The sequence below is a fragment of the Bowdeniella massiliensis genome, assembly GCF_023634005.1.
In the GTDB taxonomy this organism is placed as follows: Bacteria; Actinomycetota; Actinomycetes; order Actinomycetales; family Actinomycetaceae; genus Bowdeniella; species Bowdeniella massiliensis.
The window spans coordinates 1-82,532 of record NZ_JALIQR010000013.1 but is presented as its reverse complement, the minus strand read 5'-3'; the positions used below and the strand labels follow the sequence as shown (position 1 = coordinate 82,532).

At 65.2% G+C, this 82,532-nt stretch carries 84 protein-coding genes, 1 tRNA gene and 1 pseudogene; 18 read left to right on the top strand and 68 right to left on the bottom strand.

Features of this window, described 5'->3' with window-relative positions:
* Positions 1-126 precede the first annotated feature (126 nt).
* A tRNA-Tyr gene (locus MUN85_RS10060) sits at positions 127-211 on the bottom strand.
* Positions 212-370: 159 nt separating this feature from the next.
* On the opposite strand from MUN85_RS10060, the gene MUN85_RS10055 reads away from it, so the two are divergent.
* On the top strand, positions 371-865 hold the full coding sequence (locus MUN85_RS10055) for a YajQ family cyclic di-GMP-binding protein (RefSeq protein ID WP_250506577.1): 495 nt from the start codon (positions 371-373) through the stop codon (positions 863-865).
* A gap of 8 nt (positions 866-873) precedes the next feature.
* On the opposite strand, the gene htpX is transcribed toward MUN85_RS10055, so the two are convergent.
* From htpX to MUN85_RS10035, 4 genes are read right to left on the bottom strand one after another with little or no spacing between them, the layout of a single operon-like run.
* Positions 874-1,737 (bottom strand): zinc metalloprotease HtpX, encoded by an 864-nt coding sequence (gene htpX, locus MUN85_RS10050; protein ID WP_250506576.1) that lies wholly within the window; start codon positions 1,735-1,737, stop codon positions 874-876.
* A gap of 47 nt (positions 1,738-1,784) precedes the next feature.
* Positions 1,785-3,194, bottom strand: a complete 1,410-nt coding sequence (locus tag MUN85_RS10045; RefSeq protein ID WP_250506575.1) for an FAD-dependent oxidoreductase — start codon at positions 3,192-3,194, stop codon at positions 1,785-1,787.
* Positions 3,195-3,251: 57 nt separating this feature from the next.
* Entirely contained in the window at positions 3,252-4,112 is an 861-nt protein-coding gene (gene ppk2, locus MUN85_RS10040) for a polyphosphate kinase 2 (RefSeq protein WP_092562087.1), read from the bottom strand.
* A 44-nt stretch (positions 4,113-4,156) separates the two neighbouring features.
* Positions 4,157-5,017: a prephenate dehydratase gene (locus tag MUN85_RS10035; protein WP_092562084.1), complete on the bottom strand. Its 861-nt coding sequence runs from the start codon at positions 5,015-5,017 to the stop codon at positions 4,157-4,159.
* A gap of 98 nt (positions 5,018-5,115) precedes the next feature.
* Here MUN85_RS10035 and MUN85_RS10030 point away from each other — a divergent pair, with 98 nt between their 5' ends.
* The gene (locus MUN85_RS10030; RefSeq protein WP_250506574.1) at positions 5,116-5,997 is read left to right on the top strand and encodes a LysR family transcriptional regulator; all 882 of its coding nucleotides are present in this window, start codon (positions 5,116-5,118) and stop codon (positions 5,995-5,997) included.
* Between the two features lie 25 nt (positions 5,998-6,022).
* Here the strand turns inward: MUN85_RS10030 and MUN85_RS10025 are convergent, their stop codons facing one another.
* The 9 genes and pseudogenes from MUN85_RS10025 to pdhA all read right to left on the bottom strand — a co-directional run bounded on the left by MUN85_RS10025 (position 6,023) and on the right by pdhA (position 14,355).
* The gene (locus MUN85_RS10025; RefSeq protein ID WP_250506585.1) at positions 6,023-6,931 is read right to left on the bottom strand and encodes an NAD(P)-dependent oxidoreductase; all 909 of its coding nucleotides are present in this window, start codon (positions 6,929-6,931) and stop codon (positions 6,023-6,025) included.
* 82 nt (positions 6,932-7,013) lie between these two features.
* Positions 7,014-8,099: a butyrate kinase gene (buk, locus tag MUN85_RS10020; protein WP_250506573.1), complete on the bottom strand. Its 1,086-nt coding sequence runs from the start codon at positions 8,097-8,099 to the stop codon at positions 7,014-7,016.
* The gene (locus MUN85_RS10015) at positions 8,096-8,989 is read right to left on the bottom strand and encodes a phosphate acyltransferase (RefSeq protein ID WP_250506572.1); all 894 of its coding nucleotides are present in this window, start codon (positions 8,987-8,989) and stop codon (positions 8,096-8,098) included. Before MUN85_RS10015 ends, buk begins: the two co-directional genes overlap by 4 nt.
* A 12-nt stretch (positions 8,990-9,001) precedes the next feature.
* Positions 9,002-9,259, bottom strand: a complete 258-nt coding sequence (locus MUN85_RS10010) for a PTS sugar transporter subunit IIC (protein ID WP_250506571.1) — start codon at positions 9,257-9,259, stop codon at positions 9,002-9,004.
* A 15-nt stretch (positions 9,260-9,274) separates the two neighbouring features.
* A pseudogene (locus MUN85_RS13075) lies at positions 9,275-9,425 on the bottom strand (PTS sugar transporter subunit IIC); the annotation flags it as partial.
* Positions 9,426-9,487: 62 nt separating this feature from the next.
* A complete protein-coding gene (gene lpdA / locus MUN85_RS10005; RefSeq protein ID WP_250506570.1) occupies positions 9,488-10,900 on the bottom strand; it encodes a dihydrolipoyl dehydrogenase in 1,413 nt (470 codons plus the stop codon).
* A gap of 4 nt (positions 10,901-10,904) precedes the next feature.
* The gene (locus MUN85_RS10000) at positions 10,905-12,254 is read right to left on the bottom strand and encodes a dihydrolipoamide acetyltransferase family protein (RefSeq protein WP_250506569.1); all 1,350 of its coding nucleotides are present in this window, start codon (positions 12,252-12,254) and stop codon (positions 10,905-10,907) included.
* A gap of 11 nt (positions 12,255-12,265) precedes the next feature.
* The gene (locus MUN85_RS09995; protein ID WP_250506568.1) at positions 12,266-13,243 is read right to left on the bottom strand and encodes an alpha-ketoacid dehydrogenase subunit beta; all 978 of its coding nucleotides are present in this window, start codon (positions 13,241-13,243) and stop codon (positions 12,266-12,268) included.
* A gap of 2 nt (positions 13,244-13,245) precedes the next feature.
* Positions 13,246-14,355 (bottom strand): pyruvate dehydrogenase (acetyl-transferring) E1 component subunit alpha, encoded by a 1,110-nt coding sequence (gene pdhA, locus MUN85_RS09990; protein WP_250506567.1) that lies wholly within the window; start codon positions 14,353-14,355, stop codon positions 13,246-13,248.
* A gap of 201 nt (positions 14,356-14,556) precedes the next feature.
* On the opposite strand from pdhA, the gene rarD reads away from it, so the two are divergent.
* The gene (gene rarD, locus MUN85_RS09985; RefSeq protein ID WP_250506566.1) at positions 14,557-15,477 is read left to right on the top strand and encodes an EamA family transporter RarD; all 921 of its coding nucleotides are present in this window, start codon (positions 14,557-14,559) and stop codon (positions 15,475-15,477) included.
* On the opposite strand, the gene MUN85_RS09980 is transcribed toward rarD, so the two are convergent.
* From MUN85_RS09980 to MUN85_RS09870, 23 genes are all read right to left on the bottom strand, one after another.
* Positions 15,474-15,926 (bottom strand): hypothetical protein, encoded by a 453-nt coding sequence (locus MUN85_RS09980; protein WP_250506565.1) that lies wholly within the window; start codon positions 15,924-15,926, stop codon positions 15,474-15,476. The genes rarD and MUN85_RS09980 overlap by 4 nt on opposite strands.
* A 234-nt stretch (positions 15,927-16,160) precedes the next feature.
* Positions 16,161-16,718 (bottom strand): PAS domain-containing protein, encoded by a 558-nt coding sequence (locus tag MUN85_RS09975; protein WP_250506564.1) that lies wholly within the window; start codon positions 16,716-16,718, stop codon positions 16,161-16,163.
* Positions 16,719-16,734: 16 nt separating this feature from the next.
* A complete protein-coding gene (locus MUN85_RS09970; protein WP_431603560.1) occupies positions 16,735-17,718 on the bottom strand; it encodes a polyprenyl synthetase family protein in 984 nt (327 codons plus the stop codon).
* Positions 17,715-19,280 (bottom strand): NADH-quinone oxidoreductase subunit NuoN, encoded by a 1,566-nt coding sequence (gene nuoN, locus MUN85_RS09965; protein WP_250506563.1) that lies wholly within the window; start codon positions 19,278-19,280, stop codon positions 17,715-17,717. Before nuoN ends, MUN85_RS09970 begins: the two co-directional genes overlap by 4 nt.
* Complete coding sequence (locus MUN85_RS09960) at positions 19,277-20,806, bottom strand: complex I subunit 4 family protein (protein WP_250506562.1); 1,530 nt, start codon at positions 20,804-20,806, stop codon at positions 19,277-19,279. Before MUN85_RS09960 ends, nuoN begins: the two co-directional genes overlap by 4 nt.
* 24 nt (positions 20,807-20,830) lie before the next feature.
* Positions 20,831-22,795: an NADH-quinone oxidoreductase subunit L gene (gene nuoL, locus MUN85_RS09955; protein ID WP_250506561.1), complete on the bottom strand. Its 1,965-nt coding sequence runs from the start codon at positions 22,793-22,795 to the stop codon at positions 20,831-20,833.
* Between the two features lie 12 nt (positions 22,796-22,807).
* Entirely contained in the window at positions 22,808-23,098 is a 291-nt protein-coding gene (gene nuoK, locus MUN85_RS09950) for an NADH-quinone oxidoreductase subunit NuoK (RefSeq protein WP_284501105.1), read from the bottom strand.
* 5 nt (positions 23,099-23,103) lie between these two features.
* Complete coding sequence (locus MUN85_RS09945; protein ID WP_250506560.1) at positions 23,104-23,994, bottom strand: NADH-quinone oxidoreductase subunit J; 891 nt, start codon at positions 23,992-23,994, stop codon at positions 23,104-23,106.
* Positions 23,991-24,617: an NADH-quinone oxidoreductase subunit NuoI gene (nuoI, locus tag MUN85_RS09940; protein ID WP_250506583.1), complete on the bottom strand. Its 627-nt coding sequence runs from the start codon at positions 24,615-24,617 to the stop codon at positions 23,991-23,993. Before nuoI ends, MUN85_RS09945 begins: the two co-directional genes overlap by 4 nt.
* A 49-nt stretch (positions 24,618-24,666) precedes the next feature.
* The gene (gene nuoH / locus MUN85_RS09935; protein ID WP_250506559.1) at positions 24,667-26,019 is read right to left on the bottom strand and encodes an NADH-quinone oxidoreductase subunit NuoH; all 1,353 of its coding nucleotides are present in this window, start codon (positions 26,017-26,019) and stop codon (positions 24,667-24,669) included.
* Positions 26,019-28,649, bottom strand: a complete 2,631-nt coding sequence (locus MUN85_RS09930; protein WP_250506558.1) for an NADH-quinone oxidoreductase subunit G — start codon at positions 28,647-28,649, stop codon at positions 26,019-26,021. The genes nuoH and MUN85_RS09930 overlap by 1 nt, the downstream gene beginning before the upstream one ends.
* Positions 28,646-29,971 carry an NADH-quinone oxidoreductase subunit NuoF gene (gene nuoF, locus MUN85_RS09925; protein ID WP_250506557.1) on the bottom strand — a complete coding sequence of 442 codons (1,326 nt, stop codon included), beginning with the start codon at positions 29,969-29,971 and terminating at the stop codon, positions 28,646-28,648. The genes MUN85_RS09930 and nuoF overlap by 4 nt, the downstream gene beginning before the upstream one ends.
* On the bottom strand, positions 29,968-30,735 hold the full coding sequence (nuoE, locus tag MUN85_RS09920) for an NADH-quinone oxidoreductase subunit NuoE (RefSeq protein WP_250506556.1): 768 nt from the start codon (positions 30,733-30,735) through the stop codon (positions 29,968-29,970). Before nuoE ends, nuoF begins: the two co-directional genes overlap by 4 nt.
* Positions 30,732-32,066 (bottom strand): NADH-quinone oxidoreductase subunit D, encoded by a 1,335-nt coding sequence (locus MUN85_RS09915; RefSeq protein WP_250506555.1) that lies wholly within the window; start codon positions 32,064-32,066, stop codon positions 30,732-30,734. Before MUN85_RS09915 ends, nuoE begins: the two co-directional genes overlap by 4 nt.
* A complete protein-coding gene (locus MUN85_RS09910; RefSeq protein WP_222842351.1) occupies positions 32,063-32,818 on the bottom strand; it encodes an NADH-quinone oxidoreductase subunit C in 756 nt (251 codons plus the stop codon). Before MUN85_RS09910 ends, MUN85_RS09915 begins: the two co-directional genes overlap by 4 nt.
* The gene (locus tag MUN85_RS09905) at positions 32,815-33,369 is read right to left on the bottom strand and encodes a NuoB/complex I 20 kDa subunit family protein (RefSeq protein WP_092562021.1); all 555 of its coding nucleotides are present in this window, start codon (positions 33,367-33,369) and stop codon (positions 32,815-32,817) included. The genes MUN85_RS09910 and MUN85_RS09905 overlap by 4 nt, the downstream gene beginning before the upstream one ends.
* Positions 33,370-33,377: 8 nt before the next feature.
* Positions 33,378-33,737 (bottom strand): NADH-quinone oxidoreductase subunit A, encoded by a 360-nt coding sequence (locus MUN85_RS09900; protein ID WP_222842350.1) that lies wholly within the window; start codon positions 33,735-33,737, stop codon positions 33,378-33,380.
* 18 nt (positions 33,738-33,755) lie between these two features.
* Entirely contained in the window at positions 33,756-35,063 is a 1,308-nt protein-coding gene (locus MUN85_RS09895; RefSeq protein WP_092562016.1) for a geranylgeranyl reductase family protein, read from the bottom strand.
* A gap of 81 nt (positions 35,064-35,144) precedes the next feature.
* The gene (locus tag MUN85_RS09890; RefSeq protein WP_250506554.1) at positions 35,145-35,849 is read right to left on the bottom strand and encodes a demethylmenaquinone methyltransferase; all 705 of its coding nucleotides are present in this window, start codon (positions 35,847-35,849) and stop codon (positions 35,145-35,147) included.
* Between the two features lie 45 nt (positions 35,850-35,894).
* The gene (locus MUN85_RS09885) at positions 35,895-37,193 is read right to left on the bottom strand and encodes a S1C family serine protease (protein ID WP_250506553.1); all 1,299 of its coding nucleotides are present in this window, start codon (positions 37,191-37,193) and stop codon (positions 35,895-35,897) included.
* Positions 37,194-37,247: 54 nt separating this feature from the next.
* On the bottom strand, positions 37,248-38,858 hold the full coding sequence (gene menD / locus MUN85_RS09880) for a 2-succinyl-5-enolpyruvyl-6-hydroxy-3-cyclohexene-1-carboxylic-acid synthase (RefSeq protein WP_250506581.1): 1,611 nt from the start codon (positions 38,856-38,858) through the stop codon (positions 37,248-37,250).
* A 5-nt stretch (positions 38,859-38,863) separates the two neighbouring features.
* Positions 38,864-39,829 (bottom strand): o-succinylbenzoate synthase, encoded by a 966-nt coding sequence (locus MUN85_RS09875; RefSeq protein ID WP_250506552.1) that lies wholly within the window; start codon positions 39,827-39,829, stop codon positions 38,864-38,866.
* On the bottom strand, positions 39,826-41,022 hold the full coding sequence (locus MUN85_RS09870; RefSeq protein WP_250506580.1) for an isochorismate synthase: 1,197 nt from the start codon (positions 41,020-41,022) through the stop codon (positions 39,826-39,828). The genes MUN85_RS09875 and MUN85_RS09870 overlap by 4 nt, the downstream gene beginning before the upstream one ends.
* A 59-nt stretch (positions 41,023-41,081) precedes the next feature.
* On the opposite strand from MUN85_RS09870, the gene MUN85_RS09865 reads away from it, so the two are divergent.
* Positions 41,082-42,041: a 1,4-dihydroxy-2-naphthoyl-CoA synthase gene (locus MUN85_RS09865; protein ID WP_250506551.1), complete on the top strand. Its 960-nt coding sequence runs from the start codon at positions 41,082-41,084 to the stop codon at positions 42,039-42,041.
* A 97-nt stretch (positions 42,042-42,138) separates the two neighbouring features.
* Here MUN85_RS09865 and MUN85_RS09860 read toward each other — a convergent pair whose 3' ends face one another.
* Complete coding sequence (locus MUN85_RS09860; protein ID WP_250506550.1) at positions 42,139-42,291, bottom strand: hypothetical protein; 153 nt, start codon at positions 42,289-42,291, stop codon at positions 42,139-42,141.
* A 267-nt stretch (positions 42,292-42,558) separates the two neighbouring features.
* Between MUN85_RS09860 and MUN85_RS09855 the strand changes: the two genes are divergently transcribed.
* The gene (locus MUN85_RS09855; protein ID WP_250506549.1) at positions 42,559-43,851 is read left to right on the top strand and encodes an AMP-binding protein; all 1,293 of its coding nucleotides are present in this window, start codon (positions 42,559-42,561) and stop codon (positions 43,849-43,851) included.
* Between the two features lie 63 nt (positions 43,852-43,914).
* Positions 43,915-44,784: a 1,4-dihydroxy-2-naphthoate polyprenyltransferase gene (locus MUN85_RS09850; protein WP_250506548.1), complete on the top strand. Its 870-nt coding sequence runs from the start codon at positions 43,915-43,917 to the stop codon at positions 44,782-44,784.
* Here MUN85_RS09850 and MUN85_RS09845 read toward each other — a convergent pair.
* Positions 44,761-45,054 carry a DUF4229 domain-containing protein gene (locus MUN85_RS09845; protein WP_250506547.1) on the bottom strand — a complete coding sequence of 98 codons (294 nt, stop codon included), beginning with the start codon at positions 45,052-45,054 and terminating at the stop codon, positions 44,761-44,763. The two genes, MUN85_RS09850 and MUN85_RS09845, sit on opposite strands and share 24 nt — an antisense overlap.
* Positions 45,055-45,133: 79 nt before the next feature.
* On the opposite strand from MUN85_RS09845, the gene MUN85_RS09840 reads away from it, so the two are divergent.
* Positions 45,134-45,595: a PLD nuclease N-terminal domain-containing protein gene (locus tag MUN85_RS09840; protein ID WP_250506546.1), complete on the top strand. Its 462-nt coding sequence runs from the start codon at positions 45,134-45,136 to the stop codon at positions 45,593-45,595.
* On the opposite strand, the gene MUN85_RS09835 is transcribed toward MUN85_RS09840, so the two are convergent.
* The 8 genes from MUN85_RS09835 to MUN85_RS09800 form a co-directional block, all read right to left on the bottom strand.
* Complete coding sequence (locus MUN85_RS09835; RefSeq protein WP_092561984.1) at positions 45,592-46,125, bottom strand: TetR/AcrR family transcriptional regulator; 534 nt, start codon at positions 46,123-46,125, stop codon at positions 45,592-45,594. The two genes, MUN85_RS09840 and MUN85_RS09835, sit on opposite strands and share 4 nt — an antisense overlap.
* Positions 46,126-46,134: 9 nt before the next feature.
* A complete protein-coding gene (locus MUN85_RS09830; protein ID WP_250506545.1) occupies positions 46,135-46,674 on the bottom strand; it encodes an SRPBCC domain-containing protein in 540 nt (179 codons plus the stop codon).
* A gap of 64 nt (positions 46,675-46,738) precedes the next feature.
* Positions 46,739-47,635 (bottom strand): c-type cytochrome biogenesis protein CcsB, encoded by an 897-nt coding sequence (gene ccsB, locus MUN85_RS09825; RefSeq protein WP_092561978.1) that lies wholly within the window; start codon positions 47,633-47,635, stop codon positions 46,739-46,741.
* Complete coding sequence (gene resB / locus MUN85_RS09820) at positions 47,636-49,156, bottom strand: cytochrome c biogenesis protein ResB (RefSeq protein WP_250506544.1); 1,521 nt, start codon at positions 49,154-49,156, stop codon at positions 47,636-47,638.
* Position 49,157: 1 nt separating this feature from the next.
* Positions 49,158-49,928: a cytochrome c biogenesis CcdA family protein gene (locus tag MUN85_RS09815; protein WP_250506543.1), complete on the bottom strand. Its 771-nt coding sequence runs from the start codon at positions 49,926-49,928 to the stop codon at positions 49,158-49,160.
* Positions 49,928-50,506, bottom strand: coding sequence for a TlpA family protein disulfide reductase (locus MUN85_RS09810; RefSeq protein ID WP_250506542.1), 579 nt, complete (start codon positions 50,504-50,506; stop codon positions 49,928-49,930). Before MUN85_RS09810 ends, MUN85_RS09815 begins: the two co-directional genes overlap by 1 nt.
* A complete protein-coding gene (locus MUN85_RS09805) occupies positions 50,503-51,189 on the bottom strand; it encodes a histidine phosphatase family protein (protein ID WP_250506541.1) in 687 nt (228 codons plus the stop codon). The genes MUN85_RS09810 and MUN85_RS09805 overlap by 4 nt, the downstream gene beginning before the upstream one ends.
* 4 nt (positions 51,190-51,193) lie before the next feature.
* On the bottom strand, positions 51,194-51,505 hold the full coding sequence (locus MUN85_RS09800) for a glutaredoxin family protein (protein ID WP_250506540.1): 312 nt from the start codon (positions 51,503-51,505) through the stop codon (positions 51,194-51,196).
* A gap of 11 nt (positions 51,506-51,516) precedes the next feature.
* Here MUN85_RS09800 and MUN85_RS09795 point away from each other — a divergent pair, with 11 nt between their 5' ends.
* On the top strand, positions 51,517-52,299 hold the full coding sequence (locus MUN85_RS09795) for an HAD family hydrolase (RefSeq protein ID WP_250506539.1): 783 nt from the start codon (positions 51,517-51,519) through the stop codon (positions 52,297-52,299).
* 42 nt (positions 52,300-52,341) lie between these two features.
* On the opposite strand, the gene MUN85_RS09790 is transcribed toward MUN85_RS09795, so the two are convergent.
* From MUN85_RS09790 to MUN85_RS09780, 3 genes are all read right to left on the bottom strand, one after another.
* A complete protein-coding gene (locus MUN85_RS09790; RefSeq protein WP_019174583.1) occupies positions 52,342-52,440 on the bottom strand; it encodes a 30S ribosomal protein bS22 in 99 nt (32 codons plus the stop codon).
* A gap of 57 nt (positions 52,441-52,497) precedes the next feature.
* Entirely contained in the window at positions 52,498-52,719 is a 222-nt protein-coding gene (locus MUN85_RS09785; protein ID WP_092561965.1) for a helix-turn-helix domain-containing protein, read from the bottom strand.
* Between the two features lie 105 nt (positions 52,720-52,824).
* Positions 52,825-54,021, bottom strand: a complete 1,197-nt coding sequence (locus tag MUN85_RS09780) for an acetoin utilization protein AcuC (protein WP_250506538.1) — start codon at positions 54,019-54,021, stop codon at positions 52,825-52,827.
* 69 nt (positions 54,022-54,090) lie between these two features.
* Between MUN85_RS09780 and MUN85_RS09775 the strand changes: the two genes are divergently transcribed.
* Both MUN85_RS09775 and MUN85_RS09770 read left to right on the top strand, forming a co-directional pair.
* Complete coding sequence (locus tag MUN85_RS09775; protein ID WP_250506537.1) at positions 54,091-55,464, top strand: TrkH family potassium uptake protein; 1,374 nt, start codon at positions 54,091-54,093, stop codon at positions 55,462-55,464.
* A 24-nt stretch (positions 55,465-55,488) separates the two neighbouring features.
* Positions 55,489-56,151, top strand: coding sequence for a potassium channel family protein (locus MUN85_RS09770; protein ID WP_250506536.1), 663 nt, complete (start codon positions 55,489-55,491; stop codon positions 56,149-56,151).
* Here MUN85_RS09770 and MUN85_RS09765 read toward each other — a convergent pair whose 3' ends face one another.
* Positions 56,152-57,300, bottom strand: a complete 1,149-nt coding sequence (locus MUN85_RS09765) for an acyl-CoA dehydrogenase family protein (protein ID WP_250506535.1) — start codon at positions 57,298-57,300, stop codon at positions 56,152-56,154. It abuts the gene before it with no gap.
* A 115-nt stretch (positions 57,301-57,415) separates the two neighbouring features.
* Between MUN85_RS09765 and radA the strand changes: the two genes are divergently transcribed.
* Both radA and disA read left to right on the top strand, forming a co-directional pair.
* On the top strand, positions 57,416-58,801 hold the full coding sequence (gene radA / locus MUN85_RS09760; protein ID WP_250506534.1) for a DNA repair protein RadA: 1,386 nt from the start codon (positions 57,416-57,418) through the stop codon (positions 58,799-58,801).
* A gap of 75 nt (positions 58,802-58,876) precedes the next feature.
* Positions 58,877-59,926 carry a DNA integrity scanning diadenylate cyclase DisA gene (disA, locus tag MUN85_RS09755; RefSeq protein WP_250506533.1) on the top strand — a complete coding sequence of 350 codons (1,050 nt, stop codon included), beginning with the start codon at positions 58,877-58,879 and terminating at the stop codon, positions 59,924-59,926.
* Here disA and MUN85_RS09750 read toward each other — a convergent pair whose 3' ends face one another.
* Positions 59,927-60,502: a hypothetical protein gene (locus MUN85_RS09750; protein ID WP_250506532.1), complete on the bottom strand. Its 576-nt coding sequence runs from the start codon at positions 60,500-60,502 to the stop codon at positions 59,927-59,929. It abuts the gene before it with no gap.
* Between the two features lie 223 nt (positions 60,503-60,725).
* Here MUN85_RS09750 and MUN85_RS09745 point away from each other — a divergent pair, with 223 nt between their 5' ends.
* Together MUN85_RS09745 and MUN85_RS09740 are read left to right on the top strand one after the other, a co-directional pair.
* Entirely contained in the window at positions 60,726-61,619 is an 894-nt protein-coding gene (locus MUN85_RS09745; RefSeq protein ID WP_250506531.1) for an HhH-GPD family protein, read from the top strand.
* A gap of 10 nt (positions 61,620-61,629) precedes the next feature.
* Positions 61,630-62,115, top strand: coding sequence for a hypothetical protein (locus tag MUN85_RS09740; protein WP_250506530.1), 486 nt, complete (start codon positions 61,630-61,632; stop codon positions 62,113-62,115).
* Here MUN85_RS09740 and MUN85_RS09735 read toward each other — a convergent pair.
* Together MUN85_RS09735 and lysS are read right to left on the bottom strand one after the other, a co-directional pair.
* Positions 62,112-62,933, bottom strand: a complete 822-nt coding sequence (locus MUN85_RS09735; RefSeq protein WP_250506529.1) for a sulfite exporter TauE/SafE family protein — start codon at positions 62,931-62,933, stop codon at positions 62,112-62,114. The genes MUN85_RS09740 and MUN85_RS09735 overlap by 4 nt on opposite strands.
* Before the next feature lie 104 nt (positions 62,934-63,037).
* Positions 63,038-64,561: a lysine--tRNA ligase gene (gene lysS, locus MUN85_RS09730; protein ID WP_250506528.1), complete on the bottom strand. Its 1,524-nt coding sequence runs from the start codon at positions 64,559-64,561 to the stop codon at positions 63,038-63,040.
* 81 nt (positions 64,562-64,642) lie between these two features.
* Here lysS and MUN85_RS09725 point away from each other — a divergent pair, with 81 nt between their 5' ends.
* Positions 64,643-64,903 carry a metal-sensitive transcriptional regulator gene (locus MUN85_RS09725; protein ID WP_250506527.1) on the top strand — a complete coding sequence of 87 codons (261 nt, stop codon included), beginning with the start codon at positions 64,643-64,645 and terminating at the stop codon, positions 64,901-64,903.
* 26 nt (positions 64,904-64,929) lie between these two features.
* On the top strand, positions 64,930-66,633 hold the full coding sequence (locus MUN85_RS09720; protein ID WP_348647976.1) for an FAD-dependent oxidoreductase: 1,704 nt from the start codon (positions 64,930-64,932) through the stop codon (positions 66,631-66,633).
* A gap of 71 nt (positions 66,634-66,704) precedes the next feature.
* On the opposite strand, the gene panD is transcribed toward MUN85_RS09720, so the two are convergent.
* The 13 genes from panD to MUN85_RS09655 are packed head-to-tail and all read right to left on the bottom strand — an operon-like array spanning position 66,705 to position 79,650.
* Positions 66,705-67,142, bottom strand: coding sequence for an aspartate 1-decarboxylase (gene panD, locus MUN85_RS09715; RefSeq protein WP_250506526.1), 438 nt, complete (start codon positions 67,140-67,142; stop codon positions 66,705-66,707).
* A gap of 1 nt (position 67,143) precedes the next feature.
* The gene (gene panC, locus MUN85_RS09710) at positions 67,144-68,874 is read right to left on the bottom strand and encodes a pantoate--beta-alanine ligase (protein WP_250506525.1); all 1,731 of its coding nucleotides are present in this window, start codon (positions 68,872-68,874) and stop codon (positions 67,144-67,146) included.
* Between the two features lie 8 nt (positions 68,875-68,882).
* On the bottom strand, positions 68,883-70,367 hold the full coding sequence (locus MUN85_RS09705; protein ID WP_250506524.1) for a PH domain-containing protein: 1,485 nt from the start codon (positions 70,365-70,367) through the stop codon (positions 68,883-68,885).
* The gene (locus MUN85_RS09700) at positions 70,364-70,861 is read right to left on the bottom strand and encodes a PH domain-containing protein (RefSeq protein ID WP_092562156.1); all 498 of its coding nucleotides are present in this window, start codon (positions 70,859-70,861) and stop codon (positions 70,364-70,366) included. The genes MUN85_RS09705 and MUN85_RS09700 overlap by 4 nt, the downstream gene beginning before the upstream one ends.
* Before the next feature lie 17 nt (positions 70,862-70,878).
* Positions 70,879-71,358 carry a DUF3180 domain-containing protein gene (locus MUN85_RS09695; RefSeq protein WP_176780681.1) on the bottom strand — a complete coding sequence of 160 codons (480 nt, stop codon included), beginning with the start codon at positions 71,356-71,358 and terminating at the stop codon, positions 70,879-70,881.
* The gene (folK, locus tag MUN85_RS09690; RefSeq protein ID WP_250506523.1) at positions 71,355-72,221 is read right to left on the bottom strand and encodes a 2-amino-4-hydroxy-6-hydroxymethyldihydropteridine diphosphokinase; all 867 of its coding nucleotides are present in this window, start codon (positions 72,219-72,221) and stop codon (positions 71,355-71,357) included. The genes MUN85_RS09695 and folK overlap by 4 nt, the downstream gene beginning before the upstream one ends.
* Positions 72,214-73,035, bottom strand: a complete 822-nt coding sequence (gene folP / locus MUN85_RS09685; RefSeq protein ID WP_250506522.1) for a dihydropteroate synthase — start codon at positions 73,033-73,035, stop codon at positions 72,214-72,216. Before folP ends, folK begins: the two co-directional genes overlap by 8 nt.
* Before the next feature lie 2 nt (positions 73,036-73,037).
* Complete coding sequence (gene folE, locus MUN85_RS09680; RefSeq protein WP_250506521.1) at positions 73,038-73,670, bottom strand: GTP cyclohydrolase I FolE; 633 nt, start codon at positions 73,668-73,670, stop codon at positions 73,038-73,040.
* 2 nt (positions 73,671-73,672) lie between these two features.
* Entirely contained in the window at positions 73,673-75,685 is a 2,013-nt protein-coding gene (gene ftsH, locus MUN85_RS09675) for an ATP-dependent zinc metalloprotease FtsH (RefSeq protein ID WP_250506578.1), read from the bottom strand.
* A 57-nt stretch (positions 75,686-75,742) separates the two neighbouring features.
* On the bottom strand, positions 75,743-76,297 hold the full coding sequence (gene hpt / locus MUN85_RS09670) for a hypoxanthine phosphoribosyltransferase (RefSeq protein ID WP_250506520.1): 555 nt from the start codon (positions 76,295-76,297) through the stop codon (positions 75,743-75,745).
* Positions 76,287-77,324 (bottom strand): tRNA lysidine(34) synthetase TilS, encoded by a 1,038-nt coding sequence (tilS, locus tag MUN85_RS09665; protein WP_250506519.1) that lies wholly within the window; start codon positions 77,322-77,324, stop codon positions 76,287-76,289. Before tilS ends, hpt begins: the two co-directional genes overlap by 11 nt.
* Positions 77,325-78,311 (bottom strand): zinc-dependent metalloprotease, encoded by a 987-nt coding sequence (locus tag MUN85_RS09660; RefSeq protein ID WP_250506518.1) that lies wholly within the window; start codon positions 78,309-78,311, stop codon positions 77,325-77,327. It abuts the gene before it with no gap.
* 10 nt (positions 78,312-78,321) lie between these two features.
* Positions 78,322-79,650, bottom strand: a complete 1,329-nt coding sequence (locus MUN85_RS09655; RefSeq protein WP_250506517.1) for a D-alanyl-D-alanine carboxypeptidase/D-alanyl-D-alanine-endopeptidase — start codon at positions 79,648-79,650, stop codon at positions 78,322-78,324.
* A gap of 87 nt (positions 79,651-79,737) precedes the next feature.
* On the opposite strand from MUN85_RS09655, the gene MUN85_RS09650 reads away from it, so the two are divergent.
* Together MUN85_RS09650 and MUN85_RS09645 are read left to right on the top strand one after the other, a co-directional pair.
* The gene (locus MUN85_RS09650; protein WP_092561898.1) at positions 79,738-80,241 is read left to right on the top strand and encodes an inorganic diphosphatase; all 504 of its coding nucleotides are present in this window, start codon (positions 79,738-79,740) and stop codon (positions 80,239-80,241) included.
* A gap of 128 nt (positions 80,242-80,369) precedes the next feature.
* Positions 80,370-81,824 carry an alanine/glycine:cation symporter family protein gene (locus tag MUN85_RS09645; protein ID WP_250506516.1) on the top strand — a complete coding sequence of 485 codons (1,455 nt, stop codon included), beginning with the start codon at positions 80,370-80,372 and terminating at the stop codon, positions 81,822-81,824.
* A 74-nt stretch (positions 81,825-81,898) separates the two neighbouring features.
* On the opposite strand, the gene MUN85_RS09640 is transcribed toward MUN85_RS09645, so the two are convergent.
* A partial coding sequence (locus MUN85_RS09640) for a C40 family peptidase (protein WP_250506515.1) occupies positions 81,899-82,532 on the bottom strand: 634 nt, incomplete at its 5' end.

The following is an 82,532-nucleotide window of genomic DNA, read 5'->3' as shown; positions in this document are numbered from 1 at the left end:
AATCAAAGACCCCACCTAAGAACCCCCACCACCAAAACAAAGAAGACCCCCGGAATTTCTTCCGAGAGCCTTCTCGCTGTCAACAATGCTTTGACACATCTGTCAACTATGTCCCGATACAGGACATGGTGGCGGGTGAGGGATTCGAACCCCCGAAGCATTCCGCGGCTGATTTACAGTCAGCTCCCTTTGGCCGCTCGGGCAACCCGCCGTGCACGCAAGTGGTGCGAAGGCCAGATTAGCAGGAGATGGGCGCCAGATACCAAATCGGCAGCGCGTGAGACCCGTCGCGATTTTGGCGATAGTGTGGGCAACTAGCGGGCGCCAAGCGTCCAACGTGACAGACGACACCACACACGAGGAGTATGCCGTGGCTGATTCATCATTCGACGTCGTAAGCAAAGTCGACCGCCAGGAGGTCGATAACGCCCTGAACCAGGCCGCTAAAGAGGTGGCACAGCGCTACGACTTCAAGAACGTCGGGGCGTCGATTTCGTGGTCGGGCGATTCCATCGTCATGGTGGCAAACTCCGCGGAGCGGGTGCTCGCGATCCTCGATGTCTTCCAGTCCAAGCTCGTGCGGCGCGGTGTCTCGCTGAAGGCGATTGACCTCGGCGATAAGGAGCCGAGGGCCTCCGGCAAGGAGTACCGCCTGGAGGGCACGCTGAAGGAGGGCCTCAGCCAGGAGAACGCGAAGAAGCTGACCAAGCTCATCCGCGATGAGGGCCCGAAGGGCGTCAAGGCCCAGATCCAGGGTGATGAGCTGCGCGTGAGCTCGAAATCACGCGACGCCCTCCAGGAGGTCATTGCTCTCCTGAAGGGCGCCGATGTGGATGCTGCGCTGCAGTTCGTGAACTACCGCTAGCCGGGCGGTTAGTAGCCGGCCATTTTCTCTAGCCGCGCGATGCGATCCGCCATCGGCGGGTGGGTGGAGAACATCTTCTTCAGCCCCCCGCCGCGGAACGGGTTCGCGATCATGAGGTGGGAGACCGACTGCAGGTTCGGGGTATCGGGAAGCGGACGGGCGGCGACGCCGGACTCGAGGCGCTTCAGAGCGCTCGCGAGGGCCAGCGGGTCGCCCGTGAGCTTTGCCCCGTCTTCGTCGGCGTCGTATTCGCGGGTGCGGGAGACCGCGAGTTGGATGATGGTCGCGGCGATCGGGGCAAGTAACGCCATCGCCATCAGGGCGAGCGGGTTGCCGCCCTCACGATTGCGACCACCGCCGAAGAACATGAGGAACTGCGCGATAGAGGTGATGACGCCACCGATCGCTGCGGCGACCGAAGACGTGAGGATGTCGCGGTTATAGACGTGCATGAGCTCGTGACCGAGCACGCCGCGCAACTCGCGTTCGTTCAGCAGGCGCAAAATGCCCTCGGTGCAGCACACGGCCGCGTTTTGCGGGTTGCGGCCGGTGGCAAACGCGTTCGGCTGATCCGTCGGCGCGATGTATAGGCGCGGCATCGGCTGATTGGCGCGCATGGCGAGTTCCTCGACCATGGCATATAGCTGGGGCGCCTGCTCGCGGCTGACGGGGTAAGCGTTCATCGAGCGGATCGCGATCTTGTCGGAGTTCCAATAGGAGATGAACGTCATGACGAGGCCGCCCACGGCGAACAGCCACAGGAAGCCAGGAGTGTTGGTGCCCCTGGCAACGAGCGCGCCGATCGCCATCAGCAGCGCCCACATGCCGCCGAGCAGCGCGGCCGTTTTTAGCCCGTTGTGATGGTTATGCATATCTAGGTCAACGCTTCGTCAACGGCGAGTATTCCCCGCGGTGATGGTTAATAGAGGGTCCCGTCGTGCTCTTCGCCACGGGAGATCGCCGTCATGGTTTCGCGTTGGACGACCTTGACCCGTTCCCGGGTGCCGCCGCCCGGCAGCTCGCCATGCTTGGCGCCGAGTTCCCGCTCGTAGGCATCGAGCAGTTCCCAGCCCTGCCACGTCGTGTAGCGCACGCCGCGCTCGTCGAGGTCCGCCATCATGGCGTCGTGGCCGATGGCATCGGAGGTGGCATGCAGCTTGCCGGCTTCGGCGTCGGCGACGAGGTGGCCGATTGTTTGCTGGGCGTCGGACTTGGTGGAGCCGATGAGGCCGACCGGGCCGCGCTTGATCCAGCCGGTGGCGTAGATGCCGGTCATAACCTCGCCGTCGTCCCCGATCACGCGGCCTTCATCGTTCGGAATGACCCCGCGGGCGGAGTCGAAGGGCAGGCCGGGCACGTCGCAGCCGGAGTATCCGACGGCGCGGTAGACGGCCTGGACGGGGGTGTCGATAAATTCGCCGGTGCCGCGCACGGTGCCATCGCCGACGAGCTCGGTGCGCTCGGTGCGGATCGCTTCGACGCGCTCGGTGCCGAGGATTTCGACGGGGCGGTGGAAGAAGTGCAAGTGGATGCGGCGCGAGGCGGTGCGCTCGGCGGGGTCCTTCAGCGTCCAGTCGACGAGGGTTTTCACGACCTGCTTCGTCTGGTTGGAGGTGCGGATCGCTTCTTCGCTGCCCTCGTCGAAGTCGAAGTCTTCCTCGTAGACGATGACGTCGACATCGGGCACCTTGCCGAGCTCGCGCAGCTCCAGCGGGGAGAATTTCACCTGGGCGGGGCCGCGGCGGCCAAAGACGTGGACGTCGGTGACCGGGGAGGATTTCAGCCCTTCAACGACGTTGTCCGGAATCTCGGTGGGCATGAGGTCCTCGACATGCTTGGCGAGGATGCGGGCAACGTCGAGCGCGACGTTGCCGTTGCCGATGACCGCAACCTGCTCGGCCTCAAGCGGCCAGGTGCGCGGGTAGTCGGGGTGGCCGTCGTACCAGAAGACGAACTTGGAGGCACCGAAGGAGCCCTCGAGCTCGACGCCGGGGATCGGCAGTGGGGCGTCGTCATCACTGCCGGTGGCGAAGATGACGGCGTCGTAGTGGGCACGCAAATCCTCGACGCTGATGTCCTTGCCGACCTCGACGTTGCCGATGAGGCGGATATCGCCGCGCTGCAGGATCTTATACAGGGCGACGATGATCTGCTTGATGCGCGGGTGGTCAGGGGCGACGCCATAACGCACGAGGCCGTAGGGCGCCGGGAGCTTTTCGAACAGGTCGATCGCCACGTTGAGTCCGGATTTCGCGAGAATATCCGAGGCGTAGATTCCTGCGGGGCCTGCACCAACGACGGCGACGGACAGGGGCTCGGTGTTACTCACGGGGAGGGCATCCTTCACGGTAGCGGGCAAGGGTCAACTAACCGGTAGTGTATCCGGCTATTTCTTCGCCTTCACCCGGGCTTTTTCTAACGGCGTAGCGACGTCCTTCACATATTCGTACTTCGAGCGGTCGAGTCGCTCGTAGTTCGATTCACCCGCGGAGGCCGGCCGCGAGGGAATCTCGATTTCGCGCGGCTCCAGTCGCTGCCAGGGAATGCGGGTGAGGATGTCGTTGATGACGTTGATCCGCGAACGTTTCTTGTCCTCGGACTCGACCGTGTACCACCGCGCCCACGGGGTATCAGTCGCGGCGAACATCGTGTCCTTCGCGCGCGAGTAGTCCTCCCAACGGGTGATGGACTCAACGTCCATCGGGGACAGCTTCCACCGTCGCATCGGGTCTTCGGAGCGGGAGCGAAAACGTGCTTCCTGCTCGGTGTCCGACACCGAAAACCAGTACTTGATCAGGCGGATCCCGTCGTCGACGAGCATGCGTTCAAAATCGGGAGCTTGGCGCAAGAATCGGTGGTATTCCTCGGGGGTGCAAAACCCCATGACGTGCTCGACGCCGGCGCGGTTGTACCAGGAGCGGTCGAAGATGACAATCTCCCCGGCGGCCGGCAGGTGCGCGATGTAGCGCTGGAAGTACCACTGAGTCTTTTCCCGTTCCGTCGGCGCTGGCAGCGCCACGACCCGCGCGTGGCGGGGATTGAGGTACTGGGTGACGCGCTTGATTGCGGAACCCTTGCCCGCGGCGTCGCGACCTTCGAACAGGATGCAAATTCGTTCGCCGGTTTCGATCACCCACTGCTGCATCGCGACGAGTTCGCTTTGCAGCCGACGCAGCTCCTTTTCGTAGGCGGCCGAATCGAGCTTCGGCGGGTTACCGGATTTGGAGACGTTATCGTGGGTGGACATGCCCCAATGCTAGGGGTGGTTGCCGCCTTGCGCAGCGCATCGGCCTAGGATTGGCCGCCACCCTCACGCAGGTGTCCGCGGTAGGGGTGGGCGGGATAGCTCCCAAGGATTTTCAGATCGGTGACGAAGAATTCGAGTTCTTCCAAGGCGAGTTGCACGTTCTTGTCATCGAGATGGCCGTCGATATCGACATAGAACTGGGAGGCGAAGAAGGTGCCTCCAATCTGGTAGGACTCAAGCTTGGTGATGTTGACCGAGTTTGTGGCAAATCCGCCCAGGCATTTGTACAGCGCTGCGGGAACGTTTCGGACGCGGAACAAGATCGTCGTGATCGCGGGCCGGGAGGTCGTGATCTGTGGCTCCGGCGAGAGCAGCACGAAGCGCGTCGCGTTCATCGCAGAGTCCTCCACGTGCGAGCGCAGGACTTTCAGATCGAACCGCTCGGCGACGCCCTTGGGAGCGAGTGCCGCGATGCTCGGGTCGCCGAGGAGGGCGACCTCGCGGGCCGCTCCGGCGGTATCGGCGCTGATGTGGGTACGCCAGCCACGCTCCCGCAGCAGCTGGGAGCACTGACCGAAGGCATGGACGTGGCTGCGCACGACCTCGATCGTCTCGAATGTCGCGCTCGGTGCGGCCACGAGGTCGAAGTGGATCGGCAGGAAGAACTCGCCGATGATGTGCAGGTTCGAGTTCGGCAGCAACAGGTGAGGGTCAGCGACGCGGCCCGCGGAGGAGTTCTCCACGGGGATGAGAGCGCGGTCGGCGCGCCCCTCGTGGACGGCATCGAAGGCAGCGGTAAAGGACTCGCACGGGATGACGGTCGCGCCCGGCAGCATCTGCTGAACCGCGGCATCGGAGTTGGATCCTACTTCGCCTTGAACGGCGACCCGCACGCTGGAATTCATACTCGCCACCTTAGCTTTTGGCCGCTTCTTTACCGCAATTGTCCCGCCCAGTAGTCTCGAAGGGTGGGCACCGGCGGAAAGGAAGGCGCACGTCACTTATGGACTTTCGTCAGCTGAAGTACTTCGTCGCCGTCGCAGAAGCCGGCAGCATGTCGGGCGCCGCTCGAACCCTGTTCGTGACGCAACCGACCCTGACCGTCGCAATTCAAAAACTCGAAAAGTCACTCGGTGCGCAACTTCTTGATCGCTCCACCACTCCCCTGTCACTGACGCCTGCCGGTCGCGCACTCGTTGACGGCGGAGCGCCCATCTTGCAGGAGTTAGAGCGACTGTCAGCCCACGTTCGCTCGCTCGGCAGCGAAGATACACAGCGAATCAGGATCGGCTTGACCGTCTTGTTCTCGATGCAGTTCATGCCTCAGATCACGCGGTTTATGGCCAGCCACCCGGACGTGGAAGTCTCACTCGTGCAGTCGGGATCGCGCGCGATGCAAAAAGAAATCGCTGACGGCCAGCTCGACATCGGGGTCGTGTCCTTCCCCTGCTATGAGCCGAACCTCGAAATCACGCCATTAGCCGGCGACTACGGGACGTACACGGTGGCCGCGGTCATGTGTGATGACCTTCCGCTCGCCAGCCGTGCCTCCGTGACGTACGCAGACCTCGCCGGCCAGGCGTTCTCCTCGTTTTCGGACAATTACGTGCTGGGCGAGATGCTGCACGAGCGCTGCCAAGAAGCGGGCTTTACTCCCAACGTTCAGTTCACGAACGACTCGTGGAACGTGTTGCTGTCCTCGATTCTAGACCTCGGGACAATTGGCCTGTTACCGATGCAGCTATCCGAGCTCACCGCCCTCAAAGGGCTCGCCTGGGTGCCGCTTGATGACCGAGTCTCGCACCTGCCGATCGGGATCGCGATGCAAAAGGGCCGGCCACGACCCAAGGCGCTGACGGAACTGATTACCGCGCTGCGCTCCTAACTAGTGGTGGAACGTCGCCCCTCGATCAGACGGCGCCTCTCACGACCAGTGGGCTTGTGCCATCCGTGCGCATCTCCAGCAGCGAGCCAACGGATTGCTCGACCATGGCGGCCACAACCTCGCGAGTGTAGAACGAGATATGCGGGGTTACCAGAACGTTCGGGAAGGACCTTAAGAGAACGAGGTTTCGATGGCGTATCGTGCCAAGGCGGACGTCGCGGTGGAAGTACTCGAGGTCATTTTCCAGCACGTCCAGGGCAGCTCCGGCGATATGGCCGGCTTCCAGGGCAGAGATCAGGGCTTCGGCGTCGATCAGATCACCGCGGCCACAGTTGACGATCGTTGCGCCCTTGCGCATTTTGGCGATCTTGTCGGCGTTGATGACGTGATGGTTCGCGTCCGATGCGGGAGCGTGCAGCGTCACGAGGTCCGACTCGGCCAGGAGCGTGTCAAGGTCGACGTACTCGACGATGCCTTCCAGCTCCGCCTTGGGGTAGGGATCGGCAGCGAGCACGCGGGTACCGAAGGGCTTGATCAGGTTGGCGACCATCGCTCCGATCCGACCAGTACCGATAATGCCGACCGTCGAGTTTCCCAGCTCTGAGCCCTGGCTTCCCATGAGCGAAAAGTCCTGGATCTGGGCGCGGTGCATGACGAGCTTCATCCGACGCAATGTCATAAGAATGAGCATGACGGTGTATTCCGCGACGGAGTTCGGCGGGTATGTCACGTGCCCGACGGTGATCCCGAAGTTTTTCGCCGTGTCGAGATCGATGTGGTCAAAACCGACTGTGCGCGTGGAAATATACTTCACGCCCCGTTCGGCAAGTCCGGCCACGAGTTCGGTGTCAATGATCGACTGCCCGAGGATTGAGATGGAGTCCGTTTCGGGTAGGTCGTTGCGTGTTGCGAGTTCGAGGCGGGTGTTGCGAATGATGATCTCTTCGCCGGTGCGCTACATGCAGGCATCGAAGTCGCCGAGCTCATCGGGTCGAACGTCAAAGGCGACGATGGGGTTAGTCATGGGTGGTCCTTAGATAGTCGCGGACGTGGTGGGCACGTTCTTCGCCCAGCACGATGCGCCGGGCACCAAGCGCGAGGGCTTCCATTTCAAACTCACCGCCAAAGGCGTGAATCGGCGCAATCCATCCGGCACGTTCCCGCACCGCAGCGAGCAATAGTTCTGAGCGGGCCATCCCACCGGTGAGCGCAATAGCATCGACTTCTCCCTTCAGGGAGGCTGCTAGCGCTGCGATCGTCTTAGCGATTCCCAGGGCCAGGGCCTCGAAGACGAGGGCAGCCCGCTCATCGCCTGCGCCAATTCGAGACTCAATTTCACGCAGGTCGGTCGTGCCGAGCAGACTAGCCAGCCCGCCACCGCCCCGCACGGCGCTTTTCAATTCGGCAAGCGGCATGCTGCCGGCGAGTGCGATGAGTTCTTTGATGGGCACTCCCCCACTGCGCTCTGCTGAAAACATGATCTCGTCATCGGAGACAAAGTCGACCATGCGCCCGCTGCTGATCGCACAGGCCGTTGAGCCGCCACCGAGGTGGACGATAATCTCGCTGGCCTCCTCATAGGGCGTGTCAATCGCGTCGGCGAGTTTGCGGGCAACGGCCCGCATGTTGAGGTGGTGGCCGATCGACTTGCGTTCGATTCCGGCTACCCCGGTAATGCGGGCGGCATCCGACATTTCATCCACGGTGACCGGGTCGTAAATGTAGGCGTGCGCGCCGGGCACACCGAATTTCGTCACTAGGGCTTTGGCCAGGGGGCCGCCGAGGTTGGAGGCGTGCTCAAGGACCGGCCGGTTGGTGATGACGTCGAGGAAATCATCGTCCACCTCATATCCGCCCGGCCCGACCGGCCCCACGAGCCCGCCACGGCCAACGACCGCATCAAAGCTGCCCGGATCAAACGTGCTTGCGAGCGCCGCCTCGATGTCGGCTTCCCGGCGAGGCAACTGGTCGGTGATCCGGTCCATGCCTGCGAAGTCCGCGCCGCGGTAGGTGATCTCGTGCCGGAAGATCTCCCTTTCATCGTCGAAGACGGCGATCTTTGTTGAGGTCGAGCCCGGATTGATCGCGAGGATTCTACTCATGCGCCCTCCCCCATCGCGATCGCCAGCTCAATGGAGTAGCGCTTTTCCGCCGCTCCCGCACTGCGTGAGGTCAGGATAATCGGGCACGCCGCCCCGAGCACGACGCCCGCCATCGCTCCGCCACCGAAGTAGATGAGCGATTTCGACAGCACGTTTCCGGTGACGATATCTGGCACGACGATGACACTGGCATCGCCCTTGATCGCTCCCGGGTAATCCTTTTCCTCGGCGATACCTGGAATCAGGGCGATGTCGAGAGAGATCGGGCCCTCCACGGTGATGTCGCGCCCGTCTTTAGCCGCGAGGCGTGCCTGAAGCTCCGCCGAAGGTAGGCGGGGAATGACGGTTTCCGCGGCAGACAGCAGTGCGACCTTCGGGTCGGATACGCCGAGCGCTTGCATGACCTGAACGCCGTGCTCAATGATCGCTTCGCTTTGCTCTTCATTAGGAACCGTCATCATGCCGCCGTCGGTCACGGCGATGAGTCGGTTGAGCTCGCGGGCCTCAAGAACCGCGACATGCGAGAGCACCGCGCTCGAGCGGATTCCGGTTTCTCGATCCACGACTGCCTTGAGGAATACTCCGGAGGCAACATGGCCTTTCATCAGGGCTCCGGCCCGCCCCTCGCGAACGAGGGCCACGGCCAGTGCAGCGGACTCGGCATCATCGGCCACCGTGAAACACTCATAGCTGTCCTTGGCCAGGTGTGCTGCCGCGGCCTGCGGCAGTGACGGCGAGGGATCGATGAGCAACGGGTAGATGGTGCCGGCCGCGGTGAGATCGGCAAGCGAGTCGAGTACCGCGTTATCGCACGCGTTGACGACGGCGATTCCGACGGGCTCCTCCCGTCGAGAAACGAGGTGGTCGAGCTCAGCAAGTCTCTTGATCATGAAGCGTTGTCCTTAGGAGAAGTTGAGGCGGTAATCCTCGGGATCGATGATCGGCACGATCTTCGCGAACACCCGGTTAAAGATGATCCCGAACGCGACCGGAGCGACCACGAAAGCGATGATCGCCTTACCGATGTTCAGCAGAGACCAGCCTTCCAACTCGAAGTAGGCCAGCGGGCCGACGAGTCCGGTAAAACCGAACCCGGCCAACATCGGCGTTCCGGTGATGCCGAGGATTGCGCCGATGATGCCACACAGCGCCGCCGACAAGGAAGCCGATGACGAGCCCCATGACGCCGTTGGAGACTTGGGTCGCTTGCAAGACGACCTCCAGCCATGGCGCGTGCGGTAGGAGGGCCCGCACCAACTCACCCAGCAGAGCGCCGGGTATGAGTGCGACGACGGTACCAATGGCGAGCCCGTTCAGGACGTTCATGGTGAAGTCCTTCGCGGGATGCGCCGTCGCTGGCTGGGTTGCAACTGACATGAGTGGTCTTTCTACTGGTGGATGGCGTGGCCAAGAGCTGCCTCGGCCGCGTCCATGATGGATTCCGCGAGAGTGGGATGAGCGTGGATCGTTGCGACGATGTCGTCGGCGCTGAGCAGGTTTTCCACCGCCAGGCCGAGTTCCCCAATGAGTTCGGAGGCGTTCGGCCCGACAACCTGGGCACCCAGCAGGCGCGAGGTGTCCTTGTCTGTCACGAGGCGCACGAAGCCGACAGCTTCTGACAGTGAGAGCGCGCGGCCATTACCCCCGAGGGGGAACTTCGACTTCTTCACCTCAAAGCCCGCTTCCGTGGCTTCGGCCGCGGTCATCCCGACGGTCGCGATCTCGGGCGAGCTGTAGCACACCGCCGGGATCGCGAGGTAATCGGCCGCCACCGCACGATCGCCGGCAATGGCGGCGGCAGCGACTTTGGCTTCATAGCTCGCCTTGTGAGCAAGCGGAAGGCCGGGCGTGATGTCGCCGATCGCGAAGATTTGCGGTACCGCCGTGCGGCACTGCTCATCGACCTCGATCAGGCCGCGCTCCGTCGTCGAAAGCCCCGCCATCTCTAGGCCGAGCTCGTCGGTGTTGGGCGCGCGGCCGACGCACACGCCGAGGTAGTCGGCCTCGATCGTGTGCTCACCGTCGGCGGTTTCGTACGTGGCGCGCACGTGATCACCATCGACGGCCGTCGCGGTGAGCGTAGCTCCGGTGATGATCTCGATGCCGCGCTTCTTTGCTTGACGAAGCACCGGCGCGACAAGGTCGTCCTCGAAGGCGGCCAGCACGCGATCCAGGCCCTCCAGGACGGTGACCTGCGAGCCGAGATCGGCGTAGGCGCCGGCCAGCTCCATCCCGATATAGCCGCCGCCAACGATGATGAGCCGCTCCGGGATCTCGGGCAGGTTCAAGACCCCGGTGGAGTCTAGGACCCGCTCGGATAGCGGCGCTACCGGCAGCACGACGGGCCGCGAGCCCGTCGCGATGATGCAGTGCTTGAAGGAGTAGGACTGGCCGTAGACGTCATCGAAGATGACGCGCAGCGTCGAGGCATCAACGAAATGCGCCTCGCCCGAGATGACCTCAACACCGTTCTTCTTCAGCAGTCCGGCAACGCCCTTGGTCAAGCGACCAACGACGTCGTTATCCTTCCACGCCTGCGTGGCGGTAAAGTCGATCGTCGTGTTCTCGTTCGTGACGCCGAACAGGCCGGGCGCCTTGGAGGCCGCCACGTGGTGACCCGCCTCGATCAGCGCCTTGGACGGGATGCAGCCCACGTTCAGGCAGGCTCCCCCGACCTTATCCTTTTCGACGACGATGACCTTCTGGCCGAGTTGAGCGGCGCGGATTGCGGCGACGTAGCCGCCCGGGCCGGAACCGATGACGACGAGGTCGACTTCGGATGCAAAATCTCCTACAACCATCGGCTTAGCTCTCCGCAAACAGGTAGTCGGGATCGGATAGGAACGCCTTGAAATCGTTTAGCGCCAGCTGGGCGGCGACGCCGTCGACGAGGCGGTGATCGAAGCCGAAGCTGATCTTCATGACGTCCTTGTAGACGGGGTTCTTGTCCTCATCGGGCAGGAACTCGCCTTCGATGCGCCCGATGCCGATGATGATCGGCTCGGGCACGTTGATGATCGGGGTGGACCACACGCCCGCGGTGGCGGCGCCGCCGACGTTCGTGATGGTGAGCGATCCGCCCGTCATATCGGCGCTCGCAAGTTTGCCGTCCTGGGCGAGGGCGCCGAGGCGCTCAACCTCGCGAGCGATGTCGAACAGCGAGCGACGATCGGCGTCCTTCACGACGGGCACGTACAGGCCGGCGTCGGTGTTGACAGCCACCGTGACATCGATCGAGTCACGGTAGACGATCTCGCCCGCAGCCATGTCCGCGTAGGCGTTGAGGTGCGGGTGCTTCTTCAGCATCGCGACGCACGCCTTGACGAGGTAGGGCGTGTAGGTGAGCTTGATGCCGGCCTCGGCGGCGCGCGGCTTGAGCCGGGCCCGGTGGGCGACGAGCTCGTCGACGACGGCGCGGTCGAAGACCGTGACGTGCGGGATGGTCTGCTTGGCGCCCACCATGGCGTTAGCGGTCGCGCGACGCATCGGGCTCATCTTCTCGCGGCGCTGGCCCGCAGCGGGTGCGATCGGCGCGGCCTGTGCCACTGGCGCTGTCGGAGCCGGGCTGTCCTGAGGCGCCGGGCTCTGCTCAGTTGGCTCGCTCGGGACGCTGTCGGCCGGCGCTGCCTGGAGCTCCGCGTCGACGTCCTCGATCCTAATGAGGCCGGAGCGGCCGGTGCCCTCGATAGTACGCAGGTCGATCCCCTTGCTGCGGGCGTAGTAGCGCACCCGCGGGACGGCCAGCGTGCGAATATCAACGTCCTCGCCGTGCACGGCCTCGCGCGGCGAGCTCATCGTGCCCGGTGCGCTCGGCGTTTGCGGAGCGCTCTCGTCTTCGGCGTCCTTGACAGCGTCGACGCCGGACTCCTCGGCCGCGACCGCGCTATCGTCGGCGGGGCTCGCAGGGCTGCCAGCACCATCGCCGGTATCGATCTCGATGATGACCGAGCCGACGAGGGCCTTGTCGCCCTCCTCGCCGATGATCTTCGTGACGATTCCGGACACCGGGCTCGGCAGATCGGCGGTGGCCTTGTCGGATTGGATCTCGACGAGGGTGTCGTCCTCCTTGACCTCATCGCCGACCTTGACGTACCAGGCGATGATGTCTGCTTCGTGGGTGCCCTCACCAATGTCGGGCAGTTTGAATTGGAACATTGCTGGCCTTCCTAGAACTCGAACGTGGCCTTGGCGGCGGCGTAGATGTCCTTCGCGCCGGGCAGCCACACGCTTTCGGCAGCGCCGAACGGGTAGGTGGTGTCGGGGCCGGAGACCCGCGCGACGGGAGCGTCGAGCTGCATGAAGCAGCGCTGTGCGATCTCGGAGGCAACGTAGCCGCCGACACCGGCAATGTGCTGGGCTTCCTGCACGACGAGCGCGCGGTGGGTCTTGGTGACCGAGGCAGTGAGCGTCTCGAAGTCCACCGGGGCGACCGTGCGCAAATCAATGACCTCCGCGTTGATGCCGTCCTTGGCGAGTTCCTCGGCGGCTTTTTCTGCCTCCCCCACCATGAGGCCGTAGCCGATGATCGAGATATCGCTGCCCTCGCGGCGCACCGCGGCCTTGTCGAGGTCGACGGTGTAGTAGTCCTCGGGAACCTCGCCCTTGACCGTGCGGTAGAGCTTGAGGTGTTCGAGGAAGACCACCGGATCATTCGATTCGATCGACGCGATGAGCAGGCCCTTCGCGTCATAGGCGCTCGAGGGGATTACGACGCGCAGGCCGGGGATCTGGGCGAGCAGTCCCTCGTAGGAATCGGAGTGCAGCTCGGGGGTGTGCACGCCGCCACCGAAGGGGGTGCGGATCGTGATGGGTAGGTTGCGCTTGCCGGCGTAGCGGTAGCGGTAGCGGGCAATATGCGCGACGACGGCGTCCATGCCCTGCAGGATGAAAGAGGAGAACTGAATCTCCGGCAGCGGGCGCATGCCCTGGTCGGCAAGTCCGATCGACATCGCGAGGATGCCGGACTCGGCAAGCGGGGTATCGAAGACGCGGTCGGTGCCGTACTTGGCCTGCAGGCCGTCGGTGATGCGGAAAACGCCGCCGTTCTTGCCGACGTCCTCACCGAAGATCATCGTCGTATCGTCCCGGCCGAGCATCGTGTCGAGGCCGGAGGTGACAGCTTGGGCAAGAGTCATCTCGCTCATGATTAGTTAGCCTCCTTCGCGGTGTAGGTTTCGAGTTGCTCGGTAATCGTTGCCGGCGGGTTTTCATACATCACGGACAGGAAGTCGGTGACCTTCTGGGCCGGGGTCTGGCCCATGAGCTTCAGGGCCTCCTTGATCTCGGCCTTGACCTGCTCGGCGATCTCTTCCTCGCGCTCGATGTCCCACAGCTTCTTGGCAACGAGGACCTCGCGCAGGCGGCGCAGCGCCGATTTGTTTGTCCACAACTCGACTTCGTCTTCGCCGCGGTAGCGCGTGGGATCATCCGACATTGTGTGCGAGCCCGAGCGGTAGGTCAGCGCCTCGATGAGGACCGGACCGTTGCCTGCAAGCGCGTATTCGCGCGCCGAGGCGGTGGCGAGATAGACGGCGACGGGGTCGTTGCCATCCACTCGGATCGCGGGCACACCCGCAGCGACACCCTTTTGCGCCAGGGTCTGGGCGGCGGTCTGGTTCACGACGGGAACCGAGATCGCGTACTGGTTGTTCTGGATCAGGGCGATCACCGGAGCCTTGTAGACCCCCGCGAAGTTCAATCCCTCATAGAAGTCACCCTGGGAGGTGGCACCATCGCCAAGGTACGCGAAGGCCACGCGCTTTTCGCCCTTGCGAGCCATCGCCATCGCGGCGCCGACGGCGTGCATGACGGTCGCACCGACGATCACCTGGGGCACCCAGGCCGAGACGTCCTCGGGGTAGGCGTTGCCCTCGATGTGGCCGCGCCACCACAAAAACGCCTGATGCATCGGCACTCCGTGCTTGATGAGCGGAGCCAGGTCACGGTAGGTGGGGATCAGCAGGTCCTGGGAGCTCAGGGCTTTCAGCGAAGCGAATTGGCTGGCCTCCTGGCCGCCGCCCGGAGCGTAGTTGCCGAGCGCTCCCTGGCGGTTGAGCATGATGATGCGCTGATCAAAGACGTGCGCCCACACCATGTCTTCCATGAGCTCGACAAGGGTTTCTTCCGAGACCTTCTCAAAGGCTTCGGTGTCGAGAATCTCGCCGTCGGGGCTCAGCACCGCGTGCATGGGGAAGTTCTCGCCATAGCTGGCGGCTATCTCCTCCCAGGGGATCTCGGCTAGCGACATCGCGTCCATGTATGACCATCCTCTTCGATGAATTTTTGTGATCTCTACATTCCCTAGACTCGCTGTTTTTACCGCAAAGAAGCAAGGAGATAGCCGTAGTTCTACTTTAGAAGCCCATAGCTGACGTCTATACCCAAGCTGTGTCCCGAAACTTCCAGGCGATCTGAGACCATAGTGGCTGCCTGCAGTGGTCCGGGAGATACTACACAGGTGACTTCCTCGACTCAGCCCCTGGCGGACGGCATTGACCGCAGCGGTTTCGCGCTGGGATTGGGAGCCTACCTCTTGTGGGGCGCGTTTCCGCTCTTTTTTGCGCTCCTGGCGAGCGTTGGCTCGCTTGAGATCGTCGCCCACCGCGCGATTTGGGGACTCGTGTTCTGTCTCGCTGCGCTGCCCGTCCTTGGCAGATGGCGTGAGTTCGTTTCGCTGCTGCGCGATCGGCGCATTACCGCCGCGCTCGCGATAGCGGGCTACCTGGTGGCCGCGAACTGGACGATCTATGTCTATGGCGTCACGAGCGGGCGGACGCTGGATGCGGCGCTCGGCTACTTCATCAATCCCATCGTCACTGTCATCCTCGCCGTCCTCGTCCTGGGAGAACGAATACGGCCCCTGCAGTGGGGCGCGGTTGTTTTCGGCGCGCTCGCGGTGATCGTCCTCGTCGTGGCATACGGCGAGGTGCCCTACATTGCGCTCGGGCTGGCGGCATCCTTCGGGCTGTATTCGCTGGTGAAAAAACAGGTGGGGCCCAAGGCCGGCCCGCTGCCGGGAATGGCCGTTGAGACCTTGGCTATCCTGCCACTTGCGGCACTGTATCTTGGCTACCTCGCCTCGGCCGGGAGCATCTCTGGCGGCCTTGATCGACCCGGAATTTTCGCGCTGCTCGTGATCTCAGGTCCGATCACTGCGATCGTCCTCATGATCTTTGCCGGTGCTGCACGCCGACTCCCGTTGGCATTCCTCGGACTGCTGCAGTACATCACGCCGGCTATTCAGATGGGGATCGGGATACTGGTCTTTCATGAGCCGCTACCGCCCGAACGGCTCGCCGGATTCGCCCTCGTGTGGATCGCGATCTCGCTGCTCATAGCCGACTCTGCTCGATCCTTACGACGCTCCCGTACGCGTTAGCTCTGCTCCAGCTCCCAGTGGGCGGGGTCCGCGATGCGCGGCGCGGCGGCCACGAGGGCGTCGAGGGCATCGTCGATCGTGAACGGGATCTCGCGTTGCGCGATCTCGCGGCACGTGGCGATCAAGGAGTTCACTCGCGCGAAGTTCTCGGTGGCGCGTGCGCTGGCGGTGATGACCGCCTGGACGTGCGCGGCAAGGTCTTCGGGCAGCTGCATTTCGGTGATGGAGGAAGTAAAGAGCTGCAGCACCTGGTTGGGCACATCGAGCGCGTAGGTAGTTTCGGCAACGGATTCCGCGCTGGCGGCGATGAGGCGGCGATTGTCCGAGAAACTTGACCGCATCTGACGCATGCCCTCGCGCAGCGCGCGCGTGAGGTCTTGGATCGAGCGAGCGCTGGCGGCGGCATCGGGTTCGCCATCCATGAGTTCGACCGTGAAATTGGCGATCATCGTCGTGTGTAGGTCGGGAAAGCGCGATGCGGAAGCGGGTGGCCGCCGAGTTATCGGCAAGCGAGTTGTGGGTCTTCACCATGGTTGCCAGCGCCGAGGTGACGATGGGTTGCATCTGGATCCACAGCTGCAGTGGCTGGGCCAGTAGGGCCATGTGCGGGCCGTGCGCGGTAAAGGCGTCCAGCATCTCCTCGGTGACGACGCCCGTCGTCGTATCGCGCGTAATGTCGGCTGCTAGGCCGCGCAGCTCGGTCGCGAGGTTCGCGAGCTGCTCCGCGGCGTCCATCCAGGCATCGAGTTCGCCCATGATGCGGCGTGTGGTGGCCAGGGCCTCGCCGAGCATACCGGTTTCCTGCTCGCGGCTGCGGCATAGCGCTGATTCATGCCGGATTCGAGGTACCCGTCCTCGGCTCGGCGCACGGTGCGATAGATCCCGACGGCGGCCGAGAAGAGCTCTTTCACGACCGGCCGGGTGCGGACCGAGAGGTATCCCCCACCGGGCAGCGGCGTGACCGTCGCGAACGCCACGTACTCTTTGCCATCCAGGGCGCGATTGCGCACGTAGCCGACGAATGGGCTGCCCGCCTGGAGCGTCTCCCACATCGCCTTGAACACGGCACCGGGCATCGCGGGGTGCCGGATGATGTTGTGCGGGGAGCCGAGCAGCTCGGCACGCTGCAGTTGGGCTAGCTGACCGAAGATCGAGTTCGCGTCGGTGATGACGCCGTGATCATCCGTCGTGGAAAAGACAATGTCCGCCACCGGCAGTTCCCGGTAGCCCTCGCTGTCCACATAGCCGTCTCCTACGTCAAGCCATGCGGTTGACGAGCAGCACCGCAAAGTCGGCGAGCGCGTCCTTCACGAGCGAGGCCGGCAGGCCGTCGAGTTCGGCTACCGCATCATCGGCCCAAGAGCGGGCGAGCTCGCGTGCCTCATCCACGACGGGGTGGACGCGCAGCCGCGCGACGACATCGCTGAGGGCGCGATCGGAGCTCAGATCGCCCTCGAGGTCGCTCAGGAGCTGTTCGCCTTCGGCATCGAGCGTGCCGGCGCGCTGGCGCTGCTTCAGCAGCAGGATCGGCATCGTGTCGACGCCTTCGCGAAGGTCCGTGCCCGGGGTCTTGCCCGTCGTTTCCGAGTCGGACGCAAGATCGATGACGTCATCGGCGAGCTGGAAGGCGACACCAACCTTCTCGCCGTAGCGCTCGAGCACCGCGATCTGTTCAGCCGGCGCTCCGGCGAACATGGCCCCGTAGCGCGCGGAAGTCGCAATGAGCGAGCCCGTCTTGTCGGCGAGGACATCGATGTAGTGCGCGACCGGGTCCTGCCCGTCAGCAACGCCGAGCGTCTCATGCAGCTGGCCAAGGCAGAGCCGCTCGAAGGTTTCGGCGTGGATCCGCACCGCTTCGGCGCCAAGGGAGGCGACGATTTGGGAGGCGCGGGCAAACAGGAGATCGCCGGTCAGGATGGCGACGGTATTGCCCCACACTTCGTGGGCTGCAGGAGCCCCGCGACGCAGCGCCGCGGAGTCCATAACGTCATCGTGGTAGAGCGTGGCGAGGTGGGTGAGCTCGACGCCCACGGCCGCCCGTTCCACCTCCTCGTTCACGCCGTCGCCCAGATGGGCGGCGAGCAGCACGAGCATGGGCCGCATGCGCTTGCCGCCGGCGATCGCGAGGTGGCTTGCCGCCTGATCGATCACGCGTTCTTCGTGGGAGGTCGAGGCCTGCAGCCGCGCCTCGACGGAATCGAGGTAGGGCTTCAGGGTCTCGAAGGTCAGCGGCTCACTCACGGCAGTAACTGGCTCGCGTTCGAAAGAAGGTTCAGGACCGGTCCGGGAATGATGCCGAGGAGCACCGTCAAGACGGCGCACGCGCCGATCGCGATGGTCGTCGGGCCCTCAGAGCCGATGGCAACCGTCGACTCATCCTCCGCGTCCGTCAGGTACATCAAGACGATGAGGCGGACGTAGAAGAATGCGGTCGCGGCCGAGGCGATGACCGCCACGACGACGGCCCAGGCAAGGCCACCGGAGATCGCCGCGGAAAACACGACGAACTTACCGATGAAGCCCGAGGTCAGCGGGATGCCCGCAAACGACAGGAGGAAGATCACCATGGCGCCGGCTAGCAGCGGATGCCGCTTACCGAGGCCCGCCCACTGCTGCAGGCTCGTCGCCTCGGAAGTGATGTTGCCGTTCGCATCGACCTCACGCACGAGCGAGACGATGCCGAAGGCGCCGATCGTCGCAAGACCGTAGGCGAGCAGGTAGAACAGCGTTGCTCCCAGCGCCTGCTGCGTCAGCGAGATGACACCCAGGAGCAGGAAGCCGGCGTGGGCGATCGAGGAGTAGGCCAGCATGCGCTTGATGTCGTTTTGGACGACACCAAGGACGGTACCGATAAGCATCGTCAGCACCGCGATGCCGAGCATCAGGGCGTTGAGGTCCCACTGCATGCTGTAGGCGATCGTGTACCAAAAGCGCAGCAGGGCGGCGAAGGCGGCGAGCTTGGTCGCGGCCGCCATGAAGCCTGTGATGGGGGTGGGCGCGCCCTGGTAGACGTCCGGCGTCCAGGTGTGGAACGGTGCCGCACCGACCTTGAACAGCAGGCCGACGGTCACGAGGACGATGCCGGCGAGCAGCAGCGTGTCCTTGCCCGCGACGAGCATGACGGAATCGGCGATCTCGGCAAACCGGAAGGAGCCGGAGAAGCCGTACATCAGCGCGATGCCAAAGAGCATGAACGCGGAGGAGAACGCGCCGAGCAGGAAGTACTTCAGCGAGGCTTCCTGGCTGAGCAGGCGGCGACGACGGGCGAGGCCACACAGGATGTACAGCGGCAGCGAGAGAACTTCCAGCGCGATGAACAGCGTCACCATGTCGGCCGTGGCCGGGAAGACGAGCATGCCTCCCAGCGAGAACAGCACGAGCGGGAAAACCTCGGTCTGGGCGAAGCCCGCACGCGTGTAGTCCTCCTCCTCATAGCTGCCGGGACGGGTCGCACCGGCGGCGACGAACGCGCCATCGCCGAGGCTCGTGCGGTCCGCGATCACCATGAGCGCGAGCAGCGAGGAGATGAGCAGGATGCCCTGGGTCGCCAGTGCGAACGGATCCTCGTGGTAGGACCCGGCGAGCACGCTCGTCGGCCCATCGGCCGCGACGACGGTCCAGCGCCAGACGACCGCGACAATCGCGGCCGCGATCGCCACCATCGAGACCACCAGCTGGATCGTACGGCGTGCCGTGCGAGGCGCGAACGCCTCGATCAGCACACCGATGACGGCGGCGGCGAAGATGATGAGGATCGGGGTGAGCGCACCCCAGGCGATGTCGGGAGCTACGAACTGACTCACTTCTCGCTCCTATCGAAGAGCTGGGCAGAGATGGTCGCGTCGGTCGTGATGGTGTAATCACCGGCCACCGGCGCAACGGTGTTAATCACGAGGGAGGGCAGGACACCAAGGACAACCATGGCGATCGCGAGCGGGACCATGACGGCCTTTTCATTTCCGTCCAGGTCGCTGCTATCGATGAGTCCCTCGGTCGTCGGCGGGCCGGTAAAGACCCGCTGGTAGGGCAACAGCACGTACAGCGCGGCGATGATGACGCCGAGCACCGCGAAGCTGCCGGCCCAAATGTTCGCGCCGAAGGAGCCCATGAGGACCATGTATTCCGGCACAAAGCCAGACAGGCCCGGCAGGGCAATGGAGGCCAGGCCGGTGAACAGGAACAGGCCCGCAAGGATCGGGGTTGTGCGCTGCATGCCGCGGTAGTGCGGGATCTGCACGCTGCCGCCGCGGCGGCCCAAGAAGTCCACGATGAAGAACATGCCGGCGGTCGTGATGCCGTGCGCCACCATGTAGACCATCGAGCCCGTCATCGCGACGGTGGAGCCGATGAAGATACCCATGACGATGAAGCCGAAGTGCGAGACCGAGGTGTAGGAGACCAGTCGCAGCAGGTCACGCTCGGCGACCGCCATCAGGCCGCCCCAGATGATGGAAATGACGGCCAGGATGATGATGACCGGTGCGGCCTTCGCGCTGGCGTTCGGGAACAGCGGCAGGCACAGCATGATCATGCCGAAGGTGCCGACCTTATCGAGAATGCCAACGAGCAGGACCGAGGTACCGGCCGGTGCCGCTTCCGCGGTGTCCGGCAGCCAGGTGTGCACGGGAACCATCGGAGCCTTGATCGCAAAGGCGATGAAGAAGGACAGGAAGATCGCCATCTCCACGCCGGCCGGCATCTGCAAGCCAGCGAGGTTGTCGATGAGGAAACCGTCCGGGCCCTGCGGTCCGTAGGTGTAGATCGCGATGACACCGACGAGCATGATGAGGCCACCGGCGAGCGAGTACAGCAGGAACTTGATCGCGGCCGCGCGGCGCTTGACTCCCCCGTAGCGGCCCACGAGGAAGTAGACCGGGATGAGCATCGCTTCGAAGACGACGTAGAACAAGAACACATCGCGGGCGGCAAAGATCGCGACCATGAAGGCAGCGAGCGAGAGCACGAGCGCGTAGTAGCCGGCCGCGCTGCCGCGGGACTCACCGTCGGCCGGTGCCGGGCGGTAGGCCATGATGACGAGCGGCACGAGGGCGAGCGAGAGCAGGACCATAACGAGGCCCAGTCCGTTCACGCCGAGCGCCCAGCTCACTCCGAGCTGCGGGATCCAGGAGGCCTGTTCGACCAGCTGGATGCTCCCGGCTTGTGCGAAGTCGAAGGAGACTGCGGCCACGATGGCGAGCACGAGCTCGAGCACGGAGATGCCGAGCGCGGTGAGCTTAGCGGTCTGATCCGGAAGGCGTAGCAGCCCGATCGCGAGCGCGCCGAGCGCGGGCAGCGCGATCAGAATCGTTAACCAGGGGAAGGATTCCATTGAGTTTTCTCCTGTTCTTCCCGGTCAGATCCGTGAAGCCAACACGACGACCAGCGCCACAATGACGCCGACGACGGTGATGGCCGCGTAGGAGCGGACGTAGCCGTTGTGGAGTTTGCCGAACCATCTGCCAAGCGCGCCCGTTCCGCGGGCAGCGCCCATGACGAGCCCGTCAACGGCCAGATGGTCTGCTTCCTGCACACCCCGGGTGAGCATTTGCGAGGGCGCCATGAAGACGGCCTCGTTGATAGCGTCCTGGTGTAGGTCGGCGCGAGCCGCGCGCACCAGAGCGTTGGTCTCCGGCGGGGTGGTGGCCACCTCGCGGCGAGCAAAGAGCACGTAGGCCAGCGCCACGCCCAGGATGACGACGGCGAGCGTCGCTCCCATGATGACGGGCACCGCGATCACGGGCTCGTGATGCTCAACCTCACCGGTAACCGGCGCGAGCCAGGCGGTGAAGTCCCAGACGTAGGTCAGCGCGAGGCCGAGCCCGATGGAAAAGACCGACAGCACGATCATCGGCACGGTCATGAGGGCGGGCGACTCGTGCGGATGCATGTCCTTACCTTCGCGCGTCTTAGACCAGCGCTTGTCGCCATGGAAGACCATGAAGAACAGTCGCGACATGTAGAACGCGGTGATGCCGGCGCCGAGCAGCGCAATGAGACCGAAGATCCACGGCCGCAGGCCATCGCCAACGAAGGCGGCTTCGATGATCTTGTCCTTGGAGAAGAAGCCCGCAAACGGGGGCACTCCGAGGATCGCCAGCCAGCCAATGGCGAAGGTGATCCACGTGACCTTCATGTACTTGCTGAGCCCACCGAAGCGCCGCATGTCGACCTGATCGTCCATGCCGTGCATGACGGAGCCCGCACCGAGGAACATCTGGGCCTTGAAGAAGCCGTGGGTGAGCAGGTGGAAGATCGCGAAGGCGGCACCGATCGGGCCGAGCCCGGCCGCGAGCATCATGTAGCCGATCTGGCTCATGGTGGAGGCCGCCAGGACCTTCTTCATGTCGTCCTTGGCGCAGCCGACGATCGCACCGAACAGCAGCGTGATTGCGCCGATGATGGCGACGAGGAGTTGGGCCGTCGGGGCACCGGCGTAGATCGCACCGGAACGCACGACGAGGTAAACGCCCGCCGTGACCATCGTGGCGGCGTGGATGAGCGCCGAGACCGGAGTCGGGCCGGCCATGGCGTCACCGAGCCATGCCTGCAAGGGGAACTGCGCGGACTTACCGCACGCGCCCACGAGCAGCAGGATGCCGGTGACGGTCAGCCAGGTGGTCGACGTGCCGGGCACTGCGGCGAACGCGTCGGCGTATTTGACGCTGCCGAGGGTGGCGAACATCGTCGCCATCGCGAGCAGCAGACCGGCGTCACCGATGCGGTTCATGACGAAGGCCTTCTTAGCGGCCGTCGCGTACTCGGGCACCTGGTTCCAGAAGCCGATGAGCAGGTAGGACGCGAGGCCCACACCTTCCCAGCCGACGAACAGCAGCAGGTAGGAATCCGCGAGCACGAGCGTAAGCATCGCCGCGATGAAGAGGTTGAGGTAGGCGAAGAAGCGTCGCCGGTCCGGATCGTGTTCCATGTAGGCCACGGCGTAGACGTGGATGAGGGAGCCGACGAAGGTCACGAGCATGACGAAGGTCAGCGAGAGCGGGTCGAGCAGCAGCCCGATCGCTCCCCCATCGACGAGTCCCGGCATCCAGTCATAAAGCGGCAGCTCGATGGAGCGCGCCTCGGGGGCCAGCCCGAAGAGCTGGAAGAGGATCGCGGCGCCGAGCCCGAAGGACGCCCAGGAGGCGGCCACGCCAAGCCAGTGCCCCCACCGGTCGGACATGCGTCCGGCGAGCAGCAGGATCGCGGCACTGGCGAGCGGGATCGCGATGAGCAGCCATGCGAGCGAGGCCGCGCCCGTGGCCGGGGTGGTCCCGATCTCGATTGCGAGGGGGAACTGAGAGGCAGTCAGTAGTCCAGTCATGAGCTAGGCACCTCAGTTCTTCAGCAGGGACACGTCGTCGATCGACGCGGACCTGCGGGTTCTAAAGATGGATACGATAATCGCGAGCCCGATCACCACTTCGGCGGCGGCGACGACCATGACGAAGAACGCCATGACCTGACCGTCCAGGCCGCCGTGCATGCGGGAGAAGGCCACGAGCGCGAGGTTGGTGGCGTTGAGCATGAGCTCGACACCCATGAACGCGATGATCGCGTTGCGCCTCACGAGGACCGTGATCGCGCCGATCGAGAACAAGATTGACGACAGCACGAGGTAGTTCATGATGCTCACTTGGCATCCTCCTCATCGATCATGGCCGCAGGGAGCTCGGGGGCCGGGGTGCCCGGCATGTTCGCGAGCCCGGACTGCGCGACGTGATCATCAACATGGGCCGCGGGATCGAGCGCAAACTCGCCGATCTCACGCTGCTGGCCGCGCACCCGCAGCACCTTGGGTACCGAGGCGTTGATCGGGCTACCGTCGGCCGCGAGCGCGGGCACGTCGGCGGCGTTGTGGCGGGCGTAGACGCCCGGGGTCGGCAGCTGGCTGATCCGGCCATCTCCGCGGGCCCACGCGCGCATCTTGGCATCGGCCACGGTGCGCTGGGTGATGGCCCGGTGCAGGCGGTCGCGGTGGGTGAGCGTGAGAGCTCCGAGCGCGGCGGTGATGAGCAGCGCGCCGGTCAGTTCCATCGCGAAGACGTGCTTACCGAAGATCACTTCGGCGACGCCGACGGGGTTCGTCGCGGCATTGGCTTCGGCGAGCCCCGCGGGCTGACCGAGGGTGGCCCAGCCGAGGGCGCCGGCGAGCACGATCACGAGGCCGAGAGCCGCAACCGCGGAGACCCAGCGCTGGTTCTTGATCGTCTCGACCAGCGAATCGGAGGCATCCACGCCGACGAGCATGAGCACGAACAGGAAGAGCATCATGATCGCGCCGGTGTAGACCACGACCTGGGCGACCCCGAGGAAGGGCGCCTCCAGCGCGGTGTACATGAACGCCAGGCAGATCATGACAAAGACGATGGACACGGCCGCGTAGACGGCCTTTTTCGCAAAGATGAGGCCGAGCGCGAAGATGACCATGAGCGGCGCCATGATCCAAAACAGCACGGTTTCACCCGTTCCGATCACGGGTTCGGCCGCGGGCGCGACGGCGAGGGGAAGCAGCGGGCTCATGGACGGTCTCCCTTCGCTGCGCTCGCGTCTTTCAAGGTCGGATCCTCCGGCCGGTTGGCGCGGACCCAGTCGATCTGCTCCGTGGTGGGGCCGGTGACCTCCCCGCGGTAGTAGTCGTCATCGGTCGTGCCCTCGACCATTGGGTGCGGGGCGGCAAGCATGCCCGGCTCCATCGGAGCGAGCAGGTCCTGCTTTTCGTAGATCAGGCCCTCACGGGTGGGGCCCGCGAGTTCGTATTCGTTGGTCATCGTCAGGGCGCGCGTGGGGCACGCCTCGATGCACAGGCCGCAGAAGATGCAGCGCAGGTAATTGATCTGGTACACGCGGCCGTAGCGCTCACCCGGAGAGAACTGTCCGTCCAGTGAGTTGGAGCCGGCTTCAACCAGAATCGCGTCCGCGGGGCAGGCCCAGGCGCACAGCTCGCAGCCGATGCACTTTTCCAACCCGTCGTCATATCGGTTGAGCTGGTGACGGCCGTGGTAACGCGGCTGGGTCGGGACCTTTTCAAACGGGTACTGCTCGGTGACCGTCGGGCGAAACATCGAGGAGATGGTGATCCCGAAACCCGCCACCGGGGCGAACAGCTTGCCTAGAGCGCCCTTCTCGTCGGGAGCGAACCGCATGGGTTCGCGGCGTGTCACCTCCCCGCGGGTGCGGGCCTTGTCCATGTCCTTAGACATCAGCTTCCTCCTCAACCACGGCGGTGCCAGGCTGCCGGCGGCTGGCGCGCGGCGATTCCGGCAGGTGCTGCCCCGGCAGTGGCGGCACGGGGTAGCCGCCCGCGAAGGCGTCGAACGGCTCGTCGGAATCGGTGACGATTCCGTCGGTCAGTTCGTAGCCGTCGTCGGTCAGTGTTTCGGGTTTCTTCTTTTCGGGGATGAGCAGCATGATCACGATGGCGACCGCGAAGACGCCACCGATGACCATCAGCAGGGTGGTCAGCGGGATGTCGGTGAAGCGACGCACGCCCTGGACGATCGCCACCATCGCCACCCACACGAGGGCGACGGGGATGAGGACCTTCCAGCCGAGCTTCATGAACTGGTCGTAGCGGAAGCGCACGAGCGTACCGCGGACCCAGATCATGAAGAACATGACGATCCAGACCTTGGTGATGAACCACAGCATGGGCCACCAGCCGGTGTTCAGCATGCCGTCGCCGATCATCGACAGCGGCCACGGGGCTCGCCAGCCACCGAGGAATAGGGTGACGGCGACGCCGGAGACGTTGAACATGTTGATGTATTCGGCGAGGAAGAACCACGCGAACTTCATCGAGGAGTATTCGACCATGTGGCCGGCGACGAGTTCGCCTTCGGCTTCGGGCAGGTCGAAGGGCAACCGGTTGACTTCGCCGACCATCGAGATGATGTAGACGATGAACGCCGGCAGCAGGGCGATGAACCACCACAGGCGGGTTTGCGCGTCAACGATTTGCGAGGTCGACATCGATCCGGAGACGAGGAAGACCGAGACGAGCGACAGGCCCATGGCGAGCTCGTAGGAGATCACCTGCGCCGAGGAGCGCACGGCGCCAAGCAGCGGGTAGGTGGAGTTGGAGGACCAGCCGCCGAGCACGATGCCGTAGACGCCGAAGGCCGTGATGGCCAGGATGTAGAGCACCGCGACGGGGAAGTCGGTCAGCTGCAGCGGCGTCGTGTGGCCAAACATCGAGGCTTCGGGCCCGAACGGCAGCACCGCGTAGACCATGAAGGCGGTGAAGGCCGCGATGAACGGCGCAAGCAGGTAGAGGAACTTGTCCGCGCCCTTGAGCATGAAGTCTTCCTTCAAGACCAGCTTCAGGGCGTCCCCGATGGCCTGGAAGAGACCGAAGGGGCCGTGGACGTTCGGGCCGGGGCGGGTCTGCATCCGGCCCAGTCCACGTCGTTCCACCCACAGCGCCATGAGCACGGAGACCAGCAGGAAGACGAGGATGAAGACCGCCTTGATAAGGACGATCCACCACGGGTCGTTGCTGATATCCGCGACGGGATGCGCGTCAAAGGGGAAGGCGAGGGCACTCATTAGTTGGCCTCCTTAGCTTCCAAGGTGACGATGTCGCCAGCGCCCACCCCGAGGTCGGTGTAGACGGAGCAGCCGGGCGAATGCTGCGGCAGCCAGACGACGTGATGCGGCATGTCGGTGATCGCGACGGGGACTCGCACGGCGCCGGCGGGACCGGTAACGGTCACGAGGTCGTCGTTTGCCAGGCCGAGCTCACCGGCGAATTCCGGGCTGATGCGAGCAACGGCGCGCGGCGCGGTACCCGCCAGGTGCGGCTCGCAGTCCTGGCCGCTCGCGCTATCGAGCATCATGCGCCACGTCGCGAGAACCGCCTCGTTGCCGGAGGCGTGCGGCACCTCGCCAGCAGCACGGTGCTCGAAGGCCGGCGTCGCGCCGCTCCACTCGAGCAGTTCGGTGATCTGGCCGTGAACCTCCTCGAGGGAATCGATGCCGAGATCAATGTCGAACTCGCGGGCGAGATCGGCAAGGACTTCGCGATCAGAGGAGAAGTGCGAGGTGCGAACCTGGCCGAAGGGACGCAAGCGCCCCTCCCAGTTCAGGAAGGTTCCGGCCTTGTCGACCGGCGGCGCGACGGGCAGCACGACCTGGGAGGTCGGCGTGACCGCAGAGCGGCGAACCTCGAGCTGGACGACGAAGGCGGCGCGCAGTGCACGCTCGGCGAGGACGGGATCCGGCAGATCGGCCAGGTCAAAGCCGCCGACGATGGCCGCGGGCAGCTCGCCAGTGTTCAGTGCGAGCAGGATCTCGGTCAGGTCGCGGCCGGCAGCGCTCGGCAGCTCGGAGACTCCCCAGGCGCTCGCAACATCGACGCGGGCTTCCGCATCGCTCGCGGCGCGGCCTGAGGGCAGCAGGTCTGGCAGCAGACCGGCCTCGAGCGCGGCGCGTTCGCCGGCGCGGCGCGGGATCCACACGAGGCGTGCTCCGCTGCGCTTTGCCAGTGCCGTCACTTCGCTGAGCAGGCCAGGCACCTGGGCGGCGCGCTCACCAACGGCGATGATCGCGCCCGGTGCGGACAGGCGTCCAGCCAGGGCGTTGAGGTTCTCGTGCGCGGAGCCGTCCACGATCGCCGCGAGCACCTCGGGTTCGGTGCCGGGGGCGGCGGAGATGAGGTCGGCGCCGAGCTTGCGCGAACCGCGCGTGAGGTAGGGCGCGAGCGTGGAGACGTGGACGCGGCCTTCCAGGACGCCCTTGCGCAGGCGCAGGAAGACGTTTCCGGCCTCTTCTTCGGATTCCAGTGCGACGAGGAAGACCTCGGGCGCGAATTCCAGGTCACGGAAGGTGACGCCGAGCCCGCTGCCCGCGACGTGCGAGGCGAGGAAGGCGGCTTCTTCCGCGCTGTGGGCGCGGGCGCGGTAGTCCACGTCATTCGTCTGCAACACGACGCGCGCGAACTTCGACCACGCGAAGGCATCCTCCAGGGTGAGGCGGCCACCGGGCAGGGCGGCCACTCCCCCGCGCGCGAGCGCGTCCTTCAGCCCATCGGCCGCAATGGACAGCGCCTCGGACCAGGAGGTCTCGACGAGCTCGCCGGTTTCTTCGTCGCGCACCATGGGGGCGCGCAGCCGGTCCGGGGCGTCCTGCCAGGCGAAGGCGAAGCGGTCCTTGTCGGTGATCCACTCCTCGTTGACCTCCGGGTCGTCGCCCGACAGGCGACGCATGACGGTGCCATGCCGCACGTCGACGCGGATGGCCGCGCCGGACGCGTCATGCTCCGCGACGGAAGCCGTAGAGATGAGGTCGAAGGGGCGCGAGCGGAACCGGTAGGTCGCGCTCGTCAGGGCCCCCACGGGGCAGATCTGGATCGTGTTGCCGGAGAAGTAGGAGGCAAAGGTGCGTCCGGATTCATCCCGCTCGGCGGCGCCGACGGGTCCCGCGGCGAGTCCCGCGGTCAGGCCGGGCTCCCCGTCGGGGCCGGTCAGGTCCGGCGCGATGACGTGCGGCTCGGCGTGACCGGTGTCGGCGAAGTCGAGGATGTTCTCGTCGAAGGTGCCGATTTGCGAGGAGTGCAGGCCGTGCAACTCCATGCCGGGGCTGCCGGCGCCGCGGCCCTGCAGCGCGATGAACGGATCACCGGCGATCTGCGCGGAGAACCGGGTGCAGCGCTGGCACAGGATGCAGCGGTCGCGATCGAGCAGGATCTCGGTGGACACGCGGATCGGCTTGGGGAAGGTGCGCTTGATGTCGATGAATCGCGAAGTGGCGCGACCGTTGCTCATCGCCTGGTTCTGCAGGGGGCATTCGCCGCCCTTATCGCAGACCGGGCAATCCAGCGGGTGGTTGATGAGCAGGAACTCCATGATGCCCTGCTGCGCCTTGTCCGCGACCTGGGAGGTGTGCTGGGTGTTCACTTCCATGCCGGGGGTGACCTCCATGGTGCAGGAGGCCTGAGGCTTGGGCATCGGGCGGATGTTGCCTTCGCGGTCGGGCATCGCCACATCGACCAAGCACTGGCGGCAGGCGCCGGCCGGCTTCAGGAGCGGGTGATCGCAAAACCGCGGGATGTGAATCCCGGCCTGCTCAGCCGCACGAATGATCAGCGTTCCCTTGGGAACCTCGACGGTGACGCCGTCGATGGTGGCGTTGATTAGCTCGACGGCTTCGCTACCGGGTTTGGGAGTGGTCGTCGTCATCGGACACCTGCCTCAGTAAAGACGGCGGTCGCTTCGTAGGGGAAGAGTTCGCGCGCGGGCGTTGTCAGGCCTGCTTCAAACTCGTCACGGAAATACTTGATGCCGGATTGGATCGGAGTCGCCGAGGCGTCACCGAGCGCGCAGAAGGAACGGCCCAAAATGTTGCCGGCGATCTCGTTGATGAGATCGACGTCGCCGGGCTCGCCCTTACCTGCTTCCAGGCGGTGCATGATCTGGCGCATCCAGAACGTGCCTTCGCGGCACGGGGTGCACTTGCCGCAGGATTCGTGCTGGTAGAAATCGGTCCAACCGCGCACGACGCGAACGACCGAAGTGGTCTCGTCAAAGACCTGCAGGGCGCGGGTACCGAGCATGGATCCGGCGGCCCCGACAGCTTCGTAGTCGAGCGGCACATCGAGGTGCTCTTCGGTGAAGATCGGCGTGGAGGAGCCGCCCGGCGTCCAGAACTTCAGGCGGTGGCCGTTGCGCATGCCGCCACACATCTCGATGAGCTCGCGCATGGTGATACCAAACGGGGCTTCAAACTGGCCCGGGTTCTTCACGTGCCCGGAGACCGAGAAGATGCCGTGGCCGGCGCTCTTTTCGGTACCCATGGCCTTGAACCAGTCATTGCCGTGGGCGATGATGCCCGGCACCGAGGCGATGGATTCGACGTTGTTGACGACGGTCGGGCGAGCGTACAGGCCCGCGACCGCCGGGAACGGGGGCTTCAGGCGCGGCTGGCCGCGCAGGCCCTCGAGGGAGTCGAGCAGCGCGGTTTCCTCACCACAGATGTAGGCGCCGGCACCGGCGTGCACGGTGACCTCGAGCTCGTAGTCGCCGCGCGGACCGAGTCCGGTTCCGAGCAGGCCCGCTTCCTTGGCTTCGCGCACGGCGTTCAGCAGTCGGCGGTAGACGTGGACGACCTCGCCACGCAGGTAGATGAACGCGTGGGTGCAGCCGATGGCGTAGGAGGTGATCGCGACGCCCTCGATGAGCACGTGCGGATCGGCCATCATGACGGGAATGTCCTTGCAGGTGCCCGGCTCGGACTCATCGGCGTTGACGACGAGGTAGCGAGGGCCGCCATCTGGCGGGGGCAGGAAGGACCACTTCAGCCCGGTCGGGAAGCCCGCGCCGCCACGGCCGCGCAGTCCCGAGTCCTTGATCTGGTTGACGACCTCTTCCGGGCTCATCTGCAGGGCTTTGGCGAATGCTTCGTAGCCCCCGTGTTCGCGGTAGGTCGCAAGGGAGTAGGGCGCATCCTTATCCCACAGGTCGGTCAAGACCGGGGTGAGGGTTCCGGGAGTGGAAAAACTCATTCGTCTGCTCCTTGCTTCGCATCGCCGTCGTAATCGGCCGACGATCCGGGCTCTCCCACGTCTTCGGTACCGGCGTAGGGATCGGCGGAACCGGATTCTGAGGGCTCCGGTGCGCGCCAGTTGTGATCGCGAGCGATCTTCAGGCCCAACAGGCTGGCTTCGCCCGCGGCCACGCCTTCAGTGGCGCGACCGTCTTCGAAACCGGCCAGCACGCGAGAGATTTCCTTGAAGGTTCCAACGGTTTCGGGACCGCGCGTGGGATGGATCGGCTTGCCTTCGCGGATGTCCTCGACGATCTGCAACGCCGAGGTGGGCGTCTGGTTGTCGAAGAATTCCCAGTTGACCATAATGACGGGCGCGTAGTCACAGGCCGCGTTGCATTCGAGGGCTTCCAGGGTGATCTTGCCGTCTTCGGTCGTCTCGGTGTGGCCGACGCCGAGCTCTTCGGACAGCGTCTCGTAAATGATGTCGCCACCCATGACCGCGCACAGCGCGTTGGTGCACACGCCCACGTTGTATTCGCCGTTGGGGCGGCGGCGGTACTGGGAGTAGAAGGTTGCGACCGCGGAGACCTCGGCGCGGGTAATGCCCAGTACGTCAGCGCACAGTGCGACGCCTCGCGGCGAGACGTAGCCGTCGTAGGACTGGATGAGGTGGAGCATCGGGCCGAGCGCGGAGCGCGCGTGCGGGTAGCGGGCGACGATCTGCTCGCATTCGCCGCGCAGGGTCGCATACACCTGCTCGGGGTAGCTGGATTCACTCACCGGTCAACGCCTCCCAACACGGGGTCGATTGAGGCCATGGTGACGACGATGTCGGCGATCATGCCGCCCTCGACCATCATGGCTGATGATTGCAGGTTCGCGTAGCTGGGCTCGCGGAAGTGCACCCGGTAGGGGCGGTTACCGCCGTCGGAGACCGCATGCACGCCGAGGACACCCTTCGCGTGTTCCGTAACCGAGAAGGCTTGGCCGGCGGGAACGCGGAAGCCTTCGGTGACAATCTTGAAGTGGTGGATGAGGGCCTCCATGGAGGTCCCCATGATCTCCTTGATGTGCGCCAGCGAGTTGCCCTGGCCGTCGCTTCCGATGGACAACTGGGCGGGCCAGGCAATCTTCTTGTCAGCCACCATGACGGGCTCACCTTCGCTGGCCTCCAGGCGCTCCAGGCACTGGTAGACGATCTTCAGCGATTCGTAGCACTCATCGAAACGCACCATCGTCCGGTTATACGGATCGGAATAGGTGCGGGTGGGGACCTCGAAATCGTAGGTCTCGTAGCCGCTGTAGGGCTGGAGCTTGCGCATATCAAGCGGCAAGCCGGCCGCGCGCAAGCACGGCCCGGTCAGGGACAGCGCGAGCGCTCCCGCGATCGAGATGTAGCCGACCTTTTGCATCCGCAGCTTGAAGATGGGGTTGGCGGCCAGCAGGTCACGCAGTTCGCCGACATCGCGGCGCACCTTGGGCAGCAGCTCACGGATATAGTCCGTCGTGCCCGGGGGCAGGTCCTGTGCGACGCCACCGGGACGGAAGTAGGCGTGGTTCATGCGCAGGCCGGTAATGCGTTCCAGGATGCGCAGGATTTCCTCGCGGCCACGGAAGCCGATCGTCATGATGGTCGTGCCGCCCATTTCGTTACCGCCGGTGCCGATGGCAACGAGGTGAGAGGCGATCCGGTTGAGCTCAGCGAGCATCACGCGGATAACCTTCGCACGCTCGGGAATGTCGTCCTCGATGCCGAGCAGGCGCTCCACGGCAAGGACGTAGCCGAGTTCGTTGTGCAGCGGGGCCACGTAATCCATCCGGGTACAGAAGGTCACGCCCTGGGTCCAGGTGCGGAACTCCATGTTCTTTTCGATACCCGTGTGCAGGTAGCCGGTGCCGACTCGCAGTTCCTTAACCGTCTCGCCCTCGATGTCGAGGATGAGGCGGAGCACGCCGTGCGTGGAGGGGTGGACCGGGCCCATGTTGACGACGATGCGCTCTTCGCCAACGCGTTCGGCCTCGGCCGCGATATCGTCCCAGTCCCCGCCGGAGGCGGTGTATTCGGAGAGGGTGGCGTCTTCAAAGACGGGACCTGTAGCGTGCACGCTCATGAGTTGTACGACCTCCGAGTATCTGGCGGCGGGACGGTGGCGCCCTTGTATTCCACGGGGATGCCGCCGAGCGGGTAGTCCTTGCGCTGGGGGTGTCCTACCCAGTCATCGGGCATGTGGGAGCGGGCGAGGGCGGGATGGCCGTCAAAGACGATGCCAAAGAAGTCCCAGGTTTCGCGCTCTTGCCAGTCATTGCCGGGGTAGATGGACACGACCGAGGGGATGTGCGGATCGGAATCCGGGCACGTGACCTCCAGGCGCACCACGCGGCCACCGTGGGTGATGGACATCAAGTGGTAGACCGCGTGTAGTTCGCGATCGGTTTGGTGCGGGTAGTGCACCCCGGATACCCCCAGACACAGTTCGAAGCGCAGGTCTTGGTCATCGCGCAGGTGCCGGCAGACGCGCTCAATGTGGCTGCGTTCGATGTAGACCGTGAGTTCGCCACGATCGACGACGACGGCCTCGATCACGTCATCCGGGTTGACGCCATCGGTTTGGAGAAGTTCGCGTAGCACCTCGATGAACTCATCGAACCAGGAACCGTAGGGCGGCTCGGTGGGATCCGGCATCCGGATCTCGCGCACGAGGCCACCAAAGCCCGAGGTATCCCCCGAGCCGGCGGCTCCGAACATGCCCTTGCGGGTGTCGATGATCGGAAGCTGGCGGTGCGCCGTTGCGGGGTCGACCGCGGCACCGATGGCATCCGTGACGGCGATGTCCTTGCTCGCCTTGGTGTTGTCTTCGCTCACGCCAGCTCTCCGTTCATCAGATGCATCGGGGTCGCGCGCAGCGCCGCGGCTTCGGCGGCCCGGGCGGCTTCCACCCGGTTCACGCCCAGCGGCTCGTTCTTGATCTGCTCGTGCAGCTCCAGGATTGCGTTGAGCAGCATTTCCGGGCGCGGCGGGCAGCCCGGCAGGTAGATGTCGACGGGCACGACGTGGTCACAGCCCTGGACAATCGCGTAGTTATTGAACATGCCGCCCGAGGAGGCGCACACGCCCATCGAGATCACCCATTTGGGTTCCGGCATGGAGTCGTACACGTTGCGGATGATCGGCGCCATCTTGTGCGACAGGCGGCCCGAGACAATCATGAGGTCGGCGTGACGCGGCGAGGCGCGGAAGACCTCCATACCGAAACGCGAAATGTCGAACCGCGGCGTACCGGTGGCCATCATTTCAATCGCGCAGCAGGCCAGACCCATGGTGACGGGCCAGACGGATGATTTACGTGCAAGGCCAACGATTTTCTCCACGCTTGTCAGCATGAAGCCGGATGGTGCCTTTTCTTCGATACCCATGCTTTACCTCAGTCCCATTCCAGTCCGCCGCGGCGCCATTCGTAGATGAAGGGCACCGAGATCAAGAAAATAAACGTGAGCATCGAGACCAGGCCGAACAGGCCCAGCTGGTCAAAGGCGACTGCCCACGGGTAGAGAAACACCACTTCGATGTCGAAGATGATGAAGGTCATCGCGATCAAGTAGTACTTGACCTGGAAGCGGCCGGAGTGTTCGGCGCGCGGGGTCGGGGAGACACCGCACTCGTAGTTCGCGACCTTGACGCGGTTGTAACGCTTGGGCCCAATGACGGCGGACGCGGCCAAGCCACCGAGAGCCATCGCGGCGGCGACGGCCATCATCACCAGGAGGGGTACGTATGGATTCATGATGTCTCTCTTATCCGGTCACGACGCGGGAACGATTTTAGTCAGCGTGGCGATGATGCGGTCCATCGCATCGCCGCCGCGATGTTCGTACCCGTCCGATAACAGTTTATGAACGAAACGCATCAGTGTGGGCCGTGGGAGCCCGTACTTCGTGCAGATTCGCATCACATCGGGGTTTTCAATGAGTTTGACGAAGACTTTTCCGAGCGCGAAATACCCGCCGTGTTCGGCCGCCATGGCCGCCGGGTAAGCACGCAGTGCCTTTTCGTGGCCGTAAGCGCTGGTGCGGGCCAGCGCCTGCGTCACGACATCGGCCGCGATGCGTCCGGCCTTCAACGCATAGGTGATGCCCTCACCGTTGAACGGCGAGACCATCCCGCCGGCATCGCCGACGAGGATGAGACCCTGTGAATAGTGTGGCTGCCGGTTGTAGGCCATCGGCAGGGCCGCGGACTTCAGCGGGCCGAGCTGGTTTTCCTCGGTGAATTCCCAAGATTCGGGGGCATTGGCCATCCAGGCCTTGAAAATCGCGCGGTAGTCGAGTTTGGTTGCCTTGGCCGTGGAGGACACGGATCCGAGTCCGACGTTCGCGGTGCCATCACCTAGGGCAAAGATCCAGCCGTAGCCGGGCAGCAGGTTGGACGCTTCGCGCGGACCATCCCACAGCTCGAGCTGGGATTCCATCCACTCATCATCGTGGCGCGGGGTCTTGAAGTAGGTGCGCACGGCGACACCCATGGGTCGGTCGTCGCGTTTCTCGATCCCCATCCGGGTCGCCAGCCGCGCCGAGACGCCGCCCGCATCGACAACGATCGGGGCGCGGTACTCGCGCTCCTGGCCGCGGGAGCCATCCGGGTTCTTCGTGCGGGCCTTGACGCCCACAATCCGTCCGGACTTCAGCCGGATCGGCTCGGTCACGGTGGTGTTTTCGATGAGTTCGGCACCGGAGGCCTGAGCGTGGCGAATCAGCGATTCATCGAGCCCGGTGCGAGCCTTGGCCATCCCGTAATTCGGGTAGGTCGTGGTTTCGGGCCAGGGCAGGTGGATCGTGTGTCCGCCGCCGATGACGCGCAATCCCTTGTTGCGCATCCAGCCCTTGGCGGGATCCATATCGACGCCCATGAGGAGGAGTTCGCGCACCGCTCCCGGGGTAAGGCCATCGCCGCACACCTTGTCGCGCGGGAATTCGGCCTTTTCGAGCACGATGACCCGGTGGCCCAGTTGCGCTAGATAGTGTGCGGTGGAGCTACCGGCGGGGCCGGCGCCTACGACGATGACATCCGCATCGCCTGAAGAGTTCCACTCCACTGTTACTGCTCCCAGCATGTTCACGGTATGCCCGGACGGGAAGGCACACACGTAGCCAAAGTCTACAAACCGCCCATCGAATCCTCTTGCTAGGCAACCCTAAGTGACGGGTGGCACTTTGTGCGCCCGGTGCAGGGCCACGATGCCCCCGGAAAGGTTGCGCCACTTGATGCCGCGCCAGCCAGCCGAGTGCATGATCTGGGCGAGTTCGCGCTGTGCCGGCCAGTCGAGGATCGACTCCATCAGGTAGGAGTAGGCCGGAGCGTTGGAGGAGAACGCTCCGGCGATGGTCGGCAGCGCCGTGCCGAGGTAAAACTCATAGGCCGCGCGCAACGGCGCGAAGGTCGGCGTGGAGAACTCGCAGATAACGATGCGGCCCCCGGGCTTCGTCACGCGATACATCTCGGTGAGCGCCGCGGCGGTGTCGGCGATATTGCGCAACCCAAAGGAGATGGTGACGGCATCGAAGGTCTCGTCGGCAAAGGGCAGGGCCATGGCATCGCCGGCGATGAAGGGAATATCGTCGCGGCGCTGCTTGCCGACGGCGAGCATCCCTTCGGAAAAGTCACACGCGACGACGTTGATCCCGCGATCGGCCCACTCCTCCGTCGAGGTTCCGGTGCCCGCCGCGAGATCGAGGACCCGCTGGCCCGGCAGGGCCCCCACCGCGGTTCTCGTCGCCACTCGCCAGATCCGGTCTTGGAAAACCGAGAGCAGATCATTGGTGAGGTCATAGCGGGAGGCGACGTCATCAAACATCGCGGCGACCGCATGGGGGTTCTTATCGAGTTCGGCGCGGGTCATGGCCCAATCGTCTCACGGCCCGCGCCGGGGTGCCGAACCCGCTCGCTAGCGCTGGGGCTGATCCTGGCGGGCCGCGAGCGTGACCTCGATGTCCTTGGTCTGTCCGCCGCGAACGACGCTGACCGTCACGGTATCGCCCGAGGCATACTGGCGGACGTAGCCCACGAGCGAGTCGGCCGACTGCACGGCGTTCTTGTCGATCGCGACGATGACGTCACCGACCTGGATGCCTGCCTTACCTGCCGGGGAGCCGTCCTCAACGCTGCGCACCTGGGCGCCGGCGCGCACCGCGGAATCGGTGGCCGCCTGGCCGGTGGCGAGTCCGACGCCGAGGAAGGCGTGCTCGGCGACGCCGTTAGCGATGAGCTGATCGGCGACGCGGGAGGCGAGATTGGCGGGGATCGCGAATCCGAGGCCGATCGAGCCGGCCTTGCCCTGCTGGCCGAGGGTCGCGATCGAGGACGAGATGCCGATGACCTTGCCGGTGGCGTCGAAGATCGGGCCGCCGGAGTTGCCGGGGTTAATGGAGGCATCGATCTGGATCGCGTTCGTCGTCACGCGGTCAACGACCTGCTCAAAGGGGCCGTCCTGGCTGACCTTGGACGTCGTGACCGGGCGGTTCAAGGCAGAGACGATGCCCGTCGTGACCGTCGAGGACAGCCCGAGCGGGTTGCCGACGGCCGCGACCGGCTGGCCAACGGTTAGGCCGCTGGAGTCGCCGAAGGTCGCCGGCTTCAGGTCGCTCGGCGGGTCATCGAGCGTGAGGACCGCGAGGTCGGTGGCGGGATCCGTGCCGCGCACCTTGGCCTTCAGCATCCGGCCATCGGCAAGCGTCACGACGATCTCGCGGGCGCCGTCGATGACGTGATTATTGGTGAGGATATGGCCCGTGTTATCCAAGATGACGCCCGAGCCGTTACCGGAGCCGTCGGCGCTGCGCATCGAGATCGAGACGACGGAATCCTTCACCTCGCTCGCGACGGCCTCCCAGTTGGGCAGGGCTCCAGACGACGCCGCGCGGGCGTTCGTGGAGGTGTCGGCGCTCGTCGTCGTGGATACGCCGGGCGACGCCGTCTGCTGGGAGGTGGGCTCGATGAGGTGACCCGCGCCAAGCGTCACGCCGGAGGCGAGCAGCGCGGAGGCCAGGGAGGTGCCGAGGAGCGCCGCCCAGGTCGGCCGGCGGCGGCCCGCCTCGGGGCCGGGCTGCGGACGCGTGTCCGTCGGGCGGGTGGGAGCCGGGTGGGTGGAGCCGGGATAGCCGGAGGTGGAGTAGCCGGTGTCGGGCCGGATCCACGCCGGCTGGGAAGGCTGGTTCGGCTCAGGTGGGCGCTGCGAGTCATTCATGTGGGTTAGTCCTTTCTGATAGATAAGGAAACCCCGAGCAACTGAGACGCGACTTTAGCGATCCTGAAGGTTAGCTGAGACTTCAACCTCAATGACGGTGAGGCCCGACACACCGGCGGCGAGCAGCGTCGCGAGGCCCTCCTCGCGGCAGCGGGTAGAGCCGGCGCCATAGGCCGCGGCAAGGCCGCCGATGCTGCCGGTTTGTTCCGTCGCGAAATAGCGCGCGAAGCGCCGCGCTCCCGCCTCGCTGGTTGCTGCCAGCTCGCCGTGTTCGAGCCCCGCGAAGATCGAGCCGCCCGCATCGTTGAGGACGATGACCTGCAGGTCGACGCCGGCTTCGAGCCGACCGCGCAGCAGCGCGGAGGCGTCGTGGAAGAAGGTCAGGTCCCCGCACACGATACGCACCGGGCGTCCGCTGCCAAGGGCCAGTCCCCAGCCGGTGGCGATCGTGCCGTCGATGCCGGCAAGGCCGCGGTTTGCCCATACGCGTAGCCCGGCGTGCTGCTCACGGGCCGGGGCGAAGCGGTCGAGCGCACGGATCGTGGAGGAGGAGCCGACGAGCAGGTCGAGGCCCTGGCGCGCCGAGTCCTGCCATACCGTGAGCGCCGCTCGCTCGAGCGGCGTCGCGGGGCGCGCCGCCACGGCGCGATCGGCCGCGAGCCAGGCGGCAAGCCAGGGCGTCTCGGGCAGCTGCGGGAGCTCGCCGCGAGCGCCCGGCTCCCCCGCCGCGACCCGCACGACGCGCGCGGCGCCGCCGGTCAGGTCGGTGTAGCGATCGTGGGCGGCAAGGACGATCGGGGCCGGATCCGGGCGCGAGATGAGCTCGGTGACGGGCCGGGTGAGCGTCGGGTGGCCGGCGATGACGACGTCGCTGATCTCCGCGGCGAGTGGGCTGTCGGCCAGCAGCGCGACGTAGGAGGTCAGGGCGCTCGGCAGGTCGCGCAGGTTGGAGGACGGCTCGGCAAAGACGGGCGTGGCGGTGGCGGTGATCGCCTCGGCGAGGCCCGCGATGTGATCGGCCTTGTCCCCCGCGACGACGACGGGCGCCTCCAGGCCGGCGAGGACCTCGGCGATATCGGCGCCGGCGGGGGCCGGCGGTGCCTGCCAGTCAGTCTCCGGCAGCGGCGCCGGCTCGTCGCCGATCTCCGGGGTGAGCGGCGGCCGGAAGGAGACGTTGAGCTGGACGGGGCCCGGCGCGGGCGAGCTCAGCCCGCGGGCGGCCGCCAGCGCCTCCGCCACGACGGCGCTCGCATTAGTGGCGTCGGCATCGAGGTGCAGGCAGGCGCGCGAGACGTTGTCGAACATCGCGACCTGGTTCGTCGTCTGGTTGGCGCCGGTGCGCCACAGCTCGCGCGGCCGATCGGCGGTGAGCGCGAGGAGCGGCACGGCGGCAGCGTCGGCCTCTGCGAGCGCGGGATACAGGTTGGCAACGGCCGTGCCCGAGGTCGTGACGATCGCGACGGGGTGCCCGGTCGCGAGCGCGATGCCGAGCGCCGAGAACGCGGCGGCCCGCTCGTCCACGCGCACGAGCACCCGCAGCCGCCCGGCGGCTTCGGCCTGGGCGATGGCGTAGGCGAGCGGCGCGGAGCGCGAGCCCGGCGCCAGCACGACGTCGCGCAGGCCGCCGGAGATCAGCGCGGCGACGATCTCGCGCGCGGTGGCCATGGCGCTCACTGCTCGTCCTCGTAGCCGGATAGATCGATTCCTGCGAGCGCCGCGACGCGCGCCAGCCGCTCGCGCCACACGCGCTCCATCTCGCCCGACTCCCGCACCGCATCGATCCGATCGGGCACGACATCGCGCACCGGCAGCATGCCGCCGCTCGGGCGCAGCGGGCTGCTCGTGACGTCCTCGGTAAAGAGGTTGACGGTGGCCAGGCCGCAGGCGAGCTCGCAATCCAGCGCGGCGGCCAGGCGCACCCCGAGCGCGATGCCGACGGAGGATTCCAGCGCGGAGGAGACAACGACGGGCAGCGCGAGGGCCTCGGCGAGGTCCATCGCGGTGCGCACTCCGCCGAGCGGCTGGACCTTGATGATGGCGTAGTCGGCGGCGGCCAGACGCCTCACGGCGAGCGGATCGGCCGAGCGCCGGATCGATTCGTCGGCGGCCAGCGGCACATCGATCTGCCGGCGCAGGGCGGCGAGGTCGGCGACGTCGGCGACGGGCTGCTCGGCGTATTGCAGGCCTCCGGCGGCGCGGTCCAGCTGCGGTAGCACGCGGGCCGCTTCGCTCAGGTCCCAGCCGGTATTAGCATCGACGCGGATGTGGCCGGCGGGCCCGAGCGCGTCCCGCACGGCCTCGAGCCGCGCGAGGTCGGCGCTCAGGTCCTGGCCCGCCTCGGCGACTTTCACCTTCGCCGTGGTGCAGCCGCCCGAGGCGAGCACCATGGCGTGGGCGCGTTCGGGATCGACGGCGGGCACGGTGACGTTGACGGCGATGTGATCGCGGCGCGGCGCGGGTAACTCGCCCGCCAGGGCCTCGTGCGCGCACGCCAGCCAGCGGGCGGCGTAGGCGTCGTCGTATTCGATGAAGGGCGAGAACTCCGCGGCGCGCCCCTCGCGCGTCAGGATGATGCCGTGGCGGCGGTCCAGGCCCCGGAATCTCGCGCGCAGGCCCGCGCCGTAGACGGCGATCATGGCAGCACCCGCGCAATCGCGCGCCGAATGGGCAGCATCTTCGTGTACGTTTCGGCTAGTTCCCGCTGCGGGTCGGAGCCGACGACGATGCCGGCGCCGGCATACATCCGCAGGTCTTGACCGTCCGCGCGCCCCTCGATGCGCGCGCAGCGCAGCGCGATGACGAATTCGCCGTTGCCGGAGTCATCGACCCAGCCGACGGGCCCGGAGTAGCGGCCGCGGTCAAAGCCTTCGAGCTCGGCCAGCACCCGCGCCGCGGCCTCGCGCGGTGTGCCGCAGATCGCGGCCGAGGGGTGCAGCTGGCCCGCGACCTGCAGCGCCGAGTGTTCGCCGCGCAGGTAGCCGCTGACGTCCGTGGCAAGGTGCATGATCGTGGGCAGGCGCAGCACGCGGGTATCGGAGACCTGGACGTCGGCGATTCTGCGCAGCACCTCGATGACGCTGCGCGCCGCATAGGCGTGCTCGCTCGTGTCCTTTGCGCTCGTCATGAGGTCTTCGGCGGCGGCCTCATCGGCATCGAGGTCGCCGCTGACGGGCGCGGAGCCCGCGAGCGCCCGGGAGGCCACCTCACCGTTTCGCACGCGCACGAGCATCTCGGGGCTCGCGCCGATCAAGCCATCGACGTAGTAGGTCCAGCACGTCGGGTAGGCTTCCGCGAGCGCCGCCGCGAGCGGCCCGATCGGCACATGGCCGTCGAGCTCGATGACCTCATCGCGCGCGAGGACCGTTTTGGCAAGTTCGCCCGCTTCGATCCGACGCACGGCCTCGCGCACCCCGGTCAGGAACGCCTCGTCGCTGAGCTCACCCGCATGCTGCGCCACGACTCGGCTCGCCGCGCGCGGCGGCTGCGGCACCTCCGGCGCCTCGGCCATGAGGTCGCTCAAGTCGATGACGCGCACCCCGGCGGGTCCGATATGCCACTGGATGCGCGGCACGATGAGCACGCTGGTGGCTTGCGAGACGGGCGAAAACGTGCCGGAGACAAAGGCACGCACCCCCGAGGTGTAGGCGGGCAGCGCGGCGCACAGCGCGGAAAACTGCTCCTGCAATTCCTCGAAGCGGCCGCGCCCGGAGGCAGTTAGTCGCGCGAATTCGCCGACTCCGATCGTCTGGACGGACTCGGCGTCGCTGCCGTGCCGCCAGATGGTCGGCTGGTGCCCGGCATGCAGTTGTGCAAGGTCGGGCGGGCTCACCTGGGACAAGTCGGATTCCTTCGATGGGGGTTACGAGGGACTCAACTACTCTAATGCGTATGACACCTCACGAAAGCGCTGGCCAGCCATTCAACCCCCGCCTGTGGCGCGAGGTTGCGGGTTTCGGCTTCACCGACATGACCTACCATCGTGCCATCGACCCGGACTCGGGCGAGGACCTACCCGCCGTCCGCATCGCGTTTAACCGGCCCGAGGTCCGCAATGCCTTCCGGCCACACACCGTCGATGAGCTCTACCGCGCGCTCGATCACGCCCGCATGACAAGCGACGTGGGGACCGTCATCCTCACCGGCAATGGCCCGAGCCCCAAGGACGGCGGCTGGGCGTTTTGCTCCGGCGGCGATCAGCGCATCCGCGGGCGCGCCGGCTACCACTACGAGGTCGCGGGCGCGGACGCCCAGGCCGATCCGCACACCCGGCGGGAGCAGATCGATCCCGCCCGCGCGGGCCGGCTGCATATTTTGGAAGTCCAGCGACTCATCCGCACGATGCCGAAGGTCGTCATCTGCGTGGTGTCCGGCTGGGCGGCCGGCGGCGGCCATTCCCTCAACGTCGTGGCGGACCTCTCGATCGCCTCGCGGCAGCACGCACGCTTCATGCAAACCGATGCCAACGTCGGCTCCTTCGACGCGGGGTACGGCTCGGCCCTGCTCGCCCGCCAGATTGGGGACAAGCGCGCCCGCGAGATTTTCTTCCTCGCCCGCGAATACAGCGCGGAGGATGCCGAGCGCTGGGGCGTGGTCAACGAGGTCGCCGATCATGCCGAGATCGAAAACCTGGCGCTCGAGTACGCCCGCATTATCGCCACCAAGTCACCGCAGGCGATCCGAATGCTGAAATTCGCGTTCAATCTCGCCGACGACGGGCTCGCGGGCCAGCAGGTCTTCGCGGGCGAAGCCACGCGCCTGGCCTACATGACGGATGAAGCAGCTGAGGGCCGGGACGCGTTTGTCGAGCGACGCGATCCGGACTGGTCGCCCTTCCCGTATTACTACTAGGCGCCTGCCGCGTTTACGACGTAGACCTTGGCGAGGTGGTCGCCAAGCGTTTGCCGGCTCGGGCTGATCAGGGGGCGCACGAATCCCCAAAATAGCGTCAGGAAATCGAGGGTGTGCCCACCATCCGGTAGCGCAGCGGCTCGCCCGTTCGTGCCGTGAGCGCGGTGAAGGCGACGACGATCACGTAGGCGAGACTCGAGTACAGCCAGATATCCGCTGCGGCGGCGGGGCGTGATGGGCCATGACTCAAGCGTAGTCAAAGAAAGACCCGGCCACCCCCGTGGCCGGGTCTTGATCGTCTGGTCTCCCCCTGCGGAGACCAGACGAGAAGTCGCGTGCGTAGCTCAGGCCCTCCTCCTGATAAGCGCTACGGCTAATCGCGCCGACACCTCAATAATGCCGCAGCTCAAGGCACAGGGCGCTCATCGGGAGACTGAACTTGCCCTGATCTTCCTCCCTTGCCAGTCGGACGCGGCGTCATACCCAGGTATGACACCATCCTCGTTATCGTTAACGGGTGACCACCTTCGCCCCAGTCGATCCGAACGGTATCGTCCCCGTCGTGGGCGGCCGCGACGCCGCCGCAATCGCGCGGGTGCTGCGCACTCTTGCCACCGCGTTGACGCAGGACGCCACCCCGCCCAACTACCTAGCCGACCCGGCGGCGACGCCCAGCGAGATCAGCCGCATCCTCGGCCGTATCCGCCGCCCGCTGGCCGATGCGCGGATTGTCGTCCAGACCTCCGGATCGACCACCGGGCAGGGTAACCTCGTCGGCCTCAGTCCCACCAACGTGCTGTCCTCGGCGCTCGCGACGCTGGTCACGCTCGCCGACCAGCCGCCTCCCACCACTCTCGCCCCGGCCACCCTCGACGCGGCGCGCTCCGCCCTGCCGCCCGCTGCCCGGGCGACGTGGGTGACCGGGCTGCCGGTCCATCACATCGCGGGCCTGCAGGTCCTTACCCGCAGCCTGCTCGCCGATACCGAGCCGATCATCGTCGATACCGCCGCCGGCTTCGACCCCGCTGCCCTCGCAGCCGCCGCCGAGCGTCACGACGGCGCCACCCGGCTCTACACCTCCCTCGTGCCCACCCAGCTGCGCGAAGTCGTGGCCGACCCCGCCCTCGCCCGGCGCATCGGTGAGCGTTTCGATGCGATCCTCGTCGGCGGGGCCGCCCTGCCACCGACGACGGCCCGCACGGCCGCGCAGGCAGGCCTGAACATCGTGCGCACCTACGGCATGAGCGAGACGGGCGGCGGCTGCGTCTACGATGGCCGCGCCCTGCCGGGCGTTCAGGTCAGCCTCACGGACGTCGACGCGCACGGCGTCGGCCTCATCCGCCTCGCCGGCGCGATGGTCGTCGACGGCTACCTCACCGACGCCACCCCCACCAACCCCCGCCACCGGCTCGGCCATTCGATCCTCACCTCCGATCTCGGCGTGCTCACCGGAGGCGTCCTTAACGTGATCGGCCGAGCCGATGACGTCATCATCACCGGCGGCGCAAATGTCTCGCCGCAGGCCGTCGAACAGCTGCTGTCCGACGCCGGTTTGGAGGGCATCATCGTCGGTGTGCCGGATCCGCGGTGGGGCGAGCGCCTAACCTTCGTCACGACGACGCCAGGCACCACCCTCGATCAGGTTCGGGCAGCGCTTGGAACCCGGCCCGCCGAGCAGCGCCCGCGCGCCCTTGTCACACTGCCGGCGCTGCCCGAGCGCGGCCCCGGCAAAATCGACCGGCGCCGAATCGCTAGCCTCGCAGCCGCGCGCCTTGCCAGCGGCGAGGGTGAAAGCCGCGATCCACGCTAGCGCCGGCGCGGCGTTAGACTTGGGCAGGCTTTCCCCCTCCCCTTGCGAAAGGACCGATCCCTAATGGCGACGCTCGCCGATTGGATCGAAGGCGCGCGCCTTCGTACCCTGCCCGCTGCCGTGGCTCCGGTCATCCTCGGCTCGGGAGCCGCGATCGGGCTCGGCGGCTTCTCCCTGCCGCGCGCACTGCTCGCCGCGATCGTGGCGCTCGCCTTACAGGTCGGGGTCAATTACGCCAACGACTACTCCGATGGCATCCGCGGCACCGACGACAACCGATCCGGGCCGCCCCGCCTGACCGGCGGTGGCCTGACGGCGCCGGCGAACGTGAAACGTGCGGCGCTTGCATGCTTCGCTATCGCGGCCCTCGCCGGGCTCGTCCTCGTCATTCTCGCGCGCCAGCCGTGGCTCATTGCGATCGGCGTCGCGGCGATCATCGCGGCGTGGTTTTACACCGGCGGGAAGAAGCCTTACGGCTACCTGGGTCTCGGCGAAGTCTTCGTCTTTATCTTCTTCGGCCTCGTCGCCACCGCGGGCACGACCTACACCCAGGCCCTCACTGTTCCGTGGACCGTATGGGCCGGAGCCAGCGGGATCGGGCTCATCGCGTGCGCCATTCTCATGGCAAACAACATCCGCGATATCCCCACCGACGCCGTCACCGGCAAGCACACCCTGGCCGTGCGCCTGGGTGATCGCCGCGCCCGCTACGCGTTTGTCGCCATGATCATGGGCGCAATTGCCCTCGCTGTTCTCACCGTCATCTCCCATCCGGGCGCGCTTATCCTGCTCGGCCTCATCGTGCCGGCCTGGTTCATCATCAAGCCAGTGCTCGCAGGCGCTACCGGCAAGGAACTCATTGCCGTCCTGCGGGACACCGGCTTTTTCGAGCTGCTGTATGCCTTCGCGCTAGCGCTCGTCTTTGCGCTCTAGCTCATCGTCGAGGAGCAGGTCCTCTTCGGAACTGGCCGCATCCGCTCGCTGCTCGCGGGTTCGTCGCGCCCGTAGCGGATCGTGCTCGGCGAGCTGCGCCACGGCGGCCCGACGCGGGCGATCAAGCAGCACGTACGATAGCAGCGCTCCGATGAGCACGGCGATGATCCAGGTGATCGGGGAACGCCAATTAAACCCGGCAAGGACAAGGATGCCACCGGCGCCGGCGATCAACAGGATGCGATAGAGGGTGTACATCAAAAAGGCCACCCCCTCACTGTAGTCCGGCGCCGTACGCGGGTGGCGAAGTCGATACGCCCGCGCTGCTGATCCGACGTACCCTAGAGATATGGCTCGAGTGCTCCCTGTCATCGTGATTGCAGCGCTAATGATCTATGCGTTAGCTGATTGCGTCATGACCCCGCGGGACCGCGTGCCGCGCGGATTGCCGAAGGGATTGTGGATCATCCTCATCTTGGTTCCCGTCGTGGGCCCACTTGCCTGGCTGTTCATGTCCCGGATGGCGGGCTCGGCGCCCTACCAGCGCGGGCGGCAGGGCTCGTGGAATCCGACGAGCCCGTCGAACAATCCCCGCGGCGGGATTTTTGGGCGCAAGGCTAAGCCCGTTGCCCCCGACGACGATGAGACCTTCCTAGCCGATCTCGACTGGCAGGCACGCAAGGCGCATTACGAACGCCAGCGTCGGCAGCGCGAGGCCGAGGAGGAAGCGCGCAAGAAGAAACAGCGCGAGGAACGCCGCCGCCAAGCCGAGGCCGGCGAGGACGACGAGAGCGATACCTCCGCCAGCTAACCGCGCGCCAGCGCCTGGCCACCGGCGCGCCACGTCGCGGCCAGATCCGAGCTGGGCGGCAGCCGGAAATCCAGTTCCATGATGACGAGCCCGTGCGCCATGGCAAACATCGCCTGCGCCGTCGCCGGATTGCCGGTCACGAGCCAAAATGGCGCGCCGGACCATTCCTCAAGCCCCTCGATGAGGTCATCGCGGCGAAAATCACGTCCCGTTGCCAGTCGGTATCTGCCCGGATCTGACAGGGCCATCTCACGGTAGGTCGCAAGGAGCGCTCCTGCCGGATCGTCGCCCGCGATCGCCGCATGCAGCGCATCGCCCATCTCGAACAGTGCGCCCTCCACGATCCATGCGGCAAGCTCCGCTCGACTCGCGACATGCTTGTACAGCGATGGCGCCCGAATGCCGAGCCGGGCGGCGAGCACCCGCATGCTGAGCTCATCCCAGCTCGAGTCATCCATGATCGATCGCGCCGCCGCAATGATCTCGCGCTGTCGCGTGGTCAGTAATCGGGGCTCGGGTCTCGCCATCATGGCTTCACGCTAGCGCCGGCGCTCCACTTCTGCAGCCAACGCCTCGTTGAATGCGGCCATGTCTGCTGCGATGTCGAGCGCCCCGCCGGCATAAAGAACTAGGGCTCCCGTGAAATCCTCCCCCTGGATCAGCCGGGTGTGGCCCTGCGTGGTGCGTTCCAGCAGAAAATAGTGCTCTCCATCAACGAGGCCAGGCACGATGAATTCTCCCCGCCAGCGCAACTCGGCCCCTGGCTCCGCGCGCAGCACGACGGGTTCGAACTCGAGGTCATTGCCGCCCGCCCGCATGCGCGTCTGCAGCTTTTCACCGGCGACAAGCTCACCCGATATCTCCGCGAAGTTCGGTGACCACCGGCTCCACGATGGCAGGTCAGCAAGGACCTCCCAGACCTTTTCCGCGGGTGCCTTGATGACGAGCTCGGAGCGCGGGGAGACCGGCTTGATAAGACCGGTGTACCCGGCGGAAACGGCGCCCAGTACGAGGATTACCCCGACAATGGCGCTGATGCCAATCATGGCGGCGCGTGCCGGCCGCAGGTTCTTTTTCATGTCACTAGCTAACACTGTTAGCCTAGTGTGCGCAAGGCCTCATCAGCCCTGACTTTCGGTTCGGTTAGAGCAACAGCTGCGTGATCGCGGGTTCTATGAGTGCGTAGGAGTGTTTGGACTCGAAGAAGTAGTTGATTCCAAACATGTTGAACATGACGCCGGCGAAGCCGATGAGGATGAGGTAGGCCGACCGACGTCCATCCCAGCCACGGGTGGTGCGAGCATGCAGGTAGGCCGCGTAGATGACCCAGACGACGAAGCTCATGACTTCTTTCGCATCCCAGCCCCACGGCCGTGTCCAGGCCGAGTTCGCCCAGATCGCGCCCGCGACAATCGTGAAGGTCCACAGCACGAATCCGACGGCGACCAGTCGGTGCGCGAGCTGCTCGAGAGTCTTGACCGGTGGCAGAACGCCAAGAATGCGGGAGGCCAGCCCGTGGTCCTCCCCAGCCACGTCCTTGCCCAACTGAAGTGCGGCGATGAAGGCGGCAATGCCGAATACGCCGACGCCGCCAATTGCCAGCGGCACGTGGATGATCAACCAGTAGTGGTCCAGGATCGGTGCAATGCCATCGGATCGCGTGTAGAGCACGACGACCGCGAGCCCTAGGATCAGTGCCGCGGGAAGCGCGACAAAGACGCCCACGTCTCTCAGATCCCACCGGCGCGACAAGATCAGGAAGATCACGAGAGCAACGAAGGTGAAGGAGATCGTGAACTCATACATGTTGGACCAGGGCATGTGGCCGCCGGCGATGCCGCGCGTCACGACGCCGATCCCGAGGAAGATGGTGCCGAGGTAGGTCAGCGACATCCCGATTCCGGCCCCAGGCCTGCGCACGCCCTCGCCTCGGTTGCCGGGACGTCCCGAGACATCGACGGCAAAGGCGAGCATCGCGCCAACAAACGCCGCGATCGCGGCGTAGACCAACAGGGTGGATACCTGGGCGAGGGACTGCATCTAGTTTTCCTCATGTCTGGGATCAGGGGCCGGCAGCTCGGCCAGGAGCCAGTCAAGTTCCCCATCCAATCCCGCGTCATCACCGCGAGATAGAGCCGCCGCTTCGATCACTGTAGTGCCTGCAAGGGTACTCGTTCGCACCCACAGTCGCCGCCGCGGCACAAAGAGCGAAATGCACAGGCCTCCGATAGCGCTCACCGTTGAGATCAGCAGCCACATGAGAGAGGGATCGTGTCGCACATCAAAGGAACCAAAGCGCGTGAGGTCACGAAACTCGATCGTGCCAAGACCCCCGGGGATCTCTGCCGTCTGCCCCGGCGCGAGCTGGATGGCGTAGGGCGTTCCGGTGTCATCGCTCACCTGCGTGAGCTCATCAGTGTGCAGCTCGTAGGCATTGCGCGGAATCCCCTCATCGAGCCCGAGATTTCCGTGCCAGACGTCGAGCACGAGGAGCGGTTGGATGGGCGAGGGATGCGCCGAGGCCCACGTCCCATCGCTCTGGCCGGCTGCCGGCATGAAGATGCCCGAGAACCCAATCTGGTCGAGGCCCTTCGAGACATCGGGCACCTTGATGACGCCACGTGAGGTGTAGGCCGCGTCTTGCGGAATGAAGGGGACGGGCCCATCGAAGGCCACCTTGCCTTCCGCATCGGTCACCCGAATGATCGGTGCGAACCCGTTGCCCGATAACGTGATCGCCGTGTCGCCGGCCTCGATCGGGTGGTTCGGAGTGATGACTTCACGGCGCTCAGCCATCGCCCCTGAAGCATCGGGCTCGCGCACTGTGACATCGGCGCGGAAGGATTCAGGCCGACCGCTCGGCGCAAATGATGACGCAAAGGCATCGAGGGTGAAGGAGAACGGGCGAAGATCTGATTCGCTGAACCAGGCGCCGGACTCAAAGGAGTCGTAATCGACGAGCGCATTAGCAAACCCACGCCCTTCGATCACGATGGCCTGGCCGCGATACGTGGCGAGCTGCCCCCAGGCGAAGGACACCAAAATGCCGACGAGCGCGTAGTGGAAGAGCAGGTTTCCAATTTCTTTGAGGTGTCCGCGCTCGGCGCTCAGTCCGTCATCGAACCGCTTGACTCGATACCGGCCTTTGAGTCGCTTCGCTAGGCCAGCGATGACGTCGTCGCTTTCGGACACCTCGATGCGCCGGTAGGACTCGAATCGGGACAGGCGCGACGGAATCCGGACCGGCGGTGAGGTCAGCGAGCGATACAGCTCCCGGGTGCGCGGCAGGATGCAGCCGATCAGGGAGATGAACAGCAGCAGGTAGATCGCCGAGAACCAGACCGAGGAGTACACGTTGAAGAATCCCAGCGTGTCCAAGACCGGTCCCAGACGCGGGTAGGTTTCGAGGAATTCGGCGACCTTTTCCGGGTTCTGCGCGCGCTGCGGCACGAGCGAGCCCGGCATCGCCGCAAGGGCGAGGGCGAGCAGCAAGAAGATCGCGACCCGCATACTGGTGAGCTGGCGCCAACTCCAGCGAAACCACGAGACAACTTCGCTCACGTCACACCACCGTCTCGAAGCCGCCGATGATGCCCTGCAGCCACGCCGTTACTGAATCCCACAAGCCGGAAACCAGCAGCAGCCCCAGCACGATGAGCAGCACTCCGCCAACGCGCATGAGCGTCACTCGGTGCCGGCGCATTGCGGACAGCACCTTCGTCGATCGGGCGAATAATGCTCCGAGCACAATGAACGGAATGCCGAGCCCGAGGCAGTACGCCAACGCGAGGATTGCCCCACGCCACAGATTTGCGCCGTCCAGCGCGAGCGTGAGCACCGCCGATAGCGTCGGCCCAATGCATGGTGTCCACCCGAGGCCGAAGACGACCCCGAGGACGAAGGCGCCGACCTGCCCGCTCGCCATGTCGATTCGCAGCCGCTTCTCACTTTGGGCAAACGGCAGCCACCCAGCAAACGCCAGCCCCATGAGAATCACCAGGACTCCCAACACCCGAGTAATGATCGAGACGTAGGGGGCAAGGGCGTAACCGATCGAGGCGAAGGCAATGCCAAGGCCCACGAAGACGGTGGTAAACCCGGCAACAAACAGCGCGAGCCCGCCCGCCACTTTGCGCATCGGGGCCTTCGCGCGAACACCCGAGCGGTCCGCGGCAGCGCCGGTCATTCCGGAGACGTAACCGACGTAGCCGGGCAGCAGCGGCAAGACGCACGGGGAGGCAAATGAAATGAGCCCGGCGATGAGCGCCACGGGAATCGCGGCGATCATCGAACCGGTCAAGACGGTCGTGCGAAAGAACTCAACGAGATCCATCAGGAGGACTCCGCCAGCGCATCCTCGATGAGTCCCTTGAGGATCTCCGGGTCGATCCGGCCAAGGATTCGCCCCGAGACCCGTCCCGATTTATCGATGACGACGGTCGTCGGCATCGCCTGTAGCGGGACCTTGCCCTGCATACTTGCCACAATGGTGGCGCTCGGATCCAGGATCGTTGGATAGGGCACCTCGAAGGTATCTTCGAAGGCACTCGCCGCAGCCTGATCATCGCGAGGGTTGATCCCAAGGAAATGGACCGCAGTGAACTCCTGCGACAGGGCCTTCAGGTCCGGAGCTTCGGCCCGGCACGGCGGGCACGCTGCGTACCAAAAGTTGACGACGGCGACGTCACCAGCCCAGTCGGCCGAATCGATGTCTTTGCCGTCGAGGCTCTGCCCGCTGATCTCGATCGGTTCGCCACGCTCGGCAGGCTGCCAGATGGTGAATGAGCCATCGCCGGCCTGATACCCGGCCCCCGGCGAGGTGGCGCTTCCGGGCGCGTTTGACTCGGCGCATCCACCAAGGAGCGCAACGGCGAGGGCTGCGGCTGCCAGCCGCGAGAAGCGAGGCGTCACTCGCGCTCATCCGTTCCGGCCAGATCGGCGCTCGAGGTTCCCGGCACCATGTCACTGGCCGCTAGCAGCAGATCGCCAGCAGGTTCCCAGTAAGCGAGCCCGACGAGGCGATCGTCATCGAAGGTCAGCGAGGTGAGCGAGGCGAGCGAACACTGCCGCGAGCGCGGATCGTGCGCGAGCGGCCGCCGCTCGAGGAAGAGCCGCGTGACCCAGATCGGTAGCTGATGCGAGACGAGTAGTGCTTCATGCCCGCGAGCCTCAGAGTGCAAGACGTTGCGAATGACGCCACTCATCCGATCAACCTGCTCGACGTACGGCTCCCCCCACGAGGGGCGCAGCGGGTTGCGGTAGCGCCACCAGAAGTTCGGATGAGCGAGCATCGCACGGTTGCGGTTGACGTCAAAGCCCTCGAATTCGTTGCCGGCCTCGATGAGGCCATCGTGCGTCATGAGGCTCAGCCCAAAGCGCTTCGCGGTCGGCGTGGCGCTCTCCTGGGCTCGCTGCAGCGGGGAGGCACCCACGTGCGCGATATCGTGACCGCCGTCGGCCAACACATCGGCGACGCGACCGGCCATCGCCTCTCCCAGCTCGGAGAGTCGATAGCCCGGCAGCCGGCCGTACAAAATGCCCTCGGGGTTGAACACCTCGCCGTGCCGCATGAGGTGAATCGTCGTGCGCGTCATGGGGTTAGTCTCTCAGGTTTGGCGGCACCGCTTCCAATGCGCGTGTCAGCTGCCGAACGCTCAGCGTGTAGCGAGCGATTTCCTGGCCCGCCACGCAGATGACGGGCACGGCCTCGTGGTAGCGCTCCCGGAGGTGAGGGTCGGCGTCGATATCGATAACGTGCGGCTGCGCGCCGTGCTCGGCAAGGACGCGCCGAGCCACCGCAATCGCGTCATCGCAGAGATGACAGCCAGCCCGCGAGTAAATGACGACGGGCGGGGGCGGGCCCGGGCGTGGGCGGCGGTTGCGGAAGATGCGAGAGGCGAAGCGTGTCATAGAGTTGAAGCGTGGATCGGAAGGTTGCGGCATTCTTCGATGTCGATAACACGCTCATCCGCGGTGCCAGTGCATATCACCTGGCCCGCGAGCTGTATCGACGCGAGTTTTTTGGTGCTCGTGACATTCTATTCGCAGCCCGCCACGCCGCACTCTATTCGCTTTTCGGCGAGACGGTGCCGCGGGTCGAAGCCGTACGAAGCCGCGCCCTGGCAGCGATCAAAGGCCATGCCGTCGCCGAAGTGATCTCCATCGGGGAAGAGGTCTACGCCGCCGTCCTCGCGCCCCGGGTCGTCACCGGAACCAAACACATCCTCGACGATCACCTGGCGCAGGGGCACGAGGTATGGCTCGTCACCGCAACCCCCGTCGAGCTATCGGAGCACATCGCCGCGCGCCTGGGCGCGACGGGCTCCTTAGGAACGCGCGCTGAACACGTCGACGGAATCTACACCGGTCATCTATCCGCGCCGTTCTTGCACGGCCAAGTCAAAGCCGATGCCATCCGGCAGTTAGCCGCTGAGCGCGGCATCGATCTTGCCGCGTCCTTTGCCTATGGCGATTCACTCAACGACGTTCCCCTGCTTGCCGCGGTCGGTAATCCCGTCGCGATCAATCCCGAGCCCCGGCTCAAGGCGTATGCCAGCGAGCACGGCTGGCGGATCACAACGTTCAAGCAATCGCGCCGTCGCCTCATGACGGGGATCGGGCGCGGCGTCCAATCGGCCTCGCTCGCAGGATTGCTGTGGGCGGCCGCAGCCGTGGTTAAGTCGCTGCGGGGACGCACCCGATAGGGACACAAAAGGCCCGGAATTCTTCCGGGCCGGTGTGCGCGCTTACTTCTTGTTGCGGCGCTGGTGACGAGTCTTGCGAAGCAGCTTACGGTGCTTCTTCTTCGACATGCGCTTGCGGCGCTTCTTGACTACAGATCCCATATGGTCCTCACAGATTAATGTTGGTTCGCGGCCGAGCCGCAGGAACAAGATGCTAGTTTACCCGCTCGCCTCGATATCGCGATCGCTATCCCAGGAGCCAAGGCCGGATGCAATGAGATCGTCGACAGCGGATCGGGGGACACGAAACGAACGCCCGACCCGAACGGCCGGCAGTTCACCGGCGTGAACCATACGGTACACCGTCATGCGAGACACCCGCATCAGGTCAGCGACCTCCGCGACGGTAACAAAGCGCGGGGCTCCTTCTAGCTGGGCCATGACTGTCCGTTTCTCACTCAACCGCCGCGAAATACATGGGTTCGGCGGGCATTCTCCCTGGTGTGATATTCCCAGATTTTGCTGTTGATCTCAACCGGGTTCGCCTCACAGAATCAGTGGATCGATGCCGAGGTCGGGAAAAGCGGCCGATCGCGTGGCGTTGATCGCGCGATCAATCGGGTCGGCCGGGTCAAAGCCCCACGAAAATGGCTTGAAACTCACATCTACACCATCGCCCATCGTGCGGGGTAGATAGCCCTGGCTCGGGCAGTGCCCGGTGGCGGCTGCAAAGTCCAGCCAGCTCTGTGGAATGGCATCCGCGACGTCAATGGGGTGGCCGGCCGCGATCGCGACGAGGTGCGTCCAGGCGCGCGGCGGCACCGAACATACGGCGTAGCCACCACCGCCGAGCCCCACCCACTGCCCATGGGCGTAGGTATCGATCAGCTCTCGAAGCATGAGGGCCGCGGCGCGCATGCCGTCGATGGAAAAGGCTAGGTCGGTCAGTGGATCCCGCACGTGCGAATCGCACCCGTGCTGGGTGATGACTATCTCGGGGCGCAGCTCAGCCAGCACGGGCTCGACGATCGCCTCCAGGGCGCGCAATGCCTGGCCATCGCTCGTGCGCGGCGGCAGCGCAAGGTTGACGCTGTGGCCGCGGGCGTTCGTCCCGCCGATGTCTTGGGGGTAACCGGTAAAGGGAAAAAGCGTGTCGGGATGCTGATGCAGCGAGATCGTCGTGACCCGCGGATCGTCGCGGAAGACCTTCTCGACGCCATCACCGTGATGGGCGTCAATGTCGATATAGACGATGGAGGATGTCCCGGCCGTAAGGAGGTCTGCGATCCCGACGGCGGCGTCGTTGTAGATGCAGAAGCCCGCGGCCTTGGCGGGCATCGCGTGGTGCATCCCGCCGGCAAAATTCACCGCCCGCTTCACCTCACCCGAACGAACGATGCGGCAGGCCGCAACGGTCCCACCGGCGAGCCGAGCGGCAGCGCGATGCATGTGCACAAAGGGTGGGCAATCGGCATCGGCGAGGCCAAAGCTGTAGCCGTCATCGGGCATGGTGCCGTCGGAGGCAGCTTTGATGGTCGCAACGTAGTCGGCGCTATGGACTCGGAGCAGTTCCTCATCCGTCGCGACCGGTGGGGCGAGCACGTGAACCGTCGGTAATGCGGTGAGCCCGAAGGCCTGGATGAGTTCATAGGTCAGTTCCAGGCGGACGGGCGCCATGGGGTGGAAGGGGCCGAAGTCGTATTCGGTCAATTCCTCGCTGTAGTACACCGCCAGGTCTGCCATGGGGCAACGCTATCGCGCGCGCTACGCTTGGGGGTACCTAACGGCTTCGCTGGGTGATGAGGAGGATCCATGTCGCGTACCCGCGCGCTCGCGAGGCGGTCACGAGACTGGGTCGATGAAATCGCCCAGTCCTCTCCGGCCCGGCTCGCTCTCCTCGTCTTTACTGCCATCGTCCTCGTGGTCACCGCGCTGCTGTCGCTCCCGATCGCGACGGCTGACGGGCACCGCGCGCCCCTCGCCGATGCGATGTTCACGGCGACCAGCGCTGTGTGCGTCACGGGACTTGTCACCGTCGATACCGCCACCTACTGGTCGACCTTTGGGCATACCGTCATCATGGTGGCGATGGCCGTCGGCGGCCTCGGCGTCATGACTCTCGCGTCGATCCTCGGATTTGCCGTCTCCCGCCGGATCGGCCTCACGCAGCGGATGCTCACCGCTCGCGAGACCAAGACCGACCGCCTCGGCGAGGTGGGCTCCCTCATCATCGCTGTCATCGTTGTATCGCTTTCGGTGGAGATCGCTCTCACGCTGGTCCTGCTCCCCCGCTTTACAACGCTCGGGGAACCGTTCGGGGAAGCCTTGTGGCACGCGTCCTTTATGGCGGTGTCCATCTTCAATAACGCCGGATTTGTGATTCTGCCTGAAGGGTTGCAGCCCCATCTCGGCGATTGGTGGATCGGACTGCCGATCACTGTCGGCACTGCGATCGGCGCCATTGGCTTCCCGGTCCTTCTCAATCTGCGCCGGCATCTGTTTCACCCTCGACACTGGTCACTGCATACCAAGCTCACGCTGGTGATGTACGGCTTCCTCTCGGCGCTGGCCTTCCTCGTTATTCCAGCAATGGAGTGGACGAATCCCGCGACCTTTGGCCAGATGAATACCTCGGAGAAGATCCTGACTGGGTTGATCTACTCGGTGAACGCCCGCTCTTCTGGAATCGAGACGATTCCCGTGGCACACATGCGGGAAGCGACCTGGTTCTTCCAAGATGCCCTGATGTTTGTCGGTGGCGGGACCGCGTCAACCGGCGGCGGCATCAAAGTGACAACCTTGGCGGTGCTGCTGCTCGCCATCGTCGCCGAAGCCCGGGGTGATCGCGACATCGAAGCCTTCCAACGCCGGATTCCACCCGGTACCGTTCGACTGGCAGTCGCAGTCGCGTTTATCGGCGCCACCCTCGTTGGGCTGGCGACCCTGATCTTGTTGTCGATTACGAATCTGCAACTCGACATGGTCTTATTCGATGTCATCTCCGCTTTTGGCACGGTGGGACTCTCGACGGGTATTACCGGGCATCTGCCCGATGCAGGCAAGTATGTCCTGACTGGAATGATGTTCATGGGTCGTGTCGGCACCATGACGCTGGCTGCTGCTCTTGCCCTGCGCTCGCGGCGCCGCGTCATTCGGATGCCGGAAGAGCGTCCGGCGGTAGGCTAAGACCAGGTTTCATAAGGAGTTTTCATGCCGGAACGTCGCACCAATTCGGGCGTCCTTGTCATTGGCCTCGGCCGTTTTGGCTCAGCCCTGGCGATCACCTTGGAGAGGTCAGGTCGAGAGGTTCTCGCAGTAGAAAAGAACCCTGATCTCATCGAACAGTGGTCGGGCAGACTCCCCCTGGTTGAGGCCGATGCCACGAATCCCGAATCCCTCGAACAGCTCGGCGCCTCCGAGTTTCCGGTAGCGGTCGTTGGCGTGGGAACGTCGCTGGAAGCTTCAGTCTTGATCACTGGCAACCTGGTTGATCTCGGAATGCCGGAGATCTGGGCGAAAGCGATCTCCGCGGAACACGGCCGAATCTTGCGTCGAATCGGAGCTCACCACGTCGTCTATCCCGAACATGATGCCGGGCAGCGCGTGGCGCACATGGTCTCGGGCCGGATGCTCGACTTCATCGAAATGGAGGACGGCTTCACGATCGTGAAGATGCGTCCGCCGCGCGAAACGTGGGGCTTCACCCTCGCCGAATCCGATATCCGTAGGAAGTACGGCATTACCGTCATCGGGGTGAAGCCCCCGGGCGAGCCCTTTGAATACTCGACCGAAAACACTCGCATTAACCGGGACGACATTCTTATCGTCTCCGGCAATACGGAACTGCTCGAGCGTTTCGCGCAGCGTCCCTAGTTACTTCTCGATAGGACCGAGCACAAGATTGGCCCACGCCGCATGCGTTGATTCGTCATCGGAGGGCTGGAAGAGGCCCGCGAGGACGTCGCGGTAGAGGCGCGAGAGTTCGTGGAAGTTGTAGTACGAGCGTCCGCCACATGCCCGAATCGCTTTTTCCACGGAGTTCTTTGCGGCTTCGGTGGCACGCACCTTGATCGCCGAGACCATCGGCATCCATAGTGGCCCGCGGTCCACTCCCTGATCGATATCTCGCGCGGCAAGGGTGAGCTGCGGGTAGATGCCATCCATCTCAATTGCTGCGCTGGCGAGCCGCCAGCGGATATCCGGATCGTTGGCGTAGCTCGTTTGGTTCTTCACGCTGGCACGGTTCTTGACTGTCTCGGCCGCTACCTCGATCGCGCGCTTGCCGATGCCGGTGTAACAGGCCGCGAGCAGGATCTCGAAGTGGGAGAAGATCCCCCATACAACCGGGTGAGCGTTAGGCCCCGGCTCGATACGGCACAGAATCTGTTCTGCCGGCGCGTGTGCCCCTTCCAGCTTGGTGGTGTGGGACTGTGTAGCCCGCATCCCCAGGGTGTCCCAGTCTTCCTTAATGGTGAAGCCGCCGCCTTCCCGGTTTAGTACCGCGAAGACGCTCATGGGATCTCCCTCGGAATCATCCCGTCCAAATGTCATCAGCCGCGTCCACGCCGGTGCTAGGGAGGTGAAGATCTTCGTGCCGGTGAAACTGAAGCCGCCCTCGCCATCTGGCTGTGCATCGGTGATGGATCCGAACAGGACGAGATCGTTTGACGGTTCGGAAATCCCGAAGGCAAACAGGTGGCCCTCGCCTGCATCTTTCAAAATGCGAGCGCCACCTTCGAGACCGGCATCGTGCAGCATCCTGCCGACCCCGACGACAATGTGGTGCATATTGACGGCGAGCGCTGTGGCCGGAGCGGCACCGGCGAGCCGAATCTGCTCGTTGACGATCTCCTCCAACGTGAGCCCAGCTCCCCCGAACTCCGTGGGCACGAAGGCGGAGAGATAACCTGCGGCTTTCAGATCAGCAAGATCCTCGTCGAAAAATACGTTCTCCCGGTCGGTTTTCTCCGCCCGGGAGTGGATCGTTGAAAGAAGCTCGTCGGTGAGCACTGCGCTTGTCATGACATCCTCGATTCGATCGGCCACTGCACTTGACGCCATTGTTTCGCGGCAGGCAGCTGTACTCAAGTGCATGCCTGCTGTCAGCGACGTCCTCACCACCCCGTAGGCTGGCCCCATGGCTCGAACAAAGGCGGCATATGCATGCACAGACTGCGGGTGGACGACCACCAAGTGGGTGGGACAGTGCCCGGCCTGTAAGGCGTGGGGAACCGTTGAGGAAGAGGCATCGGTGGCGACCTCCGTTCGCGCTGTGACGGCCTTAGCGCCATCGCGCCCGGCCCAACCGATTGACGAGGTCAAGGCTGAAGATGCCCGCGCCCGCACAACCGGATTGAGCGAGCTGGACCGCGTCCTTGGCGGTGGCATCGTTCCCGGAGCGGTGATCCTGCTGGCCGGTGAACCGGGCGTCGGAAAGTCGACGCTGCTCCTTCATGTCGCCGCTCGCGCGGCCCAGAGAGCTTCGAGGACAGGCGCTGGTCCGGTTCTGTATCTCACGGGGGAAGAATCCGAAGCCCAGGTGCGTATCCGCGCCGACCGAATCGGAGCGGTATCGAGTAATCTGCTTCTTTCCTCCCTCACTGATGTTGGAGCGGCCCTCGGACATATCGAGCAGACGCGCCCCTCAATGGTGATCGTCGATTCCGTCCAGACCTTCGCCTCCGCGGATATTTCCGGCGTCCCAGGTTCTGTCACTCAGGTGCGAAATACGGCCGGAGCGTTCATTGAGGTTGCCAAGACTCAAGGGGTCCCGATCGTCCTGGTCGGACACGTTACGAAAGACGGTTCGATTGCCGGACCCCGAGTCTTAGAACATCTCGTCGATGTCGTCTGCCAGTTCGAAGGCGAGCGCCATTCTCGTCTCCGCATGTTGCGCGCGTTGAAGAACCGGTACGGCGCGACCGATGAGGTTGGTTGTTTCGACCTGACAGATGCCGGAATCATCGAGCTGCCCGATCCGTCCGGGCTCTTCCTCGAAGGCGCGGACGTCCATGTGCCAGGCACCTGCGCCACGATCACCCTCGAAGGCCGCCGACCGATGCCGCTGCAAGTGCAGTCCTTGCTGGCAGAAACGACGTTTTCTTCCCCCCGGCGCACGACCTCGGGCCTGTCCCAATCTCGAACGATGATGACCCTTGCCGTTCTGCAAGCACGGCTCCGCCTGCCTCTCGGCAATTTCGATATCTACGTCTCCACGGTCGGTGGCGCGGCAACGAGCGAGCCGGCTGTCGACCTGGCCATTGCAACATCCGTCGCAGGTGCGGCGCTCGATAGAACCTTCCGCCCCGGCTTCATTGCCCTTGGCGAGGTCGGACTGACCGGTCAGCTTCGCTCTATTGTGGGCATTGACCGCCGCCTCAACGAGGCAGCGCGGCTTGGCTTCACCGACGCGATAGTCCCGAAGCAGGCCGCTGGCCGCGCCAAAGTGCCTGCCGGCATGTCACTGCACCCTGTCGACTCGGTATCAGCAGCCCTGCGGGTGGGACTCGACATGGATGCCTAGCGCGCTGGTGCACCGGTCGGCAATCAGGGCACTACCATAGAAGTGTTCGAGCACACATGAGAATTGGGGGCACCCGTGGTTTCACCAGACCTTCGCTCCACACTCGCCCGGGTCGCGCCTGGCACGGAGCTCCGTGATGGTCTAGAACGCATCCTGCGGGGTCGTACCGGCGCCTTGATCGTGCTCGGGGATAACGACGTGGTGGAATCGATTTGTTCGGGTGGCTTCCAACTTGATGCCGATTTCACCGCGACCCGGCTGCGTGAGCTATCGAAGATGGATGGCGGCGTTGTCCTGGATGCCTCGCTACGAACCATCACCCGCGCCAATGTGCAGTTGCTCCCGGCCTCAGATATCCCCACCACAGAAACCGGGATGCGGCACCGAACAGCTGACCGGGTTGCCAAGCAAACAGGCTTTCCCGTCATCTCAGTTTCCCAATCGATGAGCATCATCGCCCTGTACGTCGAGGGCACCCGCCACGTGCTGGAAGACTCAGACGTCATTATTTCCCGGGCGAGCCAGGCCCTCGATACTCTGGAGCGCTACCGGACGAGGCTCGATGAGGTCCTTGCTACCCTCACCTCGCTTGAACTTCGCGGACTCGTGACCGTCAGCGATGTCGCCGTCGTCATGCAGCGTCTCGAGATGGTCATCCGGATTTGGGACGAGATCGAGTCCTACGTCATCGAGCTTGGAATCGATGGCCGGTTGCTCAAGCTGCAGCTGGATGAACTCGTCACGGGTGTGATCAAGGACGGTGAACTCGTCCTAGCGGAGTACTCCCGAGTTCCGCCGGAGCAGGTGTGGGACGAACTCGACCATCTCACATCGGCGCAATTACTCGAGCCACAGCTCGTCGCCGCAGCGCTCGGCCTCGGCGGCGAAGCTCGCGGTGTGGATCAACTCCTGCCCGTGCGTGGGCTTCGTTTGCTCTCCAAGATTCCGCGCCTGCCGTCAGCGGTGGTCGAAGAGCTCGCGGTCCATTTCGATTCGATCGAGGATTTGCTCAGCGCATCAGCAGCAGACCTGCAAGAAGTCGAAGGCGTCGGCCCACAACGTGCGCGAGCGATCCATGATGGCTTGGAACGCCTCGCCGAACTGACGATGTTCGGCCGCCGTTAGCTAACGGACTTCAAAGGTCGCAGAGTCTTCCGCTCCGCCGACTGACACCTTCACCTTGTAGACGCCCGGCTTTGCCTTATCGCCTGCCTCGCATCCCGAGGTTCTATGCTGCCCGGGCCACACGATCGTCCGTGTCGTCTCTTCGCCTGCTGGCAGCAGTAACGTCTGCGCATCACCCGCACACGAGGCACTGGTCCAGATGGTCTCGTCACCGGAGGTGATGACGGTAGCGATCCGGGCATCGGTCGTGTCAACCAAGCAGGGAACGGGGAAGTCGTTGGTGATGTGAGCGACGACGTTGAATCCCCCGCCGCTGCGATTAGCGATGTCGACGGAGACCTTCACGCTATCGGCCGGACACACCTCCGGTGCCCTACCCTTGAGCGCCATAAGACGCTCCTGCTCATCAAGTGCTGCCCACTCCGCCGACGATGTGGGGACCGGATTAGCGGTGGGCTCAACCTTCGAGTTTTGCGTCAACGACTGGGTTATGGCCTTGGTAGCGGCCCAGGCCCCCCAGATCACGAGTCCCGCCAAGGCCAAGACAAGCAGGGCAAAGACGACGCGTCGCACCATGATCTGCCCCCGAGTCGGGCGCTTAGCCTTGGTCCGGTTCGATTTCGCTGCGGTCGGGCGCTTCCCGGAAGCACTGGCTGAACGCGCAGCATTACGCGGCGCCGACTTGGTCTTCGGCGCTTGCTTTCGTCCATTATTCTGGGCCACCTGCTACCTCCAGTAATCACGGTAGATGATGGCGCTTCGCTTACGCGCCACGCCACGCTTAGCATTGCCAGGCACAATGAGAGATGTGCCCACATCGCTCACCGCTACCCTGCTGACCTGGTTTGGCCATCACGGTCGATACCTGCCCTGGCGGGAGCCGGGGACGAGTCCCTGGAGCATTCTCGTCTGCGAGGTCATGAGTCAACAAACGCCGGTGTCTCGGGTGGTTCCCCGCTGGCACGAATGGCAACAACGCTGGCCCACCCCAGCTGATCTCGCGGCCGCTGACCGCTCCGACGTGTTGCGAGCCTGGGACCGTTTGGGATACCCGCGGCGCGCCATTCGTCTGCACGAATGCGCCAAAGCTGTGGTCGAACGGTTCGGCGGCAAACTCCCCACCGATGTGGCGACCCTCCTAACGCTCCCCGGCATTGGCCAATACACCGCCGCCGCAGTCGCGGCTTTCGCCGGGGGACATCGCGTCGTCGTCGCAGATACGAATATTCGCCGCGTCCTTGCTCGGCTCCACGGTGAAGCTGGGGTTCCCGCTCACCTTCGACGCTTTGAGCTAGAACGGGCGGAGAGGATGCTGCCGCAGGATCCCGAACAGTCCGTCGTGTTTAACGAAGCACTCATGGAACTTGGTGCGCTGGTATGCACGGCCCGAAACCCCGAGTGCGAGAGTTGTCCCTTGCAACCGCACTGCCAGTGGTTTGCTGCTGGCAAGCCAGCAGACCCCACGCTGCGGTCTCGCACGCAGTCGTGGCACGGTACCGACCGTCAAGCCCGCGGCGCGATCATGGCACAACTCCGCCTCCTCCGAGACCACCAGGCATTACCGCGCGAGGATGCACTGGCGGCCGCCTCATCCGATGTGTCACAGGCAGAACGAGCCCTCTCCAGTCTGATCGCGGACGGCCTAGCGCAGGAGGACGAGCGCGGTTGGATCCGGTTAGCGTCCTCGCGGTAGATTGCACATCGTGAGCACCGAATCTTCCCTCTCCACCGATGACGTCATGCATGCCCGCGCTGTCGCCACGGCACGCCTGAGTTTGATCGTCGGTGTCGCGCTCGCGTTTGCCACCGGAGCACTCAGCGCACTCCTCGTGCTCTCCACCCCGAAGGACGCTGCCGGGCAGGTCGCGCTTTGGCTTGCACCGGTGGGCCTGCTTGGCTCCCTTGTCATTGCGGGCCTTGGATTAGTGCTAGTTTTTGCTCCCGAACCACGTGCGGCGCTTCTTCGTCACGCCCGGGGGCTACGGACCCTGTGGCGTCTCGGGGCGATCGTCATTATTGCTTCGGTCGCAGGTCTCATGCTCATGCGCCCCGGCGCCTGGCTCGTCACGATCCTAGGCACTGTCGTTGCCGCCCACTTCGTCGTGGCAGCCTATGTCCTGTCACCGATGGCCGCCCGCCGCGCCGACCCAAAGCCACTCGGCGCACCCGATCGGCTCGCGGAGTTCTAGGTCAGATCGGCATACAGCGCCGGGATCGCTTGGATACCGGTAGCGACCGCGACACCTAGTAACAACAGCGCGAATACCAGCGTCAAAACGGATGAGGGGACTCGCTTCGTCAGTGGACCCCCGAGCACCCCACCTAGTGATGAACCAACGGCGAACAACGCAATTACTGGCCAGTCAATATGAATATCCGCACCCAGACGCGATGCTAGGCCTGCGACAGACGCAATCACCATGACGAGCAGCGAGGTTCCCGAGGCCTGTTTCATTCCGAACGCCATGACGAGAACCAGCATCGGCACCACCGCGAATCCGCCGCCGACACCGAAAAACCCGGTGAGGAAACCAGTAAGCGTTGCTGACACGATCAACAGTAATAGCCCGTGAGAGTCGCGCGCTGCTGCCGCCCAGGTGGCCTTGCGGACGATCTCATCTTCGCGACCGGCCGCGATGAGTCTTTCTTCTTTTCGAGTCAGGCGCGCCCGTCTCAGCATGACAAGCCCGACGGCGACGAGCAGCACAGCGAACAAGCTCATGAGGACATCAGAGGAGACAAAGCGCGAGAGCAATCCGCCCAGTAACGAGCCGATCGCCGATAGCGCTCCAAAAATCAGGCCATCCTTGACTCGCACATCGCCGGCGCGCCACCGACCCGGCAGCGCCACTAGCGCCGTCACGCCCACGATCATGAGAGATGCTGCGGCAGCGTCGTGAGGATCCTGGTGCAGGAGATACACGAGGATCGGGACAGCGAGGATGCCACCTCCGGCGCCGAGTGCGCCCACGATGATTCCTACCGCTAACCCGATAATAAAAGCCATAAGACTCTCGCCTTTCGTCTGCCGTCAGTGTAATGGGCGCGATAGACGGCCAGCGCATCGGGTCCGCGGTAGGTCCGAGCGCTGTCTCGATAATGGCGGGAGCGTCAGCTCAGCGGTTTGACCAGCGGGAAAAGAATAGTCTCGCGGATGCCGCGACCAGTCAGTGCCATGAGCAGCCGGTCCAGCCCCATTCCCATACCACCGGACGGCGGCATGCCGTACTCCATGGCCTGCAGGAAGTCCTCATCTAGGAGCATTGCTTCCGGATCGCCTGCCGCGGCGACGAGCGCCTGGTGCTCGAAGCGTTCCCGCTGGATGACGGGGTCCACGAGCTCGGAGTACGCGGTAGCGAGCTCGAAGCCTCGAACATAAAGGTCCCACTTTTCCACCACGCCTTCGCGCTCGCGGTGACCGCGGACGAGGGGCGAGGTGTCGACGGGGTAGTTCATGACAAAGGTTGGCGCGTACAGGTTCTTGCCAACCAGTTCTTCCCAGATCTCCTCAACAATCTTGCCGGGAGTGTAGTGCGGGGCGATGCCGATGTCGTGCTTCTCCGCCAACGCCTCGAGCGTTTCGCGCGGTGTTTCGGGAGTGATGTCTTCGCCCACCGCTCCGGAGATTGACTCGTAAAGGTCGATCTCCGCCCAGGTTCCTGAAAGGTCGTACTCGCTACCATCTGCCAGCGTGACGATCTCGGATCCGATCGCTTCGCGAGCTGCGGTCTGGATCAGATTGCGCGTTAGCTCGGCCATTGTTCGATAGTCGCCGTAAGCCTCGTAGGCCTCGACCATCGCGAATTCGGGCGAGTGCGAGGAATCTGCCCCCTCGTTTCGGAAGTTTCGGTTGATTTCGAAGACCTTCTCAATACCGCCCACCACTGCTCTCTTGAGGAAGAGCTCGGGCGCGATGCGCATGTACAGCTCCATGTCAAAGGCGTTCATGTGGGTCACAAACGGGCGGGCGGCAGCGCCGCCATGAATGACCTGGAGCATAGGGGTCTCGACTTCGATGAAGCTGAGCTCGTCGAAGGTCTTACGTAGTGACTTCACGACCGCCGAGCGCGTTCGAACCATCTCGCGTGCGGCGGGACGGGTAATGAGGTCGACATAGCGGCGCCGGACGCGCTCCTCATCCGACAAACTCACCTGTTCGCCGTCTTCGGTCGTGAATGTCTTTGGCAGCGGGCGGATCGCCTTGGACGCGATGCGCCAGTCCTGCGCGAAGATCGATAGCTCGCCGCGGCGCGAGGAGATGACCTTGCCGGCCAGGAACAGGTGATCGCCAAGGTCGACGTCAGCCTTGTAGTCGGTCAGCGAATCGACGCCGATTTCTCCTGCGGAGAGCATGCCCTGAATGGTGGTGCCGGCACCGTCCTGGAGCGTAACGAAGCAGAGTTTTCCGGAATTGCGCTGGTAGATCACCCGGCCTGCGAGTCCAACGACATCCTCGGTTTCTTCGCCAGCTTGGAGGTGACCGTACTTCTCGCGCACGTCCTTGATCGTCGTCGTCAGCGGCACGGAAACGGGGTACGCCTCCCGACCCTGGGACAGGATGCGCTCGCGCTTTTCATGGCGCACGCGAATCTGCTCGGGCTGATCGGATACGTTAGATGCGGAAGTCTCGGTCATAACCCGATGGTATCGGGCAAGTGCTGACTGAAGAAAGCCTCACCCCTTATACCCCTAGGGGGTATCTGTTAGCATGGGTTCATGGTTGAACTCGATACCGCTGAGGCACGCGCGGCCCGCAATCGCCTGGCGCGCGCTAATGGCCAGCTTGCGGCGGTGATCCGCATGATTGATGACGGCGAGGATTGTCGCGACATCCTCACCCAGCTCGCAGCATGTTCCCGCGCCATCGACCGCGCCGCCATCACGTTGCTGTCGACCGGGATGAAGCAGTGCTACCTCGATAACGAGTCGGAAGAAACCCAGGCGGAGCTCGAAAAGCTCTTTCTTTCCTTCACCTAACCACACCCACCTAGGGAGTATGACCTGTGACCAAGATCGTCGTGATCGGCGGCGTCGCGGGCGGCATGTCCGCGGCTGCTCGCGCCCGCAGACTGGATGAGAGTGCCAGCATCATCGTCCTCGATAAGGGCCCGTACGTATCGTTTGCGAACTGTGGCTTGCCCTACCACGTCTCCGGTGAGATTCCCTCACGCGACGGCCTGCTACTGCATACGCCAGAGACACTGCGAGCTCAGCTCAATCTCGATGTCCGAGTGAACAGCGAAGTCACGCGCATCAATCGCGAGGAGCGGACCGTCACGGTTAACGGCCCGGAGGGCACGTACACGCTCGGATACGACACGCTCATCTACTCCCCCGGTTCCAAGGCCGCCACTCCCCCTGTGACAGGGCTCGACCATGCCTCCGTCCACTGGCTCCGCACAGTGCCCGAGATGGACGGACTTATTGCTCGTATCGAGGGCCACTCAGAATTTGACGCGGTAGTGGTCGGCGCGGGCTTTATCGGATTGGAAGCTGTCGAGGCTCTTGCCCACCGCGGTGGGCGAGTCACCCTCGTCGAGTTCGCACCACACGTTCTGCCCCCGCTCGATTCCGAGCAAGCGGAATGGGTCGATCGCGAGCTTCGCAAACACGGCGTTCGCGTCGTTACCGGCACCTCTGTGGAGGCGATCAGCGACGCCAACGGTGCCGCGCGAGTCCGTCTGTCCACGGGTGAGGTACTCCCCGCTGACCTCGTCGTCATGTCAACGGGCGTTATCCCAGATTCCTCGCTCGCAAAGGATGCCGGACTAGAACTCGGGTTGCGCGGTGCGATCGTTGTCGATGGTTATCTACGCACGAGTGATCCCCACATATTCGCCATGGGCGACGCCGCCGCAATGCGCCAGGAAATCGGAGATGGAGACCTCATCGCTCCAGTTCCGCTGGCAGCACCGGCGAATCGGCACGGTCGTCGTGCCGCGGATGCTGCGGTGCTCGGGATCGAGAGGGCAGCCGATCGCGTGGACGATGCGCACCAGGCGCCGCGGGTGCTCGGTACCGCGATCGTTCGCGTCTTTGACCTCACCGCGGCGTTGACGGGTGCCAACCGCCGGACGCTGAGCGCTCAGGAAGTTGACCACATCACCGTGCACGTCCACCCGGCCGATCACGCCGGCTACTTCCCCGGCGCCGAGCAAATGCACATCACGGCACACTTCGCGAAAGACACCGGCGAGCTCCTCGGTGCTCAGATCGTCGGCGGAGCCGGCGTTGCGAACCGGATCAATGTTTTCGCCACCGCACTGAAAGCCAGGATGACCGCGAACGATCTGGCTGATCTTGACCTGGCCTACGCCCCGCCCTTCGGCAGCGCCAAGGACCCGGTCAACATGACAGCATTTGTTGCCCAGAACATCCTCGCCGGGCAGATGCCGGTCTGGTATTCCGAGGATCTCGAGCAGGTCGCACGTGAAGCCCTCATTTTGGATGTGCGTTCCGCAACAGAATGCGAAAACGGCATGATCCCCGGCGCGCTCAATATCCCACACACCGAAGTTCGGGATCGAATCGAGGAGATCCGCAAGGCCTCAGCCGGGCGGTGGATTGCCGTCCACTGTGCCTCCGGCGTCCGCTCCTACCTCGCCACCCGGATACTCATCGGCCAAGGTTTTGACGCACGCAACCTTTCCGGTGGCGCGCTCACCCTAGACGTCACCCGTCCGGACTGGAAGCAAAAACCCAGCTAGCCAACGGGCGACCTCCAGCGACCTTCCATCGCGTCGGAGACCGAAGTTCCCTCGTCCGCAATTGCGCAGTCTCAGCGGCGGTAGGTCTCAAACGGCATACCCGAGGGCTCCACATCGTGCGGGTTATCGGCCGGGACCTGACTGGGATCGGCGTTGATGTCGATAATCCGGTTGGCTTGATCAACAAACACCACGTGCGGCTGGTAGGTGCGTGCGGATTCGTCATCAAGCTGACCGTAGGCGATGAGGATAACGAGATCACCCTCATGGATAAGATGGGCCGCCGCGCCATTAATACAGATCTGGCCCGAGCCACGCTCACCCGGAATCACATAGGTAGTAAGACGCGAACCGTTGGTGACATCGACGACGTCCACCTGCTGCCCAGCAAGCAGATCCGCCGCATCCAACAGATCCTGATCCACGGTAATAGAGCCGACGTAGTTCAGGTCCGCGCCGGTGATCGTGGCGCGGTGGATCTTGGACGTCATCATCGTCCGCATGTACATGTCAGGAATCTTCCTTCGCTTCCAGCTCGATCCGCCGATTATCGATAAGCCGGGTGGGCCCAACAAATGCGGCGAGCGCAAGGATGATCTCGCGCGTTGCGGCATCGGCCGGCAGGTAGGTGCCTGCGTCCACCGCGGCTACATAATCTACCCGTACTCCCGGTGCATCGGCCAGTGCTCGCTGAGCGATGTCCGCCAACTGCGCAGGGCTGCTCACGTCGCCCATAGCTGCGGCCTGCTCGGCGGCATCAAGGGCCGCGACGAGGGCGCGGGCGTGGCCGCGCTCTTCAGTGGAGAGGTAGGCGTTGCGAGAGGAACGAGCAACGCCATCATCGTCACGGGCGATGGGGGCTCCGACGATGCGCACCGGAATGTCCAAGTCGGCAACGAGGGTGCGAATAAGGGCGAGTTGCTGGGCGTCTTTCTCACCAAAGATCGCCACATCGGGCTGGGTGAGGTTCAGCAGTTTGGTGACGACCTGCACGACGCCCGCGAAATGAGTCGGCCGCGTCACGCCCTCGAATAGTTGCGCCACCGGGCCCGGGTCGATGCGAACGAGTGGTTCGCGCGGGTACATCTCCTCGGTGCTCGGCGCGAAAACGACGTCCACGCCCTCGCCCCGTAGCAGCTCGACATCGCCCTTGAGATCACGCGGGTAGGAATCAAAGTCCTCGTCCGGGGCGAACTGCAGCGGGTTGACGAAGTCGGTCACGACGACCACGTCCGCGAGTTCCTTAGCGCGGCGCACGAGGCTCAGATGCCCCTCGTGAAGCGCCCCCATCGTCATCACGACGGCGCGAGCCCCCGGCCGGATCGCAAGCGCGGCACGCAGCTCAGCCTTCGTCGTGACAACCTCGGTCGGTGGCAACAGCACACCAGTGAGATCCGCGAGCTGGTCATCGCTCAGGACGTCCCGGTCATAACAGCGCTCGGCGGTCGTCAGGGCCAAGGCGCGGTAGGTGGCCTCAATATCGCCCTCACCGATGTCCGCGAGCGCCGCGAGGTGGGCGCGGATGGTGCCGGCGTCCCCGCGCATGACCGGTCCGGTCAGGGCCGAATCGCCGGCTCGCAATGCACCTTCGACAGCTGTGCGCACGAGCGCCTTGAGGGTTGCTCCCGGGTCTACCTGGCCGATCGCCGTGAGCAGCCTGCGGGCCTGCGCGATGAGCGTGACCGTGTGGTTCGCGGCGTGGGAAAGTGCAGCGTGGTACGCGGGCCGGTCGGCGTTCGCGATCGTGACGGGGTTGCCGCCGAGGTCGGCAACGAGGGCGTGCGCGATCGGGAGCACCGCGGGGTTTGCGGTCACCGCGAAGGCGCAGTCCTGCAGCCGGGCGATATCGAGCGAGGTGCCCGAAAACGTCATCGCGGGGTGCAGCGCAAAAACGAGCGCCCCGCGCGCGGCGAGCGGCTCCAAGACCTGCAGGCCGTGGGCGCCGGAGGTGTGGGCGACGAGTTGGCCGGGCTCGACCGGCAGTTCACGGGCGATGTCGTCGAGCGCGTCGTCGCTGACCGCCAGCAGGATGAGGTCCGCCCCCTGAGCGATATCGGCGAGCTCCCGCACGGGGACGTCGGGTAGGACGGCGCTGACCCGGTCGATCGCCGCATCGTGGCGCGCCGTGATCCCGACGATCTGGTGTCCAACCTGGCGGAAGGCGGCGGCAAGGACGGGGCCGACTCGGCCCGAACCGACGACGGCAATACGTAGCGGGGTGGCAGTAGCGGAGGCGCTCATGCCCTCTATTATGACGCGACGCTTACCGCGCGCCGCATCCACTCCTCGGGGCCCTCATGGCCGCGCGCAATACGCGCTCGCTCAGCTTGCTCCACCAGGACCGTGAGCGCGACCTCTTCAGGCAGGTGGTGCGTCTTGGTGTAGACCGGCCCCGAAACCGAGTGTGCCGCGAAGTTCGCGAGCTTCAAGGCGCGCTCGAGCGGCCCCTGCTCGATCCCGAGCGATTGGGTTCGCTCGTGCGGAACGACGGCTGCGCGCCGGACGAAGAAGCCGCCACGGATCAACAGCACCGTTCTCGTGACCTTCAGCCCGTGGCGCCGCCAGGTAAACCAGTCGAGGTAGCGTGCCCGGCGCGGCGCGGTGTAAAAGCCCTGGACGCTACCGGTTCCGGTCAGCAGAGCGCTGATGACGGCCTGCGGGTCGTCAACCCCAAGATCCGGCACGACGAGCCACAGCACGCGCTCCAGATCGAGCCGGCTGCCCACGGGCAGCAGCACCGTCTTGGTGTCCGACGTTGATGACTTATCGGACTCGCCGCTGCCGCCGTAGCCCGCGACGTTTACTTCCACCCGCCACCAGTCCTTTAGCCGCCACAGCATGGGCTGGGTGATTCCCACGGCCTGGATTCGGCGCGGCGGAATCGTCTGCGCGCGGGTTTCGGTCAGGCCGTGCCGGGAGCGAATACCGTCGGGCGAAATTGCGAGCGTGAAATCAAACTCGCCGGCGATGCGTGCCCACAGCCAGCTCACGAGCCCGATGATCGCCGGAACCATGCCGAACAGGAAGCCCCAGGCGCCGTTGGCGATGGCGATCACAATACCGATCACCGTCGCGAGCGTGAAGATCACGAGGGCAGGTGACATGAGGATCGAGGTGATGAGTTGGCCGAAGCCGACGTTCAGGACCTGCCGTTCGGGGGCTTCGACGAAGTCGGCGCTTGCATCGGGGGCAGTCGGCCCGGCCTTGACGCCAGCGGCGCGGGCGAGGATCTCGTTGCGTACGCGCTGGGCGTCGTCTTCCTTCAGGAACTGGATCTGGACGTTGGAGTCGGCACCGCCAGCGGTCTGGACGTCGACCGCGGCGAGCCCAAAAAAGCGGGCCAGCAGCGGGCGCACGATGTCCACCGCCTGAATCCGGTTGAGCCGCGCGTGGCGCTGGTTTCGAAACAGGATCCCGTGGTGGTAGTAGACGGCTTCCTCGCCGATCGCGTACTGGATGCGGCGCCACGCGAGGAAGGAATACAGCCCGATCACGATGATGATCGCGACGATGACGCCCACGACGATGAGGAACACGTAGCTCGGCAGCGCGCGGGCGCTACCCGCGATCTCGTCGATCTGGTCCTGGACGATATCAAACAGCTGCCATACCGCGAAGGCAGCGAGCACCGCCAGGCCTTTGATCGCTTGGATGAGCGGCGTGACCACGTGCACCGCACGCCAGTCGATGGCGGTTTCGGCAGGCGCGCTCTCGGGAGCCTGGTCCTGGTTCATAGCCCCGCCAGGTTCGCTTCGCCCTTGGCCGTGAGCCGGTCGCGTAGCCGGGCGGCTTCCGCTGGCGGCAGGCCGTCGATGGAGGCGTCCGTCGCCGCCGAAGCGGTGTGCAACTGGATCGAGGCGATCCCGCACCAGCGCGCGATCGGCCCTTCGGACACGTCGACGTATTGCATCCGGCCGTAGGGCACGATCGACAGGGAGCGGAACATGATGCCGCGGCGGATGACGAGATCGGATTCGGTTTCCGCATAGCCCAGGGCGCGCACCTGGCGTGGGATCAGCCAGCTCAGCCAGGCCGCGAGGACGGCGATGACGCCGACCGCGATCCAGAGCCACGCGGTGAGCGTTAGCGCGATGATGATGGCCGCGATCAGCGGTACCGCGAGCACGGCTGCGGTGATGATGAGCCGAGCCTTCATGAGTCCGTCCGACACCGGCCGAAACTCGATGCCGGCAGGGTCGAAGATGGTGCGTGCCCCCTGTGATGTCATAGCGCTATTGTCCCACATCATGCGGGGTTGGCTGACCGCACCCCCGTTGGCGGATCCTGGTCATCGGGCGGGATCTCGCACCAGGATTCGACGATGAGCGCAACCGTCACCAGGGCGAGGCAGGCAAGGAGCGTCGTTGCCGCAATCCAGGTGTGCTCGAAATACAGCGGCGAGGAATAGTTGCGGGCGCCGATGAACGTCTGGGCACCGAAGTAGCCCGCGAGGCCGGAGCCGCCGAGGGAACAGGCTTTGGCGAACATCGCCACGCGCGCCGCACCAATCGCATCGATTCTCGTTTCTTGCCGCGCGATCAACTTCTTCACGCCGAGGCCGAGGCGCCAGAGCATCACCGCGAGCGCCAGCAGCAGCATCGTCGTGATCGCGGAGACGGGCACCGGGTGGGCGCGCCGGTCATCGAGGTAGACGAGCACGAGCTGGGATGCCAGGCCGACGATGATCGCGATTGTGACCAGGCGTGGGATCGACGTGCGGGTCACAGCCAGTCCTCGATGCGCTCATAGACCTCACCCGTGGCGGCGGCGAGCAGGTCGCTCAGCTGGTGCCCCGCGAGCGTCGCGTGCGGGCGCAGCGCCGCATAGGGCACGAGGACGAAGGCACGGTCGCGCGCCCGGGGGTGCGGGATGGTGAGCGCGGGATCGCAGGAGCAGTAGCGCGCGATATCGACGATGTCGATATCCAGGGTGCGCTCGCCCCAGGTTTCGGTGCGGACGCGTCCGAGGGCGTCTTCGATGCGGTTGGCGAGCGCCAGCAGCTCCGTGGCGGCGTACCTGCTACGGGCGATCACGACGGTGTTGTAGTAATCGGGCTGCGGGCGCTGGCCGGGCGCGAGGACGGGCGCGGTGCGCAGCAGCGGCCCCACCTCGACATCCGAGAGTTCGGCGCGCAGCAGGTCGACCGCGGCGCGCAGCTGCGCGATCGGGTTACCGAGGTTCGCGCCGAGGGAGAAGACGACCTCGCGCGCTCCGGCGGGTACGAGGCTCGCCCGGGTGCGGGTGATCGTCAGGCAAACGTCGGAAAATGGGACGTCGATTGGCGCTTCGGGTTTGTGCACGCTGACGCGCACCTCGTCGACCCCTTCAAAGCCGAGCACGATGCGTGCGAGGTTTTCCGCGAGGGTCTCGATGAGGTCTAGGCTGCCCGTTTGCAGGCCCTCGGCTACGGCCTCGGCGACCTCGGCGTAGGAGACGGTCTCGGCCAGGTCATCGCCGCGGGCCGCCGCCCGCGTATCGAGCTGGTAGGCGATATCGGCGATGAAGGTCTGCCCGGCCTGCTTTTCCGCGGCAAAGACGCCGTGGTAGGCATGCGCGGTGATGCCCGTCAGGGTAATGACGTCAGGCATGACGCCCCCGGTCCAGGCGTTCGGCGACCTCCAGGGCGACGCGGGTCGCGGCCACGTCGTGCACCCGCAGCGCCCACACGCCGCGCTCGGCGAGCAGCGCGGAGAGCACGGCCGTCGCGAGGTCGCGCTCGCTCGGCCCATCGGCCTCGTGCGGCACGAGATCGGATAGGAAGCGCTTGCGCGAGGCACCGATCATGACGGGGTAGCCGAGCGCCATGAAGCGCTCCAGATGGGCGAGGATGCGCCAATTGTGCTCGGCGTTCTTGGCAAAGCCGACGCCCGGGTCCACGAAGAGCTGGTCATCGCGCACCCCGGCGGTGACGGCCTGATCGAGTTGGTCGGCGATTTCGCGTGCGACGTCCCCGATGACGTCGCGGTAGTGCGCGAGATCGGCCATCGTCTCGGGGGTGCCGCGCCAGTGGCCAAGGATGTAGCGCGCTCGCGGCTCGGCGGCGATCGCGGCGTGCATGGCTGGATCGGCCAGTCCGCCCGAGACGTCGTTGATATAGGTGGCGCCGGCCGCGAGCGCGCGGGAGGCCGTAGAAGCGTTGAGGGTATCGACGGAGACCGCCGCGCCCAACGCTGCGCATTCGGCGACGACCTGCCCGATGCGCTCCCACTCCTCAGCGGCGCTCACCCGGTGGGCGCCGGGCCGGGTCGATTCGCCCCCGATGTCGATGATGTCGGCGCCCGCGGCGATGAGATCACGAGCGTGGTTGATGGCGGCATCGGCGGCGAGGAATTTCCCGCCGTCGGAAAACGAGTTCGGCGTGACATTGACGATCCCCATGATGAGGGGGCGGGGCCGTCCCATGGTTACCTCCCGGACATGATGAGGCTCATCGCCTCCGCGCGGGTGGCCGCATTACGCATTTGGCCGCGCACCGCGGAGGTGATCGTGCGGGATCCCGGTTTGCGCACGCCCCGCATCGACATGCACAGGTGTTCGGCCTCCACGACGACGATGACACCGCGCGGGTGCAGCCGCTCGACGAGGGAGTCGGCGACGAGCGAGGTGAGGCGCTCTTGAACCTGGGGCCGGCGCGCGTGGCCCTCCACGAGCCGCGCGAGCTTGGACAGGCCCGTCACGTGGCCCGATTCGTTCGGGATGTAGCCCACGTGCGCGAGCCCGTGGAAGGGCAGCAGGTGGTGCTCGCACATGGAGTACATCGGGATGTCCTTGACGAGGATCATCTCCTCGTGGCCGATGTCGAAGGCTGCGTCGAGGGTGTCGGCGGGGTTTTCGTGCAGGCCCGCAAACATCTCGGCATAGGCCCGCGCCATCCGCTTCGGGGTGTCGATCAGGCCGTCGCGATCCGGATCCTCGCCGACGGCGATGAGGAGATCGCGGACGGCTTTTTCCACCCCGGCGGCGTCATAGGCCCGATTGGGGCCGGCGCCCACGCCGTTGGTGAAGTGGTCGCTGCGCTCGGGATCGGGCCGCGACATCGCTAGTGTCCTTCCGACATCGGCGGCAGCCGGTCGCCCGCCTCCGCAGCCTGATCCACCGGAGCCTTCTCCGCTTCGCCCGCCTCGATCTCGGCGGGTGTGCGCACCGGCGGGATATCGGAGATCGTGCGATCCGGCGAGGAGTGCCACACCGGGCGCGGATCGCGCTTCTTGACCGCAGCGAAGATGCGCGCGATCTCCTTTTCGTTCAGCGTCTCGTGCTCGAGCAGCTCGAGGACGAGCTCGTCGAGCACGTGGCGGTATTCCGTCAGGATCTCCCAGGCCTCGTCATTGGCGCGATCGAGCAGGCGACGCACCTCATCGTCGATGACGCGGGCCGCGTCCTCGGAGTAGTCGCGCTGGTGGCCCATGTCGCGTCCGAGGAAGGGTTCGGAGGAGTCCTGGCCGAGCCGCACCGAGCCGACGTGTTCGCTCATGCCGTATTGCGTGACCATCTTGCGGGCCATCGACGTGGCCTTTTCGATGTCATTGGAGGCGCCCGTCGTCGGATCGTGGAAGACGATCTCTTCGGCGACGCGCCCACCCATCGCGTAGGCGAGCTGGTCGAGCAGTTCGTTGCGCGTCGTGGAATAGCGGTCCTCGGAGGGCATGACCATGGTGTAGCCGAGCGCGCGGCCGCGCGGCAGGATCGTGACCTTGGTGACCGGGTCGGTGTAACGCAGCGCCGCCGCGACGAGGGCGTGCCCGCCCTCGTGATAGGCGGTGACCTTCTTTTCCTTCTCGTTCATCACGCGGCTGCGCTTTTGCGGGCCGGCGATGACGCGATCGATTGCCTCGTCCAGCGCGCGGTTATCGATGAGCTGGGCGTTGGAGCGGGCGGTCAGCAGCGCCGCCTCGTTCAAGACGTTGGCGAGGTCCGCGCCGGTGAAACCGGGCGTGCGCTTCGCGACCATATCCAGGTCGACGGAGGCCGCCATCGGCTTGCCCTTGGCATGCACCTTCAAAATTGCGGCGCGGCCCGCTAGATCGGGGGCCTCCACCGCGATCTGGCGGTCGAAGCGGCCCGGGCGCAGCAGCGCAGGATCCAGCACGTCGGGGCGGTTTGTCGCCGCGATGAGGATGACGTTCGTGTTGGAATCGAAGCCGTCCATCTCCACCAGCAGCTGGTTCAGCGTCTGCTCGCGCTCATCGTGTCCGCCGCCCATGCCTGCGCCACGGTGGCGTCCGACGGCGTCGATTTCGTCGACGAAGATGATTGCCGGAGCGTTGGTCTTTGCCTGTTCGAATAGGTCGCGCACGCGCGAGGCACCCACGCCGACGAACATCTCCACGAACTCCGAGCCGGAGATCGAAAAGAACGGCACGTTGGCCTCGCCCGCGACGGCTCGCGCCAGCAGCGTCTTACCGGTTCCGGGCGGGCCGTAGAGCAGCACGCCCTTGGGGATTTTGGCGCCGACGGCCTGGAATTTTTGCGGCTCGGCCAAGAACTCGCGGATCTCCTGGAGTTCCTCGACGGCCTCGTCCTCGCCCGCGACGTCGGCGAAGGTCACGTCCGGGGTCTCCTTATTCACCATCTTTGCGCGCGCCTTGCCAAAGCCCATCGCGCCGCGGGTGCCACCCTGGGCACGCATCATGAGGAACCAGAAGACGCCAAGGATAAGGATCATCGGCAGCAACAGCGTCAGCAGCGAGGACCACCAGCTCGGCTGCGGCACCTCGGAGTTGTAGCCGTTGGCGGGTTCGGCCTTCTCGATCGCGCGGATGACGCCGTCGCCCTGCGGCTCGACGTAGAAGAACTCGACCTGCTTTCCCTTATCGACGTCCTTGCCCTTGGCGTCCTTGGTGGTGAAGGCCTCGCTGAGTTTCATCCGCACGCGCTGCGCGCCCTCGGTGACCTCGACCTCTTGGACCGTCGTCTCCTTGGCGTTCAGCAGCTTCAGGCCGTCGGAGGTATCGATCTGTTTGAAGGCCGGGCCGGTCAAAAATGACATGCCCAACCAGGCGAGGATCACGATGAAAAGGAGCCACACGACAGGCCCGCGGGCAAACTTCATCTTGCCGTTGTTCTCGGGCTTCTGCCCAGATTTCTCGGTTGCCATAATTTCCTTTACCTACCCGCCGTATACGTGCGGGGCGAGCGTGCCGATGAACGGCAGGTTACGGTATCGCCCGTCGTAGTCCAGTCCGTATCCGACGACGAACTCGCTGGGGATATCAAAGCCGCAGTACGCGACGTCGACCTCGACCTTGGCGGCCTCCGGCTTACGCAGCAGCGTCGCGATCTTGATCGAGGCCGGCTCCCGCGAGGACAGGTTGCGCACGAGCCAGGATAGCGTCAGGCCCGAGTCGATGATGTCTTCGACGATGAGGATGTGCTTGCCGTGGACGTCGGTCGTCAGGTCCTTCAGGATCCGCACGACGCCCGATGATTTGGTGCCCGACCCGTAGGAGGAGACGGCCATCCAGTCCATCGTGACCGGGGTGTGGATGCGCCGCGAGAGATCCGCCATCACCATGACCGCGCCGTTCAGGACGCCGACGAGCAGGACCTCCTTGCCCGCGTAGTCACGGTCGATTGCCGCGGCCAGCTCATCGAGCTTTGCGGCGATCTCGTCCTCGCTGATGAGGACCTTGGAAAGGTCGCGTCCCATGTCGTTAGCGTCCACGTATGTCTCCTTGGGGTGATGCCACCATTAGCATGCCATTAACTTTCTGTGCGATCACACCGCCCGGGGTGAAAATCGGCCCGTGGACGCCGCCCGTCGTGATGAGGCGATCGACCTCGCCGACGTGCACCGAACCGATCTGCACGCCCTCGCCCGCGGCCGCGGCAAGCGCGCGATGGATGAGCCTCGTGCGGATCGCGGGGTGGGCGGCGCGCAGGGTGGCAAGGTCATAGCAGGTGCCCGTCGCGACCTCGCAGGCCACCTCGGCGGCATCGGCAAGGTCACGCGCAAGTTCGCTTAGGGCGTCATCGTCGCGGGCGAGCTGATCGGCGGTTCGGGCCAGGGCCAACGGTACGGCGGGGCCGAGGATCTCGATGAGGGCCGGCAGGACGCGGTGGCGCAGCGCGATGCGTCGCAGCGCCGAGCCGTCGGCCGCGCGCCACGGCCCTTCCAGGTCATTGCTCGGATCCTCGATCGGGCGCAGCGCGTGCGCCTCGCAGATCGCGCGGGTCTCATCGCGGCGCAGGCCCAGAAACGGTCTGGCCCACAGTCCGTCGCGACGCCGCATGCCGGACAGCGAGGCCGCGCCGGAGCCGCGAGCAAGCGCCAGCAGCACCGTCTCGGCCTGATCATCGAGCGTGTGGCCGAGCAGGATCGCGTCCGCCTCGTGGCGCTCGGCTGCGGCTAGCAGTGCGGCGCGCCGGGCCGTTCGCGCGGCGGCCTCGGGCCCGCCGTGCCCGGTGCCGCCCGCCCCGCCCGGCACCGTGATGGCAATGACGTCGACGGTCAGGCCAAGGGAGCGCACCATCGCGGCCGCCGCCGCGGCCTCGGCGCCGGAGGTCTCGCGCAGCTGATGATCGACGACGATGACGTGCACATCCCAGCCATCGCGCGGCGCCACGAACGCCGCACACGCCGCGAGTGCGAGCGAATCCTGGCCCCCGGAACAGGCGAGAATCGCCCGCCGCGAGCCGAGCTCGCGCAGCGCCCGCCGCCCGCGAGCGACGGCCGGATCGGGGCCGGCCACCTACGCCTCGCGAGCCGCGGTGCGTTCCACCCAGCGCTCGGGCTCGCGGATCTCCGCGGCGCTTGGCAGCATCTCGGCGGACTCGAATACCCGGTTCAGCCCGGCGTGACCGACCTGCTCCACGACGGCGCGCACGAACGCCGCTCCGTCGCGATACTGGGCGAGCTTGTCCTCGATGCCGAGCCCGCGCCGCAGGATCTTTTCCAGCCCGGTCGGCGACATCCGCCGCTTGTCGAAGGCCGCGCGAATCCGGCGGACGCTCGGCAGCCGCGCGGGCGAAATCGCATCCATGACGACGTCGGCGTGGCCCTCCAGCAGCGCCATGATGGCGCTCACCTCGGCCATCGTCTCCTGCATCGCCTCATCGAGCAGCGCCTCGGTGATGGGCGTATCGTCATCGCCGCGCAGCGCCTGGTTGAGCCACGCGGCGAACCGCTGCGCGCTGCCCTCACTGTGCTCCTCGAGGTCGCCCAGCAGCTTGCCGGTCAGCTTGTGCAGGTGCTCCGCGAGCCATGGCGCGGCCGCGAACTGTACGGCGTGCGTGGTCTCGTGCAGGCACACCCACAGCCGGAAGTCCATCGCGTCGAGGTTGAGCTCTTCTTCCACCTTGAGCACGTTTGGGGCGACGAGCAGCAGCCGCTTATGGAATGGGTCGTACTGGCCGAGCACCTTGGTCGATAAGAACGCGAGCGCCGCCCCGAGATCGAGCCGCCCCATCGAGATCTGCGGCATGCTCTCGCCAATCATCACGTCAAAAAGTTCGCGATTGGCGGCCTGAAAGCGCGGCCGGTCAACGACGTAGACGGGCACGTTAGCGGCCTTCTCGGCGGCGCGATGCAGCCCGGTGATTCGGCCCACCTCCGCCGGCGCCTTGGCGGCGCTACGACGCAGCACGTCGACGACGGCGCGCGCCTGAGCTTTGCTGCCGGGATCCCCGGCGGGCGTGAGCGCCGCGATCAGAGCGGTCGGTGAGGAAAGAGAGGTCATAACCTCCACACTAGTCAGCAAACTTCGCGAGGGAAGAGATGAACGCATCAAGTTCGCCGCGGGCTTGCTGATAGGCCCCTTCTTCGACCTCGGGCGCCAGAATCGAGAACGCAAATTGGCGGCCGTCGGACTCCAGCACCCCCGACAGGCTGATCGCCGTCACGAGCGTTCCCGTCTTGGCGCGTACGAGTCCCGCCGCGCCGTCGAGCCGGGTGCGCAGCGTCCCATCCAGGTGGGCGACGGGCAGCGCGCTGATCAGCGGTGCGAGCTCGGGGTTTTTGCCCGACGCGGCCGCCTCGACGATGTCCGTCAGCAGCCGGGCGGAGACCTTCGTCGCCGAATCCAGCCCGCAGGAATCCGCGAGCGTCGTGCCTTCGACGCCAAATCCTGCATCGGCCAGCTGGGCGAGCACTGCGGCCCGTCCGGCGTCAAAGGTCCCGGCCTCACCGCGCGCGATCGCGACCAGCCGCGCCGTCGCCTCCGAGGTCGTATTGTCCGAGGCCTTGAGCGTGTGGGACACGAGGTCGGCGACGGATTCCGCCTCGTGCGAGGCGAGCAGCACGTCCTCGGCCCCGGCCTTGCCGCGCGCCGTGCCACTCACCTCGATCCCGGCTTCGGTGAGCGCCTTCGAAAACACGCGTCCGGCCGCGATCGCTGGATCGGCGTCCGCGCGCGAGCCATCGGTCTTACCCGAGTTGATGCCGAGCGCCTGCACCGGCTGAATCCACGGCCGGTCGAGATCGCCCCAGCCGGGCGCCCACACCGGGCCGGTAAACAGGGAATCGTCCACCCGCACCGCCACGCGCTTGAAGCCGGCAGCGCTCAGCCCCGCCGCCGTCTGGTCGGCCAGGCGCTGCACATCGGCCGTCGTGAGGCGCATATTGCCGCCGCCTACTAGGCTGACGGTCCCCGAGCCATCGAACATCACCCGCGTCGCTAGCGGCTGATCCGGCCCCAGCGCCGCGAGCGCCGCCGCGGCCGGCAAAATCTTGACCGAGGACGCCGTCGTGTACGCCGTATCCGCATCGCGTTCGGCGAGCACGGTCCCGCTTGGCACGTCCCGAATCATGACGGCGATGCGCCCCCCGAGCGCCCTCGATCCGGCTGCAAAGTCGTCGACGAGCTGCTGCAGGCTGCCCGCGGACTCGTCGGGCTGGAGGCTCGGGCGGTTAACGGCGCTCGCTGCGGGCGGTAGCGGGCGCGGGTAGTCGACGGGCTTGGCCCCGCGCGGGGCGAGCGTCAGGACGCCGGGGACAACATCGAATGCGTCCGCGGTCGCATATCCCCCTAAACTGAGCACCAGCGCTCCCGACAGGAGGAGGGATGTTGCCTTCTTCATCGTTCCACCTCTCGATGCGCTACCGCTTATAACGTACGTGGGTCAGACTAATGTGTAGAGGGACAGTTTTCATAGAAAGGGCCGGACGTGGAATTCGACGTCACCATCGAAATCCCCAAGGGGAACCGTAATAAGTACGAGGTAGACCACGAGACCGGACGCATCCGCCTCGACCGGATGCTCTTCACCTCTACCCGCTACCCCGATGATTACGGCTTCATCGACGACACCCTGGGTGAGGACGGCGATCCCCTGGACGCCCTCGTCCTGCTCGAAGAGCCGACCTTCCCGGGCTGCGTTATCCGCTGCCGCGCGCTCGGCATGTTCCGCATGCGCGACGAAATGGGCGGCGACGATAAGGTCCTGTGCGTGCCCGCGGGCGATCAGCGCGCGTCCTGGCGTACCGATATCGACGACGTATCGGAGTTCCACCGCCTGGAAATCCAGCACTTCTTCGAGGTGTATAAGGATCTGGAGCCGGGCAAGAGCGTCGAGGGCGCACACTGGGTGGGCCGCGAGGAAGCGGAAGCCGAAATCCAGCGTTCCTTCGAGCGCGAACGTGAGCGAATCGCGAGCGAAGGCGCACACTAAACCCTCAGTTGTCGGTCCCGGGTGACATTCCGTAAGAAACAATGTCACCCGGGTCACACTTTGTGTGGCACACTGTCCTGAAATGGCCTCCGATCAATGCTGGTGGCCACCACCTTAAGGGAGGACATGTGACCGCTACTTTGAAACAACTCGAAGACTTCTTCGGGTGGCTTTCCAGCATCGTCTGGGGGCCGTTCCTACTCATTCCGCTGCTACTTGGCACCGGCATCATCCTGTCGATCCGGCTCGGCTTCCTGCAGTTCCATAAGCTGTGGCCAGCGCTGAACCTCGGAATCCTCAAGCGCCGCGATTACGGCGCCTTCGGGGGCGATGTCTCCCAGTTCCAGGCCCTGACAACCGCGCTCGCCGCGACCGTTGGTGTCGGTAACATCGTCGGCGTCGCCGGCGCCATCATGCTCGGCGGGCCCGGCGCACTGTTTTGGATGTGGGTGACCGGCCTGCTCGGCATGGCCTCCAAGTACGCCGAGGCCTTCCTTGGCGTTCGCTTCCGCACCAAGGACGCTGCGGGCGAGATCTCCGGTGGCCCGCAGTACTACCTCGAGCGCGGCATCAAGGGCGGCTTCGGTAAGTTCCTTGCCCTGTCCTTCGCGATCCTGGCGGTCCTGGCCTCCTTCGGTATCGGCAACATGACGCAGGGCAACGCCATCACCGAAAACATCCAGAACACCTTCGGTATCCAGCCGTGGATCGTCGGTATCGTGTTGACCGTCGTCGCCTTCGCTGTGCTCGTCGGCGGCATTAAGTCGATCGGCCGCGTGACGGCCGCGCTCGTGCCGTTCATGATCGTCGTCTACATCCTCGCGGCGATCTTCATCCTCGCGGTCAACGCCTCGCAGATCCCCTCGGCGATCGGCCTGATCTTCACCGAGGCGTTCACCGGACACGCAGCCTTTGGTGGCGCCGCCGGATCCGCCTTCATGCTCGCGCTGCGCTACGGTGTCGCGCGCGGCATCTTCTCCAACGAGTCAGGCATGGGCTCGGCTGCGATCGCTGCCGCAGCCGCGAAGACCACCCACCCGGTGCGCCAGGGCCTTGTCTCGATGACGCAGACCTTCATTGACACGATCGTCGTCGTAACCTTCACTGGACTCGTCCTCGTGACGACCGGCGTATGGGAGGATCCGAACGCGTCGCAGGCGACGCTGACGGCCGAGGCCTTCAGCCATGGCCTGCCCGGCACCTGGGGGCATGCGATCGTGACGATCTCCATCGCCCTGTTCGCCTTCTCCACGGTCCTTGGCTGGGCCTACTACGGCGAACGCTGCACCGAGCGCCTGTTCGGTCGCAAAGGTGTCATGCCCTACCGCGTGATCTTCTCGCTCATGGTCTACGTCGGCTGCACCGTGCCGCTCGCCGTCGTCTGGAACTTCTCCGACCTCATGAACGGTCTCATGGCGCTGCCGAACCTCGTCGGCCTCATCATCTTGTCGGGCCTCATCGCCCGCGAGACGAAGCACTACCTGAAGAACGATCCGACGCTGTCGGCGTCCAAGGAAGAGATCGAGGCCTTCATGGAGGGCCACCCGGGCGGCATCGATACCTACGAGTCCACCGGCAAATAACGAGTCCAACACTGAGCGGCCCGGCTACCTTCCCCAGGAGCCGGGCCGCCTTTTGTGTGCGTCCCTATGGCGCGCTATTTCACGCGACCGCCGTACGGCAGAACGTTGGTCCAGTACATCTTGACCAGTTCGACGCGCTGGTTGGGCCTTGGAGCATGCAGCCGCATGCCGTTACCCGCGTAGAACGCGACGTGGTAGATGCGGTTATTGGGGTTGCCGCCCTGGGCGTAGAAGATGAGGTCGCCCGGCTGCAGCTGCTTGACGGGCACGCGTGCCGTCGCGTTGTACTGTCCACCCGAGGTGCGGGGCAGGTTGACACCAACCTGCGCGAAGGAATACATCACGAGGCCCGAGCAATCAAAGCCCGAGGGCGTGGCACCGCCCCACACGTAGGGCACGCCGATGTAGCGCTTGGCGACCTCGAGCGCCTGCTGCGCCTTCGATGAGGCTGGCGGCGGCGGTGGGGGCGGCGGCGTTGGCTTCGGCGTCGGCTTGGGAGCCGGCGTAGTCGGAGCCGGAGCGGGCGTCGTCGGACGCGGCGCCGGGGTCGTTGGAGCCGGCGTGGGGCTGTCTCCTATACCCATCCGGCGCTGGCGGCGGTATGCCGCGGGGAGGGCCTGGCGGTTGCCCACACGCTGACGAAAAAACGAGACGCCAGAGTGGCGCTTCGTGGCGTTGCCCGTACTCTGGCTGGAGCGACGGTACGTG

What these genes read in the sequence shown, in the direction of transcription:
- MUN85_RS09835 (WP_092561984.1), bottom strand. Translation starts at nt 46,125, where the DNA reads ATGATGGCGAGACCCGAGCCCCGATTACTGACCACGCGACAGCGCGAG.
- MUN85_RS09930 (WP_250506558.1), bottom strand. Translation starts at nt 28,649, where the DNA reads ATGACGACGACCACTCCCAAACCCGGTAGCGAAGCCGTCGAGCTAATC.
- MUN85_RS09980 (WP_250506565.1), bottom strand. Translation starts at nt 15,926, where the DNA reads ATGATCGCCAATTTCACGGTCGAACTCATGGATGGCGAACCCGATGCC.
- MUN85_RS09765 (WP_250506535.1), bottom strand. Translation starts at nt 57,300, where the DNA reads ATGACAAGCGCAGTGCTCACCGACGAGCTTCTTTCAACGATCCACTCC.
- MUN85_RS10015 (WP_250506572.1), bottom strand. Translation starts at nt 8,989, where the DNA reads ATGATCAAGAGACTTGCTGAGCTCGACCACCTCGTTTCTCGACGGGAG.
- nuoL (WP_250506561.1), bottom strand. Translation starts at nt 22,795, where the DNA reads ATGACTGGACTACTGACTGCCTCTCAGTTCCCCCTCGCAATCGAGATC.
- MUN85_RS09800 (WP_250506540.1), bottom strand. Translation starts at nt 51,505, where the DNA reads ATGACACGCTTCGCCTCTCGCATCTTCCGCAACCGCCGCCCACGCCCG.
- MUN85_RS09770 (WP_250506536.1), top strand. Translation starts at nt 55,489, where the DNA reads ATGCCGGAACGTCGCACCAATTCGGGCGTCCTTGTCATTGGCCTCGGC.
- MUN85_RS09900 (WP_222842350.1), bottom strand. Translation starts at nt 33,737, where the DNA reads ATGAATCCATACGTACCCCTCCTGGTGATGATGGCCGTCGCCGCCGCG.
- MUN85_RS09700 (WP_092562156.1), bottom strand. Translation starts at nt 70,861, where the DNA reads ATGACATCACAGGGGGCACGCACCATCTTCGACCCTGCCGGCATCGAG.
- MUN85_RS09840 (WP_250506546.1), top strand. Translation starts at nt 45,134, where the DNA reads ATGGCTCGAGTGCTCCCTGTCATCGTGATTGCAGCGCTAATGATCTAT.
- MUN85_RS09830 (WP_250506545.1), bottom strand. Translation starts at nt 46,674, where the DNA reads ATGAAAAAGAACCTGCGGCCGGCACGCGCCGCCATGATTGGCATCAGC.
- MUN85_RS09885 (WP_250506553.1), bottom strand. Translation starts at nt 37,193, where the DNA reads ATGAATGACTCGCAGCGCCCACCTGAGCCGAACCAGCCTTCCCAGCCG.
- MUN85_RS09905 (WP_092562021.1), bottom strand. Translation starts at nt 33,369, where the DNA reads ATGGGTATCGAAGAAAAGGCACCATCCGGCTTCATGCTGACAAGCGTG.
- MUN85_RS09850 (WP_250506548.1), top strand. Translation starts at nt 43,915, where the DNA reads ATGGCGACGCTCGCCGATTGGATCGAAGGCGCGCGCCTTCGTACCCTG.
- MUN85_RS10000 (WP_250506569.1), bottom strand. Translation starts at nt 12,254, where the DNA reads ATGTTCCAATTCAAACTGCCCGACATTGGTGAGGGCACCCACGAAGCA.
- MUN85_RS09945 (WP_250506560.1), bottom strand. Translation starts at nt 23,994, where the DNA reads ATGAGCCCGCTGCTTCCCCTCGCCGTCGCGCCCGCGGCCGAACCCGTG.
- folP (WP_250506522.1), bottom strand. Translation starts at nt 73,035, where the DNA reads ATGGGACGGCCCCGCCCCCTCATCATGGGGATCGTCAATGTCACGCCG.
- lpdA (WP_250506570.1), bottom strand. Translation starts at nt 10,900, where the DNA reads ATGGTTGTAGGAGATTTTGCATCCGAAGTCGACCTCGTCGTCATCGGT.
- MUN85_RS09915 (WP_250506555.1), bottom strand. Translation starts at nt 32,066, where the DNA reads ATGAGCGTGCACGCTACAGGTCCCGTCTTTGAAGACGCCACCCTCTCC.
- MUN85_RS09775 (WP_250506537.1), top strand. Translation starts at nt 54,091, where the DNA reads ATGTCGCGTACCCGCGCGCTCGCGAGGCGGTCACGAGACTGGGTCGAT.
- nuoF (WP_250506557.1), bottom strand. Translation starts at nt 29,971, where the DNA reads ATGAGTTTTTCCACTCCCGGAACCCTCACCCCGGTCTTGACCGACCTG.
- pdhA (WP_250506567.1), bottom strand. Translation starts at nt 14,355, where the DNA reads ATGGACGCGATGTCGCTAGCCGAGATCCCCTGGGAGGAGATAGCCGCC.
- MUN85_RS09705 (WP_250506524.1), bottom strand. Translation starts at nt 70,367, where the DNA reads ATGAACCAGGACCAGGCTCCCGAGAGCGCGCCTGCCGAAACCGCCATC.
- nuoH (WP_250506559.1), bottom strand. Translation starts at nt 26,019, where the DNA reads ATGAGTGCCCTCGCCTTCCCCTTTGACGCGCATCCCGTCGCGGATATC.
- htpX (WP_250506576.1), bottom strand. Translation starts at nt 1,737, where the DNA reads ATGCATAACCATCACAACGGGCTAAAAACGGCCGCGCTGCTCGGCGGC.
- MUN85_RS09785 (WP_092561965.1), bottom strand. Translation starts at nt 52,719, where the DNA reads ATGGCCCAGCTAGAAGGAGCCCCGCGCTTTGTTACCGTCGCGGAGGTC.
- panD (WP_250506526.1), bottom strand. Translation starts at nt 67,142, where the DNA reads ATGTACATGCGGACGATGATGACGTCCAAGATCCACCGCGCCACGATC.
- MUN85_RS10035 (WP_092562084.1), bottom strand. Translation starts at nt 5,017, where the DNA reads ATGAATTCCAGCGTGCGGGTCGCCGTTCAAGGCGAAGTAGGATCCAAC.
- MUN85_RS09815 (WP_250506543.1), bottom strand. Translation starts at nt 49,928, where the DNA reads ATGGATCTCGTTGAGTTCTTTCGCACGACCGTCTTGACCGGTTCGATG.
- MUN85_RS09735 (WP_250506529.1), bottom strand. Translation starts at nt 62,933, where the DNA reads ATGGCTTTTATTATCGGGTTAGCGGTAGGAATCATCGTGGGCGCACTC.
- buk (WP_250506573.1), bottom strand. Translation starts at nt 8,099, where the DNA reads ATGAGTAGAATCCTCGCGATCAATCCGGGCTCGACCTCAACAAAGATC.
- MUN85_RS09805 (WP_250506541.1), bottom strand. Translation starts at nt 51,189, where the DNA reads ATGACGCGCACGACGATTCACCTCATGCGGCACGGCGAGGTGTTCAAC.
- MUN85_RS09750 (WP_250506532.1), bottom strand. Translation starts at nt 60,502, where the DNA reads ATGGTGCGACGCGTCGTCTTTGCCCTGCTTGTCTTGGCCTTGGCGGGA.
- folK (WP_250506523.1), bottom strand. Translation starts at nt 72,221, where the DNA reads ATGCCTGACGTCATTACCCTGACGGGCATCACCGCGCATGCCTACCAC.
- MUN85_RS09655 (WP_250506517.1), bottom strand. Translation starts at nt 79,650, where the DNA reads ATGAAGAAGGCAACATCCCTCCTCCTGTCGGGAGCGCTGGTGCTCAGT.
- folE (WP_250506521.1), bottom strand. Translation starts at nt 73,670, where the DNA reads ATGTCGCGGCCCGATCCCGAGCGCAGCGACCACTTCACCAACGGCGTG.
- ftsH (WP_250506578.1), bottom strand. Translation starts at nt 75,685, where the DNA reads ATGAAGTTTGCCCGCGGGCCTGTCGTGTGGCTCCTTTTCATCGTGATC.
- MUN85_RS09895 (WP_092562016.1), bottom strand. Translation starts at nt 35,063, where the DNA reads ATGCTGGGAGCAGTAACAGTGGAGTGGAACTCTTCAGGCGATGCGGAT.
- MUN85_RS10030 (WP_250506574.1), top strand. Translation starts at nt 5,116, where the DNA reads ATGGACTTTCGTCAGCTGAAGTACTTCGTCGCCGTCGCAGAAGCCGGC.
- MUN85_RS09780 (WP_250506538.1), bottom strand. Translation starts at nt 54,021, where the DNA reads ATGGCAGACCTGGCGGTGTACTACAGCGAGGAATTGACCGAATACGAC.
- MUN85_RS09890 (WP_250506554.1), bottom strand. Translation starts at nt 35,849, where the DNA reads ATGACCCGCGCCGAACTCGATAAGAACCCCCATGCGGTCGCCGCGATG.
- MUN85_RS09960 (WP_250506562.1), bottom strand. Translation starts at nt 20,806, where the DNA reads ATGGAATCCTTCCCCTGGTTAACGATTCTGATCGCGCTGCCCGCGCTC.
- nuoI (WP_250506583.1), bottom strand. Translation starts at nt 24,617, where the DNA reads ATGCGGTTCGCTCCCGACGAGAAGGGCGCTCTAGGCAAGCTGTTCGCC.
- radA (WP_250506534.1), top strand. Translation starts at nt 57,416, where the DNA reads ATGGCTCGAACAAAGGCGGCATATGCATGCACAGACTGCGGGTGGACG.
- ppk2 (WP_092562087.1), bottom strand. Translation starts at nt 4,112, where the DNA reads ATGTCCACCCACGATAACGTCTCCAAATCCGGTAACCCGCCGAAGCTC.
- MUN85_RS09875 (WP_250506552.1), bottom strand. Translation starts at nt 39,829, where the DNA reads ATGATCGCCGTCTACGGCGCGGGCCTGCGCGCGAGATTCCGGGGCCTG.
- MUN85_RS09865 (WP_250506551.1), top strand. Translation starts at nt 41,082, where the DNA reads ATGACACCTCACGAAAGCGCTGGCCAGCCATTCAACCCCCGCCTGTGG.
- MUN85_RS09790 (WP_019174583.1), bottom strand. Translation starts at nt 52,440, where the DNA reads ATGGGATCTGTAGTCAAGAAGCGCCGCAAGCGCATGTCGAAGAAGAAG.
- MUN85_RS09745 (WP_250506531.1), top strand. Translation starts at nt 60,726, where the DNA reads ATGAGAGATGTGCCCACATCGCTCACCGCTACCCTGCTGACCTGGTTT.
- MUN85_RS09660 (WP_250506518.1), bottom strand. Translation starts at nt 78,311, where the DNA reads ATGACCTCTCTTTCCTCACCGACCGCTCTGATCGCGGCGCTCACGCCC.
- menD (WP_250506581.1), bottom strand. Translation starts at nt 38,858, where the DNA reads ATGGCCACCGCGCGCGAGATCGTCGCCGCGCTGATCTCCGGCGGCCTG.
- panC (WP_250506525.1), bottom strand. Translation starts at nt 68,874, where the DNA reads ATGAGCGCCTCCGCTACTGCCACCCCGCTACGTATTGCCGTCGTCGGT.
- MUN85_RS09725 (WP_250506527.1), top strand. Translation starts at nt 64,643, where the DNA reads ATGGTTGAACTCGATACCGCTGAGGCACGCGCGGCCCGCAATCGCCTG.
- MUN85_RS09995 (WP_250506568.1), bottom strand. Translation starts at nt 13,243, where the DNA reads ATGAGCGAGATGACTCTTGCCCAAGCTGTCACCTCCGGCCTCGACACG.
- lysS (WP_250506528.1), bottom strand. Translation starts at nt 64,561, where the DNA reads ATGACCGAGACTTCCGCATCTAACGTATCCGATCAGCCCGAGCAGATT.
- ccsB (WP_092561978.1), bottom strand. Translation starts at nt 47,635, where the DNA reads ATGCAGTCCCTCGCCCAGGTATCCACCCTGTTGGTCTACGCCGCGATC.
- nuoK (WP_284501105.1), bottom strand. Translation starts at nt 23,098, where the DNA reads ATGAACTACCTCGTGCTGTCGTCAATCTTGTTCTCGATCGGCGCGATC.